127 protein-coding genes and 3 tRNA genes (2 of these 130 only partly in view) are annotated in these 114,559 nt (G+C 47.4%); 44 read left to right on the top strand and 86 right to left on the bottom strand.

The features are described 5' to 3' along the window. Both RE469_00925 and RE469_00920 read left to right on the top strand, forming a co-directional pair. On the top strand, positions 1 to 224 hold the end of the coding sequence (locus tag RE469_00925; protein ID WMT44780.1) for an ABC transporter substrate-binding protein. The gene continues 598 nt to the left of window position 1, outside the view; only the last 224 of its 822 coding nucleotides appear in the window; the start codon falls outside the window, past its left edge; it ends in the stop codon at positions 222 to 224. A gap of 116 nt (positions 225 to 340) precedes the next feature. Next, positions 341 to 817: a single-stranded DNA-binding protein gene (locus RE469_00920; protein ID WMT44779.1), complete on the top strand. Its 477-nt coding sequence runs from the start codon at positions 341 to 343 to the stop codon at positions 815 to 817. A gap of 22 nt (positions 818 to 839) precedes the next feature. Here RE469_00920 and RE469_00915 read toward each other — a convergent pair whose 3' ends face one another. The 3 genes from RE469_00915 to RE469_00905 are packed head-to-tail and all read right to left on the bottom strand — an operon-like array spanning position 840 to position 4,605. Continuing rightward, positions 840 to 2,597 carry an ATP-dependent DNA ligase gene (locus RE469_00915; GenBank protein WMT44778.1) on the bottom strand — a complete coding sequence of 586 codons (1,758 nt, stop codon included), beginning with the start codon at positions 2,595 to 2,597 and terminating at the stop codon, positions 840 to 842. Positions 2,598 to 2,603: 6 nt separating this feature from the next. Then, positions 2,604 to 3,806 carry an MFS transporter gene (locus tag RE469_00910; GenBank protein WMT44777.1) on the bottom strand — a complete coding sequence of 401 codons (1,203 nt, stop codon included), beginning with the start codon at positions 3,804 to 3,806 and terminating at the stop codon, positions 2,604 to 2,606. A 10-nt stretch (positions 3,807 to 3,816) separates the two neighbouring features. Beyond that, positions 3,817 to 4,605: a tRNA pseudouridine(38-40) synthase TruA gene (locus RE469_00905; GenBank protein ID WMT44776.1), complete on the bottom strand. Its 789-nt coding sequence runs from the start codon at positions 4,603 to 4,605 to the stop codon at positions 3,817 to 3,819. Positions 4,606 to 4,655: 50 nt separating this feature from the next. Here RE469_00905 and RE469_00900 point away from each other — a divergent pair, with 50 nt between their 5' ends. Then, positions 4,656 to 5,630, top strand: coding sequence for a hypothetical protein (locus tag RE469_00900; protein ID WMT44775.1), 975 nt, complete (start codon positions 4,656 to 4,658; stop codon positions 5,628 to 5,630). Here RE469_00900 and RE469_00895 read toward each other — a convergent pair. The 5 genes from RE469_00895 to RE469_00875 form a co-directional block, all read right to left on the bottom strand. After that, complete coding sequence (locus RE469_00895; GenBank protein ID WMT44774.1) at positions 5,623 to 7,599, bottom strand: bifunctional aldolase/short-chain dehydrogenase; 1,977 nt, start codon at positions 7,597 to 7,599, stop codon at positions 5,623 to 5,625. The two genes, RE469_00900 and RE469_00895, sit on opposite strands and share 8 nt — an antisense overlap. Before the next feature lie 68 nt (positions 7,600 to 7,667). Beyond that, positions 7,668 to 10,418, bottom strand: a complete 2,751-nt coding sequence (gene leuS, locus RE469_00890) for a leucine--tRNA ligase (protein ID WMT44773.1) — start codon at positions 10,416 to 10,418, stop codon at positions 7,668 to 7,670. Positions 10,419 to 10,421: 3 nt separating this feature from the next. Next, positions 10,422 to 10,973 (bottom strand): arginine decarboxylase, pyruvoyl-dependent, encoded by a 552-nt coding sequence (locus tag RE469_00885; protein ID WMT44772.1) that lies wholly within the window; start codon positions 10,971 to 10,973, stop codon positions 10,422 to 10,424. 107 nt (positions 10,974 to 11,080) lie between these two features. Beyond that, positions 11,081 to 11,488, bottom strand: a complete 408-nt coding sequence (locus RE469_00880) for an archease (GenBank protein WMT44771.1) — start codon at positions 11,486 to 11,488, stop codon at positions 11,081 to 11,083. Between the two features lie 39 nt (positions 11,489 to 11,527). Continuing rightward, positions 11,528 to 13,360 (bottom strand): radical SAM protein, encoded by a 1,833-nt coding sequence (locus tag RE469_00875; GenBank protein ID WMT44770.1) that lies wholly within the window; start codon positions 13,358 to 13,360, stop codon positions 11,528 to 11,530. 467 nt (positions 13,361 to 13,827) lie between these two features. On the opposite strand from RE469_00875, the gene RE469_00870 reads away from it, so the two are divergent. Next, positions 13,828 to 13,900: transfer RNA gene (locus tag RE469_00870), tRNA-Gly, on the top strand. Between the two features lie 129 nt (positions 13,901 to 14,029). On the opposite strand, the gene RE469_00865 is transcribed toward RE469_00870, so the two are convergent. Continuing rightward, a complete protein-coding gene (locus RE469_00865) occupies positions 14,030 to 15,508 on the bottom strand; it encodes a D-glyceraldehyde dehydrogenase (GenBank protein WMT44769.1) in 1,479 nt (492 codons plus the stop codon). A gap of 116 nt (positions 15,509 to 15,624) precedes the next feature. Here RE469_00865 and RE469_00860 point away from each other — a divergent pair, with 116 nt between their 5' ends. The 5 genes from RE469_00860 to RE469_00840 are packed head-to-tail and all read left to right on the top strand — an operon-like array spanning position 15,625 to position 22,361. Further along, positions 15,625 to 17,613 carry a hypothetical protein gene (locus RE469_00860; protein ID WMT44768.1) on the top strand — a complete coding sequence of 663 codons (1,989 nt, stop codon included), beginning with the start codon at positions 15,625 to 15,627 and terminating at the stop codon, positions 17,611 to 17,613. 57 nt (positions 17,614 to 17,670) lie between these two features. Then, positions 17,671 to 18,453 carry a hypothetical protein gene (locus RE469_00855; GenBank protein WMT44767.1) on the top strand — a complete coding sequence of 261 codons (783 nt, stop codon included), beginning with the start codon at positions 17,671 to 17,673 and terminating at the stop codon, positions 18,451 to 18,453. 17 nt (positions 18,454 to 18,470) lie between these two features. Beyond that, complete coding sequence (locus RE469_00850) at positions 18,471 to 19,193, top strand: Rieske 2Fe-2S domain-containing protein (protein ID WMT44766.1); 723 nt, start codon at positions 18,471 to 18,473, stop codon at positions 19,191 to 19,193. 9 nt (positions 19,194 to 19,202) lie between these two features. Continuing rightward, positions 19,203 to 20,819: a cytochrome bc complex cytochrome b subunit gene (locus tag RE469_00845; GenBank protein ID WMT44765.1), complete on the top strand. Its 1,617-nt coding sequence runs from the start codon at positions 19,203 to 19,205 to the stop codon at positions 20,817 to 20,819. A 36-nt stretch (positions 20,820 to 20,855) separates the two neighbouring features. Further along, the gene (locus RE469_00840) at positions 20,856 to 22,361 is read left to right on the top strand and encodes a hypothetical protein (protein ID WMT44764.1); all 1,506 of its coding nucleotides are present in this window, start codon (positions 20,856 to 20,858) and stop codon (positions 22,359 to 22,361) included. Positions 22,362 to 22,370: 9 nt separating this feature from the next. On the opposite strand, the gene RE469_00835 is transcribed toward RE469_00840, so the two are convergent. Beyond that, positions 22,371 to 24,431, bottom strand: a complete 2,061-nt coding sequence (locus tag RE469_00835; protein ID WMT44763.1) for a heavy metal translocating P-type ATPase — start codon at positions 24,429 to 24,431, stop codon at positions 22,371 to 22,373. Positions 24,432 to 24,532: 101 nt separating this feature from the next. Here RE469_00835 and RE469_00830 point away from each other — a divergent pair, with 101 nt between their 5' ends. Continuing rightward, positions 24,533 to 25,063, top strand: coding sequence for a TRASH domain-containing protein (locus tag RE469_00830; protein WMT44762.1), 531 nt, complete (start codon positions 24,533 to 24,535; stop codon positions 25,061 to 25,063). Positions 25,064 to 25,171: 108 nt separating this feature from the next. Here the strand turns inward: RE469_00830 and RE469_00825 are convergent, their stop codons facing one another. Beyond that, positions 25,172 to 25,312: a YHS domain-containing protein gene (locus RE469_00825; GenBank protein ID WMT44761.1), complete on the bottom strand. Its 141-nt coding sequence runs from the start codon at positions 25,310 to 25,312 to the stop codon at positions 25,172 to 25,174. Between the two features lie 291 nt (positions 25,313 to 25,603). Here RE469_00825 and RE469_00820 point away from each other — a divergent pair, with 291 nt between their 5' ends. After that, entirely contained in the window at positions 25,604 to 25,957 is a 354-nt protein-coding gene (locus RE469_00820; protein WMT44760.1) for a DUF488 family protein, read from the top strand. 16 nt (positions 25,958 to 25,973) lie between these two features. Here the strand turns inward: RE469_00820 and RE469_00815 are convergent, their stop codons facing one another. Genes RE469_00815 through cysS form a run of 3 tightly spaced genes read right to left on the bottom strand, consistent with a single transcriptional unit; the run spans position 25,974 to position 29,075 of the window. Then, the gene (locus RE469_00815) at positions 25,974 to 27,152 is read right to left on the bottom strand and encodes a nicotinate phosphoribosyltransferase (GenBank protein ID WMT44759.1); all 1,179 of its coding nucleotides are present in this window, start codon (positions 27,150 to 27,152) and stop codon (positions 25,974 to 25,976) included. Positions 27,153 to 27,159: 7 nt separating this feature from the next. Then, entirely contained in the window at positions 27,160 to 27,693 is a 534-nt protein-coding gene (locus RE469_00810; GenBank protein ID WMT44758.1) for an isochorismatase family cysteine hydrolase, read from the bottom strand. Beyond that, positions 27,693 to 29,075 carry a cysteine--tRNA ligase gene (gene cysS / locus RE469_00805; GenBank protein ID WMT44757.1) on the bottom strand — a complete coding sequence of 461 codons (1,383 nt, stop codon included), beginning with the start codon at positions 29,073 to 29,075 and terminating at the stop codon, positions 27,693 to 27,695. The genes RE469_00810 and cysS overlap by 1 nt, the downstream gene beginning before the upstream one ends. Before the next feature lie 109 nt (positions 29,076 to 29,184). On the opposite strand from cysS, the gene RE469_00800 reads away from it, so the two are divergent. Both RE469_00800 and RE469_00795 read left to right on the top strand, forming a co-directional pair. Continuing rightward, entirely contained in the window at positions 29,185 to 30,117 is a 933-nt protein-coding gene (locus RE469_00800) for an EamA family transporter (protein ID WMT44756.1), read from the top strand. Positions 30,118 to 30,156: 39 nt separating this feature from the next. After that, entirely contained in the window at positions 30,157 to 31,347 is a 1,191-nt protein-coding gene (locus tag RE469_00795; GenBank protein WMT44755.1) for an MFS transporter, read from the top strand. On the opposite strand, the gene RE469_00790 is transcribed toward RE469_00795, so the two are convergent. Further along, positions 31,331 to 31,903 (bottom strand): histidine phosphatase family protein, encoded by a 573-nt coding sequence (locus RE469_00790; GenBank protein ID WMT44754.1) that lies wholly within the window; start codon positions 31,901 to 31,903, stop codon positions 31,331 to 31,333. The two genes, RE469_00795 and RE469_00790, sit on opposite strands and share 17 nt — an antisense overlap. 45 nt (positions 31,904 to 31,948) lie before the next feature. Then, positions 31,949 to 33,229 carry an arsenical efflux pump membrane protein ArsB gene (arsB, locus tag RE469_00785; GenBank protein WMT44753.1) on the bottom strand — a complete coding sequence of 427 codons (1,281 nt, stop codon included), beginning with the start codon at positions 33,227 to 33,229 and terminating at the stop codon, positions 31,949 to 31,951. A 132-nt stretch (positions 33,230 to 33,361) separates the two neighbouring features. Between arsB and RE469_00780 the strand changes: the two genes are divergently transcribed. Then, the gene (locus RE469_00780) at positions 33,362 to 35,440 is read left to right on the top strand and encodes a thioredoxin domain-containing protein (GenBank protein ID WMT44752.1); all 2,079 of its coding nucleotides are present in this window, start codon (positions 33,362 to 33,364) and stop codon (positions 35,438 to 35,440) included. Here RE469_00780 and RE469_00775 read toward each other — a convergent pair whose 3' ends face one another. Together RE469_00775 and RE469_00770 are read right to left on the bottom strand one after the other, a co-directional pair. Continuing rightward, positions 35,441 to 35,947 (bottom strand): archaellin/type IV pilin N-terminal domain-containing protein, encoded by a 507-nt coding sequence (locus tag RE469_00775; protein ID WMT44751.1) that lies wholly within the window; start codon positions 35,945 to 35,947, stop codon positions 35,441 to 35,443. A 483-nt stretch (positions 35,948 to 36,430) separates the two neighbouring features. Continuing rightward, the gene (locus RE469_00770; protein WMT44750.1) at positions 36,431 to 37,252 is read right to left on the bottom strand and encodes an aldose 1-epimerase; all 822 of its coding nucleotides are present in this window, start codon (positions 37,250 to 37,252) and stop codon (positions 36,431 to 36,433) included. A 55-nt stretch (positions 37,253 to 37,307) separates the two neighbouring features. On the opposite strand from RE469_00770, the gene RE469_00765 reads away from it, so the two are divergent. The 3 genes from RE469_00765 (at position 37,308) to RE469_00755 (ending at position 38,565) form a co-directional block, all read left to right on the top strand. Then, a complete protein-coding gene (locus RE469_00765) occupies positions 37,308 to 38,051 on the top strand; it encodes a metallophosphoesterase (protein WMT44749.1) in 744 nt (247 codons plus the stop codon). 65 nt (positions 38,052 to 38,116) lie between these two features. Beyond that, positions 38,117 to 38,189, top strand: a tRNA-Asp gene (locus tag RE469_00760). A 229-nt stretch (positions 38,190 to 38,418) separates the two neighbouring features. After that, positions 38,419 to 38,565: a hypothetical protein gene (locus RE469_00755; GenBank protein WMT44748.1), complete on the top strand. Its 147-nt coding sequence runs from the start codon at positions 38,419 to 38,421 to the stop codon at positions 38,563 to 38,565. 581 nt (positions 38,566 to 39,146) lie between these two features. Here RE469_00755 and RE469_00750 read toward each other — a convergent pair. From RE469_00750 to RE469_00700, 11 genes are all read right to left on the bottom strand, one after another. Continuing rightward, positions 39,147 to 39,317 (bottom strand): hypothetical protein, encoded by a 171-nt coding sequence (locus RE469_00750; GenBank protein ID WMT44747.1) that lies wholly within the window; start codon positions 39,315 to 39,317, stop codon positions 39,147 to 39,149. Further along, a complete protein-coding gene (locus RE469_00745; protein WMT44746.1) occupies positions 39,314 to 39,757 on the bottom strand; it encodes a zinc-ribbon domain-containing protein in 444 nt (147 codons plus the stop codon). Before RE469_00745 ends, RE469_00750 begins: the two co-directional genes overlap by 4 nt. Continuing rightward, positions 39,754 to 40,494, bottom strand: a complete 741-nt coding sequence (locus RE469_00740; GenBank protein ID WMT44745.1) for a hypothetical protein — start codon at positions 40,492 to 40,494, stop codon at positions 39,754 to 39,756. The genes RE469_00745 and RE469_00740 overlap by 4 nt, the downstream gene beginning before the upstream one ends. Next, the gene (locus RE469_00735) at positions 40,491 to 40,718 is read right to left on the bottom strand and encodes a hypothetical protein (protein ID WMT44744.1); all 228 of its coding nucleotides are present in this window, start codon (positions 40,716 to 40,718) and stop codon (positions 40,491 to 40,493) included. Before RE469_00735 ends, RE469_00740 begins: the two co-directional genes overlap by 4 nt. Then, positions 40,715 to 40,897, bottom strand: coding sequence for a hypothetical protein (locus RE469_00730; GenBank protein WMT44743.1), 183 nt, complete (start codon positions 40,895 to 40,897; stop codon positions 40,715 to 40,717). The genes RE469_00735 and RE469_00730 overlap by 4 nt, the downstream gene beginning before the upstream one ends. After that, a complete protein-coding gene (locus RE469_00725; protein ID WMT44742.1) occupies positions 40,897 to 41,388 on the bottom strand; it encodes a hypothetical protein in 492 nt (163 codons plus the stop codon). Before RE469_00725 ends, RE469_00730 begins: the two co-directional genes overlap by 1 nt. Then, a complete protein-coding gene (locus RE469_00720; protein WMT44741.1) occupies positions 41,358 to 41,558 on the bottom strand; it encodes a hypothetical protein in 201 nt (66 codons plus the stop codon). The genes RE469_00725 and RE469_00720 overlap by 31 nt, the downstream gene beginning before the upstream one ends. A gap of 321 nt (positions 41,559 to 41,879) precedes the next feature. After that, positions 41,880 to 42,128, bottom strand: coding sequence for a hypothetical protein (locus tag RE469_00715; GenBank protein WMT44740.1), 249 nt, complete (start codon positions 42,126 to 42,128; stop codon positions 41,880 to 41,882). Then, positions 42,128 to 42,364, bottom strand: a complete 237-nt coding sequence (locus RE469_00710) for a hypothetical protein (GenBank protein ID WMT44739.1) — start codon at positions 42,362 to 42,364, stop codon at positions 42,128 to 42,130. Before RE469_00710 ends, RE469_00715 begins: the two co-directional genes overlap by 1 nt. Continuing rightward, positions 42,361 to 42,537 carry a hypothetical protein gene (locus RE469_00705; protein WMT44738.1) on the bottom strand — a complete coding sequence of 59 codons (177 nt, stop codon included), beginning with the start codon at positions 42,535 to 42,537 and terminating at the stop codon, positions 42,361 to 42,363. Before RE469_00705 ends, RE469_00710 begins: the two co-directional genes overlap by 4 nt. Continuing rightward, complete coding sequence (locus tag RE469_00700) at positions 42,497 to 42,649, bottom strand: hypothetical protein (protein ID WMT44737.1); 153 nt, start codon at positions 42,647 to 42,649, stop codon at positions 42,497 to 42,499. The genes RE469_00705 and RE469_00700 overlap by 41 nt, the downstream gene beginning before the upstream one ends. Positions 42,650 to 42,732: 83 nt before the next feature. Between RE469_00700 and RE469_00695 the strand changes: the two genes are divergently transcribed. Then, entirely contained in the window at positions 42,733 to 42,903 is a 171-nt protein-coding gene (locus RE469_00695) for a hypothetical protein (protein ID WMT44736.1), read from the top strand. On the opposite strand, the gene RE469_00690 is transcribed toward RE469_00695, so the two are convergent. From RE469_00690 to RE469_00540, 31 genes are all read right to left on the bottom strand, one after another. Further along, complete coding sequence (locus tag RE469_00690) at positions 42,904 to 43,080, bottom strand: hypothetical protein (GenBank protein WMT44735.1); 177 nt, start codon at positions 43,078 to 43,080, stop codon at positions 42,904 to 42,906. Between the two features lie 261 nt (positions 43,081 to 43,341). After that, on the bottom strand, positions 43,342 to 43,638 hold the full coding sequence (locus RE469_00685) for a hypothetical protein (GenBank protein WMT44734.1): 297 nt from the start codon (positions 43,636 to 43,638) through the stop codon (positions 43,342 to 43,344). Positions 43,639 to 43,925: 287 nt separating this feature from the next. Then, positions 43,926 to 44,594, bottom strand: coding sequence for a recombinase family protein (locus RE469_00680; GenBank protein WMT44733.1), 669 nt, complete (start codon positions 44,592 to 44,594; stop codon positions 43,926 to 43,928). After that, positions 44,567 to 45,478 carry a hypothetical protein gene (locus RE469_00675; protein ID WMT44732.1) on the bottom strand — a complete coding sequence of 304 codons (912 nt, stop codon included), beginning with the start codon at positions 45,476 to 45,478 and terminating at the stop codon, positions 44,567 to 44,569. Before RE469_00675 ends, RE469_00680 begins: the two co-directional genes overlap by 28 nt. Next, positions 45,465 to 45,854: a hypothetical protein gene (locus RE469_00670; protein ID WMT44731.1), complete on the bottom strand. Its 390-nt coding sequence runs from the start codon at positions 45,852 to 45,854 to the stop codon at positions 45,465 to 45,467. Before RE469_00670 ends, RE469_00675 begins: the two co-directional genes overlap by 14 nt. Beyond that, a complete protein-coding gene (locus RE469_00665) occupies positions 45,842 to 46,045 on the bottom strand; it encodes a hypothetical protein (GenBank protein WMT44730.1) in 204 nt (67 codons plus the stop codon). The genes RE469_00670 and RE469_00665 overlap by 13 nt, the downstream gene beginning before the upstream one ends. Before the next feature lie 199 nt (positions 46,046 to 46,244). Further along, the gene (locus RE469_00660) at positions 46,245 to 47,456 is read right to left on the bottom strand and encodes a hypothetical protein (protein WMT44729.1); all 1,212 of its coding nucleotides are present in this window, start codon (positions 47,454 to 47,456) and stop codon (positions 46,245 to 46,247) included. Next, entirely contained in the window at positions 47,449 to 48,027 is a 579-nt protein-coding gene (locus RE469_00655; protein ID WMT44728.1) for a hypothetical protein, read from the bottom strand. The genes RE469_00660 and RE469_00655 overlap by 8 nt, the downstream gene beginning before the upstream one ends. After that, positions 48,011 to 53,686 (bottom strand): hypothetical protein, encoded by a 5,676-nt coding sequence (locus tag RE469_00650; protein ID WMT44727.1) that lies wholly within the window; start codon positions 53,684 to 53,686, stop codon positions 48,011 to 48,013. Before RE469_00650 ends, RE469_00655 begins: the two co-directional genes overlap by 17 nt. Positions 53,687 to 53,949: 263 nt before the next feature. Continuing rightward, entirely contained in the window at positions 53,950 to 54,207 is a 258-nt protein-coding gene (locus RE469_00645; GenBank protein ID WMT44726.1) for a hypothetical protein, read from the bottom strand. 172 nt (positions 54,208 to 54,379) lie between these two features. After that, on the bottom strand, positions 54,380 to 54,595 hold the full coding sequence (locus RE469_00640; protein WMT44725.1) for a hypothetical protein: 216 nt from the start codon (positions 54,593 to 54,595) through the stop codon (positions 54,380 to 54,382). Continuing rightward, positions 54,595 to 54,846, bottom strand: coding sequence for a hypothetical protein (locus tag RE469_00635; GenBank protein WMT44724.1), 252 nt, complete (start codon positions 54,844 to 54,846; stop codon positions 54,595 to 54,597). The genes RE469_00640 and RE469_00635 overlap by 1 nt, the downstream gene beginning before the upstream one ends. Positions 54,847 to 54,891: 45 nt before the next feature. Further along, on the bottom strand, positions 54,892 to 55,251 hold the full coding sequence (locus RE469_00630) for a hypothetical protein (GenBank protein WMT44723.1): 360 nt from the start codon (positions 55,249 to 55,251) through the stop codon (positions 54,892 to 54,894). Between the two features lie 8 nt (positions 55,252 to 55,259). Continuing rightward, a complete protein-coding gene (locus RE469_00625) occupies positions 55,260 to 56,429 on the bottom strand; it encodes a hypothetical protein (GenBank protein WMT44722.1) in 1,170 nt (389 codons plus the stop codon). 155 nt (positions 56,430 to 56,584) lie between these two features. Continuing rightward, complete coding sequence (locus tag RE469_00620; GenBank protein ID WMT44721.1) at positions 56,585 to 56,812, bottom strand: hypothetical protein; 228 nt, start codon at positions 56,810 to 56,812, stop codon at positions 56,585 to 56,587. Positions 56,813 to 56,855: 43 nt separating this feature from the next. Further along, on the bottom strand, positions 56,856 to 57,080 hold the full coding sequence (locus RE469_00615) for a hypothetical protein (GenBank protein ID WMT44720.1): 225 nt from the start codon (positions 57,078 to 57,080) through the stop codon (positions 56,856 to 56,858). Continuing rightward, positions 57,077 to 57,295 (bottom strand): hypothetical protein, encoded by a 219-nt coding sequence (locus tag RE469_00610; protein WMT44719.1) that lies wholly within the window; start codon positions 57,293 to 57,295, stop codon positions 57,077 to 57,079. The genes RE469_00615 and RE469_00610 overlap by 4 nt, the downstream gene beginning before the upstream one ends. Before the next feature lies 1 nt (position 57,296). Beyond that, positions 57,297 to 57,623 carry a hypothetical protein gene (locus RE469_00605; GenBank protein ID WMT44718.1) on the bottom strand — a complete coding sequence of 109 codons (327 nt, stop codon included), beginning with the start codon at positions 57,621 to 57,623 and terminating at the stop codon, positions 57,297 to 57,299. After that, the gene (locus RE469_00600) at positions 57,620 to 57,835 is read right to left on the bottom strand and encodes a hypothetical protein (protein ID WMT44717.1); all 216 of its coding nucleotides are present in this window, start codon (positions 57,833 to 57,835) and stop codon (positions 57,620 to 57,622) included. The genes RE469_00605 and RE469_00600 overlap by 4 nt, the downstream gene beginning before the upstream one ends. After that, a complete protein-coding gene (locus tag RE469_00595) occupies positions 57,832 to 58,365 on the bottom strand; it encodes a hypothetical protein (protein WMT44716.1) in 534 nt (177 codons plus the stop codon). The genes RE469_00600 and RE469_00595 overlap by 4 nt, the downstream gene beginning before the upstream one ends. Continuing rightward, the gene (locus RE469_00590) at positions 58,362 to 58,589 is read right to left on the bottom strand and encodes a hypothetical protein (GenBank protein WMT44715.1); all 228 of its coding nucleotides are present in this window, start codon (positions 58,587 to 58,589) and stop codon (positions 58,362 to 58,364) included. The genes RE469_00595 and RE469_00590 overlap by 4 nt, the downstream gene beginning before the upstream one ends. Beyond that, entirely contained in the window at positions 58,586 to 58,777 is a 192-nt protein-coding gene (locus RE469_00585; protein WMT44714.1) for a hypothetical protein, read from the bottom strand. The genes RE469_00590 and RE469_00585 overlap by 4 nt, the downstream gene beginning before the upstream one ends. Further along, on the bottom strand, positions 58,774 to 59,106 hold the full coding sequence (locus tag RE469_00580; GenBank protein ID WMT44713.1) for a hypothetical protein: 333 nt from the start codon (positions 59,104 to 59,106) through the stop codon (positions 58,774 to 58,776). The genes RE469_00585 and RE469_00580 overlap by 4 nt, the downstream gene beginning before the upstream one ends. Continuing rightward, on the bottom strand, positions 59,107 to 59,889 hold the full coding sequence (locus tag RE469_00575) for a DUF5131 family protein (GenBank protein ID WMT44712.1): 783 nt from the start codon (positions 59,887 to 59,889) through the stop codon (positions 59,107 to 59,109). Continuing rightward, positions 59,886 to 60,164 carry a hypothetical protein gene (locus RE469_00570; protein WMT44711.1) on the bottom strand — a complete coding sequence of 93 codons (279 nt, stop codon included), beginning with the start codon at positions 60,162 to 60,164 and terminating at the stop codon, positions 59,886 to 59,888. Before RE469_00570 ends, RE469_00575 begins: the two co-directional genes overlap by 4 nt. Beyond that, positions 60,152 to 60,997: a hypothetical protein gene (locus RE469_00565; GenBank protein WMT44710.1), complete on the bottom strand. Its 846-nt coding sequence runs from the start codon at positions 60,995 to 60,997 to the stop codon at positions 60,152 to 60,154. Before RE469_00565 ends, RE469_00570 begins: the two co-directional genes overlap by 13 nt. Next, positions 60,994 to 61,437, bottom strand: coding sequence for a hypothetical protein (locus RE469_00560; GenBank protein ID WMT44709.1), 444 nt, complete (start codon positions 61,435 to 61,437; stop codon positions 60,994 to 60,996). The genes RE469_00565 and RE469_00560 overlap by 4 nt, the downstream gene beginning before the upstream one ends. Continuing rightward, positions 61,434 to 61,877: a hypothetical protein gene (locus RE469_00555; protein WMT44708.1), complete on the bottom strand. Its 444-nt coding sequence runs from the start codon at positions 61,875 to 61,877 to the stop codon at positions 61,434 to 61,436. Before RE469_00555 ends, RE469_00560 begins: the two co-directional genes overlap by 4 nt. Beyond that, positions 61,874 to 62,134 carry a hypothetical protein gene (locus RE469_00550; protein WMT44707.1) on the bottom strand — a complete coding sequence of 87 codons (261 nt, stop codon included), beginning with the start codon at positions 62,132 to 62,134 and terminating at the stop codon, positions 61,874 to 61,876. Before RE469_00550 ends, RE469_00555 begins: the two co-directional genes overlap by 4 nt. Beyond that, the gene (locus RE469_00545; protein ID WMT44706.1) at positions 62,131 to 63,102 is read right to left on the bottom strand and encodes a helix-turn-helix domain-containing protein; all 972 of its coding nucleotides are present in this window, start codon (positions 63,100 to 63,102) and stop codon (positions 62,131 to 62,133) included. Before RE469_00545 ends, RE469_00550 begins: the two co-directional genes overlap by 4 nt. Positions 63,103 to 63,274: 172 nt before the next feature. Beyond that, entirely contained in the window at positions 63,275 to 63,433 is a 159-nt protein-coding gene (locus tag RE469_00540) for a hypothetical protein (GenBank protein WMT44705.1), read from the bottom strand. Between the two features lie 270 nt (positions 63,434 to 63,703). Here RE469_00540 and RE469_00535 point away from each other — a divergent pair, with 270 nt between their 5' ends. From RE469_00535 to RE469_00525, 3 genes are all read left to right on the top strand, one after another. Continuing rightward, complete coding sequence (locus RE469_00535) at positions 63,704 to 64,903, top strand: amidohydrolase family protein (protein WMT44704.1); 1,200 nt, start codon at positions 63,704 to 63,706, stop codon at positions 64,901 to 64,903. Positions 64,904 to 64,908: 5 nt separating this feature from the next. Then, positions 64,909 to 66,222, top strand: a complete 1,314-nt coding sequence (locus RE469_00530) for a M20/M25/M40 family metallo-hydrolase (GenBank protein ID WMT45664.1) — start codon at positions 64,909 to 64,911, stop codon at positions 66,220 to 66,222. A gap of 128 nt (positions 66,223 to 66,350) precedes the next feature. Then, entirely contained in the window at positions 66,351 to 67,772 is a 1,422-nt protein-coding gene (locus tag RE469_00525; protein WMT44703.1) for an APC family permease, read from the top strand. Between the two features lie 286 nt (positions 67,773 to 68,058). Here the strand turns inward: RE469_00525 and RE469_00520 are convergent, their stop codons facing one another. Together RE469_00520 and RE469_00515 are read right to left on the bottom strand one after the other, a co-directional pair. Then, positions 68,059 to 68,988: an IS5 family transposase gene (locus RE469_00520; protein ID WMT44702.1), complete on the bottom strand. Its 930-nt coding sequence runs from the start codon at positions 68,986 to 68,988 to the stop codon at positions 68,059 to 68,061. Positions 68,989 to 69,212: 224 nt separating this feature from the next. Continuing rightward, the gene (locus RE469_00515) at positions 69,213 to 69,578 is read right to left on the bottom strand and encodes a rhodanese-like domain-containing protein (protein ID WMT44701.1); all 366 of its coding nucleotides are present in this window, start codon (positions 69,576 to 69,578) and stop codon (positions 69,213 to 69,215) included. Positions 69,579 to 69,661: 83 nt separating this feature from the next. Between RE469_00515 and RE469_00510 the strand changes: the two genes are divergently transcribed. The 3 genes from RE469_00510 to RE469_00500 all read left to right on the top strand — a co-directional run bounded on the left by RE469_00510 (position 69,662) and on the right by RE469_00500 (position 71,837). Continuing rightward, positions 69,662 to 70,660 (top strand): hypothetical protein, encoded by a 999-nt coding sequence (locus tag RE469_00510; GenBank protein WMT44700.1) that lies wholly within the window; start codon positions 69,662 to 69,664, stop codon positions 70,658 to 70,660. 63 nt (positions 70,661 to 70,723) lie between these two features. Next, the gene (locus RE469_00505) at positions 70,724 to 71,578 is read left to right on the top strand and encodes a mechanosensitive ion channel family protein (protein WMT44699.1); all 855 of its coding nucleotides are present in this window, start codon (positions 70,724 to 70,726) and stop codon (positions 71,576 to 71,578) included. Positions 71,579 to 71,633: 55 nt separating this feature from the next. Continuing rightward, entirely contained in the window at positions 71,634 to 71,837 is a 204-nt protein-coding gene (locus tag RE469_00500) for a hypothetical protein (protein WMT44698.1), read from the top strand. 4 nt (positions 71,838 to 71,841) lie between these two features. Here RE469_00500 and RE469_00495 read toward each other — a convergent pair whose 3' ends face one another. Continuing rightward, on the bottom strand, positions 71,842 to 72,744 hold the full coding sequence (locus tag RE469_00495; GenBank protein ID WMT44697.1) for a mechanosensitive ion channel family protein: 903 nt from the start codon (positions 72,742 to 72,744) through the stop codon (positions 71,842 to 71,844). A 316-nt stretch (positions 72,745 to 73,060) separates the two neighbouring features. Between RE469_00495 and RE469_00490 the strand changes: the two genes are divergently transcribed. From RE469_00490 to RE469_00480, 3 genes are all read left to right on the top strand, one after another. Next, the gene (locus tag RE469_00490; GenBank protein ID WMT44696.1) at positions 73,061 to 74,053 is read left to right on the top strand and encodes an aldo/keto reductase; all 993 of its coding nucleotides are present in this window, start codon (positions 73,061 to 73,063) and stop codon (positions 74,051 to 74,053) included. Between the two features lie 372 nt (positions 74,054 to 74,425). Beyond that, positions 74,426 to 74,499, top strand: a tRNA-Arg gene (locus RE469_00485). A gap of 197 nt (positions 74,500 to 74,696) precedes the next feature. Beyond that, positions 74,697 to 75,131, top strand: coding sequence for a hypothetical protein (locus RE469_00480; protein ID WMT44695.1), 435 nt, complete (start codon positions 74,697 to 74,699; stop codon positions 75,129 to 75,131). Between the two features lie 55 nt (positions 75,132 to 75,186). Here RE469_00480 and RE469_00475 read toward each other — a convergent pair whose 3' ends face one another. Together RE469_00475 and RE469_00470 are read right to left on the bottom strand one after the other, a co-directional pair. Beyond that, positions 75,187 to 75,429: a hypothetical protein gene (locus tag RE469_00475; protein ID WMT44694.1), complete on the bottom strand. Its 243-nt coding sequence runs from the start codon at positions 75,427 to 75,429 to the stop codon at positions 75,187 to 75,189. Continuing rightward, positions 75,429 to 77,540, bottom strand: coding sequence for an acetate--CoA ligase family protein (locus RE469_00470; GenBank protein ID WMT44693.1), 2,112 nt, complete (start codon positions 77,538 to 77,540; stop codon positions 75,429 to 75,431). Before RE469_00470 ends, RE469_00475 begins: the two co-directional genes overlap by 1 nt. A gap of 240 nt (positions 77,541 to 77,780) precedes the next feature. Here RE469_00470 and RE469_00465 point away from each other — a divergent pair, with 240 nt between their 5' ends. The 4 genes from RE469_00465 (at position 77,781) to RE469_00450 (ending at position 80,862) form a co-directional block, all read left to right on the top strand. Then, positions 77,781 to 77,972 carry a hypothetical protein gene (locus RE469_00465; protein ID WMT44692.1) on the top strand — a complete coding sequence of 64 codons (192 nt, stop codon included), beginning with the start codon at positions 77,781 to 77,783 and terminating at the stop codon, positions 77,970 to 77,972. Positions 77,973 to 78,131: 159 nt separating this feature from the next. Then, positions 78,132 to 78,689, top strand: a complete 558-nt coding sequence (locus RE469_00460) for a hypothetical protein (protein WMT44691.1) — start codon at positions 78,132 to 78,134, stop codon at positions 78,687 to 78,689. After that, the gene (locus RE469_00455) at positions 78,689 to 79,834 is read left to right on the top strand and encodes an SPFH domain-containing protein (protein ID WMT44690.1); all 1,146 of its coding nucleotides are present in this window, start codon (positions 78,689 to 78,691) and stop codon (positions 79,832 to 79,834) included. Before RE469_00460 ends, RE469_00455 begins: the two co-directional genes overlap by 1 nt. Before the next feature lie 8 nt (positions 79,835 to 79,842). After that, entirely contained in the window at positions 79,843 to 80,862 is a 1,020-nt protein-coding gene (locus tag RE469_00450) for a zinc ribbon domain-containing protein (GenBank protein WMT44689.1), read from the top strand. A 120-nt stretch (positions 80,863 to 80,982) separates the two neighbouring features. Here RE469_00450 and RE469_00445 read toward each other — a convergent pair whose 3' ends face one another. Then, positions 80,983 to 82,125 (bottom strand): lactate utilization protein B, encoded by a 1,143-nt coding sequence (locus RE469_00445; protein WMT44688.1) that lies wholly within the window; start codon positions 82,123 to 82,125, stop codon positions 80,983 to 80,985. Then, positions 82,122 to 83,024, bottom strand: coding sequence for a (Fe-S)-binding protein (locus RE469_00440; protein WMT44687.1), 903 nt, complete (start codon positions 83,022 to 83,024; stop codon positions 82,122 to 82,124). The genes RE469_00445 and RE469_00440 overlap by 4 nt, the downstream gene beginning before the upstream one ends. A gap of 419 nt (positions 83,025 to 83,443) precedes the next feature. Here RE469_00440 and RE469_00435 point away from each other — a divergent pair, with 419 nt between their 5' ends. Next, complete coding sequence (locus tag RE469_00435; GenBank protein ID WMT44686.1) at positions 83,444 to 84,811, top strand: MFS transporter; 1,368 nt, start codon at positions 83,444 to 83,446, stop codon at positions 84,809 to 84,811. Positions 84,812 to 85,098: 287 nt separating this feature from the next. Here the strand turns inward: RE469_00435 and RE469_00430 are convergent, their stop codons facing one another. The 5 genes from RE469_00430 to RE469_00410 form a co-directional block, all read right to left on the bottom strand. Then, on the bottom strand, positions 85,099 to 85,743 hold the full coding sequence (locus RE469_00430) for a helix-turn-helix domain-containing protein (protein WMT44685.1): 645 nt from the start codon (positions 85,741 to 85,743) through the stop codon (positions 85,099 to 85,101). A gap of 189 nt (positions 85,744 to 85,932) precedes the next feature. Next, entirely contained in the window at positions 85,933 to 87,060 is a 1,128-nt protein-coding gene (locus RE469_00425) for a CaiB/BaiF CoA-transferase family protein (GenBank protein ID WMT44684.1), read from the bottom strand. Further along, positions 87,057 to 88,094, bottom strand: a complete 1,038-nt coding sequence (locus RE469_00420; protein WMT44683.1) for a hypothetical protein — start codon at positions 88,092 to 88,094, stop codon at positions 87,057 to 87,059. Before RE469_00420 ends, RE469_00425 begins: the two co-directional genes overlap by 4 nt. Positions 88,095 to 88,272: 178 nt before the next feature. Next, entirely contained in the window at positions 88,273 to 88,770 is a 498-nt protein-coding gene (locus RE469_00415) for a 3-isopropylmalate dehydratase (protein WMT44682.1), read from the bottom strand. Continuing rightward, complete coding sequence (locus RE469_00410) at positions 88,770 to 90,005, bottom strand: aconitase/3-isopropylmalate dehydratase large subunit family protein (protein WMT44681.1); 1,236 nt, start codon at positions 90,003 to 90,005, stop codon at positions 88,770 to 88,772. The genes RE469_00415 and RE469_00410 overlap by 1 nt, the downstream gene beginning before the upstream one ends. Before the next feature lie 110 nt (positions 90,006 to 90,115). On the opposite strand from RE469_00410, the gene RE469_00405 reads away from it, so the two are divergent. Continuing rightward, positions 90,116 to 90,904, top strand: a complete 789-nt coding sequence (locus tag RE469_00405; GenBank protein ID WMT45663.1) for an ABC transporter ATP-binding protein — start codon at positions 90,116 to 90,118, stop codon at positions 90,902 to 90,904. Next, positions 90,901 to 92,526 carry an ABC transporter permease subunit gene (locus RE469_00400; GenBank protein ID WMT44680.1) on the top strand — a complete coding sequence of 542 codons (1,626 nt, stop codon included), beginning with the start codon at positions 90,901 to 90,903 and terminating at the stop codon, positions 92,524 to 92,526. The genes RE469_00405 and RE469_00400 overlap by 4 nt, the downstream gene beginning before the upstream one ends. 26 nt (positions 92,527 to 92,552) lie before the next feature. Here the strand turns inward: RE469_00400 and RE469_00395 are convergent, their stop codons facing one another. After that, the gene (locus tag RE469_00395; protein ID WMT44679.1) at positions 92,553 to 93,026 is read right to left on the bottom strand and encodes an AAA-associated domain-containing protein; all 474 of its coding nucleotides are present in this window, start codon (positions 93,024 to 93,026) and stop codon (positions 92,553 to 92,555) included. A gap of 138 nt (positions 93,027 to 93,164) precedes the next feature. Between RE469_00395 and RE469_00390 the strand changes: the two genes are divergently transcribed. Beyond that, positions 93,165 to 94,637 carry an MFS transporter gene (locus tag RE469_00390; protein WMT44678.1) on the top strand — a complete coding sequence of 491 codons (1,473 nt, stop codon included), beginning with the start codon at positions 93,165 to 93,167 and terminating at the stop codon, positions 94,635 to 94,637. Positions 94,638 to 94,655: 18 nt separating this feature from the next. Here the strand turns inward: RE469_00390 and RE469_00385 are convergent, their stop codons facing one another. Then, entirely contained in the window at positions 94,656 to 94,916 is a 261-nt protein-coding gene (locus RE469_00385) for a hypothetical protein (protein ID WMT44677.1), read from the bottom strand. 62 nt (positions 94,917 to 94,978) lie between these two features. Between RE469_00385 and RE469_00380 the strand changes: the two genes are divergently transcribed. Then, entirely contained in the window at positions 94,979 to 95,680 is a 702-nt protein-coding gene (locus RE469_00380; protein WMT44676.1) for a helix-turn-helix domain-containing protein, read from the top strand. A gap of 23 nt (positions 95,681 to 95,703) precedes the next feature. Here the strand turns inward: RE469_00380 and RE469_00375 are convergent, their stop codons facing one another. The 3 genes from RE469_00375 to RE469_00365 form a co-directional block, all read right to left on the bottom strand. Continuing rightward, entirely contained in the window at positions 95,704 to 96,411 is a 708-nt protein-coding gene (locus tag RE469_00375) for a GNAT family N-acetyltransferase (protein ID WMT44675.1), read from the bottom strand. 234 nt (positions 96,412 to 96,645) lie between these two features. Continuing rightward, positions 96,646 to 98,148 (bottom strand): phenylalanine--tRNA ligase subunit alpha, encoded by a 1,503-nt coding sequence (locus tag RE469_00370; protein ID WMT44674.1) that lies wholly within the window; start codon positions 98,146 to 98,148, stop codon positions 96,646 to 96,648. 113 nt (positions 98,149 to 98,261) lie between these two features. Next, positions 98,262 to 98,612, bottom strand: coding sequence for a helix-turn-helix domain-containing protein (locus tag RE469_00365; protein ID WMT44673.1), 351 nt, complete (start codon positions 98,610 to 98,612; stop codon positions 98,262 to 98,264). Positions 98,613 to 98,748: 136 nt separating this feature from the next. Between RE469_00365 and RE469_00360 the strand changes: the two genes are divergently transcribed. Then, entirely contained in the window at positions 98,749 to 99,201 is a 453-nt protein-coding gene (locus RE469_00360; GenBank protein ID WMT44672.1) for a peptidylprolyl isomerase, read from the top strand. A 185-nt stretch (positions 99,202 to 99,386) separates the two neighbouring features. Here RE469_00360 and RE469_00355 read toward each other — a convergent pair whose 3' ends face one another. Genes RE469_00355 through moaC form a run of 5 tightly spaced genes read right to left on the bottom strand, consistent with a single transcriptional unit; the run spans position 99,387 to position 103,870 of the window. Next, on the bottom strand, positions 99,387 to 99,881 hold the full coding sequence (locus RE469_00355; protein WMT45662.1) for a molybdopterin-guanine dinucleotide biosynthesis protein MobB: 495 nt from the start codon (positions 99,879 to 99,881) through the stop codon (positions 99,387 to 99,389). Between the two features lie 11 nt (positions 99,882 to 99,892). Continuing rightward, positions 99,893 to 101,773: a molybdopterin molybdotransferase MoeA gene (locus tag RE469_00350; protein WMT44671.1), complete on the bottom strand. Its 1,881-nt coding sequence runs from the start codon at positions 101,771 to 101,773 to the stop codon at positions 99,893 to 99,895. Further along, complete coding sequence (locus tag RE469_00345) at positions 101,722 to 102,957, bottom strand: molybdopterin molybdotransferase MoeA (protein WMT44670.1); 1,236 nt, start codon at positions 102,955 to 102,957, stop codon at positions 101,722 to 101,724. The genes RE469_00350 and RE469_00345 overlap by 52 nt, the downstream gene beginning before the upstream one ends. Continuing rightward, positions 102,958 to 103,449 carry a molybdenum cofactor biosynthesis protein B gene (locus RE469_00340; GenBank protein ID WMT44669.1) on the bottom strand — a complete coding sequence of 164 codons (492 nt, stop codon included), beginning with the start codon at positions 103,447 to 103,449 and terminating at the stop codon, positions 102,958 to 102,960. It lies immediately after the preceding gene. Further along, complete coding sequence (moaC, locus tag RE469_00335; GenBank protein ID WMT44668.1) at positions 103,433 to 103,870, bottom strand: cyclic pyranopterin monophosphate synthase MoaC; 438 nt, start codon at positions 103,868 to 103,870, stop codon at positions 103,433 to 103,435. Before moaC ends, RE469_00340 begins: the two co-directional genes overlap by 17 nt. A gap of 96 nt (positions 103,871 to 103,966) precedes the next feature. On the opposite strand from moaC, the gene RE469_00330 reads away from it, so the two are divergent. Further along, complete coding sequence (locus tag RE469_00330; GenBank protein WMT44667.1) at positions 103,967 to 104,497, top strand: hypothetical protein; 531 nt, start codon at positions 103,967 to 103,969, stop codon at positions 104,495 to 104,497. A 118-nt stretch (positions 104,498 to 104,615) separates the two neighbouring features. Here RE469_00330 and RE469_00325 read toward each other — a convergent pair whose 3' ends face one another. Both RE469_00325 and RE469_00320 read right to left on the bottom strand, forming a co-directional pair. Next, the gene (locus tag RE469_00325) at positions 104,616 to 105,023 is read right to left on the bottom strand and encodes a molybdenum cofactor biosynthesis protein MoaE (protein ID WMT44666.1); all 408 of its coding nucleotides are present in this window, start codon (positions 105,021 to 105,023) and stop codon (positions 104,616 to 104,618) included. Positions 105,024 to 105,113: 90 nt separating this feature from the next. Further along, positions 105,114 to 106,142: an IS630 family transposase gene (locus RE469_00320; protein ID WMT44665.1), complete on the bottom strand. Its 1,029-nt coding sequence runs from the start codon at positions 106,140 to 106,142 to the stop codon at positions 105,114 to 105,116. A 135-nt stretch (positions 106,143 to 106,277) separates the two neighbouring features. On the opposite strand from RE469_00320, the gene fdhF reads away from it, so the two are divergent. Genes fdhF through fdhD form a run of 3 tightly spaced genes read left to right on the top strand, consistent with a single transcriptional unit; the run spans position 106,278 to position 110,531 of the window. Beyond that, positions 106,278 to 109,220 carry a formate dehydrogenase subunit alpha gene (gene fdhF, locus RE469_00315; GenBank protein ID WMT44664.1) on the top strand — a complete coding sequence of 981 codons (2,943 nt, stop codon included), beginning with the start codon at positions 106,278 to 106,280 and terminating at the stop codon, positions 109,218 to 109,220. A gap of 4 nt (positions 109,221 to 109,224) precedes the next feature. Beyond that, complete coding sequence (locus RE469_00310; GenBank protein WMT44663.1) at positions 109,225 to 109,692, top strand: DUF1641 domain-containing protein; 468 nt, start codon at positions 109,225 to 109,227, stop codon at positions 109,690 to 109,692. Next, positions 109,689 to 110,531 carry a formate dehydrogenase accessory sulfurtransferase FdhD gene (gene fdhD / locus RE469_00305; protein WMT44662.1) on the top strand — a complete coding sequence of 281 codons (843 nt, stop codon included), beginning with the start codon at positions 109,689 to 109,691 and terminating at the stop codon, positions 110,529 to 110,531. Before RE469_00310 ends, fdhD begins: the two co-directional genes overlap by 4 nt. Before the next feature lie 3 nt (positions 110,532 to 110,534). On the opposite strand, the gene moaD is transcribed toward fdhD, so the two are convergent. Together moaD and moaA are read right to left on the bottom strand one after the other, a co-directional pair. Beyond that, on the bottom strand, positions 110,535 to 110,780 hold the full coding sequence (gene moaD, locus RE469_00300) for a molybdopterin converting factor subunit 1 (protein WMT44661.1): 246 nt from the start codon (positions 110,778 to 110,780) through the stop codon (positions 110,535 to 110,537). Continuing rightward, complete coding sequence (gene moaA, locus RE469_00295) at positions 110,743 to 111,723, bottom strand: GTP 3',8-cyclase MoaA (GenBank protein WMT44660.1); 981 nt, start codon at positions 111,721 to 111,723, stop codon at positions 110,743 to 110,745. Before moaA ends, moaD begins: the two co-directional genes overlap by 38 nt. Positions 111,724 to 112,026: 303 nt before the next feature. Between moaA and RE469_00290 the strand changes: the two genes are divergently transcribed. From RE469_00290 to RE469_00280, 3 genes are all read left to right on the top strand, one after another. After that, a complete protein-coding gene (locus RE469_00290; GenBank protein ID WMT44659.1) occupies positions 112,027 to 113,490 on the top strand; it encodes an APC family permease in 1,464 nt (487 codons plus the stop codon). Between the two features lie 239 nt (positions 113,491 to 113,729). Further along, positions 113,730 to 114,212 (top strand): PadR family transcriptional regulator, encoded by a 483-nt coding sequence (locus RE469_00285; protein WMT44658.1) that lies wholly within the window; start codon positions 113,730 to 113,732, stop codon positions 114,210 to 114,212. 1 nt (position 114,213) lies between these two features. Then, positions 114,214 to 114,559 carry the beginning of an ATP-binding cassette domain-containing protein gene (locus tag RE469_00280; GenBank protein ID WMT44657.1) on the top strand. Its footprint extends 647 nt past the window's final position, so only the first 346 of its 993 coding nucleotides appear in the window; it begins with the start codon at positions 114,214 to 114,216; its stop codon lies off the right edge, out of view.

Here is a 114,559-nt window from a genome sequence, read left to right as displayed (position 1 = left end):
AATCAGATCCTGACGTAATCTTCTATGAACCAAAGATGTACGGCAGATTTGATAATGCAATGCAGCAGAAGCTCATCAAGGAGAGAAAATGGGAGAACCTGAGTGCAGTCAAGCTTGGGAGATTCTTCGTAACCCCTGGGAAGCTGGATTTTTTTGCCCATCATGGCCCCGCGTTCATAAGGGAGGTCATTCCATGGACAATGGAAAAACTGGATGATCTGTAAACATTTCCTCGCTGGAATTTGAGCCGTACGAATTTCGCATCTTCAATCTTGCGTATCATTTAAATACGGTGACACAATTAGTCCTAGTCTTCTATACAGACAAAGGAAGTAATAGAATGGAAGGAACTACCAAAATAAAAGACCTTACACCAGAATCAAGGAGAGTAAATGTCCTTGCCAAGGTTGTTAGCGTAGGCGAACCGAAGGAAATACAGACCAGATTTGGAGAAGATAAATCCGTAACAGAGGTCTATATTGGCGACGAGACAGGAAAGATAATACTATCACTGTGGGGCGACCAGGCAGGTCAGGCAACTGACGGTCAGACGCTTTACATAGATAACGGTTACATTTCTCTGGTTAGGGGGCACATGAGGCTCAATGTGGGCAAATATGGCACCCTAAAGGTTGGAGAAGAGGAAATCTCAGAGGTCAACGATGAAGTTGACATGAGTGAGAAGGAATACGAAAACACCTTCAGAGGCCCAAGGAGAACCGGCGGCGGAAACTTCAGAAGAGGCGGAAGCGGCGGCGGTTACTACAACAACAATAACCAGGGCGGAAGGGGAAGACCACCCAGAGACGATTTCTGAACAATTCCCAGTTAAGGGCTTCTCAGCCCTTTATTCTTTTTTTCTGATCATGGAACATTTCCAGAATTTCCTGCGTGCTTGTTGAATCTTCAGGCCTCTTGTCCTCGCGCCATTTCCCTGTAAATCTCGGGAATCTTATTGCGAGACCAGCCCCCTTTTCAATTTTGCCGAATGCGCATGAGTGCACGGGGCTTACAGTTATCTCAGAGCCAATTATCTCCATCACGAAGTAAGGCTCTATCCACACGTCAGGCTGCAGAAGTGATTCCACTCGTGCGGGCTTATCTGGCACTATGTGATCCTTGAATTTGGCAGGAAGTGCAAAGAGTACATCATCCGTAAAGCCTGTTCCCAGCTTGCATATGGATTCGAAAACATCCGTCACCTTGTTGTATGTTGCCATGAGAAGTGCGCCGTAGGTGCCCTTTCTCCTGCCATGGCCCCCAAATGCCCCAATTACAGTCAGGTCAAGTGAATCCTCAAACTCAGACTGGTAGTCTCTCTTCAGCTTGATCCAGAGCCATCCTCTTGCACCCGCACGGTAGATGGACTGTTCAGAAACGTTCTTGGCAACAACTCCTTCGCAGCCGGAATTGATGGATTCGTCGAAGAACTTCTGAACCTCCTCCGGATTATCGGACACTATCTGAGTTGCGGTCCTGAAGGAATCATTTGGGGTGAAAAGACCTTCCAGAATGCGGCGCCTCTCCAGATACGGCTTCCTGTGCAAAGGCTCCCCGTTGAGGTATATAACATCAAAAAGGAATACAACCAGTGGCACGTCCGCCTCCAGCCGGTCAAGATCGTATTTTCTTCCCCTCCTCTGGGAAACCACCTGGAAGGGATACAGCTCTCCTGTTTCCGGGTTATACGGAACGGCTTCGCCATCAAGGATGCACGATTCAACAGAAAAGGTGGTTTTGAAGTTCCTTGCTATGTCAGGAAAATTTGAGGTGGTTTCCTCTGTGCCCCTTGAAAAGATCTTCACCTGTCCGCCATAATAGTGTATCTGTGTCCTCATCCCATCGTATTTGTATTCAAAGGCGGCCTTACCACCCATCTTCTGCAGAATCTGGGGTATGTCTGGAAGGCGTTCTGCCAGCATCACCTTGGCCGGCACCATGGGTTCAGGCCCCACATTGATGAGCTCGGATTCACGCCCGCTGGACAGAAGCTCAGCCACATAGCCTATGTCAGGGTGGAAATTGTATGCCTCATCAATCTCGGCGGATTTATCTGCAGTTGAGAAGGCATTAACCAGTGCATCCAGTATGGTGGCGTCAGATACTCCTAGCCTGAGCTTTCCTGTGGCAATTCTTGTAATGTACTGTGCGTCATCAGGTGTTCCATTAAGAAGAAGGTCCTGGAATATCCTGATCTTGTTCTTCACGCTGCCTTCTCCCTTCACAGAGGCAAGCTTAAGCAACGATGAATGAACGGCCTCCACAGTAAGATCATGGGAAAAAAGTGAGTTCTGCGACTTTGCCGCAGTAATTTCTTTGGCCACAGATCCCAGGTCCCCGGATTTCATGAACATGTTATTGATTTCATCCTCTGTCTTGCCAGATATTCCGGAAAGTGCTGTTATGATGAGCTTATCAGCAAGTCCCAACTCTATTCCAAGGTAATCCGGTCCCAGCTTCCCCTGGATCAGGTATGTGAGAATTCTCAGGTCCTTACCTGCTTCCTTGAGGAGATCCACCAGTATCTGAGTAAGCTCCAGCCTTTTCCGTGTACCGGACAGCTGGTTGAATTTTTCTGAAACGGCTGAGAACAACACTGTTGATTATCTGGAATCAGTATTAAAGAATGGCTGTCTTCCATATATTTCAGATCTCAGGTAGCCCAGCGACATGTATCCCGCAGATACGCAGGCGGCACCTATTGCCCCTATGGTTATCCATGAGAATGCATAGTTTGAATGGTCGTATACAAGTGAAAATAGCAGGGGACTGAATGAACCTATGATATTCTGCACAAAGTTGACGAATGAGAGGGCGAATGACACCATGCCGCGATCCTTTGTGGCTTCGGCAGTCAGGGTGTAAAGCATTGACAGCACATTTACTGTAAGTATTCCAAGAAGTATCAGCAGGAGGAAAAGCAGGATGAAGCTGGAGGTCATCCATATCACCGCAGTGAATGCGCCTACCATGAGCGCCCATGCAAGGAACATCAGGATCCTCTTCCTGATCCTACCGAAAATGTAACCTCCCAGCATGCCTCCCACGAAGCCTATTAGCAGGTATGTAGTGCCAAGAACGCTTGCAACATTGGGCGACATATGAAGCCCTGTTTCGGCGTAATATACAAAAAGCTGCCCTATGACGGTTTCGGACAGTATGCCGGAGAGCGCGGCTATGGGGAGGATCCAGATGAGCCTGGATCTCAGCACCTCACCGGCCCTGCTGAAGACCCTTGCGCCGAAGGTGCTGGTTTTAGCTCCCCTGAGAATTATGTAGTTTTCAACTGCAAGTGCTATCATAATGCCTCCCGAGAGGAAGAGAGGAGTGCGCCAGCTGAATGCCTGGTCCAGGAAATCCCAGCCTATTATCCCTACTCCTCCCCCAAGATTGAATGATCCGTTGAAAAGCCCAACGTGGAAGCTGTATTTGTCCTGCGGCACAATCTCTGAAATCATTCCCAGGGCAGGGGAGAAGAACATGGCGGATCCGATGCCGGCAAAGAGGCGCGAAAGGAAAAGATCGGGAAGGTTCTGGGATAATCCGGTTGCAATAACTGCAGCTCCAAGTATGGTTATTCCCAGGGACGAGGTGGCCCTGTTTCCTATCCTTGAGGCAAGGAGGCCTCCAACCAGCTGAAACGTTGAGAGACCGATGTAAAATGCAGTTGTCATTATGCCAAGCTGGACCAGTGAAAGATCGAGATCCCTTGATATGTACTGAAGACCGGGGGCAATGTTGAACCAGTTCAGAGCATAAACAGCCCTTGATGCATTGATAGAAATGGCCTGTGCCCTGTACCCCATTCAGAGGGCATTATTTCCTTATATTACTAGTTATTCCTGTGATTCCTCTGGTCAACTGCTGCGAAACCCATCCACGGAACCTGATTTCATTCAACTTTTTGCTGAATGCAGCAAGTTTTGATCTTCCGACACATGGGCTGAATGTTATATCGGGATATCTTACGTCCATGAGTATGAGGGGTGCTGCTGCAGCGATCTTTGGAAAGCGATCAGTGGAACTGAATGGATCACGTATCTCCCCGGCAGCATTGCTTTCAACAACAAAGGCAATTATGGTCCTGATCTGGTTCCAGAGAAAACTCCTGGCGGTGAAGTCTATCATGAATGTTCCCCCATCTTCGCTGAGTTCAATGGACTCTATTGTCCTTACTGGATTCCGACCATCCCGTCGGGAGTAGGCAGAAAAGTCATGTGTGCCGAGAAACAGCCTGAGCTGCGGCAGAATAAGTTCTCTGTTGGGTAGGTCGTCCTGCTGCAGCATGTAGCGGTACGTCTTGTTCTCACAGTGTCTGGGATTGAAGGACTCAGCAACAGGGCTCCATGAATGGAACACCATGCTGTCAATCATGGAATTCAGCGATCCCATTATCCGTGGAGCCGGGAGATCGGTCTCAACAGTGAGCACGTTCGATAGTGCAGAAACTCCTCTGTCGGTTCTGGCAGCACTGTGTATCTCAGAGGATGTGCCGATCCTCACAAGACTTTCAGATATTGTGTCCTCAATGCTGTTTTCACCGTTTCCAGCCTGGAATCCGCTGTAATCCCATCCAAGATAGCCGAACTTTATGGCGATCCTCATTTTCTGTGGTATATGGCAACAGGTATTATTTACGCATAGCATGCTCCCCGGTGATAATAATAGCCGGTTCAGGCGTGGCTGGTTCATATCTTGCAAGGAGACTTTCCACAACGGGAGTCGAATTGAGGCTGTATGACCCAAAAAAACCTGGATTCAGGATTCCATGCGGTTACGCAACAAACAAATTCAATTTCAGGAAATATGCAGAGCTTGCTGGGTTGGATGGCGATTCATATATCCAGAGAAGAGCTGATTCGGTAATACTCACAGGCGACGGTATGCCGGAAATGCACTTTCCATCCAGGGGACTGTGCACAGTAGACAAGAACAGGCTTGAGGCTGACCTTGTGTCTACAGTCGGTGTTGAAAGGAGAATGGCGCCACTGCCTGGAGAGGATGACATACTGGTGGATGCCACCGGGATTTCAAGGCACTATCTTGGTGCAGCCCCTGAGGACTTCACGATGCATACCACAGAATACCTTTCCGGATCAGCCAGCCATGAAGAATTTTATTTCAGGTATTTTCCCGGAGGACATGGCTATTACTGGGAATTTCCTTTGGAGCAGGGCTACCACGTGGGAGCAGGCTCAGATTCAACGGGTCTCATAATGAAGAGCCTTGAAAATATTGATCATTCGGCCATAATGGCCAGGGATCTGAGGCTCAGGCCTCTTTTCAGCAGAATGTTCAGCGGAAGAGCTGTGGGTGTTGGTGAATCAATCGGTACTGTGAGCCCCATAACCGGTGAAGGCATACTTCCCTCAATTGAGTGCGCAGAAATACTGTACCAGACCCTATGCCATGAAACAGAACTCCAGGAGATAAAGATAAAGTACGGAAATGCCGTAAGAAGGAAATTCGGCCACTACGAGAAGCTCTTTTCGCTCCTCATGGATGCCAGAAACGGGAAGATGGCAAAACCGGCCAATATCGCAGCCATACCGGCGGTGAAGAGAGACTTCAGGAATTTCGGTATTGACCTGGGCATTGTCCGTGTGTTGAGGGAACTTTTTATCAGATGATTCCGCCATCTATTGGTATCATTGCATCTGTTGTGGCTCCAAAAGCATCCTCATTTATCAGGGCAAGGACAACGTTTGCGACGTGATCGGGCAGCACTTCCCTTCTCAGCAGATTCTGGGTCTTGTACTGTTCAACGGTCTGTCCCTTTGCCTTAGCCCTGGCTTCAAGGACGCCATTTTCCCAGATCTTGGAACCCCTGAATATCTTGTCAGGATTGACTATGTTTGCCCTGATTCCATATTTCCCACCTTCCTTGGCAACGTAATGGCATACGTGGGCTGCAAATGCCTTTGTGGATCCGTATGACAGCATTCCGGGGCCCGGATTTGTGAGATTCTTGGTTATGTTGAAAACCATGTTGCCCCCAATGTTCTGTGCCTTCATGATCTTGAATGCCTCACGTGTCATCAGGAATGTGCCTCTGGCATTAACCCTGTAATGGAGGTCAAGATCCTGGACAGTTGTATCTTCAATGAGGCTGCTCTTGAGCACACCCGCATTGTTGAACAGCATGTCCACGCCACCGAACTCCAGCACTGCATTCCTGTAAGCTTTCTCCACGGCCTCTTCGCTGGAGATGTCAATGACAGCGGGGATTACTGGATTTCCTGATTCAGTTCCCAGTGTCTTTGAAACGCTGGTGACATCCGGATCCAGATCGCAGGCAATGACTGCTGAACCGTTCATGGCAAGTTTCCTGGCAACCTCCAGGCCGATTCCGCTGGCCGCTCCTGTGACCACCGATACATGACCCTCAAGAGGGCGTGGGTGGAATTTCTTCAGCTTGGCTTCCTCCAGAGGCCAGTATTCCATTTCATACGCCTCCTTCCGGGATATGAATGAGTTACCTCCGAGCCTCATTGCCCTGGCATTCACCAGCAGGGAGTGTCTCATCTGGTCCATTGCAATTGACGCTTCTCGGGAATTTATACCGGCTGTAATGAGTCCGTATCCCCTTATGACAATGCATGAAGGATATGGGTCATGCATGGGGAATCCCCTGACATATTCCTCGTACTCTTTTCGGTATTTTGCTGCATATTCATCGATCACGTCAGCTGATCTGGACACATGGTCAATGTAGGCATAATCAAACTTTGTCCTGATGAGCATATCTGGAGTTGCAGGTCCGTTGGTGGCCAGCTTCTCTGCCTCTCCCGACATGGATATCTTCAATGAAGCCTCATCTGTCGCAATCTTCAGAACTTTCCTGGTTGATCTGGACAGGAGTCCACGGATTGTGGGAAGCAATGATTCCACAGCTGCGGGATCGACCCTGTCATATTTCTTCGGGAAAAGATCTGTGCCTTTCAGCTTTCCATTGATGTATTTATCCGCCGCAGAAACTATCTCCATATGGCGGTCGTAGCTCTCCTTTCCGCTTTCGCCGAAGGTGAAGAGGCCGTGGCGTGAAAGCACAATTCCCTTTATTTCTGGCCCCATTGATTCTATTGTCTCCAGAAGAGCCCTTGCAAGCTTGAAGCCCGGTGGGATGTACGGTATCACCATTACATTTCCAAGTATGTTCTTTATCTCGTCAGGCTTCATTGTGGTGTTTGTGATGGACAGTATTGCGTCAGAATGCGAGTGATCTACATAGGCGTGCGGTATGAAGGCATGCAGGAATGATTCCACGCTTGGAGAGGATTCAGAAGGGTCAACCATGCTCTTCCGCATATATGCAACCATTTCCTCATCGGACATTTCCTTAATTTTCCTTGCGGCCAGGAGATCGTCCATCCTGAGGCCGGTGAAGCCTCTCTCCGTGATGGTGGCAAGATCCGATCCGCTCCCCTTCACCCTGAGGACATGGATATCCCTTCCAGTATGATCCTTCTCCGTTACCTTTACTGAGGTGTTGCCGCCCCCATGCAGCACAAGGGAGGAATCCCCGCCCAGAAGTCTTGAATAATAAACTCGCTCTTCCAGCGGTGAGTTGAATGTTATTCCTTTGCGTTCTTCAGCCATACTGCCGAAATGCCTGTTATGTTTAATTAAATATCGAAAGAGGAAATCCTGGGAACTGGCTGAAGCAATCAGGATGAGGGCTTCAGCGTTATGACGGGCCTACCGGGCCATGCGATCTTTTTCCCCGGTATGGGAGAATTCTCGCTTATATTGACCTGGCACTGGAAGGTCTTCTCAAGGTAGGTGAGGCTTTCCCTGAGGATGGCTGCCTCTCCGCTGACAGAGGTGTCAATATTCCTTTTGTTCTTCATGTAATCCCCAATGAATGGCTTCAGGCGTGGCGTTGCTTCCGATGCCCGATTTTCTGCCAGCAGTAAGGCCAGTTTCCTCATTTCACTTCCGCATACGCTGATTTCTATTACTGCAGGATTTATGGATGTTGCCTTCATTATGTCCCTTACGTCCTGTATAACCTTCTGCAGGTACTTTTCTGCTGACAGGATCTCATGATCAACAGGCCCGGAATTGTCTTTATCCATTATTGTAGTGCTCACAAACCCCTCTTTTCCCATGGATTCCCATAGTTCTTCGCAGGTGTGAGGTATCACCGGTGCCAGCGCCTGGATCCAGCGGTCCAGAATGCGTGAGACAGCATATCCTGTATTTCCGCCTCTCTGTTCCACATACCTGATGTCATTCATGACCTCATAGAATATGGAGATGATTGCACCCCTCAGATCGAAATTCTCCATGCCCTGGAAATATTCCCCGAGATGCTGGTTGAACCTTGATTCGAACCAGTTCTCAATCTGGGTGGAGATGAATCCGGGTTCATGCTGGCGGTTGGAAACAAGGGCAAGGAAGGTCTCATACTTCTTCCTGACAGCCTGGATTTCGTCCTCATTCCAGTCAAGCGTTGACGCAATGTCTGCATTGACTGCAACAAAGAGCCTGTAAAGATCGGCCGAATAACGGTGCGATATCCTGAGAAGTGATATTGCATTTCCCTTGCTCTTGGAGATCTTGGCGCCGTTTGATATTACAAGCCCGGATATTATGAGGCCCCTGGGCTGCAGATTTTCCGGGAACAGGGCAGCATGGTTCATAACATAAAATGACAGGTGGTTGCTCAGGTGTGGGTGGGCCGTGAGCCTTATGTCCACGCCGTACCAGTATTCAAGGCTCCTTCTGGCTTCCCTGGCAAGATCCTGAACAGCCTCATCATATTCTGCCAGCAAACTCCTGTCCCCTGAGCCGTAGATGAATTCCATGATTCCCTCCGGTATCCTGCCAAGCAGCCGGAATATCTCCTTGAGCTGGGTTGAATTTGTGTAAACTGCAGGATATATTGTGGAATCGGACAGGGACTCTATGACCCATTCCCTGTTAAAGGGAAGTCTGGTTCCTATGCCTCTCCGGCGTGCGCATGGTCTTTCTCGTAGCCAGTCTATTGCGTCGTTCATTGCGTTCCTGTAGAATTCGGGGTAGTAGAACATCCTTCCCACAAGTTCATGGGAGAGTTTCTTCCACCATGGAACTGAATAATCTATGAACCACTGATCCTTCATGACTGCAACCACAACCTTTGATCCCGCGCGGGTTGTGGCATGCCGCGAGGTCTCATAGAAAATGAAGCCGAGTTTCTCCTGGAAAAGGTCGCCCTTAATGGAGTCCCTTGCCTGCTGTACGGTCATTCCTGAATATTTTCCGTTTTCGCCATTCATCCTTCCAGAATAGAATTCTTCCCTGTACAGCCTCTGGGTTGCCTCCCTGATGAGATCAGAATCATTTATTCCCTTTATGCCGGTCTGGGAAACAAGTGACTGAACTGTGATTCCCGGATCAGATAAAACATCGATAACTGTAACCGGGTCAACATTTATTGAGTACTCCTTCATGGCAACAAAATCCCATACCGCATGCCCCGGAACGGAATACACGACGCCTGTGCCGTTGTCAGGGTCAACAAACTCTGCCTGGTACACCCTCAGTTTCCTGCCGCTGAAGGGTGCGGTAAATTCCTGGGAGAGAATCTGAGAATTCCGGATGCTTCCAATTACCGTGATATCGTCATGCTGCAGTGCAAGCTTTTCAGAGGCTTCCCTGGAAACCGCAAATTTCTCGCCATCCATCTCAACAAGGACATAGTCACCGGACGGTGAAATCCAGAGGTTTGTTATGCCGAATATTGTTTCGGGCCTCAGGGAGGCAGCCACCAGTGAATACTCATTTCCCTTGAAGATCACGGCTGTATACTCCTCAATGGTGACCTTGTCTATGTCGCCATCGCTGATGTCGTCCTCACCCACTGCATTCTGATCGTCAACACTGTACAGGACAGGATATTTGCCACTTTTTATGAGCCCCCTGTCATGAAGCCTGTTGAACTGCCATACAACAAAGTCCTGGTAAAATGGATCTGCTGAGGTGAAACGCCTGGTCCAGTCCATTGAATATCCGAGGCTTGTGAAATCCTTTATTATTCTCTCCGAAAAGTACGCAGCAATATTCTCCGGCTTCCTGAACGATTCTATTATGGAGTCAATGTTCTCAGGTTCTTCATATTCGGACAGGTTTTCACGGTACTGTTTTATGGTCTTCTCATCATTGAGGCGGATTCTCTCAGAAAAGGCAAGAATCGGGGTGCCACTCTGGTGGAAAGCCATGGGGAAGAGAACGTTGTATCCTGTCATTCTCCTGTACCTTGCAATTATGTCAGCCAGAGTGTACGTCCTTCCGTGGCCAACATGCAGTGGTCCGTTGGTATATGGCCATGGCACAGTTATCATGAATTTTTTTCTTGCAGGGTCCATATCTGGCTCAAAAACATGGGATTCGGCCCACCTTTTCTGCCACTTCTCCTCGATGGACTGGTCCATTTCTTACTCCTCTACGATCAGGACAGCTGCAGCTATTACAGTTGTCCATTCACCAGGTTTCATAACAACAGCGGTGGAACATATGTTCTTTGTTGTCAGTATTCTGTTCTCCAGAACGTATTCCTCCTTCTCCTGGTTCCAGATCAGCTTGTCGGTTGTACCCATGGTGCTGGCAAGCATTTCTGCAGCGAGTTTCTCTGCAAAGTATCCGGCTGTTTTCTCGGTCTCGCCGAAACTGTGGTGCTCGCTGAGATATCCCCACCTGCTCCTGTCCGTTGGTATGGCATAACCTATTGCTGCAGAAATCATCCTGTTAAGCTCATCCGATGAATTTCTTGCAAGAACAGTGAAAAGAATCTGCCCGGGAGACAGAAGTCTGAGCCCCTGCTCCCTGGTAACAGTTTCCGCAAATGGCGGGAAGATGGAGCTTATGCCAACCAGGTTGAATGGCGCAATTCCTCCATCCCTGAGCGCTTCCTCAAAGGACTGCAGCTGGCTCTGTCCTCTCCCCACTCCCCGTGTGAAGAAGATTTTCTTCGGAACAAGACTAGTCATTGGTAGGGTTATGTCATTTCAATTAAAATCTTGATCATTGCAGGAGATGAATAGCTGCATGCCTGTTAAGCAGGCACTGACCAGCCATCCGGTAGAGAGGCAATGCTTCATATGTCAAAAACTATGGTGCCGTAACCCTCGGCTGGACGCAGTACCAGCCTGTGGAATGTTGGAGCCTTGATGACGTAGTCGTACCTGAATCGTGAATTGATTCTGTATCCTGTGAGCAGTACCTGTGTTTCTCCGGGTATAATACCTTCAGGGAAACTGGCATTGCTGTAGAGTTCCGATTGAGCCTCAAAGTAATAAAGCACGCGGGAGAGGATGGTGTACAGGATAAGTTCGTTTCCTGTCTCGGCTATGATCTCTTTTCTGGAAACGTGGAGGTGCCTGCCTGGCTGGCGCCCCATAAGCCTTGCCATGCCCGCAACAGCGGAAGAAAATAACTCCTCAAATGTAGATCCGTAAAACCTGAGGCCCACATCGCCTGTATGGTCAAAAATCTCGTATTGCAATTGAGTAAAGGTATTGGTATTTAAAAATAAAATTTGGGATTACTCGGGTCTCTGTGAAGAAATCACTGGGATGGCTTCTTCAAGGTTGAGACCTATTTCATCTTCGCTGAGCTTCCTGCCTATGCTTTGCTCATAGAAAGCAAGTATTCTTCTCTTGTCTTCCTTTGTATATTCCCTGAAGTACTTGTCCTTCTTGAGTATCTTTCCTGTCCTCTCTTCATAGGTTTTGGCTGGAATTGAGTATTTCCTCTGTGTTGCATCCCTGTAGAGTTCAGGTATTACATTGAATGCACAGAAAGGCACAACCCTGCCATCAGGCATTGCATAGTGGATATCGCATCTCTCAACCCTGTCCACATCATATGTGTACGGATCCATGAAGTGCATGAAACCGATGAACATTGATTTGTAGTGGAAAGCCTTGAGTCCATGGTAATCTCCTTCTGTGAAGGCATTGTATATCATATCCTTCAGCTTGAAGTCCTTGGGGGCCTTCTCGTAATCCACAAACTTGTTCAGGCTGAGAAGCAGCTTCGGAACTGTGACGGCCTTGCTGAGCCTCTTGAAGTTGGATCCCTTTATCTCATCAGCAAGTTCTCCGATTTTTTCGAACATTCCACGCACATCAATGAATCTGGTTATTGGTATGATTCTGTCATCGTCCTTGAAGAGATATGTACCCATTCCGCATGCGAAATGAATTGAGAGCTTGTACATTTCCTTGCCCTTCAGCTGTTCAACAAAGTCAGATACCTTGGCTGTTGAAGGAACAGTGAAGAAGTCCTCTCTTCCTATGAGGCCATCGGTCTGCTGCTCTATCTTCTTGATTGCTCCAGGAATGGTTATCCTCTGTTTTTCCCTCATCCTGTCAGGCATTCTTCCAACAAGGCTGACAGGCTGGAAGTTGACTGCTCTTACAACATCTATGTTGGAGAGCCCAAACCTGATGATGTCTCCCAGATACTGGTCGTTTACACCGCCAATGACAGTTGGAACCAGTACGACCCCCAGCGGAGCCTTCTTGTAGTTTTCAAGAGCAGCCGGGACTTCCCAGAAGTTCTTGGGGTTTGATCTGGGGGTTGGCCCGTCAAAGCTTGTATATATGACATTGGAGCCAGCAGCCCTTACCTTCTTGGGGAAATCAGGATCGAATGCAGCCCTGATACTGTTGGTGTTGAGCTGTATGTGTTCGTACCCCTCTTCCCTGGCGATCTTGATTATGTCAATGATATCATCCCTGATTGTGGGCTCTCCGCCAGTTATCTGGACAGCATTAGCTCCAACAGGCTTCTCGTTCCTCATTCTCCTGAGCATCATCCTGACCTGGTCCTGTGTTGGCTCATATATGGGCTCGTTTTCCTTTGCGTAGAAGAAGCAGTACCAGCATGAAAGGTCACAGCGGTTTGTTACCACAACATTGCCAAGTCCTGTGTGTGATTTGTGCTTTATACAGAGACCGCAGTGCGTGGGGCATACAATCTTGGATTCCAGATATGCAACGTGAGGATTCAGGATTCTGACACCGGGGTCCTGCCACTTCTTGGCTTCCTGATACATCTCATAGTCTTCCCAGTATTTCTCCTTTGTAACACCGTGTTCAGCGCATTCCTTGATAAGCTTGACTTCTCCGGCATTCTCGTAGACTATAGCGGGTATCCTCATCTGATCAAACTTCTCGTCATCAACGCAGATAGGGCACAAACTCTCTGTGACCCTCATAACCATCATGTCTGGAGTTATAAGGTGTCCCATCGCATTGACGAATTCATCCACCGTCTTGAACGGTGCGTTTTTACTTATCTCGAAGTCTGCAGAAAACTTGACCTCGGGATACCTGTTTCTCTCTTCAGATACAATCATTCTTGGAATCACCTATTTTATGCTACAAGATTACAATTATTAAAAGATTTTTGTAGTAAGGCATGCGAAATGCCCCTCCAGTATATTAGTTCCATGAGCAACATAATCAACCTTTGACGTAATGCTTACTAACACCGAAAATAACAGGAGCTGCATTTATCTTATATTTAATATTGCTGAAGTTTGTTATTGATACAGCAACACTTTAATATGATATCTGTTGTACCGCTGGAAATAGGCTCAGGTGCGTATAGCAATATTTTTTCTGGGAAAGTAGACATTTTTTTTAGCAGAGTCAGCTAATAGCTTGCCATATATAGAATTCAAATTTATAAAAATACAGTAAATTAAAGGCTCTGCTATACATTTCCGGAATACTGGCATACAGAGCAGGGCTATCTGCAGCTTCATGAAAGATGAGTGGGCCCCACCTGTAAGCTCCGCAAAAATTAATATTTACCACACAATCACAGTGCTAAGCGGGTGTGGTGTAGCCTGGTAACACGCGAGCTTGCCAAGCTCGTGCCTCGGGTCCAAATCCCGGCACCCGCATGATTTGTTAATTGATAGGTTATTCAAATTTATCAGTAATTAAAAGTTGCAGAATAAGAAAATGGCCAAAAATGGTGGTAGACGCGGCCAGACCAGTCTATCAGGTAAAAAATGTAAGTGATTTAGCGATTATTCCTTGATGAGGTCTTCCCTTACGGTTTCTATGTGAAGATCTCCTCCAGCATAGTCAACATATATGTTTTTCAGTTTAAGGTATTCCTCAATGCCATGCTTGCTGCCCTCTCCTGCCTGGCCAGTAAGCCTGAACCCGGTGTGGTATCCCTGTGATGCTTCGGGACCCGGCATGTTCACGTAAAGTTCGCCAAATCTAATACGTTCAAAAGCGTCAAACATCAAATTCTGATCGGCTGTGAAGAGGTAAGACGCAAGACCGTACTTTGAATCGTTTGCAAGCTTGAACATGTCATCCTTGGATGTGACTTCCATGGCACCTACCACCGGCCCGAATATCTCATCCTGGAATACTGATGAATCCTGCGCCACCCCCTCTATGACCGTTGGAAGGAAGTAGTATCCATTTTCAGCTGGTCCTGATAATTTTGGTTTGCTTCCCCCTGTATCAATTTTATATCCGCTTGACTTTGCATTTTCAACGATTGCTTCCATGTTTCCCAGGGCAACTTTGTTAATAAGTGGTCCCATGTCGGATTTTTTCGGGTCCCCGGTAACAATTGAGGAAGTAGCTTTCTTTACCATTGACATGAATTTGGCATATACATCTTTGTGAACATAAAGACGCTCCGCGGCGATGCAGGATTGACCTGCGTTCCAGAACTTTGCCCAAAGGAATGTCCTGAGAGCATTCTTGAGATCCGCGTCCTTCCATACCATGAAGGGAGCTTTGCCACCCAGCTCAAGGATGAGCTTCGACATGTTTGCCGACGCTTTCTGCATTATTCTCTGACCGGTTTCGGTTGAACCAGTTAGTGTAACCAGCGCGGCTTTTTTATGTGATACTATATAATCACCTATCTCTGAACCTCTTCCGGGAACAAAGTTCAGTACGCCTTTGGGAAGACCCGCTTCCTGAAATTTCCTGACGATCCATTCGGCAGTATACGGGGTGTCGGAGCTTGGTTTGAGCACTACTGTATTACCGGTGAGCAGTGCAGGGGCGAGCTTTCTGGCAACCATTGCCGCCGGGAAATTCCAGGGTGTCAGGGCAACCACTATCCCTAATGGGACCTTGTACTGGAAGATCTTTCTCTTGGGGGTCTCGCCTTCAACTATATCTCCAGTAATTTTTCTGGCAAATTCCGCGTAATACTGCATCTGGTCAAGAACCCCGTCAACCTCCTGTCTCGCCTCTATGGGTATCTTCCCATTTTCCCTGTAAAGCAGATTTTCCAGCTCTCCTCTGGATTTCTCAATCAGTTCCCTGGCTTTGTAAATGTATCTCGATCGCGGAACTGATCCCAGGGATGACCAGGATTCAAAGGCCTTTGATGCAGCATCCATTGCCCTGTCCACATCATTCTTTGATGCAGCGGGGAATTCACCCATAAGTGTCCCGTCCACAGGACTGAACTTCTTCAGCTGTTCTTTATTTTCCGCATCGATCCATTCTCCATCGATTAACAATTTCATATTTTCACATTGTCTTATTGCATAAAACTATTTGCAATTCGTAATTTCTCAGCACTTTTTCAATTTATCCAACAAGGCAAAATAATATAATGATTGTTGTTGATCCTCCCTGAAACATGGATAGAAAGACCGTCGCTGCAGTATCTATGATCGGACTTGCAGCGATTTTCATAAGAATACTCCCCTCATTAAGGGCTTTCGCCATTGGAAACGACTTTGGAATTTATTATACAATACTCCAGGAGTTCGTGAAGAGTGGGAAAATCATGGACACTTTCCCTTCCCCCTGGGGAGGTGCAGGGTATGGTGATTTCCCTGTAATGTACTGGATAATAATTGCACTTTGGAAACTTACCGGAATAAGCTATACTCTCCTTTTGGTCAAGATTCCCCCAATATTTGGCGGCCTGGCTTCTATAATCATATTCTTCATCGCATATAAGATTACAAAAAACCCAACAATCTCTCTCCTTGCTGCACTTTTCGATGCCTTTAACCCAATCATAGTGTTCCAGACATCAATTTCATCCATCCTGGTATTTGGCCACTTTTTCGGGCTTCTTACCGTTCTATTCTTCCTTTACTATATGGATGACCGGAGATATTACCCTGCAGTGCTTGTTTCGTCTTTCCTGCTTGTGATGTCACATCCACTATCCACTTACATGTACGTTATGGCAGTGGTTGGAATTACAATGATTGGCCTTTTCCTGGACCCAAGGCTGAGAAATCGTCTCCGTTACGCAGCTTTCCTCTATCCGTTTTCGGCTTTCATTTTCGCATACTGGTATGTGTTCTTTCCCAACTTCAGCGGTTTCCTGAGCGGCGGCATACTCCATCTGCCCGCCAGTTTCATCATTGCCGGATTTTTCTTGATCATAACCATTGTGATATTCTCACCAACCAATCTTTTGAAGCCTTTCATTGAGAGGATTGAGGCATCCCGTCATAGGATGTACCAACCACTCATATATGCTTCACTTCTCATCTATTTTGCAGCCATTGGTATTTCAGTACCTCTACTCTATGTGATCCTTCCAACATTCTCTGTTAGGGATGTAATAACAATTTTGCCTCTGATGATGGACGGCGGCATTGCCATCATGGGTCTCAACATGGTTTCTGGAAGGGCCAAGTACGTTACCACAGGTTGGCTCATACTGATGTTCATATCTTTCATATATTCTCTTGTTACCTGGAACATGATCCTGTATCCTGGAAGATATTTTGAATACCTTTTCGAACCTTTATCCATACTTGAGGCTATTGGGATATACGGCATTCTTCAGCATGCAAGATCTTCCCTTGTTACTGATTTCAGATTCAGGAAGAAGAGAGGATTCGTGCAGACTATCCGGATACTTGAAGCACGCGAAGCCAGCCTGAAGGGTTACCTGTTGAGATTGTTGAAGCGTGCAAGCATACAGCTTAAGGCCATGAGAATAAACAACGTGAAGTCATTTGCTGTAATCGGGCTTCTTGTGGTGGTTCTTGCATCCTCTGCCGCTACTCCGTACCAGGTCCAGAAGGTTGTTACTCCGTCAGGTAACCAGTCTATTAACATCCCGGATCATAATGCTGCTGTCTGGCTTGATCATAATGCAAGCAGGAATTATTCAGTTGCAACCGATCATATCCTTGGTCTGCTGCTTAACGGATATAATATTTCCAGCAGCTTTGAAAGCATTTACTATTTATGGAATTCCACCGGTGTGAACATATCGGTGCTGCATGAACTCATGGGGAACGCATATTATTCAAGCTACAACTACACTTCGGTTGGGTACATATTGATTGATAATTATATGTTCAAAAATGGCGTGTGGGGCTACGATGGTCTTACTGATCCATACATACGGCCTGTGACCATGGATAACGCGAGTTTTCTCAAGTTCTTTTCCAAGCCGTTCCAGCCAGTCTACTTCAACTTCACCTCACCCTCCAGCTGGGCAGTAGTGTTTCAGGTCAACTGGTCAGCATTGGATGCAAATTACAATCTCAGCATTCCACCTGTTCATACATTTTCTTCCCAGGGAAAAATAACTGAAGCAGAAGTCTGGTCAATAATCAATTCAGCAAACAGCGTCGAAACAAGTCAGCGTTAAAATAATGCCTAACAGATAAGGAGGCACATTCAAATAGCTCATTTTTTTCTCCTATTCATGTCTGCTGAAAAGACATTCTATACGATAATTGCTGTAATAGTAGTGGTTGCAGGTATAGGCATTGGCGCTGCGTATTATGACAGCGTTTCAAGTGTCCACGCTGTTAGCACCCCGCCATCAAGTTCGCTCACCCTTGTGATTACCCCAAATAACTGGTATAATGATACAATACATGGAAACAACTCATATATTGGGCACCATGGCGGGCAGCCTGCTTTCTTTGTGCTGGAACCCAACGGGACCCTGGGGTCATCTGCAAGCATAACGCTTCCGGGTCACCAGTTGATTTCGCTGACCATAATTGATTACGACAGTGGTCCTGCACCGGGACTTGGAAATGCAACCTCCACTGGTGTCCAGAATAATTCTTACTTTGCAAAAGTCATTGGAACGGTAGGAGGAGTGGAATACATTTACAACGGCACGGCAGCAGCTGAGAATGCGACTTTTACCAGCAATGTTACAAATGGGATTTCAATAAACAAAGGTACTGGATGGGCCGTTAAGTCCCTTCCTTGGATTGGCGGTGCATCTGGTGGGTACATGGTAACTCACACATTCACCATTCTTAGCGGTTCAAGTGTTGCAGTTAATATTCCATCTTGGGCTGGAACTAACCCAAGTGGCGGAACTGTTACCCATGCATCATTCTATCTCAACCAGACCAGTGGAACAACCCTTAACTGGCAGTGTTACGCACCATGTGGTACCGGTCCTTCTGGATGGGATGGTGCAATGGCAACAGCCGGATGGATGATGGGGACCATCACTGTATCGTAATTATCCGGTGAAATGCAATGAATGGAAAGAACGATGCAGATGAGCCAGTTGACAAGGACAGAAGAAATTTCTTCAAGTTCCTTGGAGTGGCGGCAATTGCCGCCGGCGGCATAGGGGCACTGCGTGGCGTGCTGGAGAATGTGAGCCCGCCAATTACGGCGGCATTCAGCTCCTTTCCCACCCTGTTACTTTACTCTCAGAGCGGGAAGCCAATCGGCACCAGCGATCTCAAGGTTAACAATTCAACCATTGTACTCTTTGACTATCCACTGCAGAACGAGCCTAATTTTCTTCTCAGGCTTGGAGACAGCAGCAACAATGACCAGGCCATAGAACCAACAACAGTGAAAATTCTCGCAACCGGCAAAACTTTCACATCAGCAGGAGGAGTGGGGCCATACAAGTCGGTGGTGGCCTCCAGTGCAATTTGCCAGCACCTTGGATGCATCCCGCCAATAATACATTTCTATCCGCCCTCATCGCCTTCATATCCTGGCAAGATTCACTGCAACTGCCATGGCAGCACATATGATCCATACAAGGGATTCGCAGTGGTAACCGGTCCCACCACTCATCCGCTGCCCAACACTGTTCTGGCTTATGATTCTTCAAAAGATCAGTACAGTGTTACGAGCCTCGTGGGTCCAACCATATACGGACATTCCAGTGATTTGAGCGGAGGGAGCCAGCTTCCATCCTCAACGTACACAGAAATAACAACTCTCACCCCTACAAGCTGAGGTGCATTTATGCCGAATGAAAAAAAGGAAAATATGATTGAGAAAATAATGAACGAACCCCAGCCCATACCACGTAAGGTTCCAGATTACATGAGATCCAAGGGTGGCGGCTGGTTCTGGACCGGCGCAATGGTTATGTTTGCGTTTCTCTATGAAGTTATCACCGGTCTCATTCTGCTGCTTTACTATGAGCCGTCAAACGCTTATGCAAGCACAGAGGCTTTTCTTTCCAGCACGCCATTTGGTTCGTTCATCTTGACAACCCATCTTTATGGCGCTTATGCCATGGTGGTTCTGGTCTATATACACCTTCTGAGGAATCTTTATGAAGGCGCCTACAAGCATCCACGTGAAAGCCAGTGGCTGACAGGCGTTCTCCTTCTGGTGACAACACTTGGTGCTGGGTTCTTCGGCTATTCAATGAGCGGAGATGTGCTTTCGGCAGATGCCACAGATGTTGGTCGAGGTATAGCAGGAGGATTTCCGGTGATTGGTAACTGGATTCTTGGAATCTTTTTCGGAAACGGTACTCAACTTTCTCTGTTTTCACGAATGCTCGCCTGGCACATAATTCTCGTGGCTGTTATTGGTCTTCTGTTTGCTGTGCATTTCTTCATGGCAGAATACAACACCATCATGCCAAAGAGGGAAGAATCGGGCTATAAGGCTCCGGCAATTGATCATGATGATGGAAGCTACAAACCATGGTATCCTTACAATCTTGTGTATATGATTCAACTGATGCTTCTGACATTCGGGATTATAATAATAGTTCCATCCATTCTGGCATTGCTTCCCGGCGTTCCACCACTGTTCTCGCCATTCCCCCAGGTATCTCCAACCAGCCCCCTTGCAGCAAGTGTCCCGGCATATCCACCATGGTTCCTGCTGTTTGTTTACAAGGAGCTTGACTTCCAGTTTGCGCAGTCCTTAACACCATTCTGGGCCACAGTGATATTTGCAGGAATGCCCCTGGTTTATCTCCTGATTCTACCATATGTGGATAAAAGCAGTTCACTTAAAATGAGGGACAGGCCCATAACAGTATCCTTTGCGATTCTTGGCACGATTTACCTCGCCAGTCTTTCACTCTGGGGAGCACTTACTCCCGGTATTGCAATAGCAAACTGGAAGGTTGCGCTGTTCTTCTTCCTGCCAGGCATTGCAATAATCTCACTCACCTGGGTTATAGCAGATGCAATGAAAAAAGAGAAGATTCATGTAAGGAATGCTCCGTGGGCATTTGCAACAATGGCCATAATGGCAGTTTCCGCATTTGGATCTGGTATGCTCATACTTGCAGACATCAGGGCGCCATCATTACTGTACACCATCTCAATGATACTCACACTGATGGTAACAGCAATCTCAGCCGTAGTGGTGATCGCCATTTCAAGGGGCATATTTACTCAGCGTGCCGATGTTTACAAGCCCATGAGCAAGAATGCCTATACACTGGCGGGTTCTGGATTCACAGCATCAGCAATATTCATACTCTTCGAAATTTCAGTGATCAACCCTGACACCGTGTTCAAAACTTCGCTGTACGCAATTGGGCTGGGTGTCATATTGCTGATTGGCGGTGCAGTACTGAGAATGTACAGGGCTACCATTTACAATGAATGATAGCCTAAATAACCCACTTTTTATTTTTGGTAGCATATGTTGAATCAGACAAAAACGCTGGAGGCACTGGCATTCTCCCTGAGCTTTATCCTATTTTTTATCTCAATACTTATGGCCTATGAACTGGGTGACCTTGTTATTGATACTGCTGCAGTTAGTTCTATGGCAATAATCGTCACAATAATGGTACTTTTCTATGCTCTGCAGCCTGTCTTCATGAAATACTGGCACCCACTTCAGCTTTACCTGGCTTCCTTCACACTTACCTTCCTTTTATTCCTTACTGTTGCGTTTGCAGCTTTTCCACAGTTCTTCATGCTTGTATCCTCCTTGGGGCTATTTCTGATTTACTATGTACTTTCCATCAGGGACACAGGAGACCTTAAGGTCAGGGTTCCTACTTTTTTCATCACGCTGGCTCTTATGGCCATAATAGGGAGTATTGTGGGACCGGCAAATCAGCCTCCTGGATTTCCTGTAACAATTGAGAGTACAGCTGCCATGTTCGTATTCATCGGCCTCAAGGTTCCGCTTCTTGAAAAGTTTGGCATAACTGTTCTTTCAACAAAGATCAACATGATACTCAGCCCGGTGGAACTTGTTCTCTTCTTTGGAATAGCGGCACTGGTTTCGGAGAATTATCACGAGATAATAACATACCTGACCGGTCATAAGTCGTTCTCCAACAGACTGGGGGTTGCTGTATACGGGTTGACAGGGGCACTCAGCTGCCAGTGCGAGAGTTTTATTGCTCTCCTTCCGGCTGTGAGCATACTCCTGATCGATGAAATTCTTGTTCCCATGATCTTTGTAAGTGCTGCCCTCCTGGCTGGCACGTATTTACTTGTCTCAAGGCTCTACAGGAGGAAACATTACGTAGCTTTTTTCATGCCGGACATGTGGAAAGGCGTGAAAACATTGAAGATTGTATTTGTCGCCTTCATACTGGTTTCCGTGCCAGTGGTTTTCACAATCGGTATCTACTATTCCTGGCAGAGATACGCGTTATTTTTCTTCCTTTCCAATATGTTGATGGTACTTGTTGGCTATGTATTCATGGTTGAGCTTTTCCGCATAATCCCTTACGGCAAATCTTCCAGATGGATCAGTTCTGGAATGGCATTTCTTGGAACATTTATCCCTGTTGTCTGGTTCCTGCCGTTCATGACGGAGGCAGCTTACCATTCACCCTCAATTTTCGGTGTAATGACCATTTCAGGATTCGCCGGTGGAGTACTTCTGGGTACCGCATATTCAATGCTGGATAGAAATGACAGGTATGTGTTCAACGAATACATAACAGTTATATTCAGCCTGCTTCCCCTGACAATTTTTTACATAACAGACAGACTGCAGAAAGCAATATGGCCGTCATTCACCCTTTCGGGCCAGACTGAATTTTCAATCGTTGCATGGCTCGTGATGCTCCCTGTCATGTGGTATGCCACCCATCAGGCACTGAATCATCTGGCTTTTGTTCAGGGAGGCGTTCTTACTTCACGTAAAGGTGTCAGGTCAGCAGTAAAGGATCCGGAAGATTAGGAGTCCCCATCACGCTTTGGAAGCCACAACTGATCTTACTGAACTGCCAAGGGAAGTGATCCTGAAGGACCGCTTCAGCATGAGGGAATTCAGAACCACACTTGTTGAGCTGAGCCCCATTGCAAGCGCAGAGAGCATTGGCAGGAAGGAATAGATGCCGAGTCCGAAGGCGGGCACAAGTATTCCGGCGGCAACGGGAATGAGAATGGTATTATATCCTATGGCCCACCCAATATTCTGCCTGATCTTCCTCATGGAGAGCCTTGCCATGACCATTGCTTCCGCGACAAGGGTTAGATCATCCCTGGCGAGAATCAGGTCGCCTGCGTCCATGGCTATGTCTGAGGCATTTGACACTGCAATGCCGGCATCGGAAGTTTCCATGACAACAGCATCATTTATGCCATCGCCCACAAATGCCACAAACTCCCCTTTTTCCTGGTAGCCCTGTATGATGGCAGCCTTCTCCTCCGGGGTGCATTCGCCCTCGTAGATATCAATGCCTGTGCTTCCTGCAACCGATTCAACAGCATCCCTTCTGTCTCCTGATACCATGGCAACCTTCATTCCCATTTCATGGAGTTTCGCCACAACACCAGGCATTTCAGGGCGAATTTTATATTCCATGAAAATGGTGCCAGCAGACACACCATCAACTGACATTGAGACGGCGGATCCTGTGGTCTCTCTGGACCTTTCCATGATGATCGTGTGACCTCCAACACTTCCCTGAATCCCGGTTCCAGGTTTCTCAGAAACATCCGACGCTGCGGATTCCAATGTGCCATGTTCCCTGCAGTATCTTGCTATGGCTCTTGCTACAGGATGGTTTGAATGGGATTCAATTGCGTATGCATATGAGAGAAACTCGTCCATTTCCATATTGGTCTCAATCCTTGCAATTGAGGGCACAGATTCTGTGACAGTCCCTGTCTTATCAAATACCACCATGGTTGTTCTGGCCAGCCTGTCAAGGACACTGGTATTCTTGAACAGTATACCTTTTGATGATGCCGTTGACGAAGTTATGAGCATGACTATTGGTGCAGCAAGCCCAATGGCACATGGGCATGCGATTACGACAACCGAAACAAAGGCAAGGACAGGAATGGAAATGTCCAGGCCTGTGCCACGCAGTATCATCGCCCATGTGATGGCAGAGATTGCAGCAGAAATCAGTACAACCGGAACAAAGTACGTAGAGAAAATGTCCGCAACTCTCTGTATCTTGGCACGGCCTGAGGACGCTGCCTGAAGCATTTCATAGATTCTGGATATGGTGGAATCCTGCCCTGCCTTTTCAACAAGAACTGTAATGGCACCGTTCATGTTTTTCATGCCGGATATTACATGGTCGCCAGGCTTTACAGTTAACGGCTCCTGCTCTCCCGTTATGGCGGATGGGTCAACATCGCCCGTTCCATCATCCACGGTGCCGTCGGCAAGAATGACTTCTCCAGCGCGGATGCTTATTCTGTCCCCGGCCTTCACCTGATCGGCAGGTATGTTCTTCACACCGCTATACGTGACAAGATGTGCTGTTTTAGGCATTATCTCCAGCAGTCTGGATGCAGCATCACCTGCAGACCTCTTTGTTACTGATTCGATGAAGCTTCCCGTGAGAATAAGCGTGATTATGAACGACGAAGCATCGAAATATACGCCTGATCCGGGAATGGCATTCCTGAAAAATGTTATGAATAAGGAGAAGAAGAATGCAGTGAGTGTTCCCAGGGATATCAGTATGTCCATATTCCCCATCCTGTTCTTTAAGGCCTGGTAGGCTCCACTGTAAAAACCAAGCCCTGCATAAAACTGCACCGGAAGGGCAAGAGCAAGAAGCACGTAGTCCTTTGCTGGAAAATGCGTTAAATATGTCAGCAGGAGGACTGGAAGAGAGAAAAGCCATGCCACAATAAGGCGCACTTTCAACCTCTTTACCTGGTCTTCCGGAGACATGAATTTTTCCATGCAATCTCTGGAACAGAAGTAATAGGTCTTGCCATTTTTTTCCATCTTCAGGGTCGAATTGTCCGGCACAAACATGCCGCAAACAGGATCAGTGGGCACTCATACCACTTCCATTATGCATTTCATGGTTACGTATGGTGGTATAATTCATAATCTGTTTTGGAACACAATGTATAATATTACCTGTAAAATATAACAATATGCAAAAGCAATCCAGGGAACTTGAACAGCGGGTGCTCATGATGCTGAAGGAGGATTCCAGGAAGAGCGTTGTTGATATTGCAGCGGAACTGGGAATCAGCAGGATCACCGCCCGGAAGATCATCGATGGCATGGTGGAATCCCGGGAGATCACCAGGTTCACTGTGGAATCAAGCAGTGACCAGAATGATCTCGCCCTGATCCACGTGAGAAGCGGAACCGTGATTCCCCATGATCTGGTACTGGAAGAATTCGATCTGATTGACGGAACATCACTGGTACTGGTTTATCTGGAAAAAATAGCTTCTGTGAAGGATCCAGGGATAATTGATGTACAGATTGTATCCCACAGGAAAAATGGAAGCCCTGTGCCCAGGTACCCATCCCTGCACTGCGATTACTGTGATGCAGAGATCAGGGGAACGCCAATTTCCGTGAAAAGCAACCGGAAAACTTACTATGTCTGCTGCCCGAACTGCGAACGTGACATGAAGAGAAGGCTGGAAAGCATTGAACGCACACAGCAATGAAATGTATGAATGGAATTAGAAAAGAATATGGAGAAATATGATTCTTCAATCTATTTGAAGCTGCATGGAAAACATTTTCAGCGTGCAGCCAGAATCATCGAATGATTCTCATCTTGTGTATTTCAATGGATTCTTTTCAAAGGTCTCCTTGCACGTCTCATTGCAGAAATAGTAGGTCTTACCCTTGTAGGATGTCTTCAGTGGCGTGTCTTCCTTCACTTTCATTCCGCAAACAGGATCTATTGCCATAAATGCTTATTGCGCCCCTTTATTTCAAATGCGCGTTGAAGTTATGCAAACTGAAACGGACTCGTGTATACAGAATGTTATTGCGTTCTCGCAGCCATCTTTCCCAGTCTTTGCACTGAGGGACGCGCCGATGGGTGCAGGAGACTGTTTTTGAGGTTTTGAAGCAAAGCCCCTGTGACAGTGCATACTGCAAAACATAATGATAAAAGCAAAGCAGATTGATGCTTGGATAAAATGATGTGGCGCAATGAACTCCAAAATGTTTAGGTATCCCTGTGGCAATCATATCATATGAAACCCAATATCGCACTAAAGCGCGTCTATGAAAGCGTTGGAGACGATGGCTTCAGGGTGCTTGTTGAACGGCTCTGGCCAAGGGGCATATCCAGGGAAAAGGCCCATGTGGACTACTGGGCCAGAGAAATTGCGCCCAGTACTGAACTGAGACGCTGGTACTCCCATGATCCGGATAAGTGGGTTGAATTCAGAGGGAGATACATGGAGGAGTTAAGGTCAAACCATAAACTTGCGGAATTCAAGGATGCTGTACTCAGCCATCCCATGGTTACATTCCTCTTTGCATCAAGGGAAACGGAGAAGAACAGTGCAAGTGTCCTGAGGGAGTTCATCCTTCAGGATATATGATCAACCCGGAGAAGATCTATAGCACCGGCACTTTCTCCAGCTTCTCAAGTTCCTCAAGTGTGCGCTTTCTTATCTGCGAAGGTGATGGATATTTTCCCACGGGTTCGCCGGATTTCAGGTACTGTTGCATGACCGGGGTCATATTGCCTCCACACTGACAGGTCTTAACATCCTGGCCAAATGGCACAACAAGGGTGCTGTAGCAGCGTTCGCATCTGAGCACCTGCTTGGCACCGGAGAACTTTCCCCTCTTGGTGAGCGGCTCTCCGTTGACCTCCACTATGTCCATTGCAAAATCAAAGGGCCTGGCAGAGGAGATTGATGTGCCTATGCCGAATGCGGCAACACCTGCTTCCTTAAGCTCCCTGAGATTCTCTAGCCTGAGGCCTCCGCTGGCCATTATCTTGACATGCCCATATCCCCTGAGGTCAAGCTCCCACCTAATCTCACGTATCAGTGCGGCAAAATTGCCCCTCCTTGATGACGGTGTGTCAACCCTGATGAAATCCAGGTCCGGTATTGTGGACGCAGCTTCAATGGCAGCAAACTTTTCGTCCATGAATGTGTCTATGAGCACTGTTTTTTTGCCGGGTGCAGCCGATTTTACTGTGAGGTCCCATGCCTTTCTGTCTCCCATGAGCAGTGCAAGGGCATGGGGCATTGTGCCAACTGGATCTGTCCCGGTGACCCTGCCGCCAAGTATTCCGGAAACCCCATCCGCACCACCAATGTATGCGGATCTGTCAATCATGGGCGATATTGCAGGATGCATCCTCCTTATGCCGAAGGAAAAGAATGGAGTGTCGCCCAGTTCCTTCCTGATCTTTGCGGAGTAGGTTGAAATGCCTGACGCCTGGCAGATGAAGCCAAGTATGGCAGTCTCCAGGTTCCCGAAGCTTGAGTATGGGCCTTCCACTCTCAGGAAAGGTACAGGTGTTCCAGTGGAATCACGGGGTGGCACTATTGTCCCCTCAGGTATGGCGTAAACATCAAGACCCTTGCCCCTGAGAAGATGAATTACCTCATCAAGCCCAGAGAAGTTCACCCAGGTATCAAGGGGACCCGATACAGTTACCTCTGCTTTCACGCGGTCACCGGCTTCCGATCCTGATGCGCTCAGGCTTCTCTGAAAATAAACGTCTGAGGCCAGTCCTTCCGAGATTTCTTTCTCCGATGCAATATTGTAGCCTGTCATAATCCTTTCACAGTTCCTTTTGAAATTCATCACTTGTTGTTATTCTGAAGCCATAGTTCCGGGATATAAATTCCATGGCATCTTCATGGTGCTTTTCGTCAATGGCAGTGCAGAGGTCGGCAAGCACCACGGCGCCATAGTTGTTGAAAAACGCACCGGAGCAGGTGTGCAGCACACATATGTCTGTGCTTATCCCGAATATTACAAGATCCGTGACGTGCCTTGCCCTGAGGTATCCATCAAGATCTGTCTGGAAGAAAGCATCATAATGGCGCTTTGTGATCCTGTACCCGCTGATGACCTCAAGTGCCGGATAGAGGCGGGAGCCAGAAGTGCCCGCAAGACAATGTTCGCCCCATACGGCGAATTCAGGATCATCCTTAACATGTGTGTCCAGTGTGAATATCACCTCTGATCCGGTGGGAAGCCTTGAAAGAAAGCGCACTGCCCGGTTTGCCACGTCAACAGCCCTCTGGGACCCGAATTTCCCCGTGACAAAATCATTCACAAGGTCCACCGCAACATATGCACGCTTCACCATTAATCACCTCCTTCTGCTGAATTCACCCACCATGCTGTGTCACTGCCGTTATCCTCTATGTATACTCCCATCTCCAGCAGCCTGCTCCTTATGGAATCTGCCAGCTGGTACTGCTTTATTGCTCTGAGCTCTTTCCTTATTTTGAGGAGAAGTTCCACAGTTCCGGAAACTGTCGCATCAGAAGAGCCCCTCCTGATGATTCCTGCAAATGAATCCACCCATTTCAGGACGCTGTATGCCTGATTGAGCTCGTCTTTCCCAAGATGTTCAAGATCTGCGTTCCAGGACCCAACAAGTTTAATGACATCGCGGAACAGACTGCGGAAATCCATGTTATCCTGGATTATTGAGTCCAGCGATGCAATGAGGTCATAGTCCTTGCTGTATTTCGCACTGTCTCCAAGTTTCAGGAGTACCTTATTGTAAAGGATTGAGATCTGGCTTACATTCCGTCTGGCCTCCTGGAGCAGGGATTCGGAATAGTTCAGGGAACTGCTGAAGTTAGCGTTCAGAAGTGCGAATCGAAGGTCTTCTGCCCTGTATGACCTGAGAACCTCTCTTATGGTGATGAAGTTCTTCAGGGATTTACTCATCTTCTCATCATTCACGTTTATCATTCCAGTATGAATCCAGTAATCCACAAGGCGGTCTTTTCCGCTTATTGAACGTTCAATGGCGATCTCCGCGTCGTGGTGCGGAAATATGAGGTCCATCCCCCCTCCGTGGATATCATACACCGGCCCGAAGTATCTGTCGGTTATGGCAGTGTCTTCAATGTGCCAGCCAGGCCTGCCCTTACCCCATGGTGATTCCCAGTATGGTTCTCCCGGCTTCATCTTCTTCCATATGGCAAAGTCCCGGGGATTTTTCTTGGTGGAGGAGCTATCGGAAGAAGGCAGCAGGGTATCCGGATTCTGCCCCCATAGTTTTCCGTAATCCGGAAACTTTGATATGTCGAAGTACACGCCGTCATCTGTTTCATAAGCTATTCCCTTCTTTATCAGTATTGATATCTGGTTCAGAATCTCTGCAATGTGGTCCGTTGCGTGTGCAAAGAAGTTAACGCTATCCACTCTGAGCCCTGACATTATATTATGGAATTCTTCGGTGTAACGTCTGGAAATGACATCATAGCTGACGCCCTCAGCATTGGCGCGATCTATGATCTTGTCGTCAATGTCAGTTATGTTCTGCAGATAGAACACCCTGTACCCGGATGTTCTCAGGTATTTCACAAAAGCATCGAAGAAGATGTACGTCCTGGCATGGCCTATGTGAAAATTGTCCTGCACAGTCGGTCCGCAGACAAACACCCTTATGACCCTATCCTCAGGGAGATCAAGAGCAACCCTGGCCCGGGCCATTGTATCATAAATCCTCATCTGCCTGGAACCATATTGCACTGAGATAATAAAATTCACCCAGTGGGTAACAGAGGGGCATTAAGCATGGAACATGGAAAATTAATAGCAACTGCAGGTTTACATAGGGATGGAGGTAGCGCCTGTAGAGAACAGGAGAAGAATTCAGGCAGGAGGAATCGTTCTTGCAATCATCGGAGCATCCCTCTGGGGCCTTTCCGGGACACTGTCATCAATCCTCTTCAAAGATTACGGCATGCCTTTCTCGACCCTTGTATCCCTGAGGATGATACTTGCCGGAATAATTGCTCTGGCTGTATTGCGCCCAAAATTCCCGAAAAGATCAGTGCGCGATTTCCTTGTCTTTGCACTGGCAGGCCTTTTTGGCGTCCAGATAACATACCTTGCAACAATCAGCTACTCCAATGCGCCGACTGCCACTCTCCTGCAGTATCTGTTCTTTCCCATGGTGATGGTATATGAAGTTGCCAGGAGGAAAGTCAGCCTTACGGCGGGGATACTGGTATCCGTGGCCCTTGCGCTGGGCGGAACATTTGAGCTCACAACCAGCTTTCCCAGCCATTCAGCTGCCATAATCCTCAGCCCTCTTGCCCTGGTTTTCGGACTGCTGTCGGCCCTGACTGCAGCCCTGTACACAATAATGTCCGGGCCGCTCATAAGGCAGAATGGCACGCTCCCGGTGATCACATGGGCGTTCATAATCGGCGGAGCCTTCTCCATTGTCTTCAGCGCGAATGTCAGCTATGCATATTTCTCAGATATAAATGTGGCCGAATTGCCAGCCATCGTGACCCTGGTGCTCCTGGTGGCAGTGTTTGGAACACTTGTGGCTTTCGGCCTCTATATAAGGAGCATGCAGGAGATCACTGCCACTCAGGCCTCCCTCGCCGGAACAATGGAGCCCATCACAGCTGCACTGTCGTCTGCAATCCTCCTTGGAATATTCCTGACGGGTTTCCAGTATGTGGGAGGCGTGATGATAATCATGGCCATAATCATAGTTCAGCTTTTCTCGTTCAGGCCAAAGACCGCAGCTGAATAAATCATTCAGATTTTATAGGTTTCTGCAATGAAGGATGGCATGATGGCAGGCTTAAACCGAAAGGACAGGCAGCTCATAGGCGCTGTTGGTTTCATGGAGGTGGTCCGAATGCTTGGCATCTTCCTCATACTGCCTGTGCTTGAAGTATATTCCGCAAGCCTTACCAGGTCCGTAATACTCATTGCCCTTGCATTTGGAGCATACGGGCTTGCCTCGGCAATTTTCCAGAGTTTCTTCGGAATCCTTTCGGACAGGATAGGCAGGAAAGCCGCCATAATAATAGGTCTCATACCCTTCATCGCAGGCAACCTTCTCACCTTCGCAGACCACACCATACTCATGCTTATTGCAGGCAGATTCATCGCAGGTGCGGGTGCCATAGGGTCAGTGGCCACAGCAATGGTCCAGGAAAACGTCCCGGAACAGAAGAGGAATGCTGCCATGGCCCTGGTGGGCATTCCGGTTGGAATTGCATTTCTCATAGGCCTGCTCCTTGGTCCGGAGCTTGGATACGCAATCGGTTTTTATTATCTCTTCCTCATATCGGCCGTTCTGGGAGTTGCAGCCGTTGCCATAGTCATCCCGCTGAAGGTGTCACAGAACAGGGTTGTGCACAGGCCATCGGCAATTTACGGCATCAACAGGGTCTCAGCTTCACTGGCCGTGGCCGGATTTTCAGTATCATTCTTCATGATACTGTTCTTCTATTATTTCCAGGTTTTCGCTACCGGAATACTGCTGCAGAATAATTACGTGCTTCCCATTTTCATTCCCGGCGTCATCGGGGGCGGCATAGCTGTGATGATTGCAGGGAGATTTGAGGGAAAGCGCACCACGGTAATGGCCGTTGCCTCCATAGCAGTGATCCTGGTATCCGTGCCCATACTGTTTCTTGCACCCCTGCAGAAAAGTTCGCTGCTCATAATAGAGATTGGTTCCGTGGTATTCTTCCTTGGATATTCGCTGTATGAGATCGTGTTCCCAACTGCCATCACAAGGTTCGCATCCAGGTACCATTACGGTTCCAACCTGGGCATTTTCAACACTCTCCAGCATGTGGGGCAGTTCGCCGGTGGGACAGCCAGTGGAATAATTCTGGGGCTCCAGCTGAACAGGGGTTCCCAGATTTCGGCACTTGTCATCATGCTTGTGCTTATGGGTGTGGCCATGGTTCTTTCTGCAATGGTATACACCGGTTCAAGGACAGGCCGAATCATGGCGCAAGCATAGATCTCAGGCGGTCGCTTACTAAAAGTGAACCAATGCAGACAATTCTTTCATTCTGCACATCCATAACCGACATTGAAGCATTCCTGATCTCAATGCCGAAGCTTTCTACCTCGTCCAGGCCCAGGTAGCTTGAGATTGCCGCCCTTATGGGCATGGCATGGCTGACCAGCAGCTGCACGCCCTGGATGCCTTCAAGGACAGATCTCATCCTCAGAACCTGTGAATTCCAGGATTCCATTCCAAGCTCATCCCGTGAACCCGGGGGAAGACCCGCCATCATTGAGTTGTTGTAGGGCCCCATTCCCGATTCCGTAATATTGCTCTCTATGGCCGGCACCAGATCAATGGTACTTCCGATAATATTTGCCGTCTGCAATGCCCTCTGTACCGGGCTGGACAGAATCCCATCAATGTGCAGTCCCTTAAGCTGCTCTGCCGTGAATTCCGCCTGCCGCATTCCCCTTTCGGTCAGGGGGTATCCGTTGATGTCACTGGATATGATCTTCCTGACATTGACTTCACTTTCACCGTGCCTGACAAGAATAGCAATACGCACGCTACACAATGCCTTCATAAAATATAAACAGTTCAGGGGCTACCATCAGATCAGGGATACAGCCCAGAGGGATACGAGAGTCACTGTGAGCACCGGTAGTGCCAGTACGAAGCCAACCTTCATGTAATATCCGTAGGAGATCTTCATCCCTCTCTTTCTGTCAAGCGTGTACAGCCACAGTAGAGTGGCCAGGGATCCAACCGGAGTGAACTTGGGGCCGATGTCGTTTGCAATTACGTTGACATAGGGGAGGATGCCAGGGTGGGCAAAGCCTATGGAAAGATTTCCCAGCATCACGGACGGCAGGTTGTTCATCACGGAAGCCATCAGGGCAAAGAGATATCCGGAGAATATGTAAGGAAGCGGACCCCACAACCCTGAAAAGGATTCAATGGCTCCAGATATCACTGAAATGAGGCCGTTCTCGCCCATGCCGTATACAATTATATACATTCCAAGGGAAAAAAGCACTATCTGCCACGGCGCCTCCCTGAGTATTTTTCCTGTGTTTATCTTCCCCCTGATTGCCACTATGACAAAAAGGACGGCAATTGCAGGGACTGCAATGAATGCCACCGGTATCCCCAAAAGTCCGGTGACCGCATAGAGTGTTATGAGGACAGCCAGCACAGGCACCGCGGAGAGGAAGACTGCCCTGTCCCGGATTATTCCGTCCTGTATCCTGTACGTCCCTATCCTTGATGGAATGCTTTTCCTGTAGAACGCGTACAGCACTCCAAGGCTAGCTGCCACAGACACCAGGTATGGCACAAACATCACAAGGGTGTAGTGGAGGAAATCAATGTGGAAATAGCCGGAAGTTATTATATTGACAAGATTGCTTATGACAAATGGCATGCTGGCTGTGTCCGAGATGAAACCTACAGCCATTATGAATGCAAGGTAAGCTTTCCTGTCCGCACCTGATCTGGACAGGAAGGAATACATAATTGGTGTCAGTACCAGTACGGCGCCATCATTGGCAAAGAAAGCCGATATGACCGCCCCCAGCAGGATCATGAGAACAAAGAATTTCTTCCCAGAACCTCCTGAAAAACCAGCAAGCTTCATGGATGCATACTCGAAGAAGCCGACTTCATCATATATCAGGGACATTATGATTATGGCAACAAAGGTGAATGTGGCATTCCAGACAATATTCCATACCTGTATTATTTCAGGAATTGTTGTGATTCCCAGTATGACGGAAGCAGCTCCTCCAATGAGGGCTGAATATCCTATGCCAAGGTTCCTGGGTCTCAGTATTACCAGGATCATGGTGATCATGAATATGGCCAGGGACAGTGCAAACTTCAGTCCAAACAATGATAGCCCTTGCAGGCGCATATTCACTGGTTTTATAAATATTCCATCTGCCGCCAGAGTGATGGAATTGCCTGAATGTAACCTCTTCCTGCACATAGGTGTTAAGTTACACATCGTCATGGGGACAGATATATGACAGAATACACCAACAGACTGATAAATGAGAAGAGTCCATACCTGCAACAGCACGCCCATAACCCTGTGGACTGGTATCCATGGGGAGAGGAAGCCTTCAAAGAGGCGAAATCACGAAACAGGCCGATATTTCTCAGCATAGGATATTCAACATGCCACTGGTGCCACGTCATGGAGAGGGAGAGCTTTGAACATCCGCAGGTTGCAGATGTGCTCAACCGCACCTTTGTGTGCATAAAGGTGGACAGGGAGGAAAGGCCCGATCTTGACAGCACTTTCATGGCTGTGAGCCAGATGATGACCGGTACAGGCGGATGGCCCCTGAACATAATCCTGACACCCGATGGAGTCCCAGTTTTTGCCCTCACTTATATTCCAAGGGAAAGCAGGGGCGGACAGGTGGGCATTATTGATCTTGCGAACCAGATCAACGAGCTGTGGACTGAAGGGCATGAGGATGTGGAAAGAAGGGCACAGGAAGTGCTCTCCAACCTGAAGAACATGAATGCCCACTCACCGTCAGGAACTCTGGGCAATGACGTTCCTGAAAAGGTCTTCAGGCAGATGTCTGAATACTTCGACAGCGAGTACGGGGGTTTTGGGAGTTCACCAAAATTCCCGTCACCCCAGAATCTCATGTTCCTGCTCAGGTACCATCACAGGACGGGTGATAAAAAGGCCCTTGAAATGGTGACCAGGACGCTGTCAGCAATGAGGAATGGTGGAATCTTTGATCACATCGGGTACGGGTTTCATCGTTATTCCACAGATCCTGCGTGGTTCCTTCCCCATTTTGAGAAGATGATATATGACCAGGCTTATCTGATGATGGCCTACACTGAAGCCTATCAGGCCACAGGAGATCATTCCTATGAAAGGGTATTGGGCGAAATATTCACCTTCCTTGCCAATGAGATGATGTCATCAGATGGGGCTTTCTACAGTGCCCTTGACGCTGATAGCGAGGGTGAGGAGGGAAAATTCTACACGTGGAAAGCATCGGAAATCATGGCTGTACTGGGGCAGGAGGATGCCAGCATATTCATGCAGGTCTACAATGTTGACCCGGCAGGCAACTACCTGGAAGAAGCCACTGGCAGGAGCACGGGGAAGAACATACTGCATCTCACCGGTTCACTGGATGATGAGGCAGAGAGGCTGGGCATATCAACCAAGGAACTCCAGGAAAGACTGTCATCCATGAGGGTAAAACTCCAGGAATACAGGAACAGAAGGGTGAAGCCGCACAGGGATGAAAAGATACTTGCTGACTTGAATGGCCTGATGATTGCAGCACTGGCAAAGGCATACAGGGCAACCGGTGATTCAAGGTTTCTGGAGGCATCAAGGAAATGTGCTGATTTTGTCACCGGCAGGATGATGAAGGATGGCAGGGTATTCCACAGGTTCAAGGATGGTGAAGCAGCAATACCGGGATATCTTGATGATTATGCATTCCTTTCCTACGGCCTCATAGAACTCTTTCTGTCAACAATGAATGCGGCATATCTGTCCATGGCTGTTGAAATGGCCTCAACCATCCAAAGCCACTTCGAAGATTCCGCCAGTGGTGGTTATTTCTTCACTGCAGACGACGGTGAAAAGCTGCTTATACGGATAAAGGAAGGTCATGATGGTTCTTATCCTTCCGGAAACTCTGTTCAGATGCTGAATCTTGCCAGGCTGGGAAGCATTCTGTCAAACGACGAGTATCTCTCCCGGGCGGAATCCACTGGCAGAGCATTCGCAAGTGATATTGCAAGATCTCCAATGTACTTCAGTTTCATGGCTCTTGCCATTGATTACCTGAAAGGCGGAAGTTATCTTGTCAAGACATCCATTCATAACCCTGAAATGGAAAAACTGAAGGTAAAGATGTGGAGAGGATTTTATCCGGACGCGGAACTTGTTATGATCAATCAGGATGATGCCGATTTCATGCGGGTACTGGATGAGCCAGTCTCAGCTGGTAGTAACAAGAACGGGAAGGAGATAATGATATGCACGCAGATGAACTGCCTTCCGCCGTCAGAGAATGTGGAGGCAGCCATTGCAGTGCTTGATAAAAAAAGGTGATCAGTTTGTTGGGCTGCCTGATCCTATGACCCCATTTGTCCTGAGATCAACCAGTCGAATTTCTGTGACGTAGGTGGCGTTGATCTTACCGCCCTTGTCCGATGTACTGTGCGTGAGATCTATTATGGTGGTGCTGGACAGATAGGATCCTCCTGCCACTGAGACAGTCCAGTTATAGCCTGTTCCATTATCGGTTATACTGGGAACGGCTGCACCAAGCACCACATTGGTTACGGTTCCATTGGAGTTCACTATTTCCATTTCCGTGTAGTTCAGTGAAAGATTTCCGCCGAACTGGTTCACATAAACCCGGTAACTGTGCAGGCTTCCGGCCGATGTGTTGGTAACAGTTATGTCGCCAAGGGGAGTTGAAGCTCCAAGGAAAGTGGTATATCCTCCAAGTATTGTGTAAAGGGTGGCTGCGAGCACCACGGTAATGGCAACCAGAAGTATTGTAGCTATGATTGGTGATACTGCCTTATCATCCTTCCTTATTACCCGTTTCATATGATCACTTTTGAAGTAAATCTATACCAGTGGTATATATTTAAAAGTTATCTCCATAGAATCGGGCTTTCGCGTGCATGAAATAATTTCATTGCCACATCGGGACCAGTAAATTTAATGTTCTTGAGATGATGTATCAAACTATGTATGTTCGCAGGCTTGTATTTCAGATATAAAAATGTACTTAACGAAGGTCTGTTCGAGAAAATTTCGCCAACTAAAGTGTCAGCAATGGACTTTCCCAGTATGATATAAAATAGATTTTCAGTTGCCCTCCCGTTTCCAGGAACAGGTGAATCTCATCCCATGCTTCTCCCTCTTCATAACCCGTTCTCAGCATCAGTCCCTTCAGCAAAGGCATTTGCAAAATAGCTTGAAGGAAACAGGCTGATTCATATTCCTCTTCAAGAATGATGACCATGCTCTAATAATTCAGACAATACAGTTCTGTGCTGCAAGAAATTGCGATATTTCACATGTGGTCTACCTGGCAAGTTCAAATTTCGCATTGCACGAGAAGTGCTCTCCAGGGGACACAGTGACAAGTCCAATGTGGTTATTGAAGGCATCGGGAGGGGCAACCATGGGCTCCACTGCAACAGATTTTCCTGCGGAGTATTTACCGTTGTACACCACAAAGTAAGGCATGTTACGGGTTTCAATATTTATGGAATGAGTGCCAAGCATCAATGTCAGCCTGTTTCCCATGAGGAAACAGTTGTCAAGGACCTTTCCTGAATCCGATGACAGGAGATCAGCACCTGTTTTTATGAGATTTCCATCTGGAAAGTATTCATCAGCGTACTCAAGCATTTTTATCTCCTCATAAGCTCTGATCTGCCACCGGTCCTTAAAAATGAAGTAGGGATGCATTCCAGGTGAAAGCGGCACTGGTAATTCACCGGAATTCTGGAAATCCATGGAGACCTCAAATGAGTCAGTGTTCAACAACATCCTCACCTTAACCTTCACACCATCTGGATATCCCTCATTTCTGATATCAGTGGATAATACAGTTTCATCTGCCTCCGTCAGGACGTCCCAGTCAAGTGCCCGTGTCAGCCCATGTATGCTGTGTTGCCCATTATTTTTTGGAAGATGGTATTCCTTTCCATTCCATGTGTATGAGGCGTTCCTGACCCTGTTTGCATATGGTATCAGCAGGGCAGCCCCGCCATGGGTCTGTTCACCGTCTGGAGTTTCCATGAGTATATCCACACCTGATAGGCTGAGTGATTTTACGTAAGCTCCAATGGAATTAAAAACCAGTCTGCTCCCTCTGTTTTTTATTTCATGAACCGTCATCTTTCTTCACACATGCCGAAAAGGGTCAATACCAATAAAGACATGCATCCTGGAATTGAAGGACATCCAGATCGACGACAACGTTTACCTCTCTGACCTTTACTGCGTATATCTACGGGATATTTCCGCAGTTGTGGTATCTGACCTCCATCTGGGGTTTGAAGAGGAAATGAATCTTCATGGGCTTTTCCTTCCAAAGCTCCAGCTCAGTCATGTTGAAGGAGTGATGGACAGGATTCTCGAAAGATACAACCCGGAATCAGTCATAATCAATGGAGATTTCAAGCATGAATTTTCCAGGAATCTCCCCCAGGAATGGGATGATATAGTGCATTTCGTGAACCGTTATGCTGATTCCACAAAGCTGAGATTCGTAAGGGGAAACCATGATAACTATCTCATAACAATCCTGAAGAAGAAAGGCATTGAGCTTGTTGATAACATAGAAACTGAAAACTATTATATTTACCACGGAGACAGGGACGCAGGACTCAGAAAACTCACCATACTCGGGCATGAACATCCCTCTCTGGTTCTGAGAGACAGGATTGGTGGGATTTTCAAAATTCCTGCATTCGTATACAATAAGGATTCCAGGATACTCATAACCCCTGCGATGAGTTTCTTTTCCTCTGGCACGGATGTTACACAGAGTTTGCTCAGTGAGGAGCACTTTACACCAGTTCTCAGACATTCAGATTCCCGTAAATTCAGGGTATATGGCATAACGGAAGAATTCGGAATTGTGGATTTTGGTTATGTGGGCGATCTTCATGACAGTCGCCAGGATTTCCGGTAAAGTTTTCAGGCGTGTGAATCGCGGTGTGCATTAAATTCATATAAATGTAAGCCATAAACGTGGGAGCCCCGATAGTGTAGCGGCCTATCATACGAGCCTGTCGAGCTCGTGACACGGGTCCAAATCCCGTTCGGGGCGTCCCATATGCTCCAGGATTTGCCCCCCTCCTGTGAGGGGCACGCTAAAATCCAGCTTCTTCATCCTTGCCCGCATCTCCTCGAATGCATCCGTTCCATCGGGTGCTATGTATGTCAGCGTGGTGTCGAGCTTCTCATGCCCCATGGCCTTCTGAATTAATTCGGCCCTGACGCCTGATTCCCACAGATGCCTTGCAAAGAACCTCCTGGCCCTGTGGGGTGAGAACTCAATGCCTGCACGCTTTGCTATCCTGTATATGACGTGTCTGCCGCCTTCAACCGTGACCGGATCTCCATATTGGTTCACCAGGAGAGCTGTGGTGTTCCTGTTGGATCTCCTGATGAGCTGCGATCTGAATGGAAGATATGACCTGTAGGCCCTGTACACAGAGGGGAACGTCACTATCTCGCGGTACTTCTGGTTCTTTCCTGCCTCCACTATGATCTTGTCCTCCGTGATGCTGTCCACAGAGAGGGATATGAGCTCCCTGTACCGGATTCCTGCCTTGAAGAGCAGCTCCACAATAAGGGAGTCCCTGGGCTCGGTATAGCCCCTGCAACCCTTAAGGAGGAGCCTGTAATCGTCCATGGTGGCCCGATCCCTTTTGATGGCGTCGAACGTCTTATAGGGCTTGAACCTCGGAAGACGAAGGAAGTCCAGATAAGCGTTGTAGGCCTTCAGGTAGACGTTCAGGGTGCGGTCCCTCATTCCCCTGTTGCGCTGTGATATTGCCCAGGAACGGAATAATTCCTTGTCCTCCAGTACTATTCCCTGGGCTTCCAGGTGCCTCAGGGATCTGAGATAATTCACCTGGGTCTTGATGGCATATTTCTCCTGGATGTATTCCATGAACTCAGGCTTCAATTTCATGCCCTCCTTCATCATCGCCAATCCGCTGCCACTGGGCCCATATAGCCGGATGGACCGGGCCAGGGCAGAAGTTTGTAAGTGAGAATGTCATGGGAAATCCTCCAGCTTCGAGATCTTCCTCTGGACCTCACCCTCAGATCTCATGATCCTGAGGACCTTTACCACAAACTCATGCCTTGCCGGAGTCGACGGCGGAGGGATCTCCGCAAGGTTCATCTCCTTCAATGCCTGCTTCATTGCATCTTTCAGTGTCTTCATATTTCATCCTCCTGGAAAAATTTCCCGCAGTGCGGGCATCTTGCTGCCCCTGCCGTCCTGGATCTCCTGGTCCATTCATGGCCACAGCCGGGACATGTGATTGTGTGCCCGGTGAGCCCCACTATCCGCTTTATCTCCGATTCCATGGTGACAGCGGTGATTCTGTCAAGGTCGGATTCCATCCTTTCTCGAAGGTCGATGCTGTGGGGGCCGCTCTCATACCATCTTATCCATGCCTCCCTGATCCTGTCAGGTGTGGGGATGGGCCCGGAGAGCCTGACCTCGGGATGCTTCCTCTTCAGGTGCTCGCCCCGGGATTTTGCAATAAAGAGCTTTCCGCACTTCCTGCACCTCCAGAATGTGCGACCATCAACCCCAGTGAGTTCCTTCTTCACAGGATCAAACAGCTCCCGGAGATCCTGTTTCTGGATAGTCATCATTTTGTCCTGACCTCCACAAATATCCGTGTGGAATGCAGCTCCTTGTTTGATTCCACGTCCAGGGAGACTGAGAGGGGGAAATAGGGGAGGGCAGACTTTATTGCATTACGGACGGCCTGAACCCCCTCATGTGCACCGTCGCCGGATGATTCAAGATGGAATACCCTGGTCCATCCGGAAGGCTTCTCCTGGATCTCCCTGATCTTCTGGCGAAGATCCTCCACTTCCCTCTTCAGCTCGGCGTTCTCGTGCCTGATATCATCATCGGATGGATCGGCAGGCTTCGGTTCTTCCGGGATTTCAGGGAGCTTCAGAAGATGGTATCTTATGGTCGCCGGTGTCCTCTCCAGGATGGCGGCCATCTCCTCCACTGTCTTTCCCTCCTTGTAGAGGCGCAGGAGCTCCTTATGGTCGATTGGATGCTTCTCCCTGTAATGCGACATGAGGGCTACCTGTGATTTTGCGTATATCCCACAGATTTTGCAGATGATATAGTGCTCCTCCTTCACCTTCGGAACCCTGGGAAGCGCCACTTCACCGGCCGTTCCGGTCACGGACACTTCCATGTTGTGGGGCTGGGCGTTCCGGCACTCCCTGCCCTCGGCGATGCACTGCTGGCAGGCCTTCGTGGTGAAGACATGGCCATCAACTGAGTTCGTGTGCCTCCAGCTGCCGTCCTCCTTCTCCTTGATGGGATGGCCGCATGTTGAACAGAGCTGCACCTCTGAGGCTATCATTTCTTTACCTCCCCTGTCAGCTCGTCGTAGCCGCATACGGGGCACCTGTACGCTCCCGAATCAATGTCAAAGACCATCCTGCTGTCGCACTTTGGGCATATTCCCATTTCTACGCAATCAGGACACGGTTCTCCGTAATCCATAGGCCAGTAGCCGGCACCATAGGGGGCGCCATTGATTGTGGATGAGATTCCTCCTGTTCCGCCGCAGGTCCTGCATGTCATTGCAGTGCCTCCTTCAGCAGCAGGGCCTTGCTCCTCTCGAACCGGCGGACCTCATAATGTCCCGGATTGTCCCTGATGTGCCTGTTGATCGACTTTGTGGTGACTATCCTACCGCAGGAACATTCCGCAAAGGCACGGAACTGTGAGCCCTGCCTTGCTGTTCTGTATCTGGGAGGCATCAGGCCTCAGCCTCCTGTCCCTCATCATCCTCTTGGCTAAGTTCCTCCTGGGTTCCCCTGTAGCATTCCGAACACACTCCGTACTTCGGCATGAAGATGAAATCCTCAATCTCAATTCCTGCAACAAAATTACCGCAGGACGGGCAGAAGCCCTCATCCTTCGCATGGTCATGGCAGAAGAAGTGCAGCTCCTCAGACTCCGGGAAGTGATATGATTCTCCAGGCTGGCCACATTTCTCGCACGCGACATTAACGGGTTTTCCCGCATTCTCGATTATGAATTTCTCGTCATTGTTGTCTCTGAACCTTTCATTGTCTCCCTGGCTGTACCAGAAAATAATTGCCTCAGAGGCTATCTGCTCGAGTGAGTCCCCACGCTTCCATCCGTCCTGGATTCTCTGCTCCCTTGCCTCCTCAAGCATTCTGTAGGCCTCGTCAAAAACCAGCACTCTCTTTGACATCAGGCCACCCCCTGTGAAATCATCTTCCACTCTCCAACCTCATAGAAATACACGTTTCTGCCCCATTCCTCTGTCTTTATGATGTGCTTTCTCGGAAATCTTCCTTCCCCGTTGCAGAGCCAGAAGGTGTACGTGCCGTCATAGCCGTTCACGGTCTTGGCAATCCTTTGCATTTCCATGTTGCACTTGGGGCATTTCATGATATCACCTCCAGCACAGGCTGAGGATCCGTGCAGCTGCACCTGGGAGCATGGCACCGGACTGTCGTATAGGGAAGGCCCGAGGGACGGTAGTACCGTGTGAAATGCTCATAATGGCCAAATTGCACCAGATAGAGAAGATGGCCGCAGTTCCTGCAATGTACTTCCGACATCAGACGCTCACCTTCACTTCTTTCAGCTCGTCAGCGTGGCCTGACCATCCACAGATAGGGCACACGACGATCAAGACCCAGTAATCATCCCGGTCGATCTCGACATCCTCGGAACCGCACCGCGGACACACACGAAGTGTTACCCCCATCAGAGCCCCTCCTTTCGCTCCTCTACCACCTGAAACAGCTTAGGATTAAAGCTCACCTGTGAAACCTCCACATCCTTTCCAAACCCTCTCTGAAGGCAATCGTAGAAATCATAGATGCCGTCATCCTTCGTTGGTTGCCTATGTGTGCACGTGTATCTGACTGCATAGCTATCGCCGTCAGGGGTCTCTGAAAAGAGAGACTCTATGTGGTAGCCATCGCTCTTTTTCACGATGAAAAGATGGGACATCAGAATCCCTCCACTTCATTTTCAAGCAGTACTTCCACGATAGGCTGCATGCCGTATTTCTTCACGAATTTCTTCAGGCTCGAGGCAGCCTTCCGTATGGCAAAATTCATCGCGTTCTGGAGGTAGACATTGTCTGGGAAGGTTACGCGGGCCCTGGCACATTCATTGGCCATCCTCTGGTATTCCAGGACCAGCTGCCTGTCGTGCTCTCTCTTCTCGATCTCGAGTGGGCTCATTGCTTCACCTTCCTCAGCAGCTCTGCGTCCTGATCGCAGATCTCGATTGTGGCCTCCACCTTCTGACCGTCAAAGCCGGGGAGCCTGACTGTGGCCGTGTGACCCGGGCGGTCACAGAATTTGCAGGTCATTTCAATGGACCTCCTCTTTCTGGTGCTCCTTAAAAAATGCAAGGAGCCTCTGAACCACCTTGTCGTAGGGCTCTTCAGGAACTATCTTCATGGTTTCCAGGGCTTCCCTGGTGGGTTCCTTTACCCTAATCATTGTTGCTGTTCTGTTAGCCATAGTTAGCAATAAACAACAGAGTATATAAATTTCATGCTTCATACTATTTATTGAGTATTGAGTGTTAGTTGTCCAGGGATATTGTGCCTAAAATAGTGACTAAGAATGTGGGAGTTCGCCTTCCTGTAGGACTGCTGAAGGAGATCGAAGACATACTGCAGAAAGACCAGTCTTACCTTTCTGTTCAGGAATTTATCAGAATGGCCACAAAGAAAGAAATTGAGCGATGGTACAGTGACCACATCCTGAAGTGATCAGGAAAGGATGTCCTCAACCATCTGGAGTATCCTCTCCCTTATGTGTGACATGAGCTCAGTGACTTTTTCCTGGGCCTCTTCAACTGTTGTGCTGCCTTCCAGTATCTCATGGCAGGCAACTATCCCTGCTGTGAGGCCGGCATTAAAGTCCAGATCCAACCTGTTCAGTTTCATCTGAATAAGACGCCGTGATACAGCTTTAGCTTTCCTATCTCGCTGCAAAATGAGAAAATGAGCCCAAATGCCGGGAACGGCAGGGCCGGGATGATGTTTGGAATACGGGGCTATATAAAGATTGATGAAATAAAGTTCCAGTGGTGGTGAATAATTGTCCAATATTCCCGACGCTGTGTCGGTATCATTTAGAAATAACCGACAGCCGAAAAGAAAAGCCCCGTGGATCTCTCCCGGATGGCATCATAATGTTCTTGGCTATTACTGACTTTGGACATTATGCTGTCTCAATGCGTTCAGCCGCATGGCCAGATCTATTGCATCCACGAGAGACCTGTTGTGCTGGGCCTCTGCCCTCTCCTTTGCCTTCTCCAGGTATTCTGGCTTTATGGTGCCGCGCTCCGTGAAGGCCTCATCGCCGTATTCCCTCCTCACGTACTCCCGGACCCTTCCAGGGTGCTTTATGGACTTCTGTATATTCAGGTGCCCGTTGCCTGCTGTGGTGACGGGGATCCTGACCTTCCTGCCGTTCCTCCTTACTGTTCTCCACTCGGTCATGATTTGCCATGATGAAGCTGTATTTTAGCCTTCCCACCAGCGTTCAGGAATGCTGAAAACTACTCCCCCCCACCCCATAACATAATTAATTTCATAAATTTCTAAAAAAGGAAAGCTCCGGCAGGGAGGGGGTCATCTCCCGGGGGAAATCCGTGATGATGCCGATTGATTGTGGAAAGCGCAGTACAAAGGTTCTGTGTATCATCCGACAGGGCGGTTCGTCCGAGATGCGGGCGGCTTCGGACGGTTTCCCGTGTTTTTTTAAAAAAATAGAAACCCTAATTGATCTATTGAGAACCGAAATGCCGCTTCAGGATGCTGTGGATTGTCGATTTCTTACTTCCCAGCTCAGCTGCAATCTCTGCCAGTGACATGCCTTCATCCCTGAGTTTGAGGATCTGGTCAATCGAGACGGATACGGATGACTGTCTTCCAAGGGATGATATGATCTGGCCTGACCTCTTGGACGTGGTGTGTCCCTTCTCCTCTATTTCCCTCCTCTTGCGTTCCATTCCGGCCCTGGTCCTTTCTGAGATGATGTTGGATTCGAATGCTGCCAGGGCGAATAGAACGTCCAGGATGAGCTCCGTTGTTGCGGTCATTCTTCCACGAATCTCTATGGCCGCACTCAGGATGAGGAAACCCTTTCCATTCTCAAGCATCCTCCTGACTTCCTTCTTTCCTCTTTCCGGGCCTTCACGTGTCAGCCTGTCAGCAAAAAGAACAGCAAATGTATCCCATTTCTCGATATCGTCCATTGCCTGCCGGTATCCTGGCCTGTCGATGGTTCGGCCTGTCTGCTTATCCACATACTCCATCCATCTGTAACCCCGGGCCCGGAGATACTCCCTCATTGGCATCAGCTGCACTTCGGGATCCTGGATCCGGTCATCGTGGGAGACCCTGGCATAGAGGGCATACACTGGGCCTACTTTTTCTTCTTTTTCTGTCCCCATGAATCCTCCACCTCCACCTGCATGGACCTCGATATGGTCTGCAATGAATAACCAAGTGCCGCACTGGCTTGCATTGGCGGATATAAGAACTTGTCAAAGAATGCCCCGTACGTTATCCAGCCCTCGCCAACGCCTGTATTGTTGATCGTCTCCTGCTTCAGCCTTGGGGTCTCGCCCTTCATCCGTTTTGCGCCCATCTTGTATATGTGGTATGGCAATTTTCCCCACAGTCGTGGATCCAGATCCGTATGCCAGTGGCAGCCGAATTCGCTGTTAATGAGACGCTTACGAAAATCTGCTGTGGCATCCACAAAGTCCTTCTGTATCTTCCAGGAATCCCCGGTGTAGGGAGGGAGAAGATCTCCAGCCTCATCGATGCTGAGATGAACCCATTCGTCTGTCTTCCTGTTGACAAGAGCCCTGAAGAGTTCGGCATAGAATGCCGTCTCCTCTAATGTGTTCCCCGGGTACAGTATGGCCAGTATCTTTCCGGGTTCCAGCTTCTCTACTATCTCTGCAGCGGATGCATATGTGTCGTAATCTATGCCCTCGGATTCGAGGTCATCCAGGGTGATGATCTGCCTATCTGTGCCCCTCACCTTGAGAATATCGTAGTTTGAGCCTGCGGGCAACATCAGGCGGCCTATTCCAAGGGAGAAGAACTCCAGGTACTTGTCATGCCTTCTTGCTCTCCAGATTCCCGCCTGCTTCTCCCTGCTGTCGCCGAAAATGTCTTTTCCCTTTGCCGCCAGGATTGCCAGATACTGGAGGAGTGTGGTCTTTCCCGCTCCGGGCATCCCCATCAGAAGGGCGTTATGGCCCTGCTCTCCGTCCCTCTGGAGATCCATGAACCTTGGAAGCACATAATAATCAGATCTTCTCATACGGTATCCCCTCCACAGGCATCTGCCTCTTCTTGGCCGGTGTTCCGAATGTGTTCAGGGCCTCCACAAGGAAATTTATCTCTATTATCATGTCATGCATCACCGCGAATACCTTCTGCGAATAATCGCTGGAATCCGGATCAAGATCATTCAATCGGTCTGACAGCTTCTCCATCCTCTCTATATACCGGTCCATGTCCTGGGGTGATCCACGCTCGGCCCTGATACGTGCATCGAAAAGTATGATGTCCCTCAGGGTCCTTTCCATGTGGTCCGGGTCCCTGGAGGGAATGCGCATGTCATTCATGATGTTCATGTAGAGTGTGTATTTGATCTGCTTGTCCAGATCCGGAAATGGCAGCTCTACTTCGGCCAAAACATGCGCCTCCTTGGATTGGTGGAGAAGTGCAGCCTGTCAGAGGCCTTCAGTGATGATTTGGCGGCAGGCGCCAAGTCCTGTGCGATGAGGCGGATGAAACCCTGTTTCAGTGGTGCAATCAGGGCATCAGCCACCTCCATTATGGTATCAGGACTGAGGTTCCGGTATTTTGGATCCCGGGCCATCATCTGGCTGATCTCCCTGACTGTATAGTTCTTCCTGGTGTCGTAGAGCTGCAGGCGGTTCAGGAACCATGTGGCCTCGAAGGACTGCTGCGTGAAGAGGATTGTGATCTGCTCCCTGGAGAATCCCAGATCAAGGAAGTAATCCTCGAGCTGCCTCCGGAATTCATGGATTGCATCGGCACTGACTGCTTCTTCTTTGTGGTCACTGTTCTCCGGCAGCTTTCTTCGCCTCCTCTATTTTCAGCATGATCTCCCTGTCCTCCACAGACGTGAGGGAGATCTTCTTCTGTGCCAGGATCTTCTCGATCTCCTCGTCCATTATGCCCAGCATCTTCAGGACCTCCAGAATGGCGAAAACACGGTTGTCAAGGAGGTCGGACTGCCTCTGTATGGCCATCTGCACCTTCTCATGCTTGATCTCATCATAGTCACGCTTCAGGCGCAGCATGATGGGGAGCCGGGCCTCAGGCGGCATAGAGTGGAAGAAGGACATGCCAACCTCCCCCTTCTCCGGGCGGTCACTCCAGTATGGGAGGGATGCCTTCTCAAGGGCAAGGAAATACTTTTTTGCCCATTCCGGGGATCCGTCCACATCTATGATGTGAAGGTGCTTCTCCTTCTGGTATTTCATCATCTTGTCCCATACCTTTCCCCATGCTGTGTGTAGGCGTATGAATCCCTGAATGTCATCATATGAGTTGCCGTTCTTCTCGATGTCCTTCCGGGCCTTCTTTATTCTTTCCGCCACGTAGTCTGCGGACGGCATGCCCATCTGCAGCACAACTCCCGAGGGGATGCCGTCCCTGTCGCCTATGAAGATCCTCCCGGTGTCGTCAACGCTTGTTACCTCATGGATCTTGGTGAGGCCATCGAACACATGGTCATTCTCCAGCTGGATCCTCAGGGCGCTTTCCTCTGTCCTCATGTAATCTCTGATCTCGTAGAGGAAAACCCTGGTCATGCGGACCTGGAGCACCTTCCTGCTCAGGTTCAGATTGTCCATCTCCTGGCCCAGGTCGATTTCGTCGAACTCAAACTGTGCACCATGGATCCATTCCCGGTGATGGCGGTCATCAGCTACTGCCTGGGAATATGATGCAGCTGCACTCACTATTATGGACGTGGCCACTATGCCCGTTATGACCTCTGTATATCCGGGATAATACCGGCTGGCTGCCACATAGGTCAGGATGAGGACCAGGGTGAAGAATACGATGTAATGTATCTGGTTTCGTTCGATGAATTTCCTGAAATCACGCATCCATCCCCCCTTCTCCACAACGGTGGTCTGGATGAGGCTCGCATCAGGCTCCACGTATGTTTTTCCGCCCCTCCGGAAGAGCTTCCGGAACGGCTGCCTCTTTCCCGGTATCGGACTGTCCTGTTCAGGGCCTTCCGCATAGCCGTCAGACATGGCGGACACCTCCTGCAGAGATCCACTTGCTCTTTACACGGTACCTCATTCCCGGGGTCCAGATCCGCATGAATATGATGGTCAGGAAAACACCCAGCACCCCGAATGTGCCCAGCATATAATAGGGCACACCCACGGAGACCGGCACCTTGGCCTTAACGTAGGAAATGTATGTGACAGGGGACATGAAGTCCAGCTTCCATGTTATCACGGCCGTACCCTGGGACGATACCATTGTCACTGTGAGATTCACATTGCCTGCATATGTGGTGTTATCATAGATGACTGTATGATTGGTGAATGTCCCGGCATATATCACGGCACCGGAGGCATTGACGGTGACAGAGGTGGTGCCAACGCTGGTCAGGTTCAGCTGGAACGGTGCAATCATGGGGGAGCTCTGGCCTGAGGGGGCCGTCACATACAGATCATAGGGTGCATAATACCCCATTATCTGGGCACTCATTCCTGCCGGCAGTCCCCCCGGGGATGCGGTTGATATGCCGGCTGCGAGAAACGGCATCATGGCAATCAGTACGATGGCTATTCCTATGCTACTGCTTCTTTTCATTTTTCTTCCTTCCTATCATGAGGGGTTTTGGCATCAGGGCCCTCCGCCTGCTTGTTATCATGGCGTATATTTTGTTCCTCCTCCTTGCCGGAATTGCATCATATATCTGCTGCAGCTCCGGAGGCACCGGCTTCTTGAATAAATTGAAGATCGGAATGGCGAACATGGTCATTGCCTCCATGAACAGGCCTGATGTGTTCTCCTCATCGTCGAGCTTGAGCTGCTTGCGCCTCAGTGCACGGTATACGTAGAAAATGGCGGTGCCTATTGCAAGGACAAGGTAGAGTATCTGGGCATAAAGGCCTGTCACAATGTTGCGGAACTGGTCCCATCCTGTGGTGGGGTTTGCGGGATTGCTTGTGGATGCCACGAAGGCCTGTGACCTGGCGACAGCAGAGACATTCGCTGATGAGACTGTTGTATTGTGGACATCCACAAGGATGTAATAGGACCCGGGGGAGGAGATGTTCAGGATGACATACAGGGTCCCCGGTGACTGATACACTGAGCTCACCCTGGAATACTGTGAGGATCCGTCCATGATGTAAACGGAGGTGTTGGCCATTATGGATATTGTCTGGCCCTGATCAGGAACGAAAACAGAGGATCCGGAGGATACCAGGAAAGATATGGTGGCATCTGTCACATTTCTCACCTGGATTGTCCCGGGCACCGTGATCTGCACTGAGATCCCATGGCTGACTGACTGTGGTGGTGATACTGTTATCTGAGAGGAATAGACGAGCTGATAGACAATGCCGGAAATGGCAGGAGATCCCGTCAGGGTGAGTGTGTAGGATCCTGCCAGGGGAATGGTGAAGTTCACATACACATATGAGGCGGAGGACTGGATCGACACGGAGTAGGATGCGGAATTCCTGAGGGATGCGGACAGGGATGCTGCCACTGTTGACAGGGCTGTTCCTGTTATCCTGGTTCCGTTGGGGTACTCCATGGCAAGGACATAGGATGTCGTCGTATTGGCCAACACCTGGGACGGGGTGTCCTCCGGAACCGTGATGATGGAATTGGCCGGGATGAGCACCGAGAACGGCAGGGAATAGGAGGCATCAATCAGGGTGGGATCATCGAGATGCGTGGAGGCGAATATGGAGAAGTTGTTGCCTGTCTGGTTCACGTCAAAAGCTGCAGCGAGCACCCCGGGGTCCTCATAGTACGGGGAGAGATGCTGCACAATTCCATGGGGGCCTGAAACATATGCTGTCATATTGGAGAGAGCTGAAAGGGTTGCATTCCTGGACAGTGAGGATCCATTGTCGTAGGTGAGTATGAAGTCATATGTGTAGGACTGCATTTCATACTGGGCCCCTGATCCGTCGATATAGAGATGCATTCCGCTGGATGTCACCGGTGATGTTTCGGCTGAGAACTGCAGTGAGTATTCTCCTGAGATTACGGAGGATCCCGAGAAGAGATATCCCTGGATGAAGAGCGTATAGGATCCTGAAAGGGATGGGGATCGGAATGAGGCCTCCAGGTAGGGATAGTCATTTATGAGCGTGACGGGAACGGAAGAATTCCCGATCCTGACCGTTGTATTGGATATCAATGAGGAGATCTGGGATGACGTGAACTGGGCCCCGGATGCAGTCTCAAGGGAGAAGAGGAAATTCTCTGTGGCATTGACGGGAATATTGACCGACACGGAATAGGGGATGATGACGAAATGGGACGTGTCATTGTAGATCTGCGATGTCAGGTTGTCGAACTGCTGGGATGTGAGGAGCTCCTGCCCGAACATCACGTATGACTGATCAGAGGAGAGGGTGATGTTGAGTTTCGCCGTGAGATTATCATGTGCATATACAGTGTAGTTACCAGCAGCAAGATAGAGGGATGCCTCTGTTCCAATGGTGTTGGGGAAGATGTAGCTCTGGCCTGTTGACAGAGAGGTGACATTGATGATCTCAGTGGCAGCTGCCGTACCTGGTTTCGCCTGCTCATCATTTTTCAGCGACAGCGTATAGGAGGGATCAGAGATCTTTGCCGTGAAGGAGTTGCCTGTGCTGTTCATGTATGCGGTGCCTGAGTACAGGAGCTGGCCGGTGACATCATAGACCTGCACATCCAGCCGCTCTCCCACGTAACCGTAGAAAGTATCCCCTATGGTCTCCGGGACGCCGTTCACCGCCAGGGACACATTGTCAGGGGGTGCTGACTGCAGAGGGCCTGTCTGTGATCCTGCGTATGAATCCACATATATGATTTCAGATGCTATGGCCTGAGGGCCCCTTATTATCAGGGTATATGACGGGCCGTTTGTAGTGTTGGTCCCTGACAGGTTAACGTCATGGCCCACTGATGAATCATAGGTGCTGACTGTCCAGATGAATGATGTGTCATTGGCGATATAGAAGGAAAGGTATGCGCCGATGAATACGGTATGGCCATCCGCCGTGATGTTCACGCCTGACGGATACATGTTCTCAAATTGCGGATACACCAGGGAAACGCTCATGGGTATGGTGAGGGCTATGGTTGACTGGTCAATTACGAGGCCTGAATAGGATCCCACGATCTGGCCCCACTGGTCCAGGATGCTGATGGAAGCAGTGGACCCGAATGGCAGCTGGAACTCCGGAGATGAGGAGTTGGCATATTCCACTGCGGTGGAATCAAAGGGCGTGTATGATACCTGGAAGGAAAAGCCAGAGTACAGGGAAACGGAATTTCCGTCCAGTGATCCGGAGAGGGAAACAAAGGAGGGCTGCCCTATCTCCTGTGAAGGCTGCAGAAATTGAGCCTGAAGCTGGCCTGCACCCGATACGTTGAAGAATGTGAGCTCGCTGCTGGCCGCATCATAGGGGAGCGCATAGCCGGAATCTGATACGAAGGTCCAGTTCGGATTTGCCAGGATGGTGATATAATTGGAGGAGAAGGAATCATAGATATCGTATGTGTAGACCTGGAGGAGTGGATTGGAGGCGTAATTGCTCACTCCGTTGTAGAAGATCTTGGAGGTCTGTGTGGCATTCGCCTGAAATATGCTTCCTGTGCCGATGGTGAAGGTGGGCATTGATGGAGGTGTTTCAATAAGAATAACATATTTTAAGTCTGCAACTCTTCCAGATTCAGAATCAAAATTACTTCCAATGACAAACCTATCCATTGTAGAATTATGTTGTAATGGAGTTGTATTTGTTATAAGTGGTACTGCGTTATCATTGTAATTAAATCCTGTACTCGAAGCATACATTTTATAACCATTAGAATAGTCAAAATACCCCCACTCATAAGCGTTCATACCTGTAAAACCAAAAGTAGAATTGTATCCATTAAACGCACCAGAGGTAAGGCTTCCATAGGATGATTGCACTGGATAACCACCAATCTCAATTATTGCTTGTCCATATCCACTTGGAATAGTGTATGAATCACTTGTACCATACGCTTGTACATAATAAGCAACATTTGGATCGCTGTATATGCCATAATATTCTGCTGCAGCATTGCTTAAATACCATCCATATACAACTAATATATTATCTGGTATTGTTCCGTTAAATACTACATTTGTTCGACTTATGTTTAATCCGTACTGACCTTGTATATTATCATAAGTCCAGCCTTGTTGATATAAAGTGTTATTGAAATTTCCATATCCATAGAAAACATATCTTCCATTATCTGTTGATGGATTTGAATTACCGAGATACCCAGATGCGGAAAGTAAGTTTTCAAATGAAGGCAGAACCTGCATATCAATTACAGAATTGCCATAGTAGTTCTTGACCCAGACCTGTAAAGCACTGCTATTTATGGACTGTTCCCATGCGTATAGTAATGAACCATTTTGTGCGGTGAATTGCACGTTTGAGCCTGCCGTGTTGATTCCGTAACTTGAAGGGTCATTTATTGTAAGCAATTGTTGATAAAACCCTGTTCCAGAAGGGACGCCGGATAACGTTATTTGATATGAATGGGTTGCCGTGTTGCTGTAAAGGGCTGAAACATAGGTTCCGAGATATGGGGGGACGAGGGCTGTGGCATACTCGTATGTGGCGGTGTCGGTTAGGCCTGATGGATCGATTGTCCAGATCGCAGTGATCACCTGGATTCCGAACAGCGGGGAGGTGAAGCGGTAACTGTATGTTGATCCGGTCTGCGAATACAGGGGCACAGGCTGGGAAGGCTGGCCATTGACCACGATGGATGCCGCTGTGGGCACAACATTGGAGCCTGTCACGTTCAGCCATATGTACTGGCCCCTCTGGAGGACGGAGGCATAAGGTGTAGCCTGGAGGGAGAAACCGAATGTGTATGAAGCGGATGGGCCTGTTGTGATGAGCCCGGACAGATCATTTGTATCCGGACTGGGGACGTTTGTCACAACAACATAGGGGGAATATGTCTGGGAGAATGACCCCTGGTATGTGCCGGTATAGTTGTAGTAAAAGGTGTATGTGCCCGGAACCAGGTTGTCATAGGATGATGTGGCTCTGCCTCCCCAGTTGATCACGGCATCCTGGAGCTCTCCGGAGAAATCGGGCTGTGATATGGTGAATGTTGCGGATACCTCTGATCCGGAGCCCTGGAATGCCAGTGTGGGTGCTGTAACGGATGGGGCAACATTCCCATAGAGGTTAAGGGAGACAGTCCAGCTCGGTGAGGCAGAGGATGTGTATGTTGCCGAATCCCCAGTGAATGAAGGGGATGCTGTTCCTGACGACGGTGTGAATGAACCCGATGATGCACCTGACAAAGAGGGAACCAACTGATTCTGTGCATACGTGTAGTAGGGATTGCTGACGGTGAAGGTCGGCGTGAATGTGATGCTGGTGCTGTCTGTTTTAAGGGAGTTCTGGCTTGATTCATAAGGGATGAATACCGCTGTTGATGGAGTAGTTCCGCTGAAAGAGAAGGATGCGTTAGCCTGATTGGTTGTCCCACTTACTTGAGTGTAATTATAAGATGGACTGGCGGTCTGGGTTACAGACGCTGACGAGACCTGATACTGTGAACCAAGATAATACTGAACTGACCATGAAGGTGCTGCTTCTCCTGTCGCACCTGATGGCGGATCTGACTGGGGAGTAAACGTAATAGAATTTTGTGTAAGAGAGCCTGTGAATGTGTAAGGAACAGTTTGGGAGTTTGAATTATATGCCACCGTCAATGGAGAATTTGCTGAATTCTCAGTTACGAGATCATATGATGACTCATATTGAGGTATTATGAAAGAAGAAGTTGCGGAACCGTATGTCCATCCAACAGCGAATGGGGTCGCTCCTTCAGATGGTTCAGAGGAAACCATCTGTGTTGAAGCAGATGACAACGTGTGGGTTGACCCTTCTTGAAGACTATTTGCTGTATCAATAGAAGGTGATGTAAGAGTCATATCAAGAGTAAGAGAGCCAGCAAAATAGAAGGTAATTCCAAATGACATAGACGCTTCAACATACGCATCTGATGTTCCAGCGTAGTCGTAATCGTGAGAAAATGTGCCTACGACAGTTCCAGTCGAAGTTCCAAGGGTGGCACCGAGTGTACCGGCCACATAGTTTCCAGAAGAATCTACCATTGCTGGAAATACAACATTAAAGGTTATGGTTGAACCCGAATAGAAATAGAAGGAAGATGTTGTTATGTCGAGAGTTGCAGTTCCACTTGAAAATGACCAAGGAGTACTTTGTCCCACAGCACCTGCTGAATAAGAATATCCATTTGCACTGCTATTCTCATTCACTGGTAGATTGACTGTGGTTGTTCCAGAGTTAGATACTGCACCATTCGTCCAGTATGCTACACTAATTGAAGTTCCTCCTGTCACTCCCAACGGTGAAAGATCAGATACAACATGCCCAGTACTATCGGGGGCTGTATGGGATGGAATATATGAGATCATCCCAAAAACAGAACTAAAAAAGAGGAGTGCAATTAGTACAGTAATAAAACGACGATTCATTGATTCTCCTCCCACCTTATTTTATCAATTTTCTCTGGAATTCCTGATAGAAGAACTATGCCGAAAATTGTTGAACCTATGCCTACCAAGAACAGGTAGAAGTCTCCCTGCACTGGATAAACTATCATAATCATTGCATATTCCAAGATCGCCATGAGTGAACTCGTTGCAATGACCCATGCCAGACGCCTTCTTAATGAGGCATCTTTTATATTTTGCATGTCCCTCTGTATTTCCTCATCATACCCATCCATTCATTTCACCTCCTCTCCCGGCGGAGCGATTATGCTCCGTCTACTCTCAGTGTGCATATTAATTTTTGTCATTATCTCGACCTTCCTGTTATGTACCTGGCGAAGGCCTGAAATCCCATGAGGAATTTCCTCCGGTCTGCCTCCTCCTTCTGTTCCTCCTCGTCCCTTCTGTTCATTTCCCGCTCCTGAATGAAAGCCCGAAGGCTGCAATCATGATGGCTGCATATACAGCCACACCCATGTCATATGCACCCTGGAATGATATCCTCCCCGTGGCTGATGCTCCCAGGGCAGTCGCATATACGATGCCGATGTATCCTGACCCAAAGAATGAGGCCATGAGGTACACAAGCATGAGGAGGGCCACAAGGAAGAGCGTGATACGCATCAGAGCCTCCCCACCGTGTTCCTGTAGATTGTATTTCCAATATTGGCTGCTCCGCCTGCTATGTAGTTCCAGACGGACTGCACAAGCGAGAGCAATAAGTTATAGATCCCGTGGAGAAATCCAAGCGGGACCGAAAGAAATGACTGGTACAGATTGCCGAACACTGCGGCAACCTGGTGCCCGTCAAAGACGAATGCCAGTATCCCTACCAGCAGCATGACTGTGAGATAAGAAATGGCGCCAGCCTCCACATCGGAGGCGGCTGAAGTTTTTGGCGGTGCATCTGCGAGTACCGTTCAGACCACCGCCGGGATTATGTGCAGCCTTACGGCTGCTATGCGGATGAGTGCTGTCCCCCTGGACGGATCGATGTGCATCGTTATCATGATGACGTAGATGCCTGATGATACATCCTTTGCAAGGCCGTTGAAGAGCCCTGTTATCAGGTTGCCGATGCTGTTGAAGAGGTCCTGCACAGGCGTCAGGAAGGAGGATATCTCACCCACACCGAGATTGGCCAGCTGTTTGTAGTCAAAGACGAATGCAAGGATGAAGACCAGGCCAAGGGCGAGGAACACCAGGAGGAGTACCTCGTCGGTGCCCGCCGATGCGGTCTGTTCAACATCCTCTGCATCGCTGACTGTGTCTTCTGCCATGGCCTATCTTACTCCGCTGATCCCCTCTCCCTCAGGTGCACACGCTTTGTGTTCAGGATGCCGAAGTAGGAGACAACCAGCATTATTCCTATGTAGACGAATGCCTGGAGTGCCGCTACAAAGTATCCCGATATCAGGGCGTCATACTCTGCCGAACCGAATGCCACGAAGAGCTGGACCACCACAAGGGCTGCTCCCCCGAGGAAACCTACCAGTATTGCCCTGCCGTATGTGTGTGAGTGCGTGTCAGCTGTCAGCAGGTTTGTGAAGAGGGCAAATCCTGACAGGAATGCTATGGCTGAGGCCCATCCGAATATGGGGGTGAATTCTCCGGCGTATCCAAGGAATATCAGTGTGATTCCCAGGAGCGCTATGCCTTCGTATGTGGTCCTTGCCTCCTTCTTTGACTGCCACCTGACGACACGGTCCTCTTCCGGCCCGTAGTGCTCAGGGAGCGCCCTGTAGAACAGGTATCCAAGTATGCCATCAAACACGAATGCTATGAGGAAGATCTCAGTCACAAGGGGGTAGTGTGCTGTGTACTGCCAGTACTGTGTCACCGTGAAGGATTCCGCAAGGCTGGTGTTTGCGACTGTGCCGTTCACCTGTATCATATACTGCGGTGTCGATGAGGGGAGCGAGAACAGCATGTCATCTGCCGGGATCTGCACCGCCTTGCCGAGCTGGTTCACAGATGACGAGTACATTGTGGTATTCACTGTGTATCCGGTGATTCCCTTATCCGCCACCGCTGTGGTTCCCGTGTCATTGACCGGGGACCCGAAGTACATGTATGCCGCAGTTATGGTCCCCTTAAGGTTCGAGGATCCTATCTGCATGTACGTGTACAGGTCATTCTGGTTCAGTAATTTCCATGCAGACTGCGAAGAATTGTCTGTCTGTATGTATATGACTGACCCTTTGACTCCGAGGGGTGCCGTGAGGGTTACCTGTCCGGTGGCCTTGTCCGCCACTATTGTCATGGCATAGTACGTGTGGTTCTGAAGTATCCATGCCGCACTTATCTCATTCGCCACGCTATAGCCCGAAGCTGTATTCAGGCCTCCCGTGTTAGCTGCACTCTGATCCTGGGCAGAAAATACGTATCCCATGGAAGCCACCATGAAGATAGCCAGGATGAGGAACAGCACTATTGCTCCTACGCTTCTGTATTTCATTCTGTTTTTCCTCCGGAAAAGCGGAACTGCATCGCTTTCGCATCTGACGGAAAGGCATCGTCAGATCCGGTTTTCCTTGGTATGTAAATATGCGGAAAATTATGAACAATCATAATGTGCAGATCATCTGCGTAGGATGATCTGCATCTGTATCATCACTCATTCTCATGAAAATAATAACGGTCAAAATGGCTGCCTTTCTCTCTCCTGACAACGCCGATAAAGGAGAGATGCTGCAGCCTGTATCTGACCTGCCCATATCCGAGAGGAATTCCCTCATACTCAAGTATGCTTCTTATCTGGTGAGCCTTCAGACCCTTGGATGGCATTCTCCTGAATATCTCGATTAACTGGAAATCAATCTCATCAAGGAAAATCTGCACTGTTACCGTCAGGACAGATTTAGGAGGATTTCCGATCTCGATTTCACCTCACCTTCCCATCTTTATTCCAGAGTATTTCTTCATAATGTGTTATTAAAGCATAAACTACGTCATACATTAAAAAAAGACTCAACAATAAGATTAGAATTCCAGTGCATTCAGGTTCCAGTTTCAATAGGATAATGTCAACAATCACTCCAATTGTCAATAGAATAATAGTAAGAGCTGCAACTATCTTAATTCTGATATCTGAGTGTTCTTCCGTCATGGTTTCACCCCTTCATTCTTTCTCTCACCATCATAGACCTTCCTTATCTTCATGTACAGTTTGTACGCCTGATCGCTGCACCCCTGGGCTACCTCAGGCGGCGGATATGGCCACCTATCCTGTGAGTCCTTATATTCCCTGTAGCTGAGATATGCACCTTCCAGAAGATATGGGAGCTCGTCCTTTGTGAATTTTATTGTTATGTCGTCTTTCATGTCATGCACGCCTCCATGTGATGCTGGGATTGCTTCCGTCACAGTCGCCAAACTCCGAGACCGCCTCAAGTGGAAAAGCAAAGAGGACCGGGTCCTCGTCGGCCCTTATGTATATTTCCACTCCATTATACCAGATGTACACGTATTCAGAGGGGGCGTCGATATGCCCCCTGTGCACTGCAATATACCCTCTTTGCACCAAGCCGGCTACCATGCTGATATGGATAAACCTGCGGCCCGATTTCTTCGCCTCTTCCAGGCATTGGACTGCGTGATCATATTCTCTCTTTTTCTTTGGTTCAGTCGGTATTATTTCCTCCAGTCTCATTGTTTCGCCTCCCCTTTGAGCAGTTCCATATGATGTACCGCCAGCCCCAGGGTGATGAGTGCCGCTAAGCACAGCCATGGGATGCCACCATTTGTGGGGTCAAAATAGGATGTGAGCCCGGCAGCAGCCGTGTAAACTATCCCAAAGAAGCCACAATACACTCCAAATTCAGGGTTTGGTTCCCATAGCCGTCTTATTGCTTTTTTTATCAATTCTTCACCTTCTGTAATTTATTCTGCGTTCGTTTAGAATTCGTTTTAGCCCTTCCATTTTCTGGGGGGTTCATAGTTGCCCTGCCATTGCTTTCGATTACCTCTGCCTGTGGCAGTTCTGGTCTCATGATATCCATAAGATGGGATTGTCTTTCCAGAATCAGATGAAGAAGTGCACCTATTTCTCCGCCTTCCTTGAGCCTGAGTGGACTTGGTTCGTCGGGAAAATGGAAATATCTCCACTCCTTCCTGTGGAACCTGACAACATAGAAGATCTCAAGCCATGGAAACCTCTCCTTCTTTTCATTCAGGGCATTCCACTGCCTTTCACTCCTTGACATTAGTTGGCCGGCTTTATGTGCTTGCTTGAAGCTGAACGACCCTGACTTTGTATCCTTTATCTCAATGATCACATTCGGTGGAACCACTATGTCACCTGGACTTGACGGGGATCCATGCTCTGCCTCTATTCCATTCTGGAGAAGCATCTTTAGCAGGATACCTTCTGCAGCTGATCCCTTTGGGGTCATTTCTGTTCCTCCCGCTCCTTCATCAGCCCATCTATGAATTCCTTAACTTCTCCAAGGCACGCTGAATCAAAGACAGTATCATCAATGGGATAGAAGCCGTAACGCCTCCAGGCCCCATGCCATGATATCCTTCCCAGTGCTTCGCCATTGAAAGATGATCTTACGAGATAGACCGCTGTTTTTGGCTTTCGCTCAATCAGATCAAACTTAAGATATCCATTCATTTCTGTTCCTCCTCGTCCATTGCATCCAGTTCGAAGGCACGAGGAAGATGCTCCCTGCATACCACTATATGGAGGCCATGCCACCTCGTGAAGCTGTATTCAGCTTTCCTTGTGCATCCGTCGATCTCGCATATCTGCTGCAATGCTAAGGCTGCACGAAGCCAGTTCTTCAGGCGTTTAGTGTTCATTCTGATGCCTCCAGAGTTGAACGGACGGAAATGTTTGATACCACAAATTTGTACAGTAGATCTTCAATCTCCAAGGAGGCCGTGATCAGATCACCATCCGGATAAAACTCTAAATAGATGGGATACAGGCTGCCTTCATCAGTGCCGAGGATATCGGCCAGCGTCTTTGTCTTCAGGAACTCACGTATCTCCTTTACATGATGCCTGGTAAAATGAAACAATGTCATATTGAGCATTGGTATCAGACGCGTATCAACAACTGGACTGTCTATTTCCTCTCCACATAACTTGCAATTCACTTTTTCCTCTATTTCTCTCTCGTTCTCCATTTACTCCTCACTCTCCTTACTGGCAATTGCCGGAAATTCCCTTATCCTCAGGTCCTCTGGGAAGTCCTCAAGTTCGCCACCGGGCCTTATGCCACCAAGCTGCTTCATCCATACGGCAACGCCCTGATCCTTTGCCTGCCTGACGATGTTGCGTGCCCATTCAATTTGCATGGGACGGTGATGAGGGCCTGACTCTCCCCCGATGATGATCCAGTCAACCTTATCGAAGCCATTGCTGAATTTTATAGGACCAATATCCCCAAGGAGAGGCTCAAAAGAAACGAAGAATTTGCCCGCATGTATTCCCTGAGTCCCAAGTTCAAGAAGCTCTGCAACCCTCTCAGCGTAATACAAACTCATTTCAACACTGACGCCAAGCCAGACATTGGGCGGGATCACGTAGACCTCATGGTCGCCACCATTGCCAAATTTAGGATGGGTACTCATACTGTAGAAGTATTCCGCAATCCTCTCTGGGCGCTTCGTAAGAATCTGGAAAATGACATCAGGGCGGCTCTCAATTGCTTTCATTACACCCCATATAAACGTATAAGGCACCCTCTCATGGAACAGATCCGACATAGAATTGACGAATACCTTGCTCCCTGATGGGATTCTCTTAACTTCTTTGAGCTTCTCAGGATGCAATGTAACATCGAATGGCCTGCCCCACCTGTGCGACCACGCCTCGGCATAGCAATTCTGGCAGCCCGGACTCACCTTTGAGCACCCGCTTACCGGGTTCCATGTCAGATCAGTCCAGCTTATCCCTGTCTTGTTCATTCCGGTTCCTCCTCATCATCAGAGAACCGCTCATTGTACTCATCATCTGTGAGTACCACAATGGGGAAAGTGGATGCGTCAGCCCCATTGGTCATGAGGTTCCAGAAAGAGCCCGGTTCATTGGCTGTGGGAAAGAAATCCAGAAATGTTTTCCCTTTTAGTTCCTCTCTGGCGCCCTCTTTCAGCCACTTGTCCGACAGGTAAATCTCTATCCTGCCATCATCTAATATCTCAATGTGCATACTCATCTCGCGGGGCCCTCTTACGGCAGGCAAACTTTCACCCCCCTGACTGACAGGATTCTTTTGAACTCAGGGCCATTGACTTTCCGGTAGTGGTCAGAGAAGTATGCTTCGGGATCCTCAACATCGCCGTATGTGACATGTATCCTCAGCATTGGCCTGTCGAATGACTCATAATGGACAGAATAGACATGCCTGCATTCAGAATTATCCGATGATGAGTGAATTACCGGCTCAAAGTATTCGTAACCATCACCTATGGTCTCAAGAAGCTTGGCATTGGGGAATTTTCCTGCCTTTATGTTATTCACTACATTCTCGTAGGTGTCGCCTGACTCAATGGCTATGGCAGCCAGCAGCGCAAACACCTCGTCATTGCTGTAACCATCCTCATCATTCCAGAGGTTCGCATCTGACAGCACACTTATGAACTTCTGGCAGTTTATGTGGTATCTCATAGCCTCGTATGGGGCATCATCGAACCATTCATCATACCCCGGCAGCCTGATATATTTGTCATATTTCTCACCTTTCTCTATGCGGGTTCCACAGAAATCGCACGGGTAAATTTTCTTTGCCACAGGCTGTGACCAAGGCTCCCTTTCGGGTTTCGGATGCTCCGCTGCATACTCACGCTTCAGGTCTCTGGCGTAATCTTTCAGCACCTGTGAATTGGGGCTGTAGTCAAATACCCTGAAAAACATCTCGCTGCACCCGTCAGAGCAGTACGTTCTCCTTCCCGGTGGCAGTGGCTTGCCACAGTTGGCACAGACATGCTTTTCCTTGGCCTCTTTCCTCAGCCTTTCAGATTCCGCTTTCAGTTCCTCTCTTCTTGCCTCAACCTTTTCTTTTATCTCCTTGTTCATTTCACCACTTCCATATCTTCTAATGTACGCTGGCCTGGTTCTTTCAGATGATACTCTGAGAGGATCTCAAAGAATTTTTGTGTTTCAGCCTGGAGAGGCAGAGATGGATCCTCCTTTGAGAAAGCAAGCAATAAAGCCTTTTCATATTTCAAGATGCGTTTGATCCAGTCCTGCTGCACAGACCCATTGAGCAGCACATCCTTTTCGATGACCGTTGTGTCCAAAACATTGGGATTTATAGCTTTCACGTCAAGCAGATAGGCATGGCAGATTACGTATTCAGGCCTGAATGGGTATGCCACACCTACTTTCCATACCTGAAATTTCTGCCATATCAGGCTGCGATAGTAGTCCTCTTTCTCCTTGTTCCACGTTCTAATCGTGGTAAACACCGGGTCACGTAGCTTATCCCAGGCATATGAGAACTTGATTTCGTTCATTTCAGGGCCTCCTGTTTCAGGGATCCAAGCCATTCCTTCAGCTGATGCAGCCTCTTCCCTATGGGCCCATGGGCTACCTGCAGGTGGAAATTTTCATCGAGGAAACCCATGAGTTCTTCTGAAACTGCAAGGTTGTATGGAAATCCCAGGCTGATGAATATCCTCCTGAAGTTTTCCCCGGAGACAATATTCATTATGCCTGCAGAGACTTCTTTCCTCATACCGGCGGCCCGGGACACTGTCATTGCCTGGTCATAATATGATATGATGTCTGTGGACCTGAGAAGGCCATACTTTGCGGATATTATCAGGATTTCAAGGTTCTCAGCGGAATTTTTCCTTATTATCCTGTAGGCCTGGCCATCGTACAGTTCTATGGCCGGAACATTGTCCAGGTGCTTCTTGGTCTTTGAGCAGCTCATTATCAGAAGGGAGCTCATGGCTTTACCTCCAGCTTCCTCTGAAGGTACACTTTCCTGTCAAGGCTATATGCCTCGTCCTGGTCCTTAAATCCTGTCCTGACGTCATCCATAAACTCAAGGATGAATTCCTCAACTGCAGCAGCGCATATATCGTCTATCCTCCATGATTTCGTTCCTTCCGGGGTCTCCACTGTGACCTTTGAAGTTACTGGGACAGGTTCCCAGGGAGGCGGAAAATGCAGGAGGTTGTGGCACATCTCGCATTTCCTGCTCATCTTACCATCCCTCCAAGGATTCCGATGACCTGCTGCAGAGAGGAGGCCAGCTGAGAGATCTGGTCCTGGGTGGTGGCAAATAGCTTGGACTGCTCCAGGATAATTGGGGCTGACTCCCTGATCGCCTTAAGGGCCTGCGTGAGGTCTGCTGCTGCAAGGACCTCAGTGTTCCTGGTGAGCATTTCCATATCTTCGGATGCTGTGTCCCTGTGGACCGTTTCCAGCTCGGGAAATCCCTTAGACTGGTCCACTATTATCCTTGGCTTTCCGTCCTGTGCATCTATCCTCATTGTTTTGGCCTTCTCCGCTATGGGATGATGCTCATAAGCGAATTCACGTGATATTATTTTGCCGGATAGAACGCCTCTGTCCAGACGTTTTAACCTGAATGAACTGTGGATCCTCCTGATTTTCGATTCCACCTGTTCAGCGAATGGGATTATCTCGGACATTATGTCTGATTCCTGGGCCTCTATGTTATCGGAGGCCTTCAGGTAGCGCTGGACCCCGGTTATTATCAGCGATTTCGTGCTGATGATTGCCGTAAAGTCCTCAAACTGGATGATGTTCTTGGACCAGTGCTCGAGCGGTATGATCTTGCTTGGGAAGTCCTGGAACTTTATCACCGATGGGTCCTTTATGGGACTCACCAGGTCGAACTTGATCTGGAGGCGATGAAGGCGGATCTTCATGTCACTCTCACGGGGTGTTGCATTAATGGACCCCCCCGTGAGGTTTTCCCTCAGGGGGTGTTGCATTAATTCCATGCCCATTGGCAGAATTGAATAGAGAACCTGATTAGAGCGAAGCTGCTTTACAATATATCCCCTTTTCGCCATCTGGGCTATATCTCTCATAATGGTAGATGGATTAAGGTCAAGCGAGGCCGCTATTTTTCTGATTGACTGACCCTGTGAGAGCCCCTCGATAATGGCCTCATGCCTCGCGGATGGTGTGAAGGGCCTCATGGCGTCCACCTCACAGGTGTTGCATTAATGGTGTTGCATTTATTCTCACGGGGTGTTGCATTAATGGGCGATAAAAAAAATGAGCCGGAACCGTGCTCGACCAATTCCGCTGTTGGTGTTGCATTAATTCCGACCCGTGAGCTCAGGGGGTGTTGCATTAATTCCCGGAAACTCATGACGATACCTCCTGGAAGAAAAAGTCCTCTACATCCGAGCTTGAAGAGGGAGGATCCAGCCTGTTGTCCCTCCAGAACTTCAGCAGCTCCTCTGCCCTTGCCTCGCCGTACTTCCGTGAAAGCTCACCGAATACTGAGTCTGCCTGCAACTGCATACGGTTCCCTCCATATTCGGAGCATATGCATCGCTACCCGTTCGGGGCGCTTATAAAATTCCATAGGCTCATATACAAGCATTACCGTTTTAAGGGCTTGCTTAAATATTCACGAATGAAAGTTTGGAATATATTAATAAATGAATAATATTATTGATGCTTTTGTCGCGTAAGCCTGCATTGATTAGCCAGTGGAGATTAGATGAATGGGTCCCCAGAAAGAGTTCCATGCATAAAAACGTTCAATAATGATAAGAAATTCAAGTTTGCATGAGACAGGTTGTCAGGGGAAAATATATTTTCGACGGGGAAAAACTGTTGCAGGACAATGAAATTGTTGTTGAAAACGGTATAATAGTGGAGACTGGGACAAGCCTGAGAGGAGACAAGCTCGTTGATCTGGGCGATTCTTTCATAATGCCCGGCATGACAGACGCCCACATCCACCTGAGCGGTGCCGAATCAGGAAATCTTGTAATGGAGTACTTCACGGTGGATGGAAGAGACAGGCTTCTTCGAACTGTACCATGGCTTGCAAAACTTCTCAAATCCGGCTTCACATCTGTGCGAGACTGTGGCGAAGGCAATTCAATATATCTGAGGAATGCGGTAAATAGGGGGATAATTACTGGCCCGGACATATCTGCAGCCGGAACTCCTCTGAGTCAGACATTCGGCCATGGGGAATTCTCCCACGTTACACCGGTTGATCTGAGTGAACAGATGGGGCTAGCTGAAATATGCGACGGCGTGGATGAGTGCATAAAGTCCACTAGAAACGTCCTCAGAACTGGATCTGACTTCATCAAGATATTTTCCACAGGTGGAGTACTGTCTCAGAGGGATAGGCCGGATCATGAGCAGTTCACTGTCGAGGAGATAAGGAGTATTGTCAGGGAAGCTGAAAAGGCTGGAACTTATGTGGCTGCCCACGCACACGGCGACAGAGGCGCAAGAAATGCAGTTGAGGGAGGAGTAAGGACACTGGAGCATGGAACTCTTGTTGGAAGTGACACTCTGAAGCTCATGGCCAGGAAGGGAGTGTCCATGACACCAACTCTTGCAATACAGGAACTTATCGTGAGGCATGGAAGGGAACTTGGAATCAATGAATGGGGCATGGAGAAGATAAAGGAAGTCAGGGAGGGGATTGCAAAGGTTGTCCCGGAAGCAATGAGACTTGGAGTCAACATTCTCTGCGGCACGGATCTTGGGTTTATCACAGGTAAGGAAATAGATATTGGCAAGAACTGGATGGAAATGATTCTGATGACCGAGATATGTGGCCTGACAAATGAAGAGGCCCTCAGGACTTCAACAGGAAACGTCAGCAGAATAGGGCTTAAACAGGGGAGAATAATGAAAGGATTCCCTGCCAATATTGTGTCCATTGATGGGAATCCAGTTGAAGACATCAAAGATCTCAGCAGAGTGAAACATGTTTTCCACAGGGGGGTTGAGATAAATTGAGAGATATGAATGACGAGATGAAATCCCAACTTGAAAAATATTCAGAGTTCCTCAGGATGCCATCCATATCGGCACAACATAGCCATATAAGGGAGACAGCAGAATTCCTGTCAGATCTGCTTGATGACAACGGAATAGGCTCTGAGATAATGGAAACAGATGGACATCCAGTTGTATTTGGAAACTATGATGCGGGAAAGAAGAAAACTCTTCTTGTCTACAACCACTATGATGTGCAGCCTGTGGATCCCGTGGATGAGTGGACAGTTGACCCATTTTCAGCAGAATTGAGGGGAGATCGAATATACGCCAGGGGATCATCCGACAACAAGGGCACGCTTATGGCAAGGATTTTCGGTATTCTCAAGGCTATCAGGGAGAACAAACTCAATGTGAACCTGAAGTTCCTGTATGAGGGGGAAGAAGAGATTGGGAGCCCCTCACTGGAAAAGTTCGTGGAGAAGCATCGAGAAATTCTGAAGAGTGATTATGTAATAATGGAGGGCAGCACTGTAGGCATTGACGGAAGGCCGGTCATTTCCCTTGGCGTAAAGGGGCTCGTTTATGCAGAACTGAGGGAAACGATTGCCTCCTCAGACATGCATTCATCCAATGCAGCCATAGTTCCAAACGCTGCATGGAATATTGTGCTGGCACTGGCAGAACTATATGACGGCAAGAAAGTCAGAATCCCAGATTTTTATGAAAAAGTCAAACCACTCTCTCAGAAGGAGAAGACCATACTCTCCAGGTATCCCTTCGATGTCAGGGAATACATGGAATCATTCGGACTTAAATATCTGAAATATGAAAACAGGCAGGATATTGTAGAGGCTCTCTTTGGAAATCCAACCTTCAACATAGACGGCATATTATCCGGGTACACCCAGGAGGGAAGCAAAACGGTCACGCCAAGGAAAGCCATGGTCAAGGTTGATTTCAGGCTGGTTCCAGATCAGAATCCCCATGAGATTTTCGGGCTCCTGGAGAGGTCATTGAGGGATACTGGATTCGAAGGAGAAATTGTCCCCATGGGTCTTGAATATCCTGTGAGAACCTCTCCGGACTCTGGTCTTGCCAGAGCCATGATTGAGTCTGCCAGAAAGGTTTACGGAAAAGATCCCATTGTGATGGTCAACAGCCCAGGGACGCAACCCATGGCACTTTTTACAAGGAATCTTGGGATTAAGGAGGCCGTGAGTGCCATAGGCGTCGGAGATCAACGCTCCGGGGCACACGCACCGAATGAAAGTGTGGACGTAGATAATTTTTTCAGGGCCATAGAACATACCTGCGCCTTCCTGGAGGAACTGACCTGAAATATTCTTGTAACTTCAGGTCCGGATAGCAGTAGTGCAGGAGTTGCTATACCAGATTCCTTGAGGGTTTAGGTCCTATGTCGCTTCTGTTGCAAAAACCTTAATAATATGCATGAATCCCACAGAGAATGACAGTGTCAAGCAATAACAACACGGAGACCTCAGGTCTGAGAAAAAATGCTCTTTCCATCAGGGACGTTGTATTTCAGGGTGTTGCTGCATCAGCTCCTGCAGGTGCAGCAGTGGCCACCATGACAGGTGCGGCAGCTTTTGCCCTGGGCTCTCTTCCCCTTACGGCAATCGTGGCATTGATCATAGTGGGCTTAAATGTGTACATAATCAATAGGATATCCACACATGTTGCGGGAGCTGGAGGATATTATGATTACGTCAAACTTGGATTCGGCAAGCACATTAGTGCTTATACCGGATGGTCTTACCAGTTTTATCAGGTAACCTCGCTTGCATTCATAGGGCTGAGTATATCAGTATTCGTTCCCGCATTGCTCTCGAACGTTTTTGGAATCAATTTGCCCTCATATCTCTGGCTGCCGCTTCTGGCAGGAACAGTGGCCTTTGGGTATATACTTTCAGTACTGGGTGTTAAGGGATCTCTCAAATATGCCTCTGTGATGGCAAGTCTTGAGATTGCCGTAGTCGTATTCATAGGTCTCTGGCTCATAATCACAAGGCCGTCTATCAACACAGTGTCTGTCTTCAGTCCGTCACATGCATCCGGAGGAATTTCTGGAGTACTTCTGGGAGTGTTGTTTATGTACACCGCATTTTCAGGTTTTGGAACTTCAACACCTCTAGGAGAGGAGACCACAGATGCAAGGAAAACAATTGCAAAAGGTATAGTGCTCACCATAGTGATACTTGGTGTCTTTTTCGTTTTTGCCTCGTACGCCTTCACGGTCGCCTGGGGAATAAATAATATGGGCGCATATGCCAGTGCACTGGTACCTGGTATATCACTTTCATACTCTGATATTGGCGTATGGGCGGCCATACTGATTACCGTATTCTACATCAACAGTATACTAACAGACATGGTAACCTACACCAACAGTTCTTCAAGGGTTCTCTACGCCATGGCAAAAGATGGCCTCTTTCCAAGGAGCATATCAAGCGTGCACAAGACTCACCTAACACCCCATGTAGCTTCCGGAGTTATGGCTCTAGCAAGTTTTGCAATCGCTGCTATATCGACTGTTACAATGGGTGGGTTCAATGCATTTCTCTTCACTGGAGTTGCCGGAACACTTGGATCTATACTGGTGCACATTATGGCAAACGCATCTCTTCCAAAGATACTTAAGGACAAGAAACTCAAGGTCGGCTATCTCAACATGATCGTTACTGTAGTTGCTATAGGTTTTCTCGGGTTCATTTTCTATGGGTCATTCATATCCATAAGTAGTCCTGTGCTGATAGCCGCATACTCATTTGTTATATGGATGGTAATTGGTTTGATCTATATTGAATACAAAAATAGAAACAAGGGCGAGGCAGAACCATCAGTTGCAACTTCTGTAGTTGAAGATTGATATAATCCATAGAGTTATATTTTAATCTAAAATTATTTTATAAGATTTCTATTTGCAACTCTTTCGCCAACTTTAATAAACATCCAATTAAGGGTTACGAAGTTCAGCAATATTGAATGTAGACACAGCCATGCTGCTTTTTTCATCACACTAAACTGTTCTTGAGCGAAAAACTCACTTCATTTTCAAATATGCTTCTGAAGTGCAACCTGAAAATATTACTTCATCTATTCTGAAATCCGCGAGAATTATATTCTTGTCTCATCAGGCAAGTGTGTTGCACAATTCAATAGGCATGTGTCATCTCTCTTAGAACGTTGTAATACTGCACCTTCAGTGCAATCTCCTGAACTATGTAATCAGGCCTGTTGGCCTTGATTACCTCACCCATTGTCCTCTTGAGTCCTGAGAAATATATCTCAACATGCCATCGTTTTCCATAATCAACGGATTCCTTCCATTCTTTTTCCGATGTACTCCGGATCTGTCTGACTATTTTCGCCCTGGCAGATGATCCCCTGCTTCTTGTGGATGCATTCTTCCTTGGCGGTATTACTGTATTCTCCCCGAATGAGTTGTATATTGACTTTGAATCATAACCCTTGTCTGCAAATATCCTTCTGATTCTGTCCCTTACAGACCTCAGCAGTTCCTTTCCCGCCTTTGCATCATGCACATGTTCATCAGTGATGGTAAATGACATCATTGACACATCATTTATGGATATGACTGCATGAAGCTTTGACCATCCTCTCCTTGCTTTCTTCCATTTTGATCCAAGATAATCACCCCTGATGGTGATCTTGAAGCCTGTGGAATCTATTGCACAGTCCACAGGCTTTCCCTGAGAATCGGGAATTGCAGGCACAATCTTTCTGATTCTTCGGAATATGCTTGTGTAGCATACTGTTGCAATGCCTGTGATCCTTGCAAATATCCTGGCAATTCCCTCCAGTGACCTGAAGGGAATGCTGTACATTGCCCTGAGTTTTGCAAGGAATGTTATGAATGCATTTGGCGTCCTGTAGGGATGGCCTCTCTTTCCCCTGTTGTTATCTGCAAGGAGCAGCTTCCAGTCCATGAGGAATGACGGATCAAGGAGATCCTCAATCCTGTCCACCAGGGACCTGTTGTACCTGTCATACCTTCTGTCCGAACCGATCCAATACCTTCTTTTGCTTCTATTGCCTGTGGTCGTGATTGGCTTTGGTGTCATACAAACCAATCACTCCCCTGTATTTCATTATACAGGGGAATTATGCAACACACTTTCATCAGGCATAAATGGCATAAATTTCATTTTACATTACTCTTACACCTGATTATGGAATACTGGAAAGCATTCTAACCGACAGAATAAAGCAGATTTTAACAGGCTTCAGCAGATGGCGTTAGAAAGCCAGTGCAATAATTGTTGAAGAATGCTATGTTAAATAAGATTCAACATTTCCCTGCGCGATAGAAGTCAGAATATTGCAATTTCCCTTCCACTGGGAGTCCAGCTTCTGCCCACTCCTTAATGCCGCCCTCATAGGCGCTGGCATCAATTCCGTGTTCTCTCAATATTGCGGCAGCTGTGAGAGAGGCTCCACAGGAACTGCTGGCGCAGTATGTGACCACGGGTCTCTCTTTATCCAGCATCTCCCAGCCTCTTTCTTCAAGAATGTCAAATGGGATCCAAACACTTCCGGCAATTCTAAGATTCTCGTAAGCTTCTCTACCAAGAACATTGACCACAGTAACGCTGTGCTCCTCCATCAGCCTCAGCAAATCCACCATGCCGATTTTCGGAACACTATTGGCCATGGAAAAAATATTGCATTTTCCCTTATTTTCTTTTCTGTCCTAAAAAACCTTGAAATGATATGATAAAATTCAGGATGATTGTATTGATCAGAAATGGAGGGACAAAATTTCAGCCGGGATTTTTTGCCCTTGTAATGTCCTTGGGCATTCTTTCCATGTCCTCCTTACTGAATGGATTTGATCTTGTATCAGACATTTTATTTTATGCAGGTGTCATGGCCTTTATTGCGGAAGCCACGTTATTGCTGATATGGATAGTTGAAGGTGGAAGCAGAAAAACCTGTGGCACATATGAATGCAGATACGGGGCATTCACAATATCTTCTGGCCTGAGCGTATTGCTTACAAGGCTGTCCATGGATGTCATAGAAGTTTCTCCATTGGCTCTGGCAACTGATTTTGCACTTCTCGTTTTTATCGTTGCAGTTATCAGGCCAGGTTTGCTTGGAAAGATCAGGAATTCCAGCAGGAAGGTGGATTCCGGGCTTTCAAATTATTCCATAGCTATTCTTGCATACTCCATTGCATTGCTGCATTCATTCCCTGATGGCACCAATTATTCAGATTTGATTGCGTTCGGGGCCGTACTGGCAGCCATCCTTTCGATGCTGGTGTTCTTCCGGTTTCAGAGATACCTATTAAGAACCTACTTATCAGAGCACATTAAAGGGATTGTGGCTGATGGGAGCATATTCATAAACATGGGATTCCCCGCTCTAAGTTCCATATTTATTTTTCAATCTATGCAGTCTCTGCAAGGTTTCCTAAGTAATGTATCTGTGTCATTTCTTCTCCTGCTAGCTCTTGGACTCTGGATATATTCCACAGTATGGTATCCATTCGCAATGAGACTTTATCTGCTTGCAAACAGAACCCATGATTTCAAAGTTTCAAAATTTGCCATAATTTTCCCCACAGGCGTATACTCCACCGCAACTTACCTTATTTCCAGGGCATATTTTCACGGACTTCAAATTCTTTCAATAATAATCCTCATTTCTGGCATTGCCGTCCTTCTGGTGATTCTGGGTGAGCTGGTATCTCCACATTTCGTAAATCATAAAAAATTGGCAGAACCATGATTTATATTGAGCGGTAAATTATACCCTATAATGGCGAGGTCCTTAAGAGGAGAAATCACGCAAATGGTAGTTGCTGTCGCATTGGCAATTGCCGTTGTATACATTCTTGAATTCATCCTTTTGCTGGCGTCGCATTACTATCCTGCTCTGAAGTTATACGAAGTTTACATAAAGGATACCATAGGTGGAATAATCACCATTGGAATCTCCATAACTCTCGTGAGAATTGTCAGGCATATTATAGAAACCATCTCCGAGAGAAACGCAGGACAGAGGAATCTTAGGGGAATATTCATCATTCTCAGGGTTGTCATCTATGCAGTTGCAATATTCTGGTTCCTGTCATATATCGGCGTCAATATCGAAGGTGCCCTGGTGGGCGGAGCAATCGGTGGGGTCGTAATAGGCTTCGCACTTCAGTCAGTGGTCTCAAACCTTTTCTCAGGATTGATGGTCAGCGGAGGAGGGCTCCTCACGCCAGGGGAACCCGTTTCCATATATTCATGGCTCTTTGGGCCCGTTCTGACGGGAACCGTGGAAGACGTAAAGACTCTTTATACCAAGCTGAGGACTCAATCCGGCCAAATATATCTGATGCCCAACACCGCTCTGCTGGGGAGTTCGCTTTTCACGCCATTGCGGGACGGAACAGATTTGAAGTACTCATTCAATGTAACTGTGCAGGCAGATGTTCCAGTTGATGACATTATGAAATGTGCTAAGGAGAATTTAGAAACAGGCCGTTCAGAAAACAGCATAGTCTCAGCTGATCTGTTTCTGAGTTCAAAGAATGGAACCACGAATACCATTCTGGCAATTGCAAAATTCAATAAGATAGACGATCTGAATCCGGTTGTTGACCACATCAACAGAGTTACGGACGGATGCTACTGGAGCATAAAGAACAGGAAAACCTGATGATTGTTAAACAACAGTCAGGTAAATTATTAAAGTCATGGCTGGATGACAGTTCATGATATTGAATGATCTTATAGACAGAAAGATTGAGGTGATGATACTTAACCAGGCCCAGGAGAATCTTTCTCCCCGACTCAGGTTTGACGGCATACTTAAGGGCGTTGACCAGGGAACATATATAATTGAAAGAACATCTGACGGAAAAAGTGAGCTGGTGGTTCTTCCCATTGGGCTCTGCCGCATAAATACAATGCAGTGACTGATCAGTTCACGGATTTCAAGGGTTCCACCAGTTTCATAATCCTGAGGAACATCTCGCCTCTTTTCAGATCGGCATCAAGTACATTGAACTTTGCAACGGCCATGAGTATATATGTATTCAGCGTCGTTTCATCAACAGTTATTGATAGGTATCCCATGTAGTCCTCTATAGCCTCGATTTCTTTCCTGATGAGCGGTTCGATCCTGTCAAATTCTATGAACTTTGGAATCTCATACCTCGCTTTGACCATGATGCCTGGCTTTCGTATGATTATGGCTCCCTGCACAAGTATTCCGTTGGGAATTTTCACCCTGTCGCCGCTTGCGAGATCAAGTATCGTGTAATTTATAGTTATGTCAACAACCTTTCCCGTGTAAGCGGTCGCTTCGATCCTGTCGACGGAGAAGTATTTGGGGAAGAGGGTTGGGAAAGCCCCTCCATACTGCCACATGTTCATTGTCACAAGATCACCTATGTTGAATGGCCGTACAACAACAAACAGAATTCCTGCAAACTGATTGGCTAGAACGGTGCTTGCTGCTAGACCCAGAACAACTGAGATAAGGGAACCCCCAAGTATGAGTGAGGAAACGTCGATACCCAGGGATGAGAGGACCACTATACCTAGAATGAAATATGACAGCAGGGAAACCAAAAACATGATTGGATGGACTTTCCTTACATCCATATATTTCCGGAGATACCTGTTCAGGAATCCCAGAATTATTCTTATGATCACATATACGATAATGCCGATGAAGATGGCATTGACGTATACCGTGAACTTGAGAGGTATGATATGAAACACTGTTGTTACCAGATAGATAAGGAACAGAACAGCAGCCATCACAAACATCAGTCCAACAATTTTCAGTGCGAGGTTGTTCTTCCCATTTCCTGCCATTATGCCTTAACATTACTTTCTCATTGTAAATACTTTTTATCCTGAAATTGTCCGGAGCATGAGACAACTGCACAGCCTCCGGAAGAGGGAGGCGCTGTTATGAGAACTTAGTCTGAAAAGTGTTGATGGACACCGGCGAAACTGACCCAGGAGTCCATATAAATAGTATCTGAATTTTTTTTGCATAGCCTTACTTACACAATATGTTCCAGGCATTCCCTTATAATACGACTGACAGATCGGAAATGTATTCAGACATTTTTCCCTTATTCACAAATTTCCTGAAAACTTATGTCTGATGTTTAAATGATGGGTTATGCGATACACGCAAATTGGCGGAATGGAAGTTTCACAGCTTGCACTTGGCACATGGCATCTTCCACCAGGCAGCATCAGGGACAGAGATGGAATCCTCAATGTGGACGTTGAAGCATCGAATAAGATTTTCAAAAGAGCAGTGGATCTCGGGATAAATTTTTTTGATACGGCCAATACATACCACGGAACCATAAGTGAAACGCACCTTCATCCCGAACATTCTGGCAATGCTGAATCGATTCTTGGAGATTTTATTTCAGGACAGGAAAGGGAATCAATTGTGGTCGCCACAAAAGTTCGTGCTGAGGTTGCAAGATTCCCCAATGGAGGAGGATTATCTCGGAAGCACATTGCATGGCAGATCAGGGAAAGTCTGAAGCGCCTAAAAACCGACCATGTCGATCTATACCAGATTCACTGGGAGGACAGGAAAACAGATCCGGAGGAAACAATGGATATATTGAATGATATTGTACACAGAGGTCTTGCACATTACATAGGGACAAGCAATCATCCTCCGGAAGTCACTGAAAAAATGCTGAGCATCTCCAGAACAAAGGGATGGGAGAAGTTTGCATCAATGCAGGAGTCATACAATCTACTTGACAGGTCATTCGAGCAAACCAAAGCAGACATAGCGTCAAGGAACAAACTCACTCTTCTTGCATATGTGCCACTGGCTGAAGGTCTTCTCACAGGGAAGTACAAGAATGGAATTCCATCTGGAACAAGGGGGAGCTATACTGATGGATTCAAAGCAAGGCTGGCTGAAACAGGAGAGAAAATTGGCAATTTTGTTCAAGTGGCGCAAGAAATGGATGTTGAACCTGCACAGTTGGCAATTGCCTGGATACTTAAAATGCAGGAGTATTTGGGGATAAGGATTGTCCCGATCTTGGGGGCAACCAGCGTTAAACATCTTGAATCAAATGTGGAGGCGCTTGATATCAATGTTTCCGATGAGACCATGAAGAGGCTGAACAGTATCTGACGCGCTACGATGGAATTTTATCTCACGACTTTGGAAATATATTTTGGTGGATTACCAAGGATAACAATCTAACCAAAGTATGCATTATTTCTTCGGTTATTGATTGCCTATCCTAGGCCGGCACAGTTAAGGATGAAGGTGGTGATCTTTCCACAGTGCGTCGCTGCTGAGGGGGAGAAAGAGTTTACTATTCTATTTACTGTTGAGTTTACAGCCTGGGAAGGGGGCAAAATTAGATGCTGATTGTGAATCTGTCCTATGAAGTTGCAACGACGCGTAAATAATAATAGCAAAGGTACAATCAGAGGCAGCAATACTGCCTGTGAAGGTATTTAGGTACCAGTGCGCAGAAGCAGGCAGATAATGCCCTGTGCCCGAGTGGGGTAATTTGGATATCCTGGAGGCCTGCGGAGCCTCAGATTCGGGTTCGAATCCCGGCTCGGGCGTTTATACAGAAACCGGAATCCTAGGAATAAAAACTGCAATTGGATTAAGCTGAAACTCTTAAAGATTTCACTTAAATGTCGCAAGCGTAAGAAATCAAGCAATCCCTGGATCGGGGTATATTCTATATACATCCTTAATAATATTAACACAAATCGGGTCTCTTATATAACGCACAGCAGATCGGATTAAACCAATAATGAAAAAAACAGTAAATCGGGGTGAAAACATACCTTCAGGAATAACTTTCAAGCAGTGGCAGCAGCAGTTTCTCAGGGGAGGCACCATTGGGATATACCTATCGCTCATTTCGTTTGCAATTCTTGCAGTAATGGTTCTCTACAGCAGATTCTCTCTTTTCAATTTCCTTGTCAATGAAGTTGCACTCCTGACCAGCTTTGGAGTTCTCGTGGATCTAGTCTCACATCTGTTCAACAACAGGTACAGACCCGACATAACACTCGACGAGTGGTTCATTCGTTTCAAGGGAGGAAGGACCCACGATGCATATGGCATAATCATACAGTTCGGATGCTCATTCTTTGATTTCAGATTGATAGCACTTCTTCCATTGTTGTGGATCGCACTGGCTGGTACTATGTTCCTGATTGTTCGGGCAAGATTCTACCACTGAACATGGTTTTTTTATCCCTTGCACAGAAACTTTCGAAGTTCCATGAATGCATAATTCAGGTTTTGGAGTAAAGAATCGGGAAGTTTTCACAGGTCTTTAAATCTGATAGACGGGAAGAACGCATCATTTGAGTCCCCAAAAATCCAGCTTTGTGGAAATTTATTTCCAGTACTTCTAAAGTAAATTGCCAGTTCCCCTTCATTGCTCCGGTCAGGGAGATGTCCGGGATGACTGCCAGATAAATTGGCCCAGCATTGATTTCAAATCTGCTTTTCCCTGAATAATTCAGGGCATTCATTAATTCAGTATTATTCTGGCATCAACCGCGATACAGCCATCCTCATAGACTGTGAGGGGATTGACATCAATTTCCTTTATCTGGGGGTGATTGTAAGCAAGTAGCCCTATTTTCTGAATTGTGTCTATAACTGAATCCATGTCAAGATCCTTTCTGCCTCTGGTACCCTTGAAAAGCCTCCCCGCAAGTGTCTCGGAGATCATCTGCCTGGCATTGAAACTGTCCACGGGTGCAACCCTGAAAGTAACATCTCCAATGGCCTCAACATTTGTTCCACCCATTCCGAACATAACAGATGGACCGAAGGAAGGATCAACTGCAGTGCCCACAATGGTTTCAAGCCCCGGTCTGAGCATTTCTTCCACCACAACTCCATCTATTTTTGCATCCGGTGCTTTCTGCGACACAGTTTTTATCATCTGGTGATAAGAATCCATGAGGGCATCCATGTTCTTTATGTTCAGTATTACACCTCCCACATCGAATTTGTGCGATATGTCTTTGCTCTGTATCTTGAGAACTACTGGAAACTGGAAGTTTCTGGCCACGTTCTTAAGTTCTTCCTCATTTGTGGCAAGTTCGCTTGAATTCACATGTATTCCATAGAGACTGAATATTTTCTTGGACTCGATTTCGGAAACAAGCCTGTTGCCACTGCTGACCTTTTCCCGAAGAATTGCGTCCACATCGTCGCGTCTTATTCCTTTGACATCAGTTGCAGCCTTCCTGTTCTGATTCAGGACCTCATGCTTTCTGAGGGTTGACATTGCCATGACAGCTTTCTCCGGTGAGGTATACGAGGGGATTTCATTCTTCTGGAGCCATTCAATTGCACGTTCAGTTGCCTCTCCTCCTACCATTCCCACACAGACCGGTTTGTCCACTCCGGACTCAATTTTTCCCTTCAGTATTGACTTTGCCGCAACCTGGGGATCAAGGTTTGAAACCTCGCAGTAAAGGACCACCACCCCGTCCACTCCTGGATCCTGGAGTGCATTGGTGATGACATCCTGATACGTGTTCCCTGTTGCCATTGCGCTCATGTCTATTGGGTTTTTAGTGCTGGCAAAGGATGGCATGAAGGCAGCCAGTTTGTGACGGAGCTCATCAGACGGGGTATCAATTGGGATGCCATACATCTCGCTGGCGTCAGTTGCCAGTACTCCAATACCTCCACCATTTGTTATTATCAGAAGGTTGGGTCCCTTCATGGTTGGCTGGAGGGAAAGCGCCAGAGACATGTCAAAGAGATCGTCGATAGTGTCTGCCCTCAGGATGCCAGCCTGCTTCATAGCACCGTCATATATTTTGTCAGATCCAGCCAGGGAACCTGTGTGTGAACTTGCTGCGACTGATCCATGCTTTGATTTTCCAGCCTTGAGCATAACGATGGGCTTGTTGGAATTTCTTCCCACATCAAGAAATCTCCTTCCATTCTTGATTCCTTCTACGTAAAGTGTAATACAGGATGTATCCTCATCATTCACCAGGTAAGTCAGGATATCTGAAAAATCAAGGTCTGCCATATTTCCTATGCTTACGAGATAGCTCATGCCAATCCTGTCAACCCATGTCTTGGCATCCAGAGCTATTATCATGGCTCCGCTCTGAGAAACCATTCCGATCTTGCCTGCGTACGGAAGAAACGGAGCAAATGAAGCATTCATCCTCATGGGGTTGCTCAGCAGACCAACAACATTTGGCCCAAGCATTCTAACATTGTATTTCTTTGCAGAATCCAGAAGCCTGGCCTCAAGATCGCTGTTCCCAACCTCGGAAAAGCCGGATGCAACAACTATTATGCTCCCCACGCCAGCTTTCCCGCATTCTTCAGCGACCTGTGGAGTTATTGCTGCAGGAACTGAAAGCAGGGCAAGATCTATTTTCTCTCCTATTGCGGCAACATCTGGATATACCCGGAATCCCAGGATTTCTTTTGCTTTTGGATTAACCGGGAATATTTTCCCCTTGTATCCTCCATCCTTAAGGTTTAGAACAATCTGGTATCCGATCTTATCAGGGTCAGAAGACGCGCCAATAACTGCTATGGACGCCGGTTTGAATAGCTTCTGGATATCTCCATTACCAACGGTATTTCCTTCTGTTGCCATTTTAATCATCTATTGTTTATGAAATGCCCTAATGTGTTATTAACCCAGCGTTAAGAGCAGAACAACAGAAAATCCTGCTGGAATTTTGTGGCAATTTTCCTTCAATGTGGGTAAATCCCGGTAAAATATACAAGTTCAAATGCAGGCATTCCTTCTCACTGAGGTTCCATATTCATTCAATAATATACTGGACATAGATACATATTATAATCAGCAGGGAATGTTGAACAGCTGGTAATCTTGAAGGAAAGCGAAATGATCAAGGTGTGCCCGAAATGCGGCTCAATTCACATAAACTGGATCGCTGGAGGTGTTGCAGGGGCCGTTTATAAGTGCGATGACTGTGAATACGTGGGCGCTTTTATCCTGGAAGTAAGGGCAAGCGAGCTTGGAAGATTCCAGGAGGAAATGAGGAAAACAGGCACAGAGTGAAACAGCGCAGTTTCTCTTCCGTCCTTTTTTTGTTAAGACATAGTTTACTTTAAATTGAGGTAGTAACTTCATGGTTCAGCAGAGGCACCCATATGGGCGAATAATATAAGATCTGGATAATGATATATAGCAAATCATGATCGAGAGTGTGGCAATTACATGAATTCTACAGATCCTGACATCAGGGGAGAGGTGGACGAAAGCCGTGGATTACTGAAGAAGATACAGCTTGTAATACCCGGATTCAAAGGCTACAGGCAGCTCGATGACATCCGAGTGGCGGATGCACTGCTGAGAAAGCAGGTTTCCTACCTGCTGCAGCTATCAGAAAGCAGGCTTCAGGATGCCAGGTCCGCAGTGGTTTCTTCGGGAAACTTCCAGATGCTGACCACGATCGCATCTGTGCTGTCTCAGCTACAGCAGTTTGAGGGGGAACTCCTCCATTCCGAGCAGGTTTATTCCGGAATATCACCTGCCATCAGGATCAACGCGGCAAGGTTGAATTCACTTTATGAATATGATTATGCATTCCTTCAGGGAGCTTCTGCCACTGCTCAGCTGTGTGATCTTTCAAAACTGCTGGAAAGCCCAGAAGAGGAAACTCTTGCCAGGAGAATCTCGGATATTAAGGATAACATTCAGAAAATGAAATATTCGTGGGAGCAAAGGGTCATAACTGTTGAGAGCATAAAACAGGTGCCAGGAGGCTCAGTCTGATGTTTGGAAAAAAATCTAGCAAGATACCATATTCAGGTGGCAGTGTTGCCGGTTCAATTACAATAGCCTGGGAAACGCAGTTCAAGGAAGGAAACGTAATGTGGAAGGTTCCCAGACTCATCCGGCTTAATGATAATATTGTGGTAAGGGAAGACGAAACTGCAGTATTTTTCAGGGACGGCAAAGTTCTCACCTACTTTGACCAGCCAAACAGGTATGCCCTGACGGATTTCAACGCACCTGTTGTGGGAGAACTTCTTAAGTTTTTTTCGGGTGTTCAGCAGCAGGCTGAAGTTTATTACATACAGAGAAGGTTCCTTGACGGGAAATTTGGCAGCCCGGAACCATACCAGTTTACAGACCCCACATTCGGGGTTGTCAACCTTAAAGTTTACGGCGAATACAGGTGGAAGATATCCAGCCCTGAAAACTTCATCAACCAGTTCGTGGGTACATTCAATGTTGAGACATCCGATGATGTGGAAGCAAGGATGCGGGAACAGATTGTAATCCTTGTATATACTGCCTTAGGCCAGATGAAGGAGAAAGGTCTCAAGGTTACAGACATACCCGCAAACCTCACAACAATTGAACAGATAATACTGGCAATGGCTCCTGATCATTTCAGGCAATACGGTGTTGAGATCAACAAGATTCAGGGCCTTAATATATCACTCCCAGACGAGGTGCAGAAGGCTATTGATACGAGGTCCGACATGTCAGTCCTGGGGGTGAATTATATCCAGTACCAGGCAGGACAGGCCATGGTTGATGCGGCAAAAAATCCAACAGGCGTTGCAGGAGCTGGAGCTGGCCTTGGAGTTGGTCTGGGAGCCGGCGCTGGGATGGGCTACGGGATGTCGGGGCAGCTGATGGGTGCAAGCCAGACTCAACCCACAAGGACGTGTCCCAAATGCGGATCACTGGTGCCCGCCAACGTGAGTTTCTGCCCGAACTGCGGCAGTCCTATGGGAAATCAAACAAATACGTGTCCCAAATGTGGTGCGGCAGTTCCCGCCGGGTCAAAATTCTGCCCGAATTGCGGTTTTAACATGTCAACCCCGGCAACCAGGAAATGTCCTTCCTGTGGTGCGGAAGTATCATCTACTGCAAAGTTTTGTCCAAATTGCGGTAAACAACTTTAGGTGATGAGATGTATTGCATCAAATGCGGTTCGGAAATACCAGACGATGCTGTATACTGCCCGAAATGTGGGTTCAAGCAGGATCAGGGAAAAACAGGACAGGATTCCAGCCATCCAGCTCAGGCTACCGGTGAAAAGATCATAGCGGCATCCGATGTTACGGAACTCAAGTGTCCGGGATGCGGAGCGCCAATAAAGCCTCAGATAGGCGAGATGATAATTACATGCGAGTATTGCGGAGCGAGCATATCCCTTGCCAATGAAGGGTGGAAGAGCATTGAATCCAACACCATGCTGCCTCTAAAAATCCAGACAACTGACGAAGTCACCGGGATCATCAAAAGACTGATGGACAGGGGGTTGTTAAGAAGGCACATGGAAGAGAAATCCACCAGTGAAGGCATTTTCTTAAGCATTGTCCCGTACTGGATTGTCCCGGCCTCAGCCCGATCCCGTTATACCGCTGTCGATACCGGTGAGGAGATTGGAAAAGTTGCCGGAACTGCTGTTCTCGCGGGTCTCCTGGGAAGCGCCATGGGTGGACGTGGGCGAATAGGAATGGGAGGAGGAATGATGGGGGGTATGCTAATGGGCGGCATGATGATGGGTGGTATGGGTGGTGGCTCAGGCTCAGTGCGGTCATACACTCTGGACCAGAACTACAATTACCCGGTGGTAGCAGTTAAAGGGCTTACGGAATACCAGCCAAGGAACTACACTTTTGATCTCCCCGACAGGGTCATATTCGACGCATCGAAAGTTCCCAAGGGGACCAAGGTTTTGAATGGAGATATTGGGGAGGATTCTGCAAAGAATGAAGCCAAAACCAACGTGGATCAGATGCAGTCAGCAATGGTACACCAGAAGCACCATGGTGTCAGGAGCCTTGTAACAGAAATCGATACGTCTGACCCGGAACTCCTTCACGTGCCTGTATGGTTCGCAAAATTTGACAGTAAGGGCAAGAAGATCGCACTTGTTATAGACGGGCATTCAGGAAACCTGATCAACAGCATCGGCCTGGATTAGGCCTTGCCTGCAGGTTTCCACCATTCCAAACCCTAGAACTGTTTCAGCTTCGAAGGAGTATCAGGGTAGCCACTCCCAGAGATGCATCATTCCATTATGAAGGGCTTTCTGAATTCTTGTTCATGATAGCGTTCGGTTTCCGCGGGACTTTATCTCCCTGATCACCGTTGGAATGTCAATCTTCATTGGACACACTTCGGAGCATCCACCGGAATGCATGCAGAATGAAGCAGGCCATGGATCGTTGTTTGTGATGTAATTCCACATTACTCCAGTGGGTCCCCCGTAGGGAGATTTTGTGGATATCCATTCCTTTCCAATGGCTCTGTATACCGGGCATGCCAGGTAGCATCTCCCGCATTTGATACAGAGCAGTGCTTCCTTGATCTTTTCATCCCTGCTGGCATTCAGCCTCCCGTTGTCAATGAGCACAAGGTGAAAATCCTTGGGGCCAGTGGCTGGAGATACACGTTTCAACTCAATATCGCCCGTGGAGCTGGGACCGGAAGTGATATTGATGTATGTTGGCGGAAATAACCCGGCATAAGCTGACTGCACATAGATCTCATTCAGTGCGTCTGGAAGAGTTGGAACGATCTTGTCAATGCCAGTAACAGAAATGTGGGTCTGGGGAAGTACTGAATCGATCCTTATGTTTCCCTCGTTTTCAACAAGCGCTATGGAACCCGAATCTGCTGCTACAGCGTTTGCTCCTGTTATTCCAACGTCGGCTTTTATGTATTTATCCATGAGAAATTTCCTAACTGCAGCCACAATATCTTCAATCTTCGAATCTTTTGTGATGTTTTTGTCAATCCTGGAAACCAGGGTAGCAGCATCCTCTCTTGTAAGATCAATTGCAGGTGCAACGATATGTGCAGGCCATCCGTTCTGCAACTGAACAAGATATTCTCCCAGATCAGTCTCCCATGCATCATTTCCAGTTTCCTGAAGGAATTCTCTGAGCCCTATCTCATAGGCAACGTTTGACTTTGAGAACACGACAGTTTTCTTTGTACTGACAATTTTGCCTATTATTTTGCGGGCTTCATCTGCATCCCTGGCCAGATATGCATGACCGCCAAGTTTCTCCACATTTTTCATGGTTTCCTGAATGTACCTGGGGAGATCCTCGAGGACCTGAAGCTTCTTTTTCCTGAGATCTTCAGCTATGGCTGGAATATACGGATAATTCTTCAGTACATGTTCAACTTCCCTGTTGTTCCCTTTTATCACCAGGTCTGCCACATCTGTCCAGTTCATGCCATCACCTCAGCTATGTCTTTCACATTTCCGAATTCAGACAGGTTTTCATAACATAGTGGGCAGACTACCAGGATGGTGTCTGAAACGGTGTTGAGCTGCTTTACCCTCAGACTTGCAACCTTACTGCTTATTTCTGCATTGACTGGGCCGATGGGTCCGCCACAGCAGAAGGAGGTTGACTTCCCCGTAACATCAGGATCTTCAAGGAGTTCAATTCCGGCGTTCTTTGCTACCAGCCGCACATCGTCATACATGCCCAGAAATCTGGAATACAGACAGGAATCATGAAGAACGAACTTTCCAGACCCATTTGTGCCGCTGATGGCATTGAGGTAAGGCGTGGATTTAATGTCAAATCCTATCATTTTCTTGAGATTTGTCAGGCTGTTGGTTGTATGCGGGTCAACGGTGTATATATTCTTAACACCCCTTGACTTGAAGAGGGAAAGTAGTTTTCTTCCGTACTCCATGAACTCATCAACAAATCCCAGTTCAAGCAGCAGAGAACCGCTGTAAGGCTCATCCTCGTAAAGGTATCCACACTTTATGCCTGACTTGAGCAGCATTGAGTAGATATTTTTCAGTATTCTGGTTGATCTTTCAGCCTCTGATTTATCTGTTTTGATTAACCGTGATCCAACTGAGGCTATCATTTTGGACCCTCCAAGTTTTGTGAACAGGGGAATGTATTTCTCATAATTTTTAAACATGCTCCCCATCTGATACATATGTGATGTGAAAATTATGGTGTCAGTATTACGTGGGACGTCAGCCTCAACAGCCCATCTGCTGCTTGCTTTCATATCAACAGGGAAAGGAAGGTACGTTTCCATAAGGTTCCCGTATACAAGCTTCCGGACAGCAGGAAGCTCTTTCATAACAGCCTTTTCATCCATTATACCACCCTGAAGAAATAATCTGAATGGTTATTAAAATTGACCCATGGGTTGCCGTAGATTTATTTCATAGCATAATGCGTTTTTGACCAGACAAGGGAGTATTTCAATACTATTTTAGCCTGATACCCACAGCATGGTTTAAAGAAAATTTGAGGCAAAATAACAGGAAACATTTGATAAAACGGGGATACAAGCATCCTTTTTCGTTACAGTTGTGAAAATGATGTAGAATATTTTCAATCGGGTCAAAATTTAAAAGTTAATAGTACGCTATATCCTGTTTGGTACAACGATTTAACAGTTTTTGCGTCATTTCTGGAAAAATCTTCTAACCTATTAAGTGCAGAATCTATGATTTAACAATTTCTAACAGGTTATAATGTAATTATAAATACGGACTGAAATTAGATCAAGACATGGTAGAAGACACTAAGGGCGATACCAGTAGAGAAAATATAGCTGGCAGACTCGAGAGATTGCCTTTTAGCAGTTTCCACACAAAATTCGCGCTCATGCTCACCAGTGGAGAATGGGCTGAGAGTTTGATGCTTCTGGGAAACGGGGCTATTCTTGGTCTGGTGGCGACATATTATCATCTGACCGGTAATCTGTCAACATTTGCTTTTCCCGCATTTTTCTTTGCGGGAGAGTTTGTGGGCTCAATAGTTTTCGGTAGACTCGCGGATGCAAGGGGAAGAAGAGCGGTATTCCTGATCAACCAGCTTGTATTTGGTCTTGGAATGATAATTGCTGGTTTCATGAATTCGTGGCCTCTGATTGGAATCTTTGTGTTGATTGGAGGTATAGGTGTTGGAGGAGAATTTCCACTTGTTGACAGCTATGGAACTGAAGTTTTCACGGGTAAGAACAGGGGTGCCTGGCTTGCATTGATATACACAATAGCAGTCACTGCTGCCCCACTGATCATATTCATAACTTCAATCACACAACACATGGGATATTATTCATTCAGGATTCCTCTCTGGTTCATGGGAGCTGCAGGTATTGTTGTATGGCTCATAAGATTCAGGCTGAAGGAGTCCCCCAGGTGGCTGGCAAATCATGGAAAGCTTGAGGAAGCAGAAACCATGATGGATAAGATAGAAGCCGAGGTCAAGAAAAGTGCAGGACTCAAAGAGCTTCCACCTGTAACTGATACGCTTGAAGTGCCAGTTCGTGTATCAAAATACAAGGATATTTTTGCTCCAGACGTGCGGAAGACAACCATAATGATGGCAATTTTCATGTTCTTCCAGTCTGGCATCTTCTATGGCTTTGTGACATTTGCGCCCGGCCTTGTAACAGTGTCTTTCCCAAAAAGTGATCCTCTGGGAGCAGCCGCAGTGATATTCTCGGGCTTTGTATTCGGCAGCATATTCAACATATTCATAATCGACAAGATTGAAAGAAAGTGGGGAATAATCCTCTTTGCAGTACTTGGTGGAGTATTCGGAACATTCTTCGCTATCATACATGGGCTGGATGAGGTCGTCATATTCGGTTTCCTGACTGCCTTTATGCTGTGGAACTTCTCAAACTTCATGCACCAGTACAATGCAGAGATATTCCCAACAAGGGTAAGGACTACAGCTGCAGGCTTTGTTTACTCTATAAGCAGGATATCCACAACAATACTGGTGCTGTTCATAGCAGTATTCATAGGATCTAAGAATGCACCAGGAATATTCGCCTTCGTATGGATTCTGGTTGTGATTGTTTCAGTTGTTCTCATAGTTCTTGGTCCAAAGAGTACAAGAAAATATGTGGAACAGATAGCGAACTGAACAAACCATTTCTTATTTTATTCTGAAATTTATTCATTTAATTTTTAAGCATATTTTTTTGATCAGAATTTTAAACTGTCTATGTTTGCAGTTACAGGCAAGTGTATATGGGCAACCAGATTCCGAATGCAGAAATAACACGGGCTGTTATGGAATGTTTATGATAAATTGTGGAAATATTTGATTGAGTTTAAAGGCAGTTCTAAAATTATAGTTAAGGGCTTTGTGCATCCGTAATGGCATGCATATTACTGTAATTGCCCGGATATTTCAGTTCTGAAAGATCATCAGCGAAACATCAACCCGAGGATTTTCTTTTCCGCATTCCTGAGATGATACAGGACCGTGGGTTTTCTTATGTTAAAACGCTTTGATATATCATCAAGATTGTATTCTCTTGGCCACTGATAATAGCCGTTGCTCACGGCTGACCTCAGTATCTCCAGTTCCATTGTTGTGAGCTGCCCATACAGGGGAATATAATTTCTGTTCATCAGGGAAGCCAGGTCCTCCTGTCTGAGTCTTGAGATGGTGAAATCGTCAATATGATTCATCTTTTCTATGTTGTGGATAATTGGTTCACACTTTTCCCTGCTTGAAACAATGCAAGCTACATTCTCTATACCTGATCCAATCACCACGGGAAAAATTGGAAATCCGCCTCCGTCCACAATTGAATGTATTATTCCATGTCCCCGCTTGACAGAATTCATAATCATGAATTTGCCAACTCCATAAATATTTCTATTGATAATATCGCGCGATTGAAAATCAATCTTCTCAGGCGAGAGATCGGTTCTTGCATAGGAAAGAACAAGATTCTGGCCTCTGGACATTGGATTCACATAGGAGACGTTTACCGGGGTTTCCAGTACATCCGAAAGTTTAGAGAGTCCACAGTTGCTGTTGATCTTGATCTCACAATAGAACATTACGCATAATGTAGGATTTAGTTGGCATTATACATTTCGGTCATTGTTATATTTAACATTAAGACGGGAATAGCAACAAAATGCAGCGTTATCATCAATACTGCCACATGAATTGCGTTGTGGCTAATGAAAGTGCATTATTCGATACTTTCACTGGACAGTAATCTGGGTAATGGGGATTATGGAGATTCAGATAACGCCTTTCATCTTCATTTCCTGAATTTCCTTTGAACTGTATCCCAGATTCTGTAAAATTTCGTCTGTGTTTTCACCTAGGCCAGGTGGATTGCCTCTCATTATGCCTCCTGTAGGGGTAACGGGAACACGGATAGTCCTGTTTTCATAGGTCTCGGTTACCATTTTGGCAGAAGCCTGGGGATCGTTCAGCATATCCCATGGTTTGTTTAGTACCGCAAAGGCTATGTTCATTTTCTCAAGTCGGTTCATGAGATCGCCAATGGCTATTTTGGAGGTCTTTTCTGAAATGAGCCTGTATAGCATATCCCTCTTCTCGAACCTTTTTTCGTTACGGTCAAGGGAAGCATCACCACATACTCCAAGTTCCAGGCCGTTGCAGAAATCCCTCCACTGGTTGTCTGTGGTGACTGCTATGAAGAGAGAGCGGCCCTCTCTGGTAGGAAAGAAATCATAAATAGCCCAGGCAAAGCCCTCTTCATTGATGGGCTTGAGTTCCCTCTGGTTGATCTGATATGTTGCAATGTGCTGGCCCATGAGGAAAACTGAGCTTTCGAACAGCCCAATATCGATGTATTTTCCCACGCCGCTTTCCCTCATTTCAATCATTGCGTTCAGCACTGCAATGACACCGAACATGGCGGCACTCATGTCCACAAGGGAGCCACCCACCCTCATGGGCTTTCCGGACAGTCCTGTCATGTATGCAAGCCCGGAGTGGACTTCAATGGGGTAGTCCAGCGATTTCCTTTTTTCGTAAACGCCTTTGCCATAGCCCTTCATTGAAAGATATATGATCTTCGGGTTGCGTTTTGAAATCACCTGGTATGAAAGACCAAGCCTGTCCATTGCCCCGTACCCGAGATTATCAATTATGACTCCAGATTGTTCTGCAAGATTCAGGAAAACCTTCTTCCCCTCCTCGGATGACATATCAACTGTAAGGCTCTTCTTGTTTCTGTTATAGAAAGGGAATGCACCGGAACTGGATCCGGTGAGCCTTCTGGCAATGTCCCCATCGCCTGGCCTCTCAATCTTTATGACATCGTAGCCCAGGTCTGAGAGAATGAGACCTGCGGTTGGTCCTGCAACAATATGCCCTATCTCAAGAACCTTTATCATTGGAATTCCTCCGCCATCTTCAGTATTTTTTCTATGGTTACGGTTCGTCCGCTGCTGACAGCCTCGTCCTTGATGAGGTTTACCAGTGCTGGCAGGGATTTATCATCCACATGCCTCCCTCTGGATTCCAGTATTTCCCTGATCATTGCTTTCCCTGTGTATACATTCACCGAAACTCCGCCTCCGCTGAAAACGTCAGAGAATGCTGCATGAGTTCCTGCGGTATTGATTACAGTATTCTTCCCGTACACTGGCCTGTTGGCAATGAAGAAATCGTAACCTATTTTCTCAAGGATGAGCTCAAGCATGCTGTCATAGGCTTTTTCCAGCTTTACGATGTCAATTTCGGTTGCTATGTCCTGGGCTTCAAGAAGGCTCACAAGCGATGCGGTATCAGCAATGCCATTACGTTCCCCCATCCCGAATATTGTTGAATCTGCATATTCTGCTCCAGCTTCAATTCCGGCGATTGTGTTGGAGATTGATCCGCCAATGTCGTTGTGGCAGTGCACCTCAACCTCAACATCAAAAATTGACTTCACCAGCCTTATTATGGATCGCATTCTTGCAGGATAGCCAGATCCAGTTGTGTCAGGAAGCTGGACTACGTCAGCGCCAGCTTCTGAAACCATCCTCACCAGGTCAAGGATTTCCTTATCTGAATGGTGTATTACATCAACTACGGCAACCTCAAGTTTTCTATTCTTCCTTGATGCATAGATGATTGCCTCCTTCACTTTATCAAGATTTTCCAGCCTGAATGGAAGGTGGAGAGATATATTTGCTCCGGTCTCCGCAATTGTGTCTATGTCTGAAGTCATTGTTCTTCCCAGGGCATAGGTTTCGCTGAAGAGTTTTTCCTTTACAATCCGTTCAGTTACTTCCACCTCAGATCTATGGGCTGAAGGATAAGAAACCAGCGCCCTCTTCACGCCAGATTCTGAAATGATCTTTGCAAGTTTAAGCTTCTCCTCCATGGTGAATGAGATGCCTGGAGTTTGAAGTCCCTCCCTGAGCGTATCGTCTGTTATCATGGCTTCTTTAACCGTGGCACGTATATTAAGAAAATATCTAATCCGTTAAATTATTCAACAGAGAAAAGGTTCTATTTGCTGCAGCTAATTGATGGAAACACATCTTCCCTCATCACAGGCAAGATGGAAACAGAAGAAATGAAATCGCTCAGGCAAAATCCGGAATGAAAGAGATAAATCAATGTTTATCATCAGGCAATTTTCCCAGCTTCTTCAGAGTATGTTGTATTATTCCGCCTTCTGACAGTATATCTGCCAGAGCGCCGGAAGGTGCTTTGAACCTGATGGCCTTATGGTCGGCTGCACGGATTAATTCCCCTTTCTCCAGATAAATTTCGGCAATATCCCCTGCTTTCAGATTCAAAGGCCCAGTTATTGTTCCTATTGGAAGTCCAACGTTTACTGCATTTCTGAAAAAAATTCTTGCAAAGCTTGTGGCAAGTATCAGGGAAATTCCAAGTTCCATCAGTACCACTGGAGCCTGCTCCCTGGAGGAACCGGTTCCAAAATTTTTCCCTGCAATTATGATATCCCCCTTTGCCACGTCCTTCCAGAAGTCTGGATATATGGCCTCCATGCAATGCTTCTTCACCTCTTCTATTCTCAGATGAAGATACCCTCCGGGAGCGATGACATCGGTATCTATGTCATCTCCAAAGACAAAAATCCTGCCCATTAGAACACCTCCAGGGGGTTCACAATCTTGCCTTCCACGGCAGCTGCTGCAGCAACATAGGAATTTGCAAGATACACTTTGCTGGTGGGATCGCCCATTCTTCCCCTGAAATTCCTGTTTGTATTGGAGATGCATACCTGATCATGACCGAGCACACCCATGTGCAGGCCGGCACATGCCCCGCACGTGGGGGGAGAAACTACAGCTCCACTATCCAGGAATATCTTGATCAGTCCAAGATCCAGGGCTTTGCTGTAGATGCTTCTCGTTGCCGGCACTACGATCATAGTGACGTCCCCTCTTACATGGTTGTGTTTCAATATTTCAGCTGCTTCCTTGAGATCAGTCAGGGTCCCGTTGGCACAGTTGCCAATATATACCTGGTTGACTCTGGTGCCCTGCAGATCTGATAGGCGTTTCACGTTACCTGGGGAATAAGGGGCGGCAATCTCAGGTTCAATTGACGAAAGGTCCACAGAAAGTTCCTCAGAGATTCTGGCATCCTCATCACTCTGAATCTCCATCAGTTTTTCCTGGCTCACATCAGGCGGAAGAAAGCATGTCTTTGCGCCTGCTTCCACGGTCATGTTCGCTATGGCTAGCCTTTCGTCCATATCAAGATGTGTCCCGCTCTCAGTTCTGAATTCCATGCAGCGATAATTTGCACCGTCAACGCCGATCCTGGAAATTATGTTGAGAATAACATCCTTACCTGTGACAAACCGGTTAAATTTTCCACTCAATCTGAAAAGAATAGTTTCCGGAACCATAAACCATGTTTCCCCACTTGCAAGAAGACAGGCAAGATCAGTTGAACCCAGCCCTGCACCGAAAGCACCGTTGGCCCCAGCGGTAACGGTGTGGGAATCGGACCCCACCACAAACATTCCCGGTGTAATATCGCCTCGTTCAATGAGTAGAGTGTGCTCTATTCCCTCTCCGGCTGGGATACTCTCAACTCCATTCAGGGAAGCGAAATCTTTCATGGACAGGATGTTATTGGCGCTGGCAGAGTCCTTTGGCGGAAAGATATGATCATACACGAATAGTGTTCTCCCTCTGTATTTTAATGGAGGGTTACCAAGTTTCCGGTATGAATCCAGCATCATTGGCCCAAGTACGTCATGTACATAGACCATATCTGGACTTGCCCACAAGAAATCCCCTGAGCGGGCATCTTTGGAAGTTAACCTTGAGAATACTTTTTCTATGGCACTTTTTCCTTTGCTCCTCATTCTAGAATATAGAATGCTTAGAGATGTATAAAAAATTAGCATGATACTGGAAGACCCTTCCTCTGTGCATAACCTATTGGTATCTCTTTCCGGGTGAATAGTATTATAGAATCGCTCAATACCGGTTAAGGTGGTTACTTGGAACAACGATTGAGGTTAGGGACCTCGAATTCACTTATGATAACGGGTTTAAGGTTTTCACGGACATCAACCTTGTCGCTGAATCCGGTAAGTTTGTAGCTCTTGTTGGCCCATCCGGGGTCGGGAAGTCCACACTTCTCAGGCTTATTGGCGGTTTCCTGAAGCCAAGTTCAGGGGAAGTCAGGCTGCAGGGGAAGAGGATATTGCGGCCAACTCCTCAGGCGGTACTTGTCCATCAATCGATTGTAACATTTCCCTGGATGACAGCAATTGAGAACGTTATGCTTGCTCTAAAGCCAAGAAGGCTCCCGAAAGATGAGGCAAGGGATATGGCTCTTGTAGCTCTTGAGACTGTTGGGCTGCAAGGTTTTGAGGATCTTTACCCCAAGGAAATGAGCGGGGGCATGCGCCAGAGAGTGGCAGTGGCCAGGGCCCTTGTTGCAGATCCCCAGGTCCTGCTGATGGATGAGCCGTTCGCACATCTTGATGAGCTTACGGCAGAGGGTCTCAGGCAGGATATTTACAATATCCTGTTCAATGAAAACACACCCCTCAAGAGCGTTGTGATGGTTTCGCACAATCTCACTGAAGTAATGGAACTTGCAGACGTGATTTACGTCATTAACGGGTCGCCAGCCACCGTTGTGGCCAGGGTGGATGTGACACTTGCAAGGCCACGCAATCCACGGGATCCTGAATTTGACAGGTACCTGGACAGGCTCTACAATTACCTTACACCCAGGGGGAGGAACAAATGATTCCACTGCTGCTCATGTTTCTCGCCGTGCTAGCCACTGCAGGAAGAGTACTTGGTCTCATGCTGGCTTCGGTGGTCGTGGGCTGGTTTCTCGGATATCAAGCGGTCAAGAGCAAGGCATTCGAGAATGTATTTATTGCAGCAATTGAAGTCTTTGAATCTGTTCCGGTAATTTCATTCTTTCCAATTGTGCTGGCGCTGTTTGTGCTGGGAGTTGGCGGTCCCCTCGGAGTTGAGCTTGCAGCGGATTTCCTTGTATTCACTGCTGTAGTATGGAATATATGGATGGGTGAATATCAGGCTTTCAAGACGGTTCCCAGGGAAATGCTTGAAGTTTCGCAGAACTTCAGGTTCGGACTTCTTGACAGGTTAAGATATATATACATTCCATTTTCAGTCCCCAGGATATCGGCAAATCTTTTTCCAAGCGTTTCTGATGGGTTCTTTTACATAACAGTAAGCGAGGTATTTGCTGTGGGCATTCATACATACAGGACATTTGGTGTGGGGACTCTCCTGGATACTTATATCTCACAGGCCCTCTGGACGTATGTGTTGGAGACATTCATCGTCCTGGGAATAGTCATTGTCCTGGTCATAATCGGGCTCCGTGAATTCAGCAAGAGGGCTGTGGCGAAATACACTCTCGATACAGATATGCCAATAGTCAGGCGGGGACGGCTGAACGTGCGTGAATCCATCAGGTTCACCGCCATGGCCTCAGTGAACCCTCTCAACAGGCTTGCAAAATACAACATGGACCGTAGAAGAAGAAGGGGCACAGAACAGGATAAGTATTATGAGGAACCGCATACAAAGAATTATGGCTATATCTGGGCTGGCGTCGGCATACTGATACTTGCACTTCTTCTGTACGGCGCCTATCACATAGTAAGTTCGGTATCTGTGGCAGAATGGGGAACTCTGCTAAGGATGACGCCAACACTTCTCCTTGACCTTCTTTACGACTATGCACGTGTTGCAATAATAACTGTGGTTGCTTTTGTATTCTCAATATTCGTCGGATATTATTTCGCAATGAACTCAAGGGCAGAATCAATAGGTGTTCCTGTAATCCAGGGATTCAGTGCGTATCCGGTTCCAACTTATTTCCCATTCGTATTCCTCGCCGCAGTGCCGTTCCTGAACAGCATCTTCGGACAGTACACCAGTGATGTATTCGTCCTGTTCCTTGGTTTTATAAGCACATTTTACTATGTGTTCTACAGCTTCTGGATGGGTGTCAAGGCAATGCCTTCCGAGTACCTTGAAATCATGGACAACCTGAACCTTGGCTTCTTCCAGAAAATGCGCTTGATCATCATGCCGTCAACATTCCCGTATCTTATCAGCGGTATCTCGTCAACCATCAACAGTGCTTGGGGTGGCTTGATGATAGGTGAATTCTGGCCAGATATAGCAGGTGGTCATAGTCTGGAGGTAGCACACGGCCTCATGAAGACAATCGATGTTGCAACAAACAACGGAAATCTGGCAGTAGCGGCCTGGGCATCCCTGATTTTCGGCATAGTGGTGGCTATCTATTCCCTGGTATTCACAAGAAGGATGATGGACCTTGCAAGAAAGAAATACGTTGCAGAGGAAGGCATATACTCGGCCTGATCAGATGATAAATACCACAAAGTAAATCATTTTACGGTCTGGACAATAAAATCCTCATCGTCTTTCTTGATGAGTCCAGAATATAATCCCCACTCTATGAGTATTATCTCCAGGTCTCTCTTGCCAGATGGATTGTTATAGGTCTGTATGCCCTCCTTCTTCAGTTCATCATACAGATCTTCAATCTCAAACTTGCCCAGTTTCAAGGCAGTCTTGAAGGGCTCTACGCCAGCTATTGACTGCCTCAGTATCTCCTTTCTTTTCTTGAGGCTCGAAGCTATGTATTCCCTGCCTTTCTGCGTTACAGAGATGTCTCCCTCTGTTGCATCCACAAAGCCCAGGGTGGAAGCGGTGTACACGATGGGCATGAGATCATCAAGATCTACCTCCATTTCCTTTTCCAGTTCAAAAAGGTCCGTTTTTTCCTTGAAAATGAAGCTCAGCACATAGAGTATTCCTACTAAATCGGCAATTCTTGCATCTGGTTCTATGCTCTCCATTGTTGTTATAACGAATGGTGATGTATTTAATTACTTTTTGCGGACACAACATCTGCTTGAAAAAGCATATTTTGTAAAGTTTGTAAACAGTTCACTTTTTATCTCAGGTTGAATTTAGCGTTGAAAGGCAAAGTAACAATGAGAGACAGAAAAGATCTGATACTGGTCAGTGTCCTGGTGGGGACGCTGATGTCGGCAATCGATACCACTATTGTGATACTTGCACTCCCAACCATTACTGTGGATCTGCATGCATCCCTTGTATCCACAATCTGGGTTATACTGATTTATTTGCTGCTTCTTGCCGCTTTCACAACACAGCTTGGCAGGCTCGGGGATATATTCGGCCGGGGGAGGATGTTCAACTCGGGATTTCTTGTTTTCATAGTAGGTTCAGCTGCGTCTGGGGCTTCCCCAACAATTGATATACTGATCATTTCCCGGGGCATACAGGCCTTCGGTGCTGCACTGATGCAGGCAAACAGCAGCGCCATAGTTGCAGATAACTTCCCGCCAAGCGAAAGGGGGCGGGCTTTCGGCATAACCACAATGGGATGGAATATAGGTGGAACCCTTGGCATAGTTCTTGGGGGTATTATCACAACATTCATCGGATGGAGATACATTTTCTACATCAATGTCCCAATAGGCCTCATTGGCTTTGTGCTGGCAGTCCGCTATGTTAAGGACAATAACAGGGCGCCATCAAAGATCGACATTCCGGGCATGGCACTCCTGCTTTCCATTCTCTCCCTGATATCGTACGGTGCAACGGATATTGCTGGCCACGGTGTGGATTCATTCAATACCGTACTGGTTGTGGCCGGGCTTGCGCTGATTGCACCATTCATATATGTGGAGAAAATAGTGAAGTTCCCTGTTATAGAAATCAAGGCGTTCCGTGAGCCGAGACTCACGTTCTCCCTATTTGCTGCCCTTCTTCAGGCCCTTGGTTATTTATCGGTTATCTTCATACTCATAATGTACCTTCAGGGTATCAGGGGTTTCACTCCGCTGACCGCGTCGCTGCTACTTGTGCCAGGCTATGTGGTTGCAAGCCTCCTTGCCCCCAGGATGGGGAGGCTTTCCGATCACATTGGCGCCGGGCTTGTGGCAGGTATCGGAATATTCCTCATGGCGGCAGGAGTTCTTATCTACTTTACACTCAAGGTTAACAGCAGTCTGTATCTTGTCGTACTGGCTTCCATAATTTCAGGCATTGGGGGCGCACTATTCTGGCCATCAAACAACAGTGCAGTCATGTCAAGTGCTCCACGCCGCCTGTACGGATCGGTTTCAGGTCTCCTCAGGACACTTTCCAGCATAGGAACACTCATGAGCTACGTCATAACAATTTCGGTAGCATCCCTGGCGATCCCAAGGTATGTTGCATTCGAGGTATTTCTTGGTACAAACAAGCAGCTTACCGGGGGAGTTTCCTCACAATTCCTGGGTGGACTGCATGCCGCACTCCTGATCAGCCTCGTGCTATTGATATTTGCCGGGATTCTCTCAATCCTGAAGTCCGGGAGAAAAAAAGGCGAGACGTTCGATCCGGAGAAAGGTGAATTCAAGAAAAAAATTGATGCATCCCCGCATGGCGAGGATTAAAAATGCCCGGTTCAGATTTCAGAGAAGCTTCTGAGCTTCAAAGATCTCGTACTTTGTTGGCGGGTTTACCTGCGCAACAAGACCCTTCAGGTCATTGAGGCTAGGAGCTTCCCAGTTGCATATGGCCATTCTCTCTGAGCCTATTACATTTATTGACTTCAGGGAGAATCCCTGTGGCAATTTTCCATTCTTTGCCATTTCAACTATGCTTCCAACTACCTTGAAGGCTGCTTCCTGATTCTTTTCTTTCCATCTGTGTTCAACAATAAGATTAACCATCTTTTGTCACCAATTTATGATGTCAGGGCAAAATATATATTTATAACCGGTCTGGACCGGTCATGGAGGAAATTGATCTTAAGCTGGTGAATGATCTGCCTTTCTGCAGGGTCTCAAAAAGATTTCCTGATGCCACCATGCTGCGCTGGTGCAATTCGGCTGTGGATTATCTTGAATTTTATGCAGGTGATTCCACGCTTGACAGGATTGCTGAAGCACTACCTGAGCTTGTTTCTTCACTGAAGAGCAGGATAATATTCCAGTCAAGGAAGGTGAACAGGATTTCTGTCATGGTTGCTTGCAGGTGCACCCGCCAGAATTCCACCATAAGGATGGCTGAATTTGACAGCTGCCTGTGGAAAGCGCCTGTTCAATATGAGAATGGAGAGGAGAACCTTTCTGTGGTTTCGCTTGAGGCCGGAAATTTCAGGCAGCTTTTTGAAGATCTCAGTGCAGTGGGCACCGTGGGCATTGAAAGAAAACAGCAGATCGATCCGGAATCACTCAGGGACATATACACAATATCAATGTCGCAGCTCTTCAACCCACTGACAGGAAAGCAGATGGAATACCTGTTGAACGCAATATCTGCAGGATATTTCTCAATTCCAAGAAAAATTGACCTGGAGGAACTTGCCACACACATGGGCATATCCAAATCCACGCTTCAGGAACATGTAAGCAAGGCAACAACAAAGGTGATGTCATTTCTTGAACCTTATCTGAGGCTTTACCTGGGAATGTCCGCCGGAAAGGATGAATGAAGTTCACCATCAACAGGACATGGCTAAATTTTCTTCTGAAACACTGAAGCGTAATCAAAATCCCTGTCAAGCAGACCCTCAAGATAGTCGGGAATACTGCCATGAACTTCCATGCATGTGAATCCTTCTCCAGACAGAGATATGTGGTCATCCGGGACAATGATCTGGTAGTCATGCCCGCTGACAGTTAGGGCAATTCCGTCTCCCCCGTATCTTAAGTATCTGGCTGGAACTGAATCCACGTAACTGTACCTTATGAAAGTCCAGCCCAGGTTAAGGTACTGGATTTCCTCTCCTGACGAGATCCTTTCATCATTCATACTTTCACCCGCTGGTATTCCTTCGAAAAATGCGAATCTGGAAACAGCGGAAAATCCAAGCTTCAGGGCAAGTCCAGATGATTTCACATTGCCGTCGTGGATCAGCATTCTGACATATTCTTTACCGGAGTTCGCTGCGTATTCAATTGCAGCACTGGTCAGTTCACTTCCGATTGACATTCTACGGAAGTCAGGGTCCACCCTGAGTCCGCTGAGCCATGCGGAATTATCCGGCAGGTACTCCAGCTTCAGGAAGCCCCTGATTTCAGTTTCATCTTTCCAGAAAAAGACCTGTCCATTATCCAGATATGATGGGCCAATCCTGTTGATGTAATCCTCGTATCCGGATCTTCCAGATATTTCACTTATCTTTGGCCAGTCTGCACCAGTTGCGATCTCCACGGTCTGCATTGAAAATGTATATGAGGGTAAAATATATACAAATTTGTGAATATGCCTGGGCTCTGCCATATATGCGGGAAATCTGCGTCATTTATATGCAGGGTCTGTCATGAGCCGGTCTGCGCGGATCACATCACATCTTCTGGCATTTGCGTTGCATGTAAGGAGAGGCGTGGGGGATTGACATATCCTCACAGATAGGCTGGTTCCCACCGATCTGGAACGTGGATAATGCAGCAATAATCAGATCTTTACCCTGTATGATCTCAGCCAGTCCAGATCGCTCTGGTAGATATCCCTTATGTCGTCCAGTCCAAAATAGATCATGGCAAGTCTTTCAAGACCCAGCCCCCATGCAATGACAGGATGTTTCAGCCCAAGTGGCCGGGTAACTTCAGGCCTGAACACCCCTGAGCCTCCAAGTTCCATTTCCTTTCCATTGATGGTTACCATCACATCCATGCTTGGCTCAGTGTAGGGGTAATAAGAGGGAATAAACCTTAGCTCTGTGAAACCAAGCCTCCTGTAGAATTCCTTCATGAGCCATTTCAGCGAGGCAAGGCTGGCATCCTTTCCATAGTATGCGCCCTCTATCTGGTGAAGCTCAGCCAGGTGTTTCCAGTCAACGCTCTCATGGCGGAAAACCTTTTCAACAGAGAAAACGGCCTGGGGCGCCTGCTTGTGTTCATAGAGGTAACGGATGGTGCTCACAGTCGTGTGAGTTCTGAGAAGCAGTTCAGCAGCCTTTTCGCTGGACCACCTGTAGCCCCATCCAGTGTACCCCTTTATGCCCTTCTCGTGAACCTTCCTGAATATTTCCAGAACCTCAGGATGTTCCATTTCCAGATCAGTGCTTGAATCTATGTAGAATGTATCCTGCATATCCCTTGCGGGATGATCCTGTGGTATGAAGAGGGCATCCATGTTCCAGGCGGCATGTTCGATGTAATGCCCTGACATCTCAGTGAATCCCAGATCAAGAAATATTTCTCTTACCATCCTGCTGAGGAATGATATGGGATGTATACCCGCACCAAGAATCCGTTCAACCCTTGAGTTCATGTCATATCTCTGGAACGGGATGGTTTTCCATGATCCGGATTGTATTATGTCGGAAGTAAGTGCACCAATGCTCCCCTGGTTTCCGGAATTGGCCTCAAGGACCCTTATTCCTGCTGGATTTATCCGCACCATGCGAATTGTCCTCTTTCTTTCCTTTATTACGTTCTCTCTTTTTCTGAAATGTTCCAGAATTTCCTGGTCAGGGGGCTCTTCACCTTTTTTTATTTTCTCCAGAAACTGTCTCCGATTTTCAAGGTAAGAGAACACGGAACTCTCTGGTGCGGGGAGAAGGCCGCCGGAAGGTTTAATGCCCAATTTGGCAAGCTGTGCAAGTGCAATTTTCCCTTCACTGGGTCCAAGAGTTTGAAGAACATCCCTTACGGTGGCATGCCCATTCCTGATGATCTGCATAGCTTTTTCTTCTGGAAGCCCCTGGAGGAGAAATTTTTCACCCTCATCCGTAAGGCTGTATTCTGTGTGGTCTTTTCTTGATACGTCAATGAGTTTCTTGGATTCCAGCCAGGAAATTGCACTGGATATTTCTCTCTGCCCCAGACCCTCAATGGAAATTTCAGCCTCAGATATTTCTTTCCGTTGAGACAGGAAATTGAGCACCTTGACCTCATTCGGACTCACATCTGATGAAAACTGCTCTTTTCCGTAGGAATCAGGATTGTCTGCCATTCAAATATCACCACTGGGGATAAACTGAAACACTGCCAGGTTTCAGAACCTTTTCTCAGGAACATGCTGAATATGCATAATTTGTTTTTCCTGCAATTAAAGTAAACCTGCAGTTAACGTGGGTGTTCCTCCATGTACATGAAAAGTGGTATGAGATTGCCCCTCACCTTCATGCCGAGGTCCGTAAGCGAATATAAGATTCGTCCGTCAGATTCATATCTTGTGATCAAGCCCAGATCAAGGAGGTCCGTCAGGCGTCTGGATATCATGGTGGTGCTTGAGCCTGGTATTTCCCTGCGTATTTCATTGAAATTCCTGCCGTGATCAACGTTCCCCAGGACCCCAAGAATCAGCATGGTATACTTCTTACCAAGAACAGAGAGTAACGGCATGGAGGGATCTATGCAGGTCTGCATGCCGTCGTGAAGTATCATGCAACTTTCAACCCTGACATTCTGCGCCATACTCTCTCTCCACATTCCATCTAGCGTGCTTCAAATCCCTGTAACAAATTCGGATTTAAATACCTGTGTTTTACCTATGATGGATATCCCGTTGCCGCGAAAACATAAATTAGCGATCATGGACTACAGGACTGCTATGACATCTGTTTTACTGGAAACAACCATGGGAAATGTGAAGATAGAACTCTTTGATGATATGCCGGTTACTGCCGGGAACTTCAGGAAACTTGTAGAAAAGGGTTTTTACAATGGTGTTATTTTTCACCGTGTTATACCGGGTTTCATGATTCAGGGTGGAGACCCAACGGGCACTGGAATGGGCGGTCCTGGATATACCATAAAGGACGAGTTCAACAAAAAATACGGCAACTCAAGGGGCACCATATCAATGGCAAATGCTGGTCCGAACACCGGTGGCAGCCAGTTCTTCATAAATGTGGTTGACAATCATTATCTGGACGGCAAGCACCCTGTTTTCGGCAGGGTTACAGAAGGCATGGATGTTGTTGATTCAATAAGCAATGTGAAAAGGGACAGGAATGATCGTCCGCTGTCGCAGGTCGCAATAAAGACCGCAAAGGTCCTGTGATCAGAGGACATTATTTGTTAACTGTAACAACTTATAACGGGCCGGTCCGGCCCCGCGACATAACTTGAGAAACGCCGCTTAAACCAGTTAATGGGCATAATTATGCAGTGGGCCCCTATCATAATTCAGGCCTGAGGAAACCTATGAATTTTTTACTTTTTATCCATACGCCAGCATGGTTCAGGTTATGATGATTCTCTGCTATTCGCCTGTTCCTCCACAAATGACACAATGAAATTGACAATATCTGTACTTTCATTCACAAGGCTGAAATCATAGACCCTGTTGCCAGTTTCAACCCTGGCATAAACGTCCCATGATTCCCGGCCGACATTTTTCCCTTGCAAACCTAAGCGGATATCAAATTTCACTGCAGATGCTTCTCCGGTGAATCCTTCCACAATGCATACGCTGGAATAGTTCTCAGCAAGCTTCAAAAGTCCCTTGAGATTCAGATATCCGCCAATGCTGATGAAGGATTTCGATGGTGATCGGCCCATGGACATGACTGCACCCTTAGCAACGGCCCGGTAAGTGTCCTTTCCCCGGGTATCAAACTCTGCATCATCGTGGGGAATATCCTTGATAAAGGAAACCCGGATGCCACGGCGTGACAGACCGCCAATGATCTGCTCTGCAAGCAATGTCTTTCCGGAGCCACTTGGCCCCGAGACAAGTATCAGTAACGAGATCAGCGCCTCCTGGAATCGCCTGTATGAATCAATGCATCCACTTCATTGACGATGTTCGTTGCACCGGTACGCACAAAGAGAAGGTCAGCGTATGTTAAAAGGGGAATCCCGCCTGTGGACTCCTGATCATCCTCTGCAAGTACAAGCTGATATCCGTCAGTACGATTCTGACCGTAAACCGGCACATTTTTCCTGAGTGCCGAAACAACTCTCTTTTCCATTGCGTTCTTTCCAATGATATTCTCCAGGTATTTCAGTGGGGGGCCAAAAATGCTGCTGCATTTTTCCACATATCCCTCCAGGTTATCCGCGCTGGCGATAGGGGGCGTGCCACTAGCCGTTATGCATCTTCCTCCCAGTTCGTATATCCTCACGCTTTCCGTCAAATCCCCGGGGAGTTCCGCAACTGCATCGGCAGTATATGGATGCACAGCTACCTTGAGCACTATGGCATCTACATCTGAATTAAGAATCATGTCCACCGCCTCATCAGGCGAGGAATACGATAACCCCACATTGGGAAGTATTTCCCTAAGAAGCTTGGCATTTCTCCTTTCAATGGTTCCGGATATCCTGGCAACAGGAAGCAAGCATGACTGGTTCCATGGATGAAAATCCACAGGGTCCCCAGCATCCATATACTTTGTTGTTCCAGGAATCGAAATGTAACCGGAGGTTCCGGTGAACCTGCTGATGGAACCTGAGAGTCCCTGTACAGGATAGATTCTTGCCGGGTTCCCGTGAAGGATTCGTGACGGTATGAGATTCTGTTTTCCTATCTCAAGATTAATCCTCCTGCCCAGAACGCCGTGTATGCCCATGCTCTCATATGACATTCCTGCCATAGTGGCAATTCCGGGAATGAAAATTGTTCTGAGAATCATTGCAGCAGATACGGGAAATCCGGGCAATCCAATTATTATTTTGTTTCCTGATCTTGCAAATACGGTTGGAAGACCGGGCTTGGTAAGCACACCGTGGAAGATTATTCCTGGTGTCAGTTTTTCTGCCGCAACATACACCAGGTCGGATTCACCAGCTGAACTTCCACCTGACAGTATTACTATATCCGAATCCTCCAGGCCTGTTGACATTGCATTTTCAATCTGATCAATCCTGTCAGGGAAAAGCCCAAGGAATCGTGCCTCTATGAAATTCAATTTGGAGAGATCCGACATAATCATGTGGGAATTTGCCTCGTATATTTTGCCAGGTGAATAATCCTCTCCAGGTTTGATGAGTTCATTCCCTGTGGAAATGACTGCAATCTTCAGGCGCCTGTAAACGCTGACATTGCTGATTCCCATTGATGCAAGTACGGCAACATCATGGGGCTGAATCTCCCGACCTTTCCACAGCACCATGGAACCTTCTGCCATATCGCTTCCCGCTTCTGCAATGTTCTCACCGCGGACCGTGGCAGTCTTGACGCTGACAAACCCGCCTGCCTCCGACGTTGCCTCCACAGGAACGACGGAATCAGCTCCGGGCGGAACAATGGATCCCGTGGAAACCCTGATGCATGTTTTTTCCTCCTCAAGGGCTGGCGACTCGTTCCCTATGAATGATTCTCCAGATATTTTCAGTGTCGCCGGATTGTCTGAACTGCAGCCCGCAATATCCGCAGATCTCACTGCATAACCATCCATGGTGGCCCTGTTAAATGGAGGTGTATTCATTGGGGAGAAAATATCTTCTGAGACTATCCTGCCAGCTGCCTCATCTATGGAAATGCTCTGCGTCTCCATGATAGGTTGCATATTGGTCCTGACAAGTTCCACTGCCTTCTGAAATGTTACCAGATTCCTGTATACACTTCTCATTCTGTTCACCACAACCTGAATTCCACCAAATCTCCTGAATGGTATCCTTCCACCCATTCCGGAACGATAATGATGCCGGATGAATTGAGGAGCGAGCCAAGACGCATCCCTATGTTGTCGGATGCAGGCGCAACCATGGTCCGGCCATTCATCTCCACCAGGGTTCCGGGAATCAGCCTTGTATAGCCTGACCCTGTGGTGATGTCAGAAGAAATGGGAAGCCGTTGCCGAATCCTGTAGCCTGAAACCCCAGTTATGGCCTCAAGCAGCATTTCAACCATCAGGTCAGCCATGAGGATTGATGTGGACGGGAATCCCGAAAGCGACATAACTGGCTTTCCATCAAGCGAATAGAGAGACGTAGTCCTGCCTGGCTTGGTTCTAATTCCTCCAAATACCTCAAAGGCCCCTGCTATCTCCATGGCTTCTGGAACCTCGTCCTTTCTGCCCAGGCTGCTCCCACCAGTTATTATTGCCAGGTCCCATCTATTCGAACTCTCCTTGACTGCACGGGCAATCTCATGAGGATCATCATGTACCTGACCGATCCATAATGTATTGCTGAATCTCCAAGGCAATAGCGCCATCATTGAAGGCATTCCCGAATTCTCGATGTGGTCAGGTGCATCCGGAAAAAGTTCATCACCTGTATTGAGGACAGCAACTCTCATGGGTGAAAAGGCGGTCAGCCTGCCAATGCCGCCATCAGTAAGTGCAGGCAGATGCCAGGGCTTAATTATGTTGCCTGAGCTGATGAGTACTGTCCCTGCACTGATATCTTCACCTCTAGAGGCCACGTTCTCCCACGCTTTCACGGATGAACTTACCGTAATAGTGTCGCCAGAAACAGTGGCGTTCTCCGCCATTACTACTGCATCCAATCCCTCCGGTAGAATCCCGCCGGTATAGATCTCAACGCTTTCGCCTCCAGAAACAGCTGAATTAAAGCCCTTTCCCGCTTCCGATTTTCCGACAATTTTGAATCGGGAGGGGTCCGCTGGGCTGCTCCCCTCTGTTTCGTCGGACCTTATGGCATATCCGTCAACTAGGCTCCTTGGATTTGGAGGAAAATCTTTCGTGGCAACCACAGTATTAGCAGCAATCATCCCCACGGATGTCGCTGCTTCCACTTCTACTGTTGAAAGTTTCTTCCAGCTGTATGCTTTCACAATACGGGAAACTTCGTCCAGCGAGATCATGCTGTTGAACCGGCTCATTTTCTTTCTTACTGTACCAGCCATCTATCTCCCCAGTTCATGGTGAATATGATCTATCTGATCCAGTATAAGTTTGGAAACTGCCAGCATGGATCCGCCAGGCGATCCTGGCAGGCAGAACACTGGCTTCCGTCCCACTATGAAAGCAGTTGATCTGGACATAATTGCGGATGCTCCAATTTTCTGGAATGAGATCAGTGCGAAGACATGACTGAACCCCGTCATTTCGAAGTCTGCTATGCTCCGAACGGCCTCAATGGTGACATCCCTGGAAGTGATTCCGGTGCCGCCTGTGATGATTACTGCATCGGACGATTCAAGACCAGCCATCACGGCCCTCCTTATGTCATCCACATTATCATCAACGATCTGGTATCCCGACACCCTGTGACCCTTTTCTCTGATGGCATTCACAATCCCTCTGCCGGAATCATCGTTATCCATAGTTCTGGTGCTGCTGCAGGTAATCACATGGAATGACGCAATAAATCCTGAAATTCTATGGTCGTGCTGCACTTTTCTCCTTTTCCTCTACAATTATATCATGAATTCGTGTATGGGGATAGTTACCCGTTTCATCCTTTTCCACATACTTAACCATGTCCCACACAGTGAGCAGAGCCGATGAAACGCAACTGAGAGCATCCATCTCTACGCCGGTCTTCCAGTTGGCCAGCACAGAGCAGGTTACTCTGGCCCCATCTTCTTCAAGCTCCATTGAAAAATCAACTGATTCCAGTGGAATCTGATGACAGTAAGGCATACGCATCCATGCCTCCTTCGCACCGGTAATTCCCGCGATCTTGGCAGCCTCAACGACGTCACCCTTCTTGATCCTGTGATTTCTGATGAGATCAATGGTTTCAGGCCTCAGCCGGATCCTTCCGGAGGCCCTGGCAAATCTTCTTACTACTCCCTTCTCAGAAATGTTAATCATTGCAGTTACATGGCATAACCACATAAAATTTTGACCTATACAAAAGAGCAACAACTTTACGTTAATGAAAATGTAATACTGGCGAGGCCATTAACAATGGTGATTGCAATTGTTCCTGTGAAACTGTCTCAGAGACTGCCTGGAAAGCACATGCTGAAGATTGGAGGCACCAGCATACTTGAATCTGTCGTTAAGCGGATCAGCACGGTGATGGAGGTGGAGGTATACTCAAAGATCGACATTTCTTTTCCTCACTTGCCGGACAGCTCAAGCAACATAATGGAGCTTGTTTCAGGGCTTTCTGAGAGGTATGGCACATTCATGCTTGTGGGCGGAGACATGCCGTTCTTCACGGTATCTGATGTGAGGATGTTGCTTGACGGCTTCCAGGGCCGATCAATTGTGCCACGCCATCACGACGGAAAGATCGAACCACTTTTCGCGATTTACAGTGGGAAACTGAAGCCTGAGCATAGCCTTATTGATATGATTGCCAGAATGAATCCAGTGTACATTAACGCATCGAAGTTCTCCAAATACGCTTTCTTCAACATTAACACAGAGGTGGATTATGAGCAGGCTCTTGAAATCATGAAAAAAATGGTTGAAACCGGCAAGATGAAATAAGAATCAGCAGAACTGGAATGTGACTTAGGAAAAGGTGACTTTTATGCCGTAGAACATGCAGTTGTTGTAAGATATCACTGATTCACCTGCGTTATCACCGGTTGCAGGCCAGCACTTTTCAGTCCCTCCATTTCTCCTCACCACCTTCCGCAATATCCTTTTTCCAGATTGGAACCTTTTCCTTTATGGAATCAATTATGAATTCACATGCCCGGAAACCCTCCTTCCTGTGTGGAGAAGCAACGCATACTGCGACAGAATCCTCCTTGAGGTTCAGCCTACCAAGGCGGTGGACAATGGCGTAGTCAGTAATTCCATACTTTTTCACGGCTTCTTCCGCGATCTCCCCAATCATTCTGAGGGCCATCTCCCTGTAGCTGCTGTATTCCAGTCCAGATACCTTAAGATTAACCGAGGTGTTCCTCACAGTGCCAAGAAAACTCACTATTGCTCCAACCGATTCGCTCCGAATTTTTTCAATGAGATCGCCGTAATCAATGGGTTCTTCCTGGATTCTGATAAGCATAAGAGGATCAGGCTGGCCGTGATAAAAAATATTGTGAAGTTGCAGGGTTTTGGTTTGCTTATTATTCTTCTTTGCTTTAATTAGTTCACATCAGGCAGGTAAGGGCAACTTCGATCCCCTGATCAATTTCCTCATCCTTCCGGGGTTGCTTTTCAGTTTATTCATGGTTTCAGTGGCGGTGGATTTCAGGTCATCCATGTCAGTTGGGCAGAAATTTGGAAGTTCCTGATACTTCAGTGCATTCCATACAAATTCATCCGGATTGAATTCAGGAGAATATGCGGGTATCCTCCTGGTTATGAGGCGATCGTTATGAACGCCAAGATATTCCTTTACCTTTTTACTCCTGTGTATCATTATGTTATCCCAGAATATGTACAGGAAACCATGTATTTCTGAAAGAAGCTGATCCAGGAAAGCCATGATGTCATCCTCGTTCATGCTTCCTTCCCTGATCATGAAATAGAGATAGCCTTCCGTGGATACGGCAGATGAAATAGATATCCTATCACGCTTCTCCCTCACCTTCATTATTGATCTTTTTCCCCTCAATGACCATGTCTTCCTGACATTGGGTCTGCTCTGCATTCCGGATTCGTCCTGGAATAGTATGGTTGCATGGTGTTCATGGGCCTCCTTCATGTGTTCAGGATATTCCTTCTCAAGCCATTCCTTGACGTATTCCGGATTCTTCTCCATTGCAGTGGCAAGAGGAATCTGTGCAGAGTATCCGAGGGATCGGAGAACCCTCCACACATGTGTTGTGTTGTATAATACTCCGAATTCCCTCAGGATAACATCCGCCACTCTTTTCAAAGTCCACAGATCGGTTTTGAGGCCATATTCCCTCGGACCATTATCGATGATCTCCTTCAGTCTCTTCTTCTGGTCTGAGGAGAGCTTATCAGGTCTTCCCTTCTGTTTTGTATCCCTCCAGGAATCGTATCCCTTTTCAGCAAGGCGTTTTGCCCAGTTGTTCACACTTGTCCAGTCCACATCAAGTTTCCTTGCTATCTCTGCCTTTGATGTTCCGGAGTTAAGGAGATCATATCCCTTCTTTCTCCTCAGTTCCCTGAAGGATGGCTTTCCCGATCTGTGACTTTCCATCAGCGGTGCCATAATACTGAATGCATTAGTAGTATATGGAGTTATTAATCCAAAGAGCAGTAATACATATTCATATGCATATGGTGTGAAAAATAATTAAATAGCAAAATAGACTATTAATTTCAAACATGAAAAGGAAGGCAGAGAATGGATGAAGAAAACATAAGTTTCAGGGTCGGAGGTATCGAAGCCAGGGCAGTCAGGGGGCAAACTATACTTCAGGCATTATTAGCGGAAGGCAAAGATGTGCCGCATATTTGCTATCAGCCGAATCTGGGTCCAGTCAGGACATGTGACACCTGTATTGTTGAGGCTGATGGTAAAATGGTGAGGTCATGTTCGACTCCATTGACAGATGGAATGAATGTTGACTTTTCATCAAAGAAGGTAAGAGAATTACAGGTTGAGGCGACACAGAGGATACTGCACAACCACGATCTTTACTGTACAGTATGCGAAAACAACAACGGTGACTGCGCGCTGCATAACACTGTGCATGACCTGCATATTGACGTGCAGAAATATCCGTTTGAACCCAAACCCTACCAGGTGGATGACACAAATCCTTTCTACATTTATGATCCAAACCAGTGCATACTGTGCGGCAGGTGCGTGGAGGCATGCCAGGATGTGCAGGTGAACGAGACTCTAAGGATTGACTGGAGCCGTGATCGCCCGCGTGTAATATGGGATAATGATGTTCCCATAAATGATTCATCCTGCGTCTCATGCGGACACTGCGTAACGGTATGTCCGGTGAATGCCCTCATGGAGAAATCCATGCTTGGCAAATCAGGTTTCATGACCGGCATTCCAAGAGAAACAAAGCTCAGGATGATTGATGCTGTGAAATCCATAGAGCCTGAAACCACCATGAGTCCAATAATGGCCATCAGCAACGCAGAATCCAGAATGAGGAAATCCAGGATAAAGAAGACCAAGACAGTCTGCACATACTGCGGTGTGGGCTGTTCATTTGAGATGTGGACCAAGGGCAGGGAGATACTGAAGGTGCAGCCCCAGCCTGAATCACCAGCAAACGGAATATCGACGTGCATTAAGGGAAAATTCGGCTGGGATTTTGTCAACAGCAGCGAAAGGATCACATCGCCCCTCATCAGGGATGGCAACCGCTTCAGGAAAGCCACATGGGATGAGGCGCTCGATCTTGTGGCCAGAAGGCTTTCCGAAATTCGTGATAATTATGGAGGGGATGCCATTGAGTTCATAGCATCATCCAAGGGAACCAATGAGGAGGCATACCTTGTTCAGAAGCTGGCAAGGCAGGTATTCGGCACAAACAATGTTGACAACAGTTCCAGGTTCTGCCAGGCACCTGCAACGACAGGCCTCTGGCGAACAGTTGGATATGGAGGGGATGCCGGATCCATACAGGACATATACATGGCAGACCTTGTTATAGCAGTTGGAACAAACACCGCTGAATCCCATCCGGTTCTTGCTACCCGTGTGAAAAGGGCACACAAGCTGAACGGGCAGAAGCTCATTGTTTCTGATCTGAGAAAACATGAAATGGCAAGGAGGGCAGATTTATTCATCCATCCACATCCGGGCACAGACCTTGTATGGCTCAGTGCGGTCACAAAGTACATCATTGACCAGGGATGGGAGGATGAGGACTTCATTGCTCAGAGGACAAGCGGCTTTGATGAATACAGAAAAAGCCTCCAGATGTTCACACTGGAATATGCAGAGCAGATCACGGGAATAAACAGATCTGACCTCATAAAGGTTGCAGAGACGATTCACCAGTCTAAGAATGTTGTCATACTCTGGGCCATGGGTATAACACAGCATCAGATGGGCAGTGATGCTTCCACTGCAATATCAAATCTTCTGCTTATGACAGGAAATTACGGCCGGAGAGGGACCGGCGCTTATCCACTGAGGGGCCATAACAATGTGCAGGGTGCCAGTGATTTCGGTGCAATGAACGCCTATTTTCCGGGGTACCAGAGCGTTGCTGATCCAAGCATACGAAAGAAGTTTGAGCAGGCCTGGAATTGCAGTATCCCAGAAAAGCCCGGGATGGACAACAACACGTGCCTGGAAGGCGCAAGGGATGGAAAAATAAGGGCAATGTACGTCATCGGAGAAGAGCTGGTTGAGACCGGGTCGGATTCAAATTTCATCCAGGAGCAGCTTGAAAAGCTTGATTTCCTTGTTGTGGAGGATCTCTTCCTGTCAGAGACTGCAAAGTTTGCTGATGTAGTCCTGCCTGCGTCTGCGAGCCTTGAAAAAGAAGGGACATTCGTGAATACCGAGAGGAGGATACAGCGCATATATGAGGTAATGAAGCCACTGGAAGGCACAAGACCGGACTGGATCATCGTACAGGACATTGCACGCAGGCTGGGCGCAAACTGGAATTACTCACACCCGTCCGAGATCATGAAGGAGGCCGCTTCCCTGGCACCAATGTTCTCAGGGGTCAGATATGACAGGCTGGAGGGATTTAACAGCCAGCAGTGGCCAGTGTTTCCGGATGGTTCAGATTCCCCTTTCCTGTACGAAAAGGAATTCCATTTCCCGGATGGAAAGGCCAGGTTTTATCCTGTGCAATATACGCCACCACTGTCCCTGGATGAGGAATACGATCTGCATCTCAATAATGGGCGGCTCATGGAGCATTTCCACGAAGGCAATGAGACCTATAAATCTCCGGGCATAAAGGAGAAGGTTCCGGGTACATTCATTGAGATCTCGCCTGAGCTTTCCAAGGAACGCGGCATAGAGACAGGAGACAGTGTCAGGGTCATCTCAAAGTGGGGCAGCCTCCGGGTGACAGTGCTTGTTTCAGATAGAGTTTCAGGCAGGGAAATGTACATGCCCATGAACGCCTCAGGCGATTCAGCCATAAACAGGCTAACAAGCAGGTACATGGACAGCACTGCCCATACTCCTGCTTATAAGGAGCTCCCGGTAAAGATTGAAAAGATTCCCGGAAAGAAAGGCATCTCGCCGCTTCCGGCATCAAACCCCAGGAACTTTTCTGGAAATCCCCAGAAAGGGGTTCTTGTGGAGAAGAAATGGGAAAGGGCGGATTATGAGAAACTGACAACGGAGTGAGAAAATGGCAAAGATGATTGAGGAAATAGAAGAGGATAAGAAATCAGGCACTGCTTCTCCCGACGCAGTGATGGAAGAGATTATGAATCACGCATCTGATATTTCGGCAGTGCTTGATCTCATTGCGGCTGCAAACAGAACCGGTGTTATTGGCTTCCTGAGGGCGCTGGTTGAGAATCACCAGGATGTCACAGATGTTGTTGTAGAGGAAGCCACAAGCCAGAGCAACATGCGTTTTATGAGAAACCTTCTTTCTGTTTACACAATGCTCTCCCGCATAGATCCTGAAAGACTGAGGCCCTTCATGGAGAATGCTGCCGATTCAATAGCGGCCGCAGATCGCCTGAAAGCCAATGGGCCTCTGGGGCTGCTGAAGATCGGATCACAGCTCAAGGATCCTGATGTCAGCGCTGGCGTAAGGGTGCTGCTGTCTGTAGCCAGAGGCTTCACTGCAGGAAGGAAGGATAAGTGATAGCTGGTTTTTCACGTCCGGGAGTTGCCAGAAAGGAAGCCTTTAAAGTTACTGTGGGGAATGGAACAACCCAATCCACAGATACAATAACAGTTGAGGAGCCTCTGGAAATAATTGTTTCAGATAAGCATGGTCATGAAGTGAGCGCAGGAATAATCATGCGCACTCCAGTGATGGATGACTGCCTTGCGGCTGGATTCCTGTTCACGGAGGGCATTATCCGCAGCATAAACGATATCTCAGCCATGGAAGGTATTGATTGTGACGGCATATCCCACAGCAACAGGATAAATGTTACCCTTGCCGAAAACGTACAGTTGCAGCCTGCCAACATGGGTGGCAGAAGGTACATCAATTCATCATGCGGTGTGTGCGGAAAGGGAAGCATAGATCAGGTGTTCATGAGAGTGGGAAAAATCCAAAGATCTGATTTCAGGGTCAGAGCTTCGGTCATTGCTTCTCTGCCAGATTCACTCTGGGGAACGCAGGGGATATTCTCCAGTACAGGAGGCCTACACGCGGCGGGCCTTTTCAGTGGCGACGGGTCTGTTGTCTGCTCTGCTGAGGACGTGGGGCGCCACAATGCCGTGGACAAGGTTATCGGCCGTTCGCTGATGAACGGCTGTGCATTTGATCATATGATCCTTCAGGTCAGCGGGCGTGCCGGTTTTGAGATCATAGAGAAAGCTGCCGTTGCAGGCATACCCATCATTGGATCAATATCAGCTCCCTCAAGCCTTGCAGTGGAAACCTGTGAAACACTGGGAATGACACTGCTGGGCTTCGTCCGGGGCAAAAGCTTCAACATCTATTCCGGTACTCAGCGAATAATCGTATGACAGTTATCCTCCACTCACTGCAGGGAATATTGCTATTTCATCCCCATTTTTGACTGCTGCGTCTCCGGAAACATAAGACTGGTTCACGGCAATAAGGAGGTTGTTCCATCTCTTCCCAATGGCTGGATGCATTTCTGAGAGTTTATCATGCACGGACTTTATGCCAGTCCCATCCGGGATCTCAATGGTTTCCTCAGAGGTTCCGGCATCATCACTTGCTGATCCGAAATATCTGATTCTTAATCTCATCTTCATCTTCCTTTTTCCAGTATGGTTCTCTGTCCTTCACAGAGCCAATGAAAATTCTGTCAAGTTTCTCCTGGGAAACGCCGTTCCTCAGGGGGGATATGATATTCCTGTAATTGTCACTCCTCATGAGGCATGGCTTCAGCATACCTGTGGAGGTAAGCCTTATCCTTGTGCAATTAGCGCAGAATTCAGCATTTCTCATGGGTTTCACAAACTCCACTTCGGCGAACATGTCACTTACTGGGACAAGATACTTCGGCCTGTGATGAAGATCATTGAATTCTATCCGTACGGATCGATCAGCCATGCCCTTTTCGATCTCATCCAGGGGCATATGATATTTCACGAACTCCTCAGAATCCTCAAGTTCTCTGGTTGTCTCAAACTCAATGAGCTGAAGAACGAACTTTTCCCTTGCTGCAAGTTCCATCATCCGGGGAATCTGATCCACGTTCAGGTCCTTCAACACAACGAAATTAACCTTGACAGGGGAGAGGCCTGCACTGCGGGCAGCCCTTATGCCATCAATAACTGTATCAATGGCGTCGACGCCTGTTATGAATTCAAATTTTTCCCTATCAATGGAATGCAGGGAAATATTGACCCGATCAAGCCCCGCTTCCTTGAGTTCATTTGCTATCCTGGACAGCATTATTCCGTTGGTTGTCATGGAGATATTTCCGGTAATGTGCTTCCTTATTCTCTGGATGATTTCTATGATGTCCCGCCTCAGGGTTGGTTCACCACCAGTCAGTTTGATCTTGTTAACACCCCACCTGTGAGCAGTTTCCACCACCTTCTCGATCTCTTCAGGAGACATGAATTCGGAGTGCACTCCAGTTCCTTCCATATGGCAGAAGAAGCACTTGAAATTGCATGTGGTGTTGACCTGTATTCTCATACTGTATACAAGCCGGTCAAAATTATCTTTTACCACTGGCATTATAATTTAATATGAGTACCGATTAATTAAGCTTTTTCTAGCTGAATTGCATCAAAATCAGGTCATTACAAAATGTCAGACAGGGATTTTCATTTTCACAGTGAAAACGAACCCAATTTTCAAATCATAATTTTTAGCTAAGAAATTCAGGGAAACCGGAATAATGCATATTTACAATATATACCGTATAGCGATGCATTTAGTATATGATATCAACGATATTTTACTGACCTGAAACATACTTTCAAATATCCAGCAACCATAAACCCAAAAGTGCAAGAGACCGGGACAGTTCTAAAGCACTTGAAGAAAGATCAGCTTGGCCTGAGACACGCTATTTCACAGGCTGTAGCTTTAAACGCTCCTGCAGGGACAATAGTTTTGTATGTTACTTCCACAGCAGCTCTGATGTATTTTACGTACGGCAGCACATATCCTAACGGTGCATTTGCTATTCCACTGGTGCTGCTGCTTTCACTTGTGGTATATGGGCTGATGAGTTTCTCCATGTATGAATTCTCCAAGGAAATCTCAAGTTCCGGAGGCTATTATACCTTCGTTTCAAGGGGGCTTGGCAGTTCTGCCGGTTATTTTACAGCAATATCGTATGTCACATACCAGATGCTCAGTTTCACGGGATTTGGCCTGCTTGGTTTCATCGGGTTCATTTATGGCATACTGCCTGAACTTGGCGTCAGCCTTCCATTTTCCAATTATCTGTGGATTCCTATTATCGTGGCCTTCACCGTTTTTGTAACCGCTCTTATTTATGCAGGAATCAAGCCCTCACTCAAGTACGTCTTTTATGCCATCATAATTGAGGTAACCTTCTTCATTGTAACATCAATCGCGCTTCTTGTGAGATTTCACGGGACCCTGTCATCTGCACCTTTCACCGCTGCACCTGTGGGTAACGATCCCCTTCTTGTGAGCACCATGATGATATACGCAATTGGCACATTCGTTGGTATAGGCGGTGCCCTTCCAATTGCGGAAGAAACCAGCAGGCCCAAGAGGAATGTGCCAATAGCCATTCTCGCCACCATAGCAATCCTGGGAGTTACAATTATCCTCTCCGCATATTCCCAGGTAATTGCTTGGGGGCATCTCAACATGTCCACCTTCGGTACCAGCACACCTTATCCTGTGCTGCTCATATATCAGCACGACTTTGGAATTCTGAGTCCGCTCATAATGATCCTGATGATCATTCTGGTTGCCAATTCCTATTTCACTGCCACTGTATCTCTGGGCACAAATGCCAGCAGGGTGCTGTTTTCGCTTTCAAGGGAGAATGTGATCCATAAGAGCATATCTGATCTCGATCACCGTACCGGAGTACCAAAAATTGCAATTCTTATAGTTGCCGCCATATCCATGGTTGTTGTCATTTCTGCTGGCCTTGTGTTCGAAAGGCTCTATCCCAACCAGCCGTTCAATGCCCTCACCTATGCTTCACTGTTCTTGCTTATACTTGAAAGCCCCATATCATACATGATACACATACTGACAAACACCTCGCTTTACAGGTTCCTGAAGAAGAACAAAAAGAAAGTGAGCATTGTAAAGCATGTCCTCATTCCAGCCATCTCAACGGTGACGCTGTTATTCGCCATATTTGTTGCAGTCTATTTCAACCTAAGCGCTCCGTATATCTACGGGGTCTATGGTGCACTGGTATGGGTTGTGGCAATCATAGGGCTGACACTTTACGTCAGCCTCAAAAGGAAGGACAAGCTCGAACTGATTGGGGACTTCTCGCTCTGAGAACTCTCTTCCTATTTTGTGCATAAGTAAATGCCTTGCGACTATTCATAATCCCTATTACACAAAGCTCCTGTGGAAGATGTGTTTTTCTCTAGAGACACATCATTAGAATTAGGCATTGTGTTAATCTATGGGAAGAAAGATTTTTGCAGTAAAGTCAGGTCCGGTGAATCTAATTTGTTTTTTATGTAGCTTGATAGTATTTATATATTGAATTCCGATATCGATTTCGATATAAAGTGGGCGATGATAGTATGAAGGAAAGGATGCACAGCTTTCCCGGAGAAGATGCACCTGCATTTACATTTGCAAAATCGTTCAGACGACATGGGGGTATGCGCTACTACGTTATCTGGCTCCTAACGAACGGACCCATGAAGGGTTCTGAATTAATGGATCAGATCCAGAAAGATACCATGGGATGGTGGCGCCCAAGTCCTGGAACAATATACCCGCTTCTTAGCAATATGGAGAAGGAAGGCCTTATAACAAGGCTTCCGGACCTCAGGTATGAACTGACGACAGCTGGCAGGAATGAGGTGGGTGTGGGAACAGGACAGGCGGCCCAAAACATTCCAATGGAGAGGCTGGTTGCAGATCTGGAAGGATATTCAGACTATCTGGAGGAGGAAAGGGATTCGGCTCTGCCCTATCTTGACAGGATTGAGGCAACAGCAAAAAGAATATTGAAAATCACGGAAGAGTTGAGGAAGGTGAAATGATTTGGCGGCAATAATCGAGACAAGAAATCTGACAAAAATATACGGTGGAAAGGTAAAGGCACTTGATGATCTGAACATAAGCATAGAGGAAGGAGAAGTCTACGGGCTGCTGGGGCCCAATGGAGCTGGCAAGACCACAACCATAAACCTGCTGGTGACCAGGATTGCGCCAACATCAGGAACTGCAATAGTGAATGGATTTGACATAGTGAAGAATTCGCTTGAAGTCAGAAAATCCATAGGGGTTGTGCCGCAGGATCTCACTACAGACGAGGATCTTTCAGGATTCGAGAACCTGAAGATGGTATCCCAGTTTTATGATGTGCCTGCCGAGGAGGCAAAGGAAC

Origin of the sequence: Cuniculiplasma divulgatum (assembly GCA_031200235.1) — an archaeon.
GTDB lineage: Archaea > Thermoplasmatota > Thermoplasmata > Thermoplasmatales > Thermoplasmataceae > UBA509.
This window is presented reverse-complemented; position numbering and strand designations above follow the sequence as displayed.

Coding starts and splice junctions, on each gene's coding strand:
- RE469_00640 (WMT44725.1), bottom strand. CDS start 54,595: ATGCGTATCACGCTCTTCCTTGTGGCCCTCCTCATGCTTGTGTACCTC.
- RE469_00520 (WMT44702.1), bottom strand. CDS start 68,988: ATGACACCAAAGCCAATCACGACCACAGGCAATAGAAGCAAAAGAAGG.
- cysS (WMT44757.1), bottom strand. CDS start 29,075: ATGAGGATTTATGATACAATGGCCCGGGCCAGGGTTGCTCTTGATCTC.
- RE469_00610 (WMT44719.1), bottom strand. CDS start 57,295: ATGAAAGACGACATAACAATAAAATTCACAAAGGACGAGCTCCCATAT.
- RE469_00345 (WMT44670.1), bottom strand. CDS start 102,957: ATGGCTGGTACAGTAAGAAAGAAAATGAGCCGGTTCAACAGCATGATC.
- RE469_00770 (WMT44750.1), bottom strand. CDS start 37,252: ATGACGGTTCATGAAATAAAAAACAGAGGGAGCAGACTGGTTTTTAAT.
- RE469_00855 (WMT44767.1), top strand. CDS start 17,671: ATGTCTGCTGAAAAGACATTCTATACGATAATTGCTGTAATAGTAGTG.
- RE469_00825 (WMT44761.1), bottom strand. CDS start 25,312: ATGGCAATAGATCCTGTTTGCGGAATGAAAGTGAAGGAAGACACGCCA.
- RE469_00360 (WMT44672.1), top strand. CDS start 98,749: ATGACATCTGTTTTACTGGAAACAACCATGGGAAATGTGAAGATAGAA.
- RE469_00810 (WMT44758.1), bottom strand. CDS start 27,693: ATGGTGAAGCGTGCATATGTTGCGGTGGACCTTGTGAATGATTTTGTC.
- RE469_00320 (WMT44665.1), bottom strand. CDS start 106,142: ATGGCACCGCTGATGGAAAGTCACAGATCGGGAAAGCCATCCTTCAGG.
- RE469_00675 (WMT44732.1), bottom strand. CDS start 45,478: ATGAGAAGATCTGATTATTATGTGCTTCCAAGGTTCATGGATCTCCAG.
- RE469_00460 (WMT44691.1), top strand. CDS start 78,132: ATGAATTCTACAGATCCTGACATCAGGGGAGAGGTGGACGAAAGCCGT.
- leuS (WMT44773.1), bottom strand. CDS start 10,418: ATGGACCAGTCCATCGAGGAGAAGTGGCAGAAAAGGTGGGCCGAATCC.
- RE469_00560 (WMT44709.1), bottom strand. CDS start 61,437: ATGAACGAAATCAAGTTCTCATATGCCTGGGATAAGCTACGTGACCCG.
- RE469_00655 (WMT44728.1), bottom strand. CDS start 48,027: ATGAAAAGAAGCAGTAGCATAGGAATAGCCATCGTACTGATTGCCATG.
- RE469_00565 (WMT44710.1), bottom strand. CDS start 60,997: ATGAACAAGGAGATAAAAGAAAAGGTTGAGGCAAGAAGAGAGGAACTG.
- RE469_00450 (WMT44689.1), top strand. CDS start 79,843: ATGTATTGCATCAAATGCGGTTCGGAAATACCAGACGATGCTGTATAC.
- RE469_00895 (WMT44774.1), bottom strand. CDS start 7,599: ATGGCTGAAGAACGCAAAGGAATAACATTCAACTCACCGCTGGAAGAG.
- RE469_00910 (WMT44777.1), bottom strand. CDS start 3,806: ATGGGGTACAGGGCACAGGCCATTTCTATCAATGCATCAAGGGCTGTT.
- RE469_00775 (WMT44751.1), bottom strand. CDS start 35,947: ATGAAACGGGTAATAAGGAAGGATGATAAGGCAGTATCACCAATCATA.
- RE469_00495 (WMT44697.1), bottom strand. CDS start 72,744: ATGGCAGGAAATGGGAAGAACAACCTCGCACTGAAAATTGTTGGACTG.
- RE469_00325 (WMT44666.1), bottom strand. CDS start 105,023: ATGCTTATCAGAATCCAGGAAGAACCCATTGATTACGGCGATCTCATT.
- fdhF (WMT44664.1), top strand. CDS start 106,278: ATGGATGAAGAAAACATAAGTTTCAGGGTCGGAGGTATCGAAGCCAGG.
- RE469_00420 (WMT44683.1), bottom strand. CDS start 88,094: ATGATAACAGACGATACGCTCAGGGAGGGACTTCAAACTCCAGGCATC.
- RE469_00500 (WMT44698.1), top strand. CDS start 71,634: ATGATATTGAATGATCTTATAGACAGAAAGATTGAGGTGATGATACTT.
- moaA (WMT44660.1), bottom strand. CDS start 111,723: ATGCCAGTGGTAAAAGATAATTTTGACCGGCTTGTATACAGTATGAGA.
- RE469_00885 (WMT44772.1), bottom strand. CDS start 10,973: ATGACTAGTCTTGTTCCGAAGAAAATCTTCTTCACACGGGGAGTGGGG.
- RE469_00700 (WMT44737.1), bottom strand. CDS start 42,649: ATGGCTAACAGAACAGCAACAATGATTAGGGTAAAGGAACCCACCAGG.
- RE469_00440 (WMT44687.1), bottom strand. CDS start 83,024: ATGGATGAAAAGGCTGTTATGAAAGAGCTTCCTGCTGTCCGGAAGCTT.
- RE469_00715 (WMT44740.1), bottom strand. CDS start 42,128: ATGTCCCATCTTTTCATCGTGAAAAAGAGCGATGGCTACCACATAGAG.
- RE469_00830 (WMT44762.1), top strand. CDS start 24,533: ATGCAAAAGCAATCCAGGGAACTTGAACAGCGGGTGCTCATGATGCTG.
- RE469_00475 (WMT44694.1), bottom strand. CDS start 75,429: ATGAATGCCCTGAATTATTCAGGGAAAAGCAGATTTGAAATCAATGCT.
- RE469_00800 (WMT44756.1), top strand. CDS start 29,185: ATGGAGGTAGCGCCTGTAGAGAACAGGAGAAGAATTCAGGCAGGAGGA.
- RE469_00645 (WMT44726.1), bottom strand. CDS start 54,207: ATGGATGGGTATGATGAGGAAATACAGAGGGACATGCAAAATATAAAA.
- RE469_00865 (WMT44769.1), bottom strand. CDS start 15,508: ATGAAATTGTTAATCGATGGAGAATGGATCGATGCGGAAAATAAAGAA.
- RE469_00820 (WMT44760.1), top strand. CDS start 25,604: ATGAAACCCAATATCGCACTAAAGCGCGTCTATGAAAGCGTTGGAGAC.
- RE469_00380 (WMT44676.1), top strand. CDS start 94,979: ATGGAGGAAATTGATCTTAAGCTGGTGAATGATCTGCCTTTCTGCAGG.
- moaD (WMT44661.1), bottom strand. CDS start 110,780: ATGAGATTAAGAATCAGATATTTCGGATCAGCAAGTGATGATGCCGGA.
- RE469_00415 (WMT44682.1), bottom strand. CDS start 88,770: ATGGGCAGGATTTTTGTCTTTGGAGATGACATAGATACCGATGTCATC.
- RE469_00530 (WMT45664.1), top strand. CDS start 64,909: ATGAATGACGAGATGAAATCCCAACTTGAAAAATATTCAGAGTTCCTC.
- RE469_00720 (WMT44741.1), bottom strand. CDS start 41,558: ATGAAATGCCCCAAGTGCAACATGGAAATGCAAAGGATTGCCAAGACC.
- RE469_00745 (WMT44746.1), bottom strand. CDS start 39,757: ATGATGACTATCCAGAAACAGGATCTCCGGGAGCTGTTTGATCCTGTG.
- RE469_00400 (WMT44680.1), top strand. CDS start 90,901: ATGATTCCACTGCTGCTCATGTTTCTCGCCGTGCTAGCCACTGCAGGA.
- RE469_00735 (WMT44744.1), bottom strand. CDS start 40,718: ATGACATGCAGGACCTGCGGCGGAACAGGAGGAATCTCATCCACAATC.
- RE469_00625 (WMT44722.1), bottom strand. CDS start 56,429: ATGAAATACAGAAGCGTAGGAGCAATAGTGCTGTTCCTCATCCTGGCT.
- RE469_00690 (WMT44735.1), bottom strand. CDS start 43,080: ATGAAACTGAACAGGTTGGATCTGGACTTTAATGCCGGCCTCACAGCA.
- RE469_00780 (WMT44752.1), top strand. CDS start 33,362: ATGACAGAATACACCAACAGACTGATAAATGAGAAGAGTCCATACCTG.
- RE469_00795 (WMT44755.1), top strand. CDS start 30,157: ATGATGGCAGGCTTAAACCGAAAGGACAGGCAGCTCATAGGCGCTGTT.
- RE469_00505 (WMT44699.1), top strand. CDS start 70,724: ATGGTAGTTGCTGTCGCATTGGCAATTGCCGTTGTATACATTCTTGAA.
- RE469_00445 (WMT44688.1), bottom strand. CDS start 82,125: ATGAACTGGACAGATGTGGCAGACCTGGTGATAAAAGGGAACAACAGG.
- RE469_00330 (WMT44667.1), top strand. CDS start 103,967: ATGGTGATTGCAATTGTTCCTGTGAAACTGTCTCAGAGACTGCCTGGA.
- RE469_00365 (WMT44673.1), bottom strand. CDS start 98,612: ATGGCGCAGAATGTCAGGGTTGAAAGTTGCATGATACTTCACGACGGC.
- moaC (WMT44668.1), bottom strand. CDS start 103,870: ATGATTAACATTTCTGAGAAGGGAGTAGTAAGAAGATTTGCCAGGGCC.
- RE469_00590 (WMT44715.1), bottom strand. CDS start 58,589: ATGAATGGATATCTTAAGTTTGATCTGATTGAGCGAAAGCCAAAAACA.
- RE469_00660 (WMT44729.1), bottom strand. CDS start 47,456: ATGTCTGACGGCTATGCGGAAGGCCCTGAACAGGACAGTCCGATACCG.
- RE469_00375 (WMT44675.1), bottom strand. CDS start 96,411: ATGCAGACCGTGGAGATCGCAACTGGTGCAGACTGGCCAAAGATAAGT.
- RE469_00410 (WMT44681.1), bottom strand. CDS start 90,005: ATGAGGAGCAAAGGAAAAAGTGCCATAGAAAAAGTATTCTCAAGGTTA.
- RE469_00555 (WMT44708.1), bottom strand. CDS start 61,877: ATGAGCTCCCTTCTGATAATGAGCTGCTCAAAGACCAAGAAGCACCTG.
- RE469_00425 (WMT44684.1), bottom strand. CDS start 87,060: ATGATAAAGGTTCTTGAGATAGGGCATATTGTTGCAGGACCAACCGCA.
- RE469_00350 (WMT44671.1), bottom strand. CDS start 101,773: ATGGGTGGAAGGATACCATTCAGGAGATTTGGTGGAATTCAGGTTGTG.
- RE469_00630 (WMT44723.1), bottom strand. CDS start 55,251: ATGGCAGAAGACACAGTCAGCGATGCAGAGGATGTTGAACAGACCGCA.
- RE469_00685 (WMT44734.1), bottom strand. CDS start 43,638: ATGACCGAGTGGAGAACAGTAAGGAGGAACGGCAGGAAGGTCAGGATC.
- RE469_00490 (WMT44696.1), top strand. CDS start 73,061: ATGCGATACACGCAAATTGGCGGAATGGAAGTTTCACAGCTTGCACTT.
- RE469_00310 (WMT44663.1), top strand. CDS start 109,225: ATGGCAAAGATGATTGAGGAAATAGAAGAGGATAAGAAATCAGGCACT.
- RE469_00580 (WMT44713.1), bottom strand. CDS start 59,106: ATGGAGAACGAGAGAGAAATAGAGGAAAAAGTGAATTGCAAGTTATGT.
- RE469_00840 (WMT44764.1), top strand. CDS start 20,856: ATGTTGAATCAGACAAAAACGCTGGAGGCACTGGCATTCTCCCTGAGC.
- RE469_00755 (WMT44748.1), top strand. CDS start 38,419: ATGCCTGCACGCTTTGCTATCCTGTATATGACGTGTCTGCCGCCTTCA.
- RE469_00665 (WMT44730.1), bottom strand. CDS start 46,045: ATGATGGCCCGGGATCCAAAATACCGGAACCTCAGTCCTGATACCATA.
- RE469_00395 (WMT44679.1), bottom strand. CDS start 93,026: ATGGAGAGCATAGAACCAGATGCAAGAATTGCCGATTTAGTAGGAATA.
- RE469_00845 (WMT44765.1), top strand. CDS start 19,203: ATGCCGAATGAAAAAAAGGAAAATATGATTGAGAAAATAATGAACGAA.
- RE469_00455 (WMT44690.1), top strand. CDS start 78,689: ATGTTTGGAAAAAAATCTAGCAAGATACCATATTCAGGTGGCAGTGTT.
- RE469_00595 (WMT44716.1), bottom strand. CDS start 58,365: ATGACCCCAAAGGGATCAGCTGCAGAAGGTATCCTGCTAAAGATGCTT.
- RE469_00470 (WMT44693.1), bottom strand. CDS start 77,540: ATGGCAACAGAAGGAAATACCGTTGGTAATGGAGATATCCAGAAGCTA.
- RE469_00545 (WMT44706.1), bottom strand. CDS start 63,102: ATGAGGCCCTTCACACCATCCGCGAGGCATGAGGCCATTATCGAGGGG.
- RE469_00370 (WMT44674.1), bottom strand. CDS start 98,148: ATGGCAGACAATCCTGATTCCTACGGAAAAGAGCAGTTTTCATCAGAT.
- RE469_00435 (WMT44686.1), top strand. CDS start 83,444: ATGGTAGAAGACACTAAGGGCGATACCAGTAGAGAAAATATAGCTGGC.
- RE469_00430 (WMT44685.1), bottom strand. CDS start 85,743: ATGTTCTATTGTGAGATCAAGATCAACAGCAACTGTGGACTCTCTAAA.
- RE469_00710 (WMT44739.1), bottom strand. CDS start 42,364: ATGAGCCCACTCGAGATCGAGAAGAGAGAGCACGACAGGCAGCTGGTC.
- RE469_00525 (WMT44703.1), top strand. CDS start 66,351: ATGACAGTGTCAAGCAATAACAACACGGAGACCTCAGGTCTGAGAAAA.
- RE469_00385 (WMT44677.1), bottom strand. CDS start 94,916: ATGGTTAATCTTATTGTTGAACACAGATGGAAAGAAAAGAATCAGGAA.
- RE469_00605 (WMT44718.1), bottom strand. CDS start 57,623: ATGAGACTGGAGGAAATAATACCGACTGAACCAAAGAAAAAGAGAGAA.
- RE469_00860 (WMT44768.1), top strand. CDS start 15,625: ATGGATAGAAAGACCGTCGCTGCAGTATCTATGATCGGACTTGCAGCG.
- RE469_00905 (WMT44776.1), bottom strand. CDS start 4,605: ATGAGGATCGCCATAAAGTTCGGCTATCTTGGATGGGATTACAGCGGA.
- RE469_00920 (WMT44779.1), top strand. CDS start 341: ATGGAAGGAACTACCAAAATAAAAGACCTTACACCAGAATCAAGGAGA.
- RE469_00585 (WMT44714.1), bottom strand. CDS start 58,777: ATGAACACTAAACGCCTGAAGAACTGGCTTCGTGCAGCCTTAGCATTG.
- RE469_00730 (WMT44743.1), bottom strand. CDS start 40,897: ATGCCTCCCAGATACAGAACAGCAAGGCAGGGCTCACAGTTCCGTGCC.
- RE469_00680 (WMT44733.1), bottom strand. CDS start 44,594: ATGGGGACAGAAAAAGAAGAAAAAGTAGGCCCAGTGTATGCCCTCTAT.
- RE469_00575 (WMT44712.1), bottom strand. CDS start 59,889: ATGAACAAGACAGGGATAAGCTGGACTGATCTGACATGGAACCCGGTA.
- RE469_00615 (WMT44720.1), bottom strand. CDS start 57,080: ATGACGGAAGAACACTCAGATATCAGAATTAAGATAGTTGCAGCTCTT.
- RE469_00750 (WMT44747.1), bottom strand. CDS start 39,317: ATGAAGACACTGAAAGATGCAATGAAGCAGGCATTGAAGGAGATGAAC.
- RE469_00390 (WMT44678.1), top strand. CDS start 93,165: ATGAGAGACAGAAAAGATCTGATACTGGTCAGTGTCCTGGTGGGGACG.
- RE469_00480 (WMT44695.1), top strand. CDS start 74,697: ATGAAAAAAACAGTAAATCGGGGTGAAAACATACCTTCAGGAATAACT.
- RE469_00815 (WMT44759.1), bottom strand. CDS start 27,152: ATGACAGGCTACAATATTGCATCGGAGAAAGAAATCTCGGAAGGACTG.
- RE469_00550 (WMT44707.1), bottom strand. CDS start 62,134: ATGAGCAGGAAATGCGAGATGTGCCACAACCTCCTGCATTTTCCGCCT.
- RE469_00540 (WMT44705.1), bottom strand. CDS start 63,433: ATGCAGTTGCAGGCAGACTCAGTATTCGGTGAGCTTTCACGGAAGTAC.
- RE469_00535 (WMT44704.1), top strand. CDS start 63,704: ATGAGACAGGTTGTCAGGGGAAAATATATTTTCGACGGGGAAAAACTG.
- RE469_00850 (WMT44766.1), top strand. CDS start 18,471: ATGAATGGAAAGAACGATGCAGATGAGCCAGTTGACAAGGACAGAAGA.
- RE469_00740 (WMT44745.1), bottom strand. CDS start 40,494: ATGATAGCCTCAGAGGTGCAGCTCTGTTCAACATGCGGCCATCCCATC.
- RE469_00515 (WMT44701.1), bottom strand. CDS start 69,578: ATGGCCAATAGTGTTCCGAAAATCGGCATGGTGGATTTGCTGAGGCTG.